General features: G+C 67.1%; 99 protein-coding genes, 1 tRNA gene and 1 other RNA gene. 47 read left to right on the top strand and 54 right to left on the bottom strand.

The genetic code is table 11. The features are described from left to right. Nucleotides 1-304 precede the first annotated feature (304 nt). The 3 genes from NX784_RS24135 to NX784_RS24125 are packed head-to-tail and all read left to right on the top strand — an operon-like array spanning nt 305 to nt 3,646. The gene (locus NX784_RS24135; RefSeq protein ID WP_258819223.1) at nt 305-2,467 is read left to right on the top strand and encodes a hypothetical protein; all 2,163 of its coding nucleotides are present in this window, start codon (nt 305-307) and stop codon (nt 2,465-2,467) included. 26 nt (nt 2,468-2,493) lie between these two features. Then, nucleotides 2,494-3,033: a hypothetical protein gene (locus tag NX784_RS24130; protein ID WP_258819222.1), complete on the top strand. Its 540-nt coding sequence runs from the start codon at nt 2,494-2,496 to the stop codon at nt 3,031-3,033. 40 nt (nt 3,034-3,073) lie between these two features. Beyond that, nucleotides 3,074-3,646 (top strand): hypothetical protein, encoded by a 573-nt coding sequence (locus NX784_RS24125; protein ID WP_258819221.1) that lies wholly within the window; start codon nt 3,074-3,076, stop codon nt 3,644-3,646. A gap of 250 nt (nt 3,647-3,896) precedes the next feature. On the opposite strand, the gene NX784_RS24120 is transcribed toward NX784_RS24125, so the two are convergent. Beyond that, the gene (locus NX784_RS24120; protein ID WP_258819220.1) at nt 3,897-4,781 is read right to left on the bottom strand and encodes a TraB/GumN family protein; all 885 of its coding nucleotides are present in this window, start codon (nt 4,779-4,781) and stop codon (nt 3,897-3,899) included. Nucleotides 4,782-5,116: 335 nt separating this feature from the next. Here NX784_RS24120 and NX784_RS24115 point away from each other — a divergent pair, with 335 nt between their 5' ends. Continuing rightward, nucleotides 5,117-5,569 (top strand): hypothetical protein, encoded by a 453-nt coding sequence (locus NX784_RS24115; protein WP_258819219.1) that lies wholly within the window; start codon nt 5,117-5,119, stop codon nt 5,567-5,569. Nucleotides 5,570-5,608: 39 nt separating this feature from the next. Here NX784_RS24115 and NX784_RS24110 read toward each other — a convergent pair whose 3' ends face one another. Continuing rightward, nucleotides 5,609-6,730 (bottom strand): type IV pilus twitching motility protein PilT, encoded by a 1,122-nt coding sequence (locus NX784_RS24110; RefSeq protein ID WP_258819228.1) that lies wholly within the window; start codon nt 6,728-6,730, stop codon nt 5,609-5,611. Nucleotides 6,731-6,953: 223 nt separating this feature from the next. Here NX784_RS24110 and NX784_RS24105 point away from each other — a divergent pair, with 223 nt between their 5' ends. Together NX784_RS24105 and NX784_RS24100 are read left to right on the top strand one after the other, a co-directional pair. Further along, nucleotides 6,954-9,605 carry a glycoside hydrolase family 3 protein gene (locus tag NX784_RS24105; RefSeq protein ID WP_258819218.1) on the top strand — a complete coding sequence of 884 codons (2,652 nt, stop codon included), beginning with the start codon at nt 6,954-6,956 and terminating at the stop codon, nt 9,603-9,605. A 153-nt stretch (nt 9,606-9,758) separates the two neighbouring features. After that, complete coding sequence (locus tag NX784_RS24100; protein ID WP_258819217.1) at nt 9,759-10,529, top strand: head GIN domain-containing protein; 771 nt, start codon at nt 9,759-9,761, stop codon at nt 10,527-10,529. 222 nt (nt 10,530-10,751) lie between these two features. Here the strand turns inward: NX784_RS24100 and NX784_RS24095 are convergent, their stop codons facing one another. From NX784_RS24095 to purU, 6 genes are all read right to left on the bottom strand, one after another. Then, nucleotides 10,752-13,043, bottom strand: coding sequence for a TonB-dependent receptor (locus NX784_RS24095; RefSeq protein WP_258819216.1), 2,292 nt, complete (start codon nt 13,041-13,043; stop codon nt 10,752-10,754). Nucleotides 13,044-13,050: 7 nt separating this feature from the next. Next, nucleotides 13,051-13,551, bottom strand: a complete 501-nt coding sequence (locus tag NX784_RS24090; protein WP_258819215.1) for a YcnI family copper-binding membrane protein — start codon at nt 13,549-13,551, stop codon at nt 13,051-13,053. A gap of 8 nt (nt 13,552-13,559) precedes the next feature. Next, nucleotides 13,560-14,006, bottom strand: coding sequence for a copper chaperone PCu(A)C (locus NX784_RS24085; protein ID WP_258819214.1), 447 nt, complete (start codon nt 14,004-14,006; stop codon nt 13,560-13,562). A gap of 40 nt (nt 14,007-14,046) precedes the next feature. Then, the gene (locus tag NX784_RS24080) at nt 14,047-14,400 is read right to left on the bottom strand and encodes a DUF2946 domain-containing protein (RefSeq protein WP_258819227.1); all 354 of its coding nucleotides are present in this window, start codon (nt 14,398-14,400) and stop codon (nt 14,047-14,049) included. Nucleotides 14,401-14,505: 105 nt separating this feature from the next. After that, nucleotides 14,506-15,048, bottom strand: coding sequence for a YaeQ family protein (locus NX784_RS24075; protein ID WP_258819213.1), 543 nt, complete (start codon nt 15,046-15,048; stop codon nt 14,506-14,508). Nucleotides 15,049-15,075: 27 nt separating this feature from the next. Beyond that, nucleotides 15,076-15,942, bottom strand: coding sequence for a formyltetrahydrofolate deformylase (gene purU, locus NX784_RS24070; protein ID WP_258819212.1), 867 nt, complete (start codon nt 15,940-15,942; stop codon nt 15,076-15,078). A 97-nt stretch (nt 15,943-16,039) separates the two neighbouring features. Between purU and NX784_RS24065 the strand changes: the two genes are divergently transcribed. The 7 genes from NX784_RS24065 (at nt 16,040) to NX784_RS24035 (ending at nt 23,834) form a co-directional block, all read left to right on the top strand. Next, on the top strand, nt 16,040-17,062 hold the full coding sequence (locus NX784_RS24065) for an NADP-dependent oxidoreductase (RefSeq protein WP_258819211.1): 1,023 nt from the start codon (nt 16,040-16,042) through the stop codon (nt 17,060-17,062). A 102-nt stretch (nt 17,063-17,164) separates the two neighbouring features. Then, a complete protein-coding gene (locus NX784_RS24060; RefSeq protein ID WP_258819210.1) occupies nt 17,165-17,512 on the top strand; it encodes a KGG domain-containing protein in 348 nt (115 codons plus the stop codon). Between the two features lie 100 nt (nt 17,513-17,612). After that, nucleotides 17,613-18,128, top strand: coding sequence for a M48 metallopeptidase family protein (locus NX784_RS24055; protein ID WP_258819209.1), 516 nt, complete (start codon nt 17,613-17,615; stop codon nt 18,126-18,128). A 187-nt stretch (nt 18,129-18,315) separates the two neighbouring features. Further along, the gene (locus NX784_RS24050) at nt 18,316-19,566 is read left to right on the top strand and encodes a hypothetical protein (RefSeq protein WP_258819208.1); all 1,251 of its coding nucleotides are present in this window, start codon (nt 18,316-18,318) and stop codon (nt 19,564-19,566) included. Between the two features lies 1 nt (nt 19,567). Then, complete coding sequence (locus tag NX784_RS24045) at nt 19,568-20,008, top strand: type 2 periplasmic-binding domain-containing protein (RefSeq protein ID WP_258819207.1); 441 nt, start codon at nt 19,568-19,570, stop codon at nt 20,006-20,008. Continuing rightward, nucleotides 20,008-22,743 (top strand): bifunctional diguanylate cyclase/phosphodiesterase, encoded by a 2,736-nt coding sequence (locus NX784_RS24040; protein ID WP_258819206.1) that lies wholly within the window; start codon nt 20,008-20,010, stop codon nt 22,741-22,743. The genes NX784_RS24045 and NX784_RS24040 overlap by 1 nt, the downstream gene beginning before the upstream one ends. An 8-nt stretch (nt 22,744-22,751) precedes the next feature. Further along, nucleotides 22,752-23,834, top strand: a complete 1,083-nt coding sequence (locus tag NX784_RS24035; RefSeq protein ID WP_258819205.1) for a GGDEF domain-containing protein — start codon at nt 22,752-22,754, stop codon at nt 23,832-23,834. A gap of 3 nt (nt 23,835-23,837) precedes the next feature. On the opposite strand, the gene NX784_RS24030 is transcribed toward NX784_RS24035, so the two are convergent. The 6 genes from NX784_RS24030 to NX784_RS24005 form a co-directional block, all read right to left on the bottom strand. Further along, complete coding sequence (locus NX784_RS24030; protein ID WP_258819204.1) at nt 23,838-24,377, bottom strand: LOG family protein; 540 nt, start codon at nt 24,375-24,377, stop codon at nt 23,838-23,840. Between the two features lie 7 nt (nt 24,378-24,384). Then, on the bottom strand, nt 24,385-25,074 hold the full coding sequence (locus NX784_RS24025; protein ID WP_258819203.1) for a TetR/AcrR family transcriptional regulator: 690 nt from the start codon (nt 25,072-25,074) through the stop codon (nt 24,385-24,387). A gap of 72 nt (nt 25,075-25,146) precedes the next feature. After that, nucleotides 25,147-26,088 (bottom strand): esterase/lipase family protein, encoded by a 942-nt coding sequence (locus NX784_RS24020; RefSeq protein ID WP_258819202.1) that lies wholly within the window; start codon nt 26,086-26,088, stop codon nt 25,147-25,149. Nucleotides 26,089-26,092: 4 nt separating this feature from the next. After that, nucleotides 26,093-27,721: a GMC family oxidoreductase gene (locus NX784_RS24015; RefSeq protein WP_258819201.1), complete on the bottom strand. Its 1,629-nt coding sequence runs from the start codon at nt 27,719-27,721 to the stop codon at nt 26,093-26,095. Then, nucleotides 27,718-28,239, bottom strand: coding sequence for a twin-arginine translocation signal domain-containing protein (locus NX784_RS24010; RefSeq protein ID WP_258819200.1), 522 nt, complete (start codon nt 28,237-28,239; stop codon nt 27,718-27,720). The genes NX784_RS24015 and NX784_RS24010 overlap by 4 nt, the downstream gene beginning before the upstream one ends. Before the next feature lie 78 nt (nt 28,240-28,317). Next, the gene (locus NX784_RS24005) at nt 28,318-29,103 is read right to left on the bottom strand and encodes an RNA methyltransferase (protein WP_258819199.1); all 786 of its coding nucleotides are present in this window, start codon (nt 29,101-29,103) and stop codon (nt 28,318-28,320) included. 167 nt (nt 29,104-29,270) lie between these two features. On the opposite strand from NX784_RS24005, the gene NX784_RS24000 reads away from it, so the two are divergent. The 8 genes from NX784_RS24000 to NX784_RS23965 all read left to right on the top strand — a co-directional run bounded on the left by NX784_RS24000 (nt 29,271) and on the right by NX784_RS23965 (nt 36,733). Beyond that, on the top strand, nt 29,271-30,050 hold the full coding sequence (locus NX784_RS24000) for an inositol monophosphatase family protein (protein WP_258819226.1): 780 nt from the start codon (nt 29,271-29,273) through the stop codon (nt 30,048-30,050). Nucleotides 30,051-30,402: 352 nt separating this feature from the next. Next, entirely contained in the window at nt 30,403-31,851 is a 1,449-nt protein-coding gene (locus NX784_RS23995; RefSeq protein WP_258819198.1) for a DEAD/DEAH box helicase, read from the top strand. 171 nt (nt 31,852-32,022) lie between these two features. Next, entirely contained in the window at nt 32,023-32,481 is a 459-nt protein-coding gene (locus tag NX784_RS23990) for a MarR family winged helix-turn-helix transcriptional regulator (protein ID WP_258819197.1), read from the top strand. Nucleotides 32,482-32,588: 107 nt separating this feature from the next. Then, nucleotides 32,589-33,887, top strand: a complete 1,299-nt coding sequence (locus NX784_RS23985; RefSeq protein ID WP_258819196.1) for an MFS transporter — start codon at nt 32,589-32,591, stop codon at nt 33,885-33,887. Nucleotides 33,888-33,921: 34 nt separating this feature from the next. Beyond that, the gene (otnI, locus tag NX784_RS23980) at nt 33,922-34,692 is read left to right on the top strand and encodes a 2-oxo-tetronate isomerase (RefSeq protein ID WP_258819195.1); all 771 of its coding nucleotides are present in this window, start codon (nt 33,922-33,924) and stop codon (nt 34,690-34,692) included. 80 nt (nt 34,693-34,772) lie between these two features. Then, on the top strand, nt 34,773-35,624 hold the full coding sequence (locus NX784_RS23975) for a hypothetical protein (RefSeq protein WP_258819194.1): 852 nt from the start codon (nt 34,773-34,775) through the stop codon (nt 35,622-35,624). A 17-nt stretch (nt 35,625-35,641) separates the two neighbouring features. Continuing rightward, the gene (locus NX784_RS23970) at nt 35,642-36,190 is read left to right on the top strand and encodes a hypothetical protein (protein ID WP_258819193.1); all 549 of its coding nucleotides are present in this window, start codon (nt 35,642-35,644) and stop codon (nt 36,188-36,190) included. Between the two features lie 186 nt (nt 36,191-36,376). Beyond that, nucleotides 36,377-36,733, top strand: coding sequence for a TraR/DksA family transcriptional regulator (locus NX784_RS23965; protein WP_166863277.1), 357 nt, complete (start codon nt 36,377-36,379; stop codon nt 36,731-36,733). Nucleotides 36,734-36,789: 56 nt separating this feature from the next. On the opposite strand, the gene phbB is transcribed toward NX784_RS23965, so the two are convergent. The 5 genes from phbB to NX784_RS23940 form a co-directional block, all read right to left on the bottom strand. Beyond that, complete coding sequence (phbB, locus tag NX784_RS23960) at nt 36,790-37,536, bottom strand: acetoacetyl-CoA reductase (RefSeq protein WP_258819192.1); 747 nt, start codon at nt 37,534-37,536, stop codon at nt 36,790-36,792. Between the two features lie 137 nt (nt 37,537-37,673). Next, nucleotides 37,674-38,231, bottom strand: a complete 558-nt coding sequence (locus tag NX784_RS23955) for a hypothetical protein (protein WP_258819191.1) — start codon at nt 38,229-38,231, stop codon at nt 37,674-37,676. Nucleotides 38,232-38,314: 83 nt separating this feature from the next. Next, complete coding sequence (locus tag NX784_RS23950) at nt 38,315-39,181, bottom strand: M90 family metallopeptidase (protein ID WP_258819190.1); 867 nt, start codon at nt 39,179-39,181, stop codon at nt 38,315-38,317. A 21-nt stretch (nt 39,182-39,202) separates the two neighbouring features. Further along, nucleotides 39,203-39,961: a glutathione peroxidase gene (locus tag NX784_RS23945; protein ID WP_258819189.1), complete on the bottom strand. Its 759-nt coding sequence runs from the start codon at nt 39,959-39,961 to the stop codon at nt 39,203-39,205. Between the two features lie 169 nt (nt 39,962-40,130). Then, entirely contained in the window at nt 40,131-40,745 is a 615-nt protein-coding gene (locus tag NX784_RS23940; protein ID WP_258819188.1) for a winged helix-turn-helix domain-containing protein, read from the bottom strand. A 658-nt stretch (nt 40,746-41,403) separates the two neighbouring features. On the opposite strand from NX784_RS23940, the gene NX784_RS23935 reads away from it, so the two are divergent. Beyond that, nucleotides 41,404-42,456, top strand: a complete 1,053-nt coding sequence (locus NX784_RS23935; protein ID WP_258819187.1) for an OmpA family protein — start codon at nt 41,404-41,406, stop codon at nt 42,454-42,456. Between the two features lie 141 nt (nt 42,457-42,597). Next, a complete protein-coding gene (locus NX784_RS23930) occupies nt 42,598-43,518 on the top strand; it encodes a YihY/virulence factor BrkB family protein (RefSeq protein ID WP_258819186.1) in 921 nt (306 codons plus the stop codon). A gap of 36 nt (nt 43,519-43,554) precedes the next feature. Here the strand turns inward: NX784_RS23930 and NX784_RS23925 are convergent, their stop codons facing one another. The 3 genes from NX784_RS23925 to NX784_RS23915 all read right to left on the bottom strand — a co-directional run bounded on the left by NX784_RS23925 (nt 43,555) and on the right by NX784_RS23915 (nt 45,895). Continuing rightward, nucleotides 43,555-44,832, bottom strand: coding sequence for an AI-2E family transporter (locus tag NX784_RS23925; RefSeq protein ID WP_258819185.1), 1,278 nt, complete (start codon nt 44,830-44,832; stop codon nt 43,555-43,557). A 127-nt stretch (nt 44,833-44,959) separates the two neighbouring features. Then, nucleotides 44,960-45,274 (bottom strand): BON domain-containing protein, encoded by a 315-nt coding sequence (locus tag NX784_RS23920; RefSeq protein WP_258819184.1) that lies wholly within the window; start codon nt 45,272-45,274, stop codon nt 44,960-44,962. A gap of 72 nt (nt 45,275-45,346) precedes the next feature. Then, a complete protein-coding gene (locus tag NX784_RS23915) occupies nt 45,347-45,895 on the bottom strand; it encodes a hypothetical protein (protein WP_258819183.1) in 549 nt (182 codons plus the stop codon). Nucleotides 45,896-46,100: 205 nt separating this feature from the next. Here NX784_RS23915 and NX784_RS23910 point away from each other — a divergent pair, with 205 nt between their 5' ends. Beyond that, a complete protein-coding gene (locus NX784_RS23910; protein WP_258819182.1) occupies nt 46,101-46,565 on the top strand; it encodes an outer membrane lipoprotein in 465 nt (154 codons plus the stop codon). A gap of 174 nt (nt 46,566-46,739) precedes the next feature. Here the strand turns inward: NX784_RS23910 and NX784_RS23905 are convergent, their stop codons facing one another. The 6 genes from NX784_RS23905 to NX784_RS23880 form a co-directional block, all read right to left on the bottom strand. Further along, entirely contained in the window at nt 46,740-47,105 is a 366-nt protein-coding gene (locus tag NX784_RS23905) for a hypothetical protein (RefSeq protein WP_258819181.1), read from the bottom strand. 18 nt (nt 47,106-47,123) lie between these two features. Further along, the gene (locus NX784_RS23900) at nt 47,124-47,510 is read right to left on the bottom strand and encodes a phage holin family protein (protein ID WP_258819180.1); all 387 of its coding nucleotides are present in this window, start codon (nt 47,508-47,510) and stop codon (nt 47,124-47,126) included. Between the two features lie 18 nt (nt 47,511-47,528). Beyond that, nucleotides 47,529-47,870: an ElaB/YgaM/YqjD family protein gene (locus NX784_RS23895; protein WP_370662968.1), complete on the bottom strand. Its 342-nt coding sequence runs from the start codon at nt 47,868-47,870 to the stop codon at nt 47,529-47,531. Nucleotides 47,871-47,906: 36 nt separating this feature from the next. Beyond that, nucleotides 47,907-48,443 (bottom strand): ferritin-like domain-containing protein, encoded by a 537-nt coding sequence (locus NX784_RS23890; RefSeq protein WP_166863245.1) that lies wholly within the window; start codon nt 48,441-48,443, stop codon nt 47,907-47,909. A 37-nt stretch (nt 48,444-48,480) separates the two neighbouring features. Next, entirely contained in the window at nt 48,481-49,398 is a 918-nt protein-coding gene (locus NX784_RS23885) for an OmpA family protein (protein WP_258819179.1), read from the bottom strand. Nucleotides 49,399-49,472: 74 nt separating this feature from the next. Continuing rightward, nucleotides 49,473-49,868, bottom strand: a complete 396-nt coding sequence (locus tag NX784_RS23880; protein WP_258819178.1) for a DUF4398 domain-containing protein — start codon at nt 49,866-49,868, stop codon at nt 49,473-49,475. 188 nt (nt 49,869-50,056) lie between these two features. On the opposite strand from NX784_RS23880, the gene NX784_RS23875 reads away from it, so the two are divergent. From NX784_RS23875 to NX784_RS23865, 3 genes are all read left to right on the top strand, one after another. Further along, nucleotides 50,057-52,117, top strand: a complete 2,061-nt coding sequence (locus NX784_RS23875) for an AsmA family protein (RefSeq protein ID WP_258819177.1) — start codon at nt 50,057-50,059, stop codon at nt 52,115-52,117. Between the two features lie 126 nt (nt 52,118-52,243). Next, on the top strand, nt 52,244-52,576 hold the full coding sequence (locus NX784_RS23870) for a BON domain-containing protein (RefSeq protein WP_258819176.1): 333 nt from the start codon (nt 52,244-52,246) through the stop codon (nt 52,574-52,576). A gap of 49 nt (nt 52,577-52,625) precedes the next feature. Continuing rightward, the gene (locus tag NX784_RS23865) at nt 52,626-52,847 is read left to right on the top strand and encodes a YMGG-like glycine zipper-containing protein (RefSeq protein ID WP_166863239.1); all 222 of its coding nucleotides are present in this window, start codon (nt 52,626-52,628) and stop codon (nt 52,845-52,847) included. Between the two features lie 70 nt (nt 52,848-52,917). Here NX784_RS23865 and NX784_RS23860 read toward each other — a convergent pair whose 3' ends face one another. Next, a complete protein-coding gene (locus NX784_RS23860) occupies nt 52,918-53,649 on the bottom strand; it encodes a Crp/Fnr family transcriptional regulator (RefSeq protein ID WP_258819175.1) in 732 nt (243 codons plus the stop codon). Between the two features lie 201 nt (nt 53,650-53,850). Here NX784_RS23860 and NX784_RS23855 point away from each other — a divergent pair, with 201 nt between their 5' ends. From NX784_RS23855 to NX784_RS23830, 6 genes are all read left to right on the top strand, one after another. Further along, nucleotides 53,851-54,705 carry an outer membrane lipoprotein gene (locus tag NX784_RS23855; RefSeq protein ID WP_258819174.1) on the top strand — a complete coding sequence of 285 codons (855 nt, stop codon included), beginning with the start codon at nt 53,851-53,853 and terminating at the stop codon, nt 54,703-54,705. A 294-nt stretch (nt 54,706-54,999) separates the two neighbouring features. Beyond that, a complete protein-coding gene (locus tag NX784_RS23850) occupies nt 55,000-55,230 on the top strand; it encodes a hypothetical protein (protein ID WP_258819173.1) in 231 nt (76 codons plus the stop codon). A gap of 98 nt (nt 55,231-55,328) precedes the next feature. Further along, nucleotides 55,329-55,475 (top strand): lmo0937 family membrane protein, encoded by a 147-nt coding sequence (locus tag NX784_RS23845; RefSeq protein ID WP_105378160.1) that lies wholly within the window; start codon nt 55,329-55,331, stop codon nt 55,473-55,475. 127 nt (nt 55,476-55,602) lie between these two features. Continuing rightward, on the top strand, nt 55,603-56,274 hold the full coding sequence (locus NX784_RS23840; protein ID WP_258819172.1) for a YiaD family glycine zipper/OmpA-like lipoprotein: 672 nt from the start codon (nt 55,603-55,605) through the stop codon (nt 56,272-56,274). A 77-nt stretch (nt 56,275-56,351) separates the two neighbouring features. Beyond that, on the top strand, nt 56,352-56,948 hold the full coding sequence (locus tag NX784_RS23835) for an NUDIX domain-containing protein (protein WP_258819171.1): 597 nt from the start codon (nt 56,352-56,354) through the stop codon (nt 56,946-56,948). 68 nt (nt 56,949-57,016) lie between these two features. Continuing rightward, the gene (locus tag NX784_RS23830; RefSeq protein ID WP_258819170.1) at nt 57,017-57,589 is read left to right on the top strand and encodes a DUF3617 domain-containing protein; all 573 of its coding nucleotides are present in this window, start codon (nt 57,017-57,019) and stop codon (nt 57,587-57,589) included. Nucleotides 57,590-57,607: 18 nt separating this feature from the next. Here NX784_RS23830 and NX784_RS23825 read toward each other — a convergent pair whose 3' ends face one another. Continuing rightward, the gene (locus NX784_RS23825) at nt 57,608-58,444 is read right to left on the bottom strand and encodes a branched-chain amino acid aminotransferase (protein WP_258819169.1); all 837 of its coding nucleotides are present in this window, start codon (nt 58,442-58,444) and stop codon (nt 57,608-57,610) included. 123 nt (nt 58,445-58,567) lie between these two features. On the opposite strand from NX784_RS23825, the gene NX784_RS23820 reads away from it, so the two are divergent. From NX784_RS23820 to NX784_RS23810, 3 genes are all read left to right on the top strand, one after another. Continuing rightward, entirely contained in the window at nt 58,568-60,697 is a 2,130-nt protein-coding gene (locus NX784_RS23820; RefSeq protein ID WP_258819168.1) for a site-specific recombinase, read from the top strand. Continuing rightward, a complete protein-coding gene (cls, locus tag NX784_RS23815; RefSeq protein ID WP_258819167.1) occupies nt 60,694-62,082 on the top strand; it encodes a cardiolipin synthase in 1,389 nt (462 codons plus the stop codon). Before NX784_RS23820 ends, cls begins: the two co-directional genes overlap by 4 nt. 88 nt (nt 62,083-62,170) lie before the next feature. Next, complete coding sequence (locus NX784_RS23810) at nt 62,171-62,752, top strand: hypothetical protein (protein WP_258819166.1); 582 nt, start codon at nt 62,171-62,173, stop codon at nt 62,750-62,752. 16 nt (nt 62,753-62,768) lie between these two features. On the opposite strand, the gene NX784_RS23805 is transcribed toward NX784_RS23810, so the two are convergent. Genes NX784_RS23805 through NX784_RS23795 form a run of 3 tightly spaced genes read right to left on the bottom strand, consistent with a single transcriptional unit; the run spans nt 62,769 to nt 65,310 of the window. Beyond that, on the bottom strand, nt 62,769-63,620 hold the full coding sequence (locus NX784_RS23805; RefSeq protein WP_258819165.1) for a metallophosphoesterase family protein: 852 nt from the start codon (nt 63,618-63,620) through the stop codon (nt 62,769-62,771). A gap of 23 nt (nt 63,621-63,643) precedes the next feature. Continuing rightward, complete coding sequence (locus NX784_RS23800) at nt 63,644-64,558, bottom strand: diacylglycerol/lipid kinase family protein (protein WP_258819164.1); 915 nt, start codon at nt 64,556-64,558, stop codon at nt 63,644-63,646. Then, nucleotides 64,555-65,310, bottom strand: a complete 756-nt coding sequence (locus NX784_RS23795; protein WP_258819163.1) for a phosphatase PAP2 family protein — start codon at nt 65,308-65,310, stop codon at nt 64,555-64,557. The genes NX784_RS23800 and NX784_RS23795 overlap by 4 nt, the downstream gene beginning before the upstream one ends. Nucleotides 65,311-65,486: 176 nt before the next feature. Here NX784_RS23795 and NX784_RS23790 point away from each other — a divergent pair, with 176 nt between their 5' ends. The 3 genes from NX784_RS23790 (at nt 65,487) to NX784_RS23780 (ending at nt 68,111) form a co-directional block, all read left to right on the top strand. After that, nucleotides 65,487-65,699: a hypothetical protein gene (locus NX784_RS23790; protein WP_166863217.1), complete on the top strand. Its 213-nt coding sequence runs from the start codon at nt 65,487-65,489 to the stop codon at nt 65,697-65,699. 290 nt (nt 65,700-65,989) lie between these two features. Next, the gene (locus NX784_RS23785; protein WP_258819162.1) at nt 65,990-67,048 is read left to right on the top strand and encodes an SDR family oxidoreductase; all 1,059 of its coding nucleotides are present in this window, start codon (nt 65,990-65,992) and stop codon (nt 67,046-67,048) included. Between the two features lie 25 nt (nt 67,049-67,073). Then, nucleotides 67,074-68,111 carry an SDR family oxidoreductase gene (locus NX784_RS23780; protein WP_258819161.1) on the top strand — a complete coding sequence of 346 codons (1,038 nt, stop codon included), beginning with the start codon at nt 67,074-67,076 and terminating at the stop codon, nt 68,109-68,111. Nucleotides 68,112-68,198: 87 nt separating this feature from the next. Here NX784_RS23780 and NX784_RS23775 read toward each other — a convergent pair whose 3' ends face one another. After that, a complete protein-coding gene (locus NX784_RS23775; RefSeq protein WP_258819160.1) occupies nt 68,199-68,636 on the bottom strand; it encodes a hypothetical protein in 438 nt (145 codons plus the stop codon). Between the two features lie 83 nt (nt 68,637-68,719). Further along, nucleotides 68,720-69,787, bottom strand: coding sequence for a porin (locus NX784_RS23770; protein ID WP_258819159.1), 1,068 nt, complete (start codon nt 69,785-69,787; stop codon nt 68,720-68,722). Between the two features lie 224 nt (nt 69,788-70,011). Between NX784_RS23770 and NX784_RS23765 the strand changes: the two genes are divergently transcribed. Next, nucleotides 70,012-71,340, top strand: coding sequence for an alpha-amylase family glycosyl hydrolase (locus NX784_RS23765; protein WP_258819158.1), 1,329 nt, complete (start codon nt 70,012-70,014; stop codon nt 71,338-71,340). A 21-nt stretch (nt 71,341-71,361) separates the two neighbouring features. Here the strand turns inward: NX784_RS23765 and NX784_RS23760 are convergent, their stop codons facing one another. Further along, on the bottom strand, nt 71,362-72,093 hold the full coding sequence (locus NX784_RS23760) for a helix-turn-helix domain-containing protein (protein ID WP_258819157.1): 732 nt from the start codon (nt 72,091-72,093) through the stop codon (nt 71,362-71,364). Nucleotides 72,094-72,222: 129 nt separating this feature from the next. On the opposite strand from NX784_RS23760, the gene NX784_RS23755 reads away from it, so the two are divergent. Beyond that, entirely contained in the window at nt 72,223-73,719 is a 1,497-nt protein-coding gene (locus NX784_RS23755) for an amidase (protein WP_258819156.1), read from the top strand. 12 nt (nt 73,720-73,731) lie between these two features. On the opposite strand, the gene NX784_RS23750 is transcribed toward NX784_RS23755, so the two are convergent. The 9 genes from NX784_RS23750 to NX784_RS23710 form a co-directional block, all read right to left on the bottom strand. Next, nucleotides 73,732-75,153: a hypothetical protein gene (locus NX784_RS23750; protein WP_258819155.1), complete on the bottom strand. Its 1,422-nt coding sequence runs from the start codon at nt 75,151-75,153 to the stop codon at nt 73,732-73,734. Nucleotides 75,154-75,167: 14 nt separating this feature from the next. Beyond that, the gene (locus NX784_RS23745; protein ID WP_258819154.1) at nt 75,168-75,692 is read right to left on the bottom strand and encodes a DUF2199 domain-containing protein; all 525 of its coding nucleotides are present in this window, start codon (nt 75,690-75,692) and stop codon (nt 75,168-75,170) included. Nucleotides 75,693-75,809: 117 nt separating this feature from the next. Continuing rightward, entirely contained in the window at nt 75,810-76,190 is a 381-nt protein-coding gene (locus NX784_RS23740) for an alpha/beta fold hydrolase (protein WP_258819153.1), read from the bottom strand. Between the two features lie 32 nt (nt 76,191-76,222). Beyond that, nucleotides 76,223-77,221, bottom strand: coding sequence for a toll/interleukin-1 receptor domain-containing protein (locus NX784_RS23735; protein ID WP_258819152.1), 999 nt, complete (start codon nt 77,219-77,221; stop codon nt 76,223-76,225). A 117-nt stretch (nt 77,222-77,338) separates the two neighbouring features. Beyond that, nucleotides 77,339-77,428 (bottom strand) — tRNA-Ser (locus tag NX784_RS23730). 76 nt (nt 77,429-77,504) lie between these two features. Then, entirely contained in the window at nt 77,505-79,580 is a 2,076-nt protein-coding gene (locus NX784_RS23725; RefSeq protein ID WP_370662969.1) for a putative bifunctional diguanylate cyclase/phosphodiesterase, read from the bottom strand. 1 nt (nt 79,581) lies between these two features. Next, entirely contained in the window at nt 79,582-80,721 is a 1,140-nt protein-coding gene (locus NX784_RS23720) for an HDOD domain-containing protein (protein WP_258819150.1), read from the bottom strand. 120 nt (nt 80,722-80,841) lie between these two features. After that, nucleotides 80,842-81,477 (bottom strand): response regulator, encoded by a 636-nt coding sequence (locus tag NX784_RS23715; protein WP_258819149.1) that lies wholly within the window; start codon nt 81,475-81,477, stop codon nt 80,842-80,844. Then, nucleotides 81,478-82,836 (bottom strand): cache domain-containing protein, encoded by a 1,359-nt coding sequence (locus NX784_RS23710; protein WP_258819148.1) that lies wholly within the window; start codon nt 82,834-82,836, stop codon nt 81,478-81,480. A 259-nt stretch (nt 82,837-83,095) separates the two neighbouring features. Here NX784_RS23710 and NX784_RS23705 point away from each other — a divergent pair, with 259 nt between their 5' ends. The 4 genes from NX784_RS23705 to NX784_RS23690 all read left to right on the top strand — a co-directional run bounded on the left by NX784_RS23705 (nt 83,096) and on the right by NX784_RS23690 (nt 90,697). After that, nucleotides 83,096-85,171, top strand: coding sequence for a carbon starvation CstA family protein (locus tag NX784_RS23705; RefSeq protein WP_258819147.1), 2,076 nt, complete (start codon nt 83,096-83,098; stop codon nt 85,169-85,171). Further along, complete coding sequence (locus NX784_RS23700; protein ID WP_056127383.1) at nt 85,171-85,368, top strand: YbdD/YjiX family protein; 198 nt, start codon at nt 85,171-85,173, stop codon at nt 85,366-85,368. Before NX784_RS23705 ends, NX784_RS23700 begins: the two co-directional genes overlap by 1 nt. Before the next feature lie 342 nt (nt 85,369-85,710). Beyond that, nucleotides 85,711-88,545, top strand: coding sequence for a hybrid sensor histidine kinase/response regulator (locus NX784_RS23695; protein ID WP_258819146.1), 2,835 nt, complete (start codon nt 85,711-85,713; stop codon nt 88,543-88,545). 1 nt (nt 88,546) lies between these two features. After that, nucleotides 88,547-90,697 (top strand): putative bifunctional diguanylate cyclase/phosphodiesterase, encoded by a 2,151-nt coding sequence (locus tag NX784_RS23690; protein WP_258819145.1) that lies wholly within the window; start codon nt 88,547-88,549, stop codon nt 90,695-90,697. 9 nt (nt 90,698-90,706) lie between these two features. On the opposite strand, the gene NX784_RS23685 is transcribed toward NX784_RS23690, so the two are convergent. The 7 genes from NX784_RS23685 to NX784_RS23655 all read right to left on the bottom strand — a co-directional run bounded on the left by NX784_RS23685 (nt 90,707) and on the right by NX784_RS23655 (nt 99,539). Then, the gene (locus tag NX784_RS23685; RefSeq protein WP_258819144.1) at nt 90,707-93,109 is read right to left on the bottom strand and encodes a penicillin acylase family protein; all 2,403 of its coding nucleotides are present in this window, start codon (nt 93,107-93,109) and stop codon (nt 90,707-90,709) included. Nucleotides 93,110-93,320: 211 nt separating this feature from the next. Next, nucleotides 93,321-94,661: a polysaccharide deacetylase family protein gene (locus NX784_RS23680; protein ID WP_258819143.1), complete on the bottom strand. Its 1,341-nt coding sequence runs from the start codon at nt 94,659-94,661 to the stop codon at nt 93,321-93,323. Beyond that, a complete protein-coding gene (locus NX784_RS23675; protein ID WP_258819142.1) occupies nt 94,630-95,793 on the bottom strand; it encodes a glycosyltransferase in 1,164 nt (387 codons plus the stop codon). The genes NX784_RS23680 and NX784_RS23675 overlap by 32 nt, the downstream gene beginning before the upstream one ends. A 230-nt stretch (nt 95,794-96,023) precedes the next feature. Then, complete coding sequence (recR, locus tag NX784_RS23670; protein ID WP_258819141.1) at nt 96,024-96,614, bottom strand: recombination mediator RecR; 591 nt, start codon at nt 96,612-96,614, stop codon at nt 96,024-96,026. A gap of 20 nt (nt 96,615-96,634) precedes the next feature. Beyond that, nucleotides 96,635-96,925 carry a YciI family protein gene (locus NX784_RS23665; protein ID WP_258819140.1) on the bottom strand — a complete coding sequence of 97 codons (291 nt, stop codon included), beginning with the start codon at nt 96,923-96,925 and terminating at the stop codon, nt 96,635-96,637. 10 nt (nt 96,926-96,935) lie between these two features. Continuing rightward, entirely contained in the window at nt 96,936-97,262 is a 327-nt protein-coding gene (locus NX784_RS23660) for a YbaB/EbfC family nucleoid-associated protein (protein WP_258819139.1), read from the bottom strand. A 63-nt stretch (nt 97,263-97,325) separates the two neighbouring features. Next, a complete protein-coding gene (locus NX784_RS23655) occupies nt 97,326-99,539 on the bottom strand; it encodes a DNA polymerase III subunit gamma/tau (protein WP_258819138.1) in 2,214 nt (737 codons plus the stop codon). A gap of 95 nt (nt 99,540-99,634) precedes the next feature. Between NX784_RS23655 and NX784_RS23650 the strand changes: the two genes are divergently transcribed. Next, the gene (locus tag NX784_RS23650) at nt 99,635-100,306 is read left to right on the top strand and encodes a hypothetical protein (protein ID WP_258819137.1); all 672 of its coding nucleotides are present in this window, start codon (nt 99,635-99,637) and stop codon (nt 100,304-100,306) included. Between the two features lie 55 nt (nt 100,307-100,361). Here NX784_RS23650 and ffs read toward each other — a convergent pair. Then, nucleotides 100,362-100,460, bottom strand: an RNA gene (gene ffs / locus NX784_RS23645) — signal recognition particle sRNA small type. A 105-nt stretch (nt 100,461-100,565) separates the two neighbouring features. After that, entirely contained in the window at nt 100,566-102,065 is a 1,500-nt protein-coding gene (ubiD, locus tag NX784_RS23640) for a 4-hydroxy-3-polyprenylbenzoate decarboxylase (RefSeq protein ID WP_258819136.1), read from the bottom strand. Nucleotides 102,066-102,579: 514 nt separating this feature from the next. On the opposite strand from ubiD, the gene NX784_RS23635 reads away from it, so the two are divergent. Beyond that, the gene (locus NX784_RS23635; protein ID WP_258819224.1) at nt 102,580-103,455 is read left to right on the top strand and encodes a transglycosylase SLT domain-containing protein; all 876 of its coding nucleotides are present in this window, start codon (nt 102,580-102,582) and stop codon (nt 103,453-103,455) included. Nucleotides 103,456-103,589: the final 134 nt, after the last annotated feature.

Genomic DNA, 103,589 nt, shown 5'->3' with positions numbered 1-103,589 from the left:
ACCTCCTGCTCAGATCGTCAACCCCGTCTTACCCCGTTCCCCGCGAAGAACCAAAAAAAAGCCCGCACTCGGCGGGCTGAATCTATTTTCTTGGAGGAAGATAGAGGAGACAGGACGGAGTATGCGGCTGAGCTAGACATCAGTCCAATTGTCATTTCACATATCGATCATGCAGCAATCGCATAACACTGAAGAGTGACTGCGCCGCTTGCAATAATTGGTGATAATTCAACGTATTGACCGGGCCTACAATGACGGCTGCCGTGCGGCAACGCACGTGTTCGCACAACACATCGACCGGTCCATGAACAATCCTTTCGCCGCGCTGCCCTGGCGCCGCCTTGCCCGTCCCCTGTCCATCCTCTGCATGCTGGTCCCGCTGACGCAAGCGCATGCGCGCAACGTCGCCGACCTCATCGACAAGAACTGGATCGAAATCGACAGCCCGAATTTCAGGGTCGTCACGGAACAGCCGGAAGACGTCGCGCGCAGGATGATCGTCGACCTGGAAAACCTGCGCTACATCTCGAACCGTGTGCGGGGCGCGCAATCGCTGGACGGGCCGCCGCTGACGATCGTCGCCATGGGCAAGAGCAGCTTCTCGACGCTGGGCCTGCCCGAGGACTGGGCCGGTGTCTTCACCATATCGGCGCGCAACGGCTACGCGGCGCTGGCGCGGATCGACAATTACGCCAAGTCGGCGGACAAAAGCGACGATTCGCGCGCGATCATCCTGCACGAGTACCACCACTTCCTGCTGCATTACTCGCCCGAGACGACGTCGTATCCGACGTGGTATGACGAAGGCATGTCCGAATATTGGTCCTCGCTCGTCGTCCAGGACGGCATGGCCTGGTTCGGCCGTCCGGGGGAAGGCGGCGGGCGCGAGGCCTGGCTGTTCGACGAGACGGACCGCGCCAACTTCGACACCAAATGGCTATTCAACTCGCCCAAGCTGACATTCGACGACACCTGGGGCAGCAGCGTGGAGGTCGCGCGCTTCTACGCGCGGGCGAAATACGCCATCCATTACTTCAATTCGAGTCCCGAACTGCGCCGCCAGCTGGCCCATTATCTGCGCCTGCACAATATGGGCTTGTCGCAGCACCAGGCCGTCCGCATCGCCTTCGGGAAGTCGTACACGGAGCTCGACAACGACCTGCGCACCTACGTCAAGCGCCGCGTGACGGTACGCGGCTTTTCCACCGGCAAGGATGGCCTGGCCCTGCCGCAAGTCGCCGTCAAGGTCAGCAAGCTCGACCGTTCGGCCACGTATGCCGTCCTGGCCGACGTGCTTCCCCGTTTCGGCAAACTCGACGGCAACGTTGCGAAAGACCTGATCGAAACGAACCTCAAGCTGCACCCGGACGACGTGAAGGCCAACACGATCGCCGCGGGGCGTAACTTGCTCGACGATCCGGGCGCCCGGCTGGCCGCGCTGCAGAAACAGTATCCGAACGATGCGGGCCTGCTCGCCGTGCGCGCCGAGGGCTACCGCGGGGCCGCGGCCGCCAAATACGAGACGGGCGCGCCCGGCTGGGAGCCGCTGGCCCAGGAAGCGCGCACGATGTTCCGGCGCGCGATCCAGCTGGATCCCGGCCAGCCCCTCGCCTACTACGGCCTGGGCGACCTCTACACGATGCTGCCGGAAACCGAGCCGCCCGAGGAAGGCATCGCCGGCCTGGACACGGCGGTCATCTACGAGCCGCGGCCCAAGGCTTTCCGCGCGCTGGCGCACCTCTACCTGCGCGACAAGCAATTGCACAAGGCACTCGAGAGCATGCGCAGCGCCGTCGCCTTCGACACGCGGGGAGAGAATCCGGCCGACGCCCTGGTGATGGAAAACCTGGAAATCGTCGTCGACATGAACAGCGTGCCGACGCCGGACGGCAAGGGCTTGCGCTACGAGAGCGGTGCCGTCTACGAAGGCACGGTGGAAGACGGCAAACCGCACGGCAAGGGCAAATGGTCGCGCCCCGACGGCAGCTATTACGAAGGCGAATTCGTCCACGGCCTGCCCGCGGGCCACGGCAGACTGGTGTGCGAACGGGGTGTCGCCTACGAGGGTGACTTCGTCGCCGGCATGGCGCAAGGCCGCGGGCACGTCACGTTCCCCGCGGCGAGCAAGATGGTGTCGTACGACGGCGGCGTCAAGGACGCCGTGCCCGACGGCGCCGGCGTCCTCGTGACGAAGGAAGGACGCCTCGAGACCACGTTCACGCGAGGCAATGCCGACGGCACCGGCACCTTCGTGCCCGCGCACGGCACCGGCCCCATCACCGGGAAATGGATCCACGGCGAATTCCAATGGCCGGCTGCGGACGCCATCGTCTTCACGGGCGGCATCGACGACGAAGGCCGGCGCCGCGGGATGGGCTGGTGCCAGTCGACCGCATCGAAACAGATCGACGCCTGCCGCTACAAGGGCGATCGCAAGGTCGCGGTCTACGAGAACGACGACGATTGAACCATACACATTCGAAAGGAAACCCCATGAAGTTTGCCGTCCAAGCCGTGCTGGGCGTGTCGCTCCTCGCCGCCTTCCCCGCATTCGCCGCCACGCCGGCGCCGGCCACGATGACCGCGGCCCCCACGCCCGCGCACGTGAAGGCCGTGCAGGACCTGCTGGGCGCGATGGAAGTCGACAAGGTGTTACGAGGCGTCGCGTCGCGCAGCCGCTACCCGACCGAGGCGCAGCGCAAGGCCGTGTTTGCCAAGCTCGACAAGACACCACCCTCCGAGGTCTGCCAGCGCCTGGCGCCGCAACTGGCGCATTTCATCTCGGCCGACACGGCCGTCGAGATGACCCGTTTCTATCGCACGCCGTACGGCCGGCAAGTCATCCACGACAAGTACAACAGCCGCGCGCAGATCATCATGCCCGGGATGACGGCGGCCGTGCCTGCCGAAGAGAAAAATGAGCGCAAGCGGCCGGCGTATGTGCGGGCGAGCAAGGAGCTGGCGGATGCGCAGCCCATGGTCGAGCATGAGGCGTTCAAGCTGCTGCAGGTGATCGATCGGGAAAAGCGGTGACGTGGAGCGGCCGATGCGACGACCACGGGGTGGCATGAGAATGTTGGCTTTATCTTGGAACAAAAAAATGACTTTAAAATATTTCTTTGCACTGGCCGTCGGCCTGGCTCTCGGTACCTCAGCCCTCGCACAAGAGGCCGCCTGGCGGGATGTGCATGGCCAACCGGTGCCCGAAACGGAAGCGCGCCGCTCGATCAATGGACTCGCTGGTTTCTTGCTCGTTACGCCCGATGCAGACTGGCGCGAAAAATGGGACACGCCCGCAAATACGGTACCGCACTTCAACGAAGCAAAGACCGTTGAACGCGGCCAGCAAGTTTTCGTGCTGATTTTCTTTTCAAATCCGAAGAAGGGCGTGGATGGCCGCGCCGACTTGACATGCGATCTGGACGCCGTACGACCGGACGGCAGCGTATCGTCGCATCAAGAAAATGCGGTTTGTTATCAAGGCGAGTTGCGGGGCGACGCATACGCTACGTATCTCGCTGTCCCTGTGATCGGGTTCACGGGTGACCCGGACGACCCCGCGGGTACATGGACCGTACGTGTCTCACTGAAGGACAATTTGAGCAAAACTGTGCTACCGCTCAAAACATCTTTCACTCTGAAATGAGCGGTGTTACAAGCAGCAATTCGACAGCGCGCGACTTTGGCGAGGAAATCGCGATGAGTTGGGACGTGTCAGTCCAACTGTTTGGGAAGGAATACGAGTCCATTGCCGACATTCCCGACACCGAACGATGCGTAGAGCTTGGAAGTCATGTCGACAGCCGTGAGAGAGCACACTATCGCTTTCGCTGCGCGGAAAGGCCTTCCGCTCAGCGTCCGACACGCGACTGAAAATACGTGCTGCCCCTTCCCCTTCAGTACACCCGCTCGACCTTCAGCCCCTTCGCGCGCAAGAAATTCGGCACGCTGTCCTTGCCGATCAGATGCATGAGTCCGACTGCCGCCATCGTCGTCTTTTCACGCGTCAGCAGACCGTCGAGTTTGTCCGCCATCGGCCCGTTGCGCTCGGTCAGAAGGCGCCGCTGCATGATCTGCGACGACAGTCGCTGGTCGTTTTCAAATTTGAGCGCCAGCGCGTCGAGCGCGGCGTGATCGGCCTTGGCCCAGCCGTCGGTCAGCGCCCGCACGTCCTCTTTCGATTCGCCTGAATCCATCGATTCGAGAGTTTCATCCAATATCGTCCACTGATCGGCCGCGGACAGGTGGTCGAACACGTCGAGTTGGCTCTCGACCGTCTCCAGGCCGATGACCTTGATATTCTGGCCATGCGCCAGCTTGGCCAAGTGCGCATCGACGCCGAGGTCCGGTCGATAACCGAGCTTGGCATATTCGACCACTGCCAGCGTCATCACCAGCATCCAGGGCTTGAGCTTGGTCGGCAACGTGGCCGGCGCGCCCACCGCCTCCAGATGGCGCGTCAGGCGCGGCCCGAGCGCAGGCGGCATCGCGGCGACGATGGCGGGCGTGGTTGTCGCGACGCGCTGGACTGCGGCGGCCAGCTCCGCACTCTGCTCGGTCGGGTCGATTTCCAGCGCCAGCGTGCTGGACGCGGCCAGGGCCCGGGTAACGCTCTCGTCGAGTGGGAAAAATTCGGGCAGTCCCATGTGGATGGTGCCGAACAGATACATCGTATGGTCGTGGCCTGTGACCTTGAACAGTGCGCCGCGCTCAACCGCCCAGGCCGGATCGGCCAGCAGACTGAACGCAGCAAGGAGAATCACAATCATCCGACGGGCCATCAGTATTTCCTTGCATAAGAATTAGCTATTTAAATTTTATCTGCCCATTTTCCGTTCGGCTATTTACTCTTGACAATATTCGCTCTGACGCCCAAGTCCTGACAGACCGTGACTTTTTGCGTCAAGCAATTTGATATGCTGAGGAGCCGCCGCATCCACGTATCCACCGTTGATCCAGCCATCGTTCCGCAACCTTTGCTTACAATCATTACATCATCCGCCGTCGTCCCGCCGCGCCGCCCAACCGTTATCTCCCCAAGCGATGCACTGAAGCATCGCCACCAACCGAGGAGAACGACACCATGAAAACCGCATTCGTATTGGCCGCAGGGCTGTTGTCCGTCATCAGCGCAACCGCCTTCGCGCAAAACGGCGCCGTCGATCAGGTCCTGGCCGACAACGCGGCCATCCGGCACGATACGCACGACATCCGGGCCGACCGCAGGGACATTCACCACGACAGCGCCAGCATTGCCGCCGAAAAGCGCGACATCGCCCACGACAAGCATGTGGTCACCATGGAAAAACGGGACGCGCGCCACGACCAGCGCGTGGAAGACGCCCTTGTGGCCAAAGGCGACCTGAAGGACGCGCGCAAGCTGGACCGCGCGCGCCGGCACGAGCTCAATGAAGCGAAGATCGCCGCGCGCGACGTGCGCCACGATCGCCGCGAGATCTCGGCCGAGCGCACCGAACGCGCGCATGACAAGGCGGCACTGGCCGACGAACGCGCAGAGCGCCGGGCCGAAGTCGCCAAGCGCAATCACGACGCCGCGCACATCCACTGACCCGACGCGTGACGGCGCGGGGGCGTGGCGGACGCGGCGTTACACCATCTCGGCGAAGCCGATGCGGTCCGTCGTCGCGGCGCGCGCGTCGTCGACGCCGACCACGTGCGCGGCCAGCAGCGCTTCGAGCACGCTGTTCATCGTGTGGCAGCCGGGGCCGCGTCCCGCGTTCATGTGCGCGCGGATGGCGCCCAGGTCACCCTCCTCGATCATCGCCGCGACGGCCGGGTTGATGGTCAAACACTCCGTCGCGAGGTGGTAGCGGTTGCCCTGCTTCGACGGCAGCAGCGCCTGACACAGCACGCCGCGCAGCGCGTGCGCGAGCGCCTGGCCTTGCGCTTCCGAATTGCCCAGCAGCCGGAGCATCTTCTGCAGACCCAGCTCCGTCGAGCGCGCGTGCAGGGTGGCCAGCACGAGCGGGCCCGATTCGGCCAGCGCCAGCGCTTCCTGCGCGGTCTGCGCGTCGCGGATCTCGCCGATGACGATGACGTCCGGCCGCTCGCGCAACGCGTCCAGCGCGCCGAGATAATAACTTTCGACGTCGCCGTCGACGCCCACCTCGCGCTGCGTGATGATGCACTTGCGCTGCGGGATCAGGGTCTCGACGGGGTCTTCGATCGTGATGATGTGGCCCGAGCGCTGCTTGTTGATTTCGTCGAGCATCGACGCGATCGTCGTCGACTTGCCCTGGCAGGTGTCGCCGATGATCAGGACGAGGCCGCTCGTCAGGCGCGCGAACTCGCGCTCGTCCTCGTGCAGGCCGAGCGTGTCCAGCGCCAGCGGTTCCTTCGGGAAGCGGCGGATCACGCAACCGAGGCGCTTCTTGCCCTGGAAACTGAAGCAGTTCGCGCGGATGCGGGCCGTGTGCAGGTCGATCGAGCGGTCGAACGCGCGGTCGGCGATGCGCTCGGACCAGTTCGGCTCGATGACGTCGAAGAACTCTTCCAGCTCTTCCTTCGTGATCGGCGAATCCGTCACCGCGACGAGGCCTTTCGGCTGGCGCAGCATCAGCGGACTGTTCTGGTGAATGATGATGTCCGAAAACACCAGCTTCGAATTCAGCAGGTGCAGGATCTGCTCGACCAGGGTGCCGAACACCGGATGGTCTTCGTTTTCGATATACGACAGGATGGGAATCTGCGAGGACTGGTGGTGTTCCATCATGCTTCGATTGGGAAACGAGAGCTCGGCTGAGCGATCCTTCATTATAAAACCGGCATCCTGTCAAAATTCCAACTGGAAAGATATTTTTTCTAGAGCCAAGGTTCGAAACGTGCCTTGGCCGCCACATCAGCCCGTTTTCCTGCGGAGTGTTAGCGCTATACATTTTCGTGTTAGCATTTTCCAAAACATCGGCACCATGCCGGAATAACAGGAGACTACGATGATCGACCATCCGACCGCCGGCCGGCCGCACCGCCGCGCCCTTTTGCAACGTACGCCCTCCCGGCTCGTGCCGCTTGCTCTTGCCGCAGCAATCGCAGCGACGGCGGCGTCCGCACGCGCCCAGCAGGCGCCGACGCCGGAAACGCGCGCCGCCGGGCTCGTCGCGCGCATGACCCTGGAGGAAAAGGCGGCCCAACTGGGGAACGACGCGCCCGCGATCCCCCGGCTGAAGATCCCGCGCTACAACTGGTGGAACGAAGGCCTGCACGGCGTCGCGCGCGCGGGCTACGCGACCGTGTTCCCGCAAGCCGTCGGCATGGCCGCCACGTGGGACGAGGCGCTGATGCACGACGTGGGCGACGTCATCGCGACGGAATTCCGCGCCAAGTACCTGGCGACCCGCTCGCCGGACGGCGGCACGGACTGGTATCGCGGCCTCACCGTGTGGTCGCCGAACATCAACATCTTCCGCGATCCACGCTGGGGCCGCGGCCAGGAGACGTACGGCGAAGACCCCTACCTGACGTCGCGCATCGCCGTCAACTTCATCCACGGCCTCCAAGGCGACGATCCCGCAACGTTCAAGACCATCGCCACGGCAAAACACTTCGCCGTGCACAGCGGGCCGGAATCGAACCGCCACCGCGAAGACGTGCACCCGTCCCCGCACGACCTCGAAGACACGTACCTGCCCGCGTTCCGCGCGACGGTCACGGAGGGCAAGGTGGCGTCCGTCATGTGCGCGTACAACGCCGTCGACGGCGTCCCCGCGTGCGCCAGCGACGATCTGCTGGAACAACACCTGCGCCGCGCCTGGGGTTTCAAGGGCTTCGTCGTGTCGGACTGCGGCGCGGCCGCCAACATCTACCGCGACGACAGCCTGCACTACACGAAGACGCCCGAGCAGGCCGTGGCCGCCGCGTTCACGGCCGGCATGGACCTGATCTGCGGCGACTACCGCAACAACATGACGACGGAGGCGGGGCCCATCGTGAACGCCGTGCGCCAGGGGCAGTTGAAGGAAGCGGTCGTCGACCGCGCCCTCGTGCGCCTGTTCGCGGGCCGCATCCGCCTGGGCCTGCTCGACACGGAGCCGCCGCGCGCGTACGCCGCCATCAAGCCGGACGACAACGACACGCCGGCCCACCGCGCCGTCGCGCTGAAGGCCGCGCAGGAGGCCATGGTGCTGCTGAAGAACGACGGCCTGCTGCCGTTGAAGACAGCACCGAAGACCATCGCCGTCATCGGCCCGAACGCGGACAGCGAGGATGCGCTGGTCGGCAACTACAACGGCCAGCCGTCGCATCCGGTGACGGTGCTGGCCGGCATCCGCGCCCGCTTCCCGGACGCGAAAGTGCTGTACGCGCCGGGCACGGGCCTCGTCGGACCGGCCGAGCCGCCCGTGCCGGATGCGAACCTGTGCGTGGACGCCGCATGCCGCACGACGGGCCTCAAGGCCGAGCATTTCGCCGGCCCCGCCCTGGCTGGCAACGCGCAGGACGGCGTCGAACGCAATGCCCGCGCCGCATGGCAGGACGGTGGCCACAACGCGTCCGCGCGCTGGACCGGCTACCTGAAGGCGCCGCGCACGGGCGACTACGGCCTGCGCTACCTGAGCAACGCGGGCTACCGCATCTGGATCGACGGCAAGCTCGTCGTGGATGCGTGGGACGTCACGGACTCGCCGTCGATCGCGGCGGGCAAGGCGACGTTGCAGGCCGGACGCACCTATCCGATCCGGATCGAGGCCGTGCAGCGCGGCGCGCGCGGCGACCAGAAGCTCGTGTGGAGCACGCCCGTCGACGGCGGACGCGAAGCCGTCGACCTGGCGCGGCGCGCGGACCTCGTCGTGTTCGTGGCCGGGCTGTCCGCCAACCTGGAGGGTGAGGAGCTGAAGCTGCAGGTGCCCGGCTTCCTGGGCGGCGACCGCACGAGCCTGGACCTCCCGGCGCCGCAGGAGCGCCTGCTGGAGCGCGTCGTCGGGGCCGGCAAGCCGACCGTGCTCGTGCTGATGAGCGGCAGCGCGCTCGCCGTCAACTGGGCCGACAAGCACGTGCCGGCGATCGTCCAGGCGTGGTATCCGGGCGGCGAAGGCGGCCATGCCGTCGCGGGCCTGATCGCCGGCGACTACAGCCCTGCCGGCCGCCTGCCCGTCACGTTCTACCGCTCTCTGGACGGCCTGCCCCCGTTCGGCGATTACCGGATGGACGGCCGCACGTACCGCTACTTCAAGGGCCCCGTGCTGTACCCGTTCGGCCACGGTCTGTCGTACACGACGTTCCGCTACGGCACGCCCGCGCTGGCGGCGTCCTCGATCGCGGCGGGCAATCCCGTCGACGTGACCGTCGACGTCGCGAACACGGGCAAGCGCGACAGCGACGAGGTTGTCCAGCTGTACGTCGGCAAGCCGGGCGACACCGCGCACCCGACGCTCGCCGCCTTCCGCCGCGTCCACCTGAAGGCCGGCGACCGCACGCGGGTCACGCTGGCGCTCGACGCACGGGCGCTGTCGCAGGTCGACGCGGCCGGGGCGCGCATGGTCGTACCGGGACCGTACACAGTCTATCTGGGCGGCGGCCAGCCGGGCCATGCACAGACGGTCAAAGCTGTCCTCGCCGTCACGGGCGCGCCGTTCGCGTTGCCGAAATGAAGCCGTGACGGGGTCAGGATGCATGCGGTTCAATCCGCCAGCGTGCATTCCGCCCCGGCTTTCGTGCGGTCCGTCGCAAACGCGTACCGCGGCGGCCGCCTCCCGCTTACGATGTGCACATCGACACCATCCGACACATCACGGGAGACCATCATGACCGCCACCACCACCCGCCGTTTCCTGATCGCCGCCTGCGCCCTCGCCTGCGTCGCCATCGCCCCGCAGGCGGAGGCCGGCGACTGGAACTGGGGCAAGAGCGAACAGGTGCAGGGCAACGGCCACGTGCAGCGCCAGGCACGCGACGTCGGGCATTTCAGCGGCGTGGCGCTGTCCCTGTCGGGCAACGTCGAGATCAAGAGCGGCGGCGCCCGCGAAGGCGTGACGGTCGAGGCGGACGACAACCTGCTGCCGCTGATCGAGACGGTCGTCGAGGACGGCACGTTGAAGATCCGCGCGAAGCACGACGCGAAGCTGCGCACTCGTAACATCAAGATCGTCGTGCAGGCGCGCGACATCGACCGCCTGGCGCTGGGTGGCTCGGGCAATATCGATGCCGACGTCGTGCGCGGCGGGCGCGTCCGGTTCGACGTCGGCGGCGCCGGCTCCATCAAGGTGCGCCGCATCGAAGGCGAATCCGTCAACGTCGCCCTCGGCGGCAGCGGCGACCTGAAGGCGGACGACGGTTCCGCGCACAATCTGTCCGTGTCCATCGGCGGCTCCGGCACCGTCGACCTGGGGCACGTGCGCACGGGGAAAGCCACCGTCACGGTGGCCGGTTCCGGCGACGCCACGTTGTGGGTACAGGACAGCCTCGGCCTGACCGTGGCCGGTTCGGGCGACGTCAGCTACTACGGCGATCCGCAGGTGACCCGATCCGTCGTCGGGTCGGGCAATGTGCGCCGGCTGGGCGCATCGCCGCGCTGATCATGCGTGGACAGTTGAGCGTACGTGACGGCGTGCACGGACCGTAGGGTGGACGGCTGCACACGATGCGGCCGAGCCGCCGCGCAGATCGCGCCGTCCACGCGGCGATAGGCGCGGTGCGCATATCGCAGCCGTGCCGGCGGCCGTTGAACGCGTGGACGGCGCGCGCGACGCGGGACGCCAGCGCCGCGTGTACAGCCGTCCACCCTACATCGAGGGAAGTTACAGGTCCCACCTCACCTCGGCCACCACGGTCCGCTGCGTGTACGGATGAAACGCCCAATACGTGCGGTCATTGAGGTTGTCCACGCCGACCGCCGCACTCCACTGCCGATCGAACCGATACCGCACCCGCGCATCGAACACCAGATAGTCCGACACCCCCATGTACGCGTTGCCATTCGGGTCGCTGTTGTCCAGCGTCGAGTACTGGCGCCCGCTGTAGCGCCCACCGAGCGTCGCGGTCCATCGGTCGGTCGCCTTCCACGTCGCGAGCACGGTCGCGCGCCAGCGCGGCACGCGCGGTTGCCATTTGCCTACGCTGGCCGGAAAGCCCGCGTTCTCCGTGATGATGGAATCGGCATACGTGACGCTTGCCGTCAGCCCGAGTCCCTTGATGCCCACGTCGTCGGCCTGCGTTGACATCTCCAGGCCATTCGTGCGGATGCGCCCCACGTTCTGCACCGTGTTCACCGTCGCGCCGCCCGCAACGAGCAGCGGCTGCGAGTACAGCGCGTCGCGCGTCGTCTCGCGGAAGGCCGTCACGCGCAGCGAGCCTGCATCGCCCAGCGTCTCGGCCGACAGCTCGCTCGTCCACGACTTCTCCGCCTTCAGGTTCGGATCGCTGTTGACGATGGCATTGTCGACGACGCTCCCCTGGAACAGCTCGGCCGCCGTCGGGTTGCGTACGGCGCGCCCCGTCGATGCCTTCAACGTCCACGCCGGACTCGCACGCCACGCCAGCGCGGCCTTCGGCGACCACGCCATCGCGCTGCGGTCCGGGAACGGCAGCGGCGCCGCGAGCACGGCATTCGACAGCTCGCCGCCATACGCGCGCCATCGCTCGACGCGGGCGCCCAACGTGGCGCGCCACGCGTCGCCGATGCGCCAGCTGTCCTGCCCGTACAGGCTTTCCAGCCACGTGTTGCCGTTGAAGACCGAGACCTGCCGGCCGTCGCCCGCATGCAGCCAGTCCGCCGCGCTGGCGAACACGCGCGAGCGCAACTTGGCGTGGTCCGACTGCAGGCCGAATTCGACCGTGTGCCCGGACAACAGCCCGGCATCGGGCCGCCAGATGCCCTTCAGCGCCAGCGTGTTCCAGCCGCTGCCGTGCATGTCCGTGACCTGCCCGGCGCCGTTCGTGTCCGCATCGGGCACGAGCACCGTCGGCGTGCGCACGACATCGCGCGCGTAGTCGTAGACGCTGGCGGCGATCTCCCAGTCGAACGTGTCGCGGCCATGATGTTTCAGCGACAGCCCGTGCATCGCGTGTTCCAGCGTGGCGCGGCTGGGCGCGAGGTCGGAGGCCTTGACGTCATACGCGCGACCGTCGATGTTCACGCGGCTGGCCGTGTAGACGGGGTTGCCGGCCGCATCGCGCAGGTACGATTCGGACGTGCGCGCAGCCGTGTTGCGCCACCAGCCGAACGTGTAGCTGGCGCGCAGCTTCGGCGTCACATCCCACGCGAGCTTGAATTTCGCGTGATCCTGCACCGTGTGCGTCCGGTTCGTCGCGCCGATCAGCCACCAGTCCTTGTTCGACGGATTGCGCCCCGCAACGGCGCCCGTGACGGGCACACCCGCGTCGCCCGGCACGCCGGCCGACAGCAGCTTGTTCGCGAACGCGATGGGCTGCGCGTCGCTGTCCAGCCGCGACACGTCGATCCAGTACGACCACGCGCCGCTGCGGTCTCCCAGCGATGCGCTGCCCTGCCAGCCGGCGTAGCGGTCGTCGGTACGGTACAGCTTGAAGTCCTGCGCATAACCGGACAGCTTGACGTGGGCTTCGCGCCTGGTCGGCATGCGCGTCTGGAAGTCGACGACGGCGCCCACGGAGTTGCCCGGATACGCGGCCGCGAACGGCCCGTACAGCACGTCCACGCGCTCGATTTCCTCCGGCGTGACGAGGCCCCAGCGCGGCGTGTACGACGCGCCGTTGCCCAGCAGGTTCGACAGGAGGATGCCGTCCGCGTACACGAGCGAGCGCGCGCTGTTGCCCGTGCCGGACGCGCGGCTCGCGAGCACGGCGTGGTCGTAGTCGCCCGTATAGCGCTTGCGCACGTTCAGGCTGGGCAGGTATTTCAGCGCGTCCTCGCTGTCGAACGCGTTGATCCGTTCCTCGACCTGCTTGCCGGTGATGCCTTCGATCGTCGTCGGAATCTGCGCGGGCAGCGACGTCGGGCGGCCGCCCGTCACGATCACGGTGTCAAGCTGCGCCGGCCCGTCGCCGGCGCGCGCGTGCGCAGCCAGGCACGCCAGCGCGGCGAGCGCGAGGCGATGATGTCGATGTCGCATGTGCACCTCAGTGGTGGTGCATCGGCATCGCGGCGGGCGTCACCTCCAGCACCGGCGCGGGCGTCTTCGATTCGGGTGCGACGTCGGCCCAGTCCGTACGGCCTTTTTCGCATTGCTGGCCCACCTTGAACACATAGCGGCCCGGCGCATCGGGCAGCTTGGCCTGCACCGTGAATTCATCGTAATAGGCGTCCGGCAGCGGGCCGCCGCGCCACGTGATGGCGCGCACGGCGCTCGTGATCGTCTTGCCGTGCATCTGCAGCGGCGCCGCGAGCTTGCCTTCGGCGAGGTCGAGGGTCCAACCGGGCTTGGGCATCGGCTTCGCCGTCACGCCGTCCGGCAGCTGCACGGTGATGCCCGTCGTCGCGCTGCCGTCGCAGCCGTGGCCGACCTTGAACACGAGGGTTTGATAGGCGCCTGCCGGCGCGCTGGCCGGGGCGACGGTGATATGGGCGTGCGCCAGCGGCGCCGCGCACAGCGCGGCGATCCAGAAGAATGCTTTCATCATGGCTCCCGTCAGTGCGCGGCGGTGTACGTCAGCGGCTTGACCGGCACCTGCACGGTGACGGCCTCGCGCTTCTTGTCGGCCCCGACGAAGGTCAGTGTCAGCGGCACCTGCTCGCCTTCCTTCAGTTGCTGCTTCAGGTCGAACAGCATGACGTGGTAGCCGCCCGCGCCGAGGTTGACGGTCTGGCCGGCCGGCAGGTCGATGCCGTCGGCCTTCTGCATGCGCATGGTCTGGCCTTCCATGGCCATCTGGTGGACTTCGGCGCGGCCGGCCACGGGACTTTGCACGTCGACGAGGCGCGTGGCCTTCGCCGAGCGCAACTGCATGAAGGCGCCGGCCGTCTTCTGGGCCGGAACGGTGGCGCGGATCCACGGGTCGGCGACGGTCACCTGGGCGAACGCGGCGGATGTGGTGACGAGGCTGGCCGCAGCCAGCACGAGAAATTTTCTGAACATGACTTCACCTGAAAAATTGAATGATCGGAGCGACGAGGGATCAGGCGAAGACAGGCGGTCCACGGGGCACGGCCGCGAGCCAGACGGCGAGCGGACGGGGCGCGTGGTGGAACAGGAAAGGCCGGGGCTCGGCGCCGAGCGCGGGCACGAGCAGAGGGTGATGAGACGGCGGCATGCCGTGGCTGCCCGCGTGGGCGAGGCAGTAGCCGCAATCGCACGCGAGGCGCATCGCGCCATGGTCGTCCTGCATCAGGAGCGCGGCCGCGGCGGCGAACGGGGCGCCGCCGTCGACGCTGCAGACGTCGACGGGAAGCGCCGGCCGGCTCGCGGCCAGCGCATGCGACACCGTAGGCGCGAACGCGTTCAGCAGCACGGCGAACAGTGCCAGCCACACGAAACGCAAGCGTCTTGTCGGACGAATCAGCATCCGCCGATTATAGCCGCGTATGCACGGTGCGGCGCACGCCGCGGCCTGGACAAATTGTCCGGTCGGGCAAGATTACCGCTCGGCCATCAGGATTTCGCGCTCGACCTGCACCGTGCGTTCGCCATCGGTCAGCCACACTTGGCCATCCTGGATCGTGCATTGCAGCTGCATGGAGCGCTGGGCCATCTGCTCGAGCTGGGCGCTCGTCTCGGCCGGGATGTTGATGATGGAGATCTTCCTCGTGCGCTCGAGCTTGCTGGCCAGGCCCTTGAACCAGATGCCGCTGGTGGCGCTGTAGCAGTACGCGACCACGTGTTCGGCGCGGCCGGCCGCCTTCATGAGGCGGCGTTCGTCGGGCTGGCCGACCTCGATCCAGAGGTCGATGGCCCCGGTCAGGTCCTTGAGCCACAGGGCGGGCTCCTCGACGTCGAACAAGTCCTTGCCGTAGGTGAGCAGAGGGTCGGCGTGCAGGGCGAAGGCGAGCAGGCGGATCATCACGCGCTCGTCCGTTTCGGAAGGATGCCGCGCGATCGTGAGCGCGTGCTCCTGGTAGTAGTTGCGGTCCATGTCCGCAATGCTCAGGTCTGCCTTGTAAATCGTAGCTTTCAGCGCCATTTGAAGCGAGTCTTTCAGTCTAAGTGGTCAGCTGAACACGACGGTCTTGTCGCCGTTCAGCAGGATACGGTGCTCCACGAACCACTTGACCGCGCGGGCCAGCACGACGCTCTCGACGTCGCGGCCGATGGCCGTCAGCTGGTCCACGCTCATGGCGTGGCCGACGCGCTCGACGTCCTGCTCGATGATCGGGCCTTCGTCCAGGTCGCCCGTGACGAAGTGCGCGGTCGCGCCGATCAGCTTGACGCCGCGCTTGTGCGCCTGCGCATACGGACGCGCGCCCTTGAAGCTGGGCAGGAACGAATGGTGGATGTTGATCGCCCTGCCCTTCAAGGCGTCGCACAGGCCCGGCGACAGGATCTGCATGTAGCGCGCCAGCACGACCAGGTCGATGCGGTGGGTGTCGAGCAGTTCGATGATGCGCGCCTCCTGGGCGAGCTTGGCCGATTCGCTGGCACCCGCCTCGAGCGGCAAGTGGTGGAATGGGATATTGTAACTGGCCGCGAGCTGATAGAAGTCCATGTGGTTCGACACGATGGCGGGAATCTCCACCGGCAGCAGGCCGCTGCGGTAGCGGAACAGCAGGTCGTTCAGGCAATGGCCGATCTTCGAGACCATGATCAGCACGCGCGGCTTGCGTTTCGCGTCGTGCAGCGCGCCCTGCGCGCCCAAGTCCTGGCACAGCGAGCCGAAACCGGCGCGCAGCAATTCATCGGACATGGCATCGTCTTCCAGCGCGAAGTGCACGCGCATGAAGAACAGCTTCGATTCCGGATCGCCGAACTGGGCCGAGTCGATGATGTTGCAGCCGTGTTCGGCAAGAAAGCCCGACACGCGCAGCACGATACCGCGGTGGTCCAGGCAGGACAAGGTCAGGATATATTCTGGATACATTGCTAAAGACTTCAGAATGGTTGAGGTTGACTGATCCCGGCCATTGTCGCATGGATTGCCATTCCGGCATTTTTGAACATCACACGAGGAGACACGCATGACCATGAACCGGCAATTCCGCCTCGCCGCCCGCCCCGTCGGCCTCCCGAAGGCCACCGACTGGCAACTCACCGAGGAAACTTCCGCCCCCCTGAAGGATGGCGAGGTGCGCGTGCGCGTGCTGTACCTGTCGCTCGACCCCGCGATGCGCGGCTGGATGAACGAAGGCAAATCGTACATCCGCCCCGTCGCCATCGGCGAAGTGATGCGGGCCGGCGGCGTGGGCATCGTCGAGGCGTCGAACTCGCCGCACGCGGCCGTCGGCGATTATCTGGCCGGCATCTTCGGCGTGCAGCAGTACTGGACGGGGCCCGTCGACGCGAAGGCGGCCGCCGCGATGAAGATCGACCCGACGCTCGCCCCGCTGCCCGCCTGGCTGAACGTGCTGGGCATGCCCGGCATGACGGCGTACTTCGGCCTCACGGACATCGGCCAGCCGAAGGCCGGCGAGACGGTCGTCGTGTCCGCGGCCGCCGGTGCCGTCGGGATGACGGTGGGCCAGGTGGCGAAGCAGCTGGGATGCCGCGTCGTGGGCATCGCGGGCGGGCCGGACAAATGCCGCTACGTCGTCGAGGAGCTGGGCTTCGACGCCTGCATCGACTACAAGGCGGGTCCCGTCGCGGCTGGCCTCAAGGAACATTGCCCGCAAGGCGTGGACGTATATTTCGACAACGTGGGCGGCGACATCCTCGACGCCGTGCTGGCACGCATCAACCTGAAGGCGCGCATCGTCATCTGCGGCGCCATCTCGCAGTACAACAACACGACGCCCGTGCGCGGGCCCGCGAACTACCTGGCGCTGCTGGTGAACCGGGCGCGCATGGAAGGCATGGTCGTGTTCGACTACGCGGCGCGCTATCCGGAAGCCGTGCAGCGTCTGGGCGCCTGGCTGCAGGCGGGGTCGATCAAGAGCCGCGAACACGTCGTCGACGGCTTCGAGCACTTCCCCGACGCCCTCACGATGCTGTTCGAAGGGAAGAACTTCGGGAAGCTCGTGCTGAAGGTCGCGGACGCGCCTTGAGGCCAGCCGCACGCCGCCGGAACCATTTCACGCCTTGCGCCTCTAAACGCACGAGCGCATCCATGACGCTCGCTTCGATTGTTCAGGCACAAGGAGACCGATATGGCGACAAGCAAGGAGGGCGGCAACAAGGGCGCGGACGCCGGCGGCAGCGTGCAGAAAAGCCAGCCGGCCAAGCGCGGTTTCGCTGCGATGGACCAGAACCAGCAGCGTCAAATCGCCAGCAAGGGCGGCCAGGCCGCGCACCAGAAGGGAACGGCGCACGAGTTCGATTCGGAAGAAGCGCGCCGCGCGGGCCAGAAAGGCGGGGAAGTGGTCAGCCGTAACCGGGCCCACATGGCCGACATCGGCCGCAAAGGCGGGGAAAGCCGGCAATCGGCCAACCGCGCCGCCGCCGCCGGGAAGCCCGGCACCCAGGCGGGCAACCGCCAGGGCGGCAAGGAGCAGTGACGTAACGGGGCATCCCGACCGCGCCGCCCTGCCGGGCGCGGTCCACGTCGCCGCATTCACCGCTGCAACCGACATCCGGACGTGCTACAGTGCCGCCCTCATGTCTTCTGTCCACCTGAAATACCTGAGCGCCTACCCCGCGCACGTGCTGTCGCAAGTCGAGCGCCTCATCGCCGACGGCCGCCTCGCCGACCACCTGCTGCGGCGCTATCCCGACGCGCACGATGTCCGCACCGACAAGGCCTTGTACGGCTACGTGCAGGATTTGAAAGACGACTATTTGCGCAACGCCGAGCCCGTGTCCAAGGTCGCGTACGACAGCAAGATCGGCATCGTCCAGCACGCGCTGGGCCTGCACACCGCCATCTCGCGCGTGCAGGGCGGCCGCCTGAAGGCCAAGCACGAGATCCGCATCGGCACCGTGTTCCGCGACGCGCCCCCCGCGTTCCTGCGCATGATCGCCGTGCACGAACTGGCGCACCTGAAGGAAAAAGACCACGACAAGGCGTTCTACAAGCTGTGCTGCTGGATGGAACCGGACTACCACCAGATCGAGTTCGACGTCCGGCTATACCTCACCCAGCTGGACCTGGACGGACGGCGCTTATGGGGGTGATCCCTACGTCGTTGCCATATCACAACAAAAATTAGAACAATGATATGAGACGGCCAAAAGGCTGTCGACTTTCCACTTGGCAAGGATTAGAGTCGAGTCCTGTCCTGCCGACCCGCGCAGGCCGATGTGTATCCACAGCCGCCCGGCTCCGCCATCCGCGGTCCGGACGCCCCATCCGTCGACGCCCATGCAGCAACAACGCTTACCGCTTGCCCTGTTCCTGTCCCTGTTCGGATTCGCCTGCGCCGGCACGGCCCGCGCCGACGCCGGCTCTGCGCGCCTGCCCGACTGGCGCGTTTCCGGCTTCGGCACGATCGGTGTCGCGCACGCCGGCGAACGCGAGGCGGACTACACGTCGTCCGTGATGAAAGCCAACGGCACGGGCGCCACGCGCAGCTGGAGCACCGACGTCGATTCGCGCCTCGGCGTGCAGCTCGACACGACCTTGGCGCGGCGCTGGTCCGCGGTGCTGCAGGTGGTGAGCGAGCAAGGCCTCGACAACAGCTACCGTCCGCGCATCGTGTGGGCCAACGTCAAGTACCAGGCGACGCCCGAGCTGGCGCTGCGCGCGGGCCGCATCGCGCTGCCCGTCTTCCTGATTGCCGACTACCGCAAGGTCGGCTACGCGTACCCGTGGCTGCGGCCGCCCGTCGAAGGCTACAACGTGATGCCCGTCACGAGCAGCGACGGCGTCGACGCGACGTGGCGCTGGAGCGCGGGGCCCGTGCGCAACGCGTCGCAGGTGTTCTACGGCCACAGCGCCGTGCCGCTGGTCGACTCGTTGCACCTGTACGCACGCCACGGCGTCGGCGCCTCGAATACGAGCGATTGGGGCGCGCTCAGCGTGCGCGTCAACGTGCTGCGCGCCGACATCACGAGCAACATCGGCCAGGACCTGTTCGACGCGTTCGACGCCTTCGGCCCGGCCGGCCAGGCGCTCACTGCGCGCTATGCGATGGACCACAAGCGCATGACGCTCGTGAACGTCGGCGCGAGCTACGACCCGGGCACGTGGTTCGTGATGGCGGAAGCGAACCGCGCGATCAGCCATTCGTTCCTCGGCGCCACGCGCTCCGGCTACGTCAGCGCCGGCTGGCGCTGGAACACGCTCACGCCGTACGTGACGTGGGCGCGCGTGCAGGCCGTGGGCGCGACGCTGGACCCGGGCCTGCCCACGGCCGCCCTGCCCCCCGCGCTGGCGCCGATGGCCACCGCGCTGAACGCCGGCCTGAATTCGCTGCTCATGCGCATCCCGCAGCAGACGTCGTTCGCGGCCGGCCTGCGCTGGGACCTGCGCACGAACATGGCGCTGAAGGTGCAGGTCGACCGCGTGACGCCGCACGACGGCTCCACCGGCACGTTCATCAACCCGACGCCGCGCTTCGTTTCTGAGCGCACGAGCCACGTGGCCAGCGTCGCCCTCGACTTCGTGTACTAGCATGGCGGCGCGTCGTTATCCCCGTCTGCTGGCACCGGTCCTGCTGCTCGGCGCGCTCGCCGGCGCGCCCGCGTGCGCGGCCGATCTCGTCGTGATCGTCTCGGCGCGCAACCCGGTCGCCACGCTGCGCGCCGACCAGGTGGCCGCCATCTTCCTCGGCCAGGCCGTGCGCTTCCCCGACGGCGCCGAGGCCGTGCCGTACGACCTGCGCCTCGGCGCGTCGGTGCGCGACGAATTCTATGCGCGCGTGACGAACAAGACGCCGGCGCTCGTGAAGGCGCACTGGTCGAAGATCGTGTTCACCGGACGCGGCCAGCCGCCCGCCGAGCTGCCGGACAGCGCGGCCGTGCGGCGCAAGGTGGCCGACGATCCGGAAGCGATCGGCTATATCGAACGGAGCGCGCTCGACCCGAGCGTGCGCCCCGTCTTCGTGGTGCAGTGATGACGTCCGCCCGCCGCCGCCGTCCCCGCTGGCTCGCGCGCGCGCTCGAGACCCATGTCGCGCTGCCGCTGTTCGCGCTGCTGCCGTTCGTCGCGATCTGGGCCGCCACGTTCCATTTCGTCGAGACCGAGCGGCGCGCGGCCGTCGCGGCGGCGCACGATTCCGTGCGCGAGCAGCTCGACACGTACGAGGCCCAGGTCGCTCGCAACCTGAACGCCATCGACCAGACGCTGAAGGTGATCAAGTACGCGGTGGAGCTGAACGGCGCGCACGCCGCCCTGCCCGCGCTGCGCACGCAGGGCCTGCTGCCGCCGGGCCTCGTGTTCGGCATCAGCATCGCCGACCGCGACGGCCACATCGTCGACAGCAATCCGCAGGCGCCGGAGCAGGACGTGTCGCGCATGCCGTATTTCGCCGTGCAGGCCAACGGCAGCGGCAACGCGGTATTCGTCAGCCAGACGGCCGGCGACCCGGTCCGGCCGGAGCCGCACCTGCATTTCACCCGGCGCATCGACGACGCCGCGGGCGGCTTCGCCGGCGTGGCCATCGTCGAAGTGGACCCCGCCTATTTCACCAGCTCGTACGAGCGCTCGCGCGCCGGCGAACTGGGGCTGCTGGCGCTCGTCGGCAGCGACGGCGTCGCGCGCGCCGTGCGCATCGGCGACAAGGTCTCGTGGGGCCAGCCGATCGCGCTCGACGGCATCAAGGAAGAAGCCGTGACGCCGCAGCCGACCGCCCCCGACGGCGAGGAGCGCTACGCCGGCGCACGCCGTCTCGCCGGTTTCCCGCTGACGGTCGTCGTCGGCCTGGCGGACCGGGAACAGATGGCGCGCTACGAACAGCACTACGGCACCTACCTCGCCGGTGCCGGGGCCGCGAGCGCGCTGCTCATCGCCGCCGTGGCGCTGATCAGCGTCTGGTCGTGGCAGGTGACCAAGGCGCGCCGGCGCGAGCGCCGCGCTCAGGAAACGTATGCCGCCGCGTCGGAAGCCAGCCTGGACGCCTTCTTCGTGCTGCGCAGCGTGACCGGCGCGGACGACGCGATCACCGACTTCCTCATCGAGGAGACGAACAGCCGCGCCGAGGTGTTCACCGGATTCACGAAGGATGCGCTGCGCGGCCGGCTGATGGGCGACGTGCTGCCGTACTACCGCATGAACGGCATGTACGAACAGCTCGTGCAGGTCGTCACGAGCGGCGCCGTCGTGGAGGCGGAATGGCAGGCCGCCACGGGCCCCGCCACCGGCCGCTGGCTGCAGCGCCAGATCGTGCCCGTCGAAGGCGGCGCCGTGGCCATGGTGAGCGACATCACGGGGCGCAAGCTGGCCGAGGAACGCATCCGCCACATGGCCCACCACGACGAACTGACCGGCCTGCCGAACCGCAGCCTGATCCGCGACCGCCTCGAGCAGGCCGTGCGCAACGCCCAGCGCAGCGGCGGCCACCTCGCCCTCGCCTTCGTCGACCTGGACGGCTTCAAGCTCGTCAACGATGGCCTCGGCCACAACGCGGGCGACGAATTGCTGAAGGTCGTCGGCAGCCGCATGCAGGCCTGCCTGCGCCGCACGGACACGCTCGGGCGCCTGGGCGGCGACGAATTCGTGATCCTGCTGCCGGAGGCGGGAGAGTGTCCGCTCACCCTGTCGTCCGTGCTGGAAAAGATCCGCCAGGCCGTGACGGAGCCCGTGCAGATCGGCGACCAGGCCGTGCGCGTCAGCTGCAGCATGGGCGTCGTCGTGTATCCTCGCGATGGTGATGACCCGAAGACCCTCATGATGAACGCGGATGCCGCCATGTACCGCGCCAAGGAACTGGGCAGCAACAACTTCCAGTTCTACACGCGCGAGATGAACGCCAGCGTCGAGGAAAAGCTCGTGCTGCTGGAAGGGATGCGCCGCGCCCTCGACGCCACGCTGGCCAACGACGCCGTGGACGACCCCGACGCCGTGCCGGCCGCGTACTCGCCCGCGGGCCGCTTCCACCTGGTGTACCAGCCGAAACTGGACCTGCGCACGGGCCGCATCTTCGGCGTGGAAGCGCTGATCCGCTGGCGCCATCCGGAACAGGGCACCGTGCCGCCGATGCGCTTCATCGGCCTCGCGGAGGAATCGGGCCTCATCGTGGGCCTCGGCGAGTGGGTCGTGCGCACGGCGTGCCGCCAGGCCAGCGTGTGGCGCGCGGCCGGGCTGGATGCGCTGACGGTGTCCGTGAACGTGTCGGCCCGCCAGTTCGAGGAAAAGCGCCTCGTCGAGCGCATCGCCGGCGCGCTGCGCGACACGGGCCTGCCCCCGTCCTCGCTGGAACTGGAAGTGACGGAAAGCCTGCTGATGCGCGACCTGAACCAGGCCGTCGACCGCATGCGCGAACTGAAGGAGATGGGCGTGACCTTGTCGATCGACGATTTCGGCACCGGCTATTCGAGCCTGTCCGCGCTGAAGTCCTTCCCCATCTCCACGCTGAAGATCGACAAGTCGTTCGTGCGCGACATCGCCGTCAGCGAGGACGATCAGGCCATCGCACTCGCGGTGATCTCGCTCGGCCACCGGCTGCACCTGCGCGTGATCGCCGAGGGCGTGGAGACGGCCGAGCAGCGCGACTTCCTGCGCGCGAACGACTGCGACGAGATGCAGGGCTATCTGTTCAGCCCACCCGTGCCGGCCGAGCGCATCACGGAGATGCTGCGCGCCCAGGCCCAGCAACGACGGCTCGGCAATGCCGAAGCCGTGCCGGGATAAGGCGCTTCATGGGCTTACGCGCGCGTGTCTTCCATCTTGCCGTCGGCACCGATCCGAAACTGCGCCGCATGCTCCGCTACTGGGCCGCCAGCACCGCGCTGTATGCGGTGTTCGCGGTACTGATCGGCGTCGAATCGGGCGCGCGCGAGCTGGGGCTCGGCCTGTATGCGGCGCTGGGCTCATCGGCGTTTTACCTCCTCGTGCGCGCGAGCGCGCGCCTGTGCCTGCGGCCGCACACGCTGGCCGCGTGGCAGGGCCTGTTCGGCATCACCTGCAATATGTGGGCGTATTCGATCACGGGGCCGCTGCGCGGCGCCACGCTGATGGGTCTCATGGTGGTCGTCGTGTTCTGCACGTTCGCGCTGCGCCCGCGCCAGACCCTGCTCCTCGCACTGTGCGGCCTGCTCGGCATGGGCGCGACGATGTGGTGGCACCAGCTGCGCGAGCCGCTGCGCTATCCGCCCCGCGTGGAAGCGCTCACGTTCGCCATCATGGCCGGCTGCTCGCTGACCGTGACCTTCCTGACGGGAGAAATGAACAAGCTGCGCGCGCGCCTGAAGGCCAAGCGGGAAACGCTGGAAGGGGCGCTGGACACGATCCGCCTGCTCGCCACGACGGACGAACTGACGGGCGTGTCGAACCGGCGTCACATGAACGAGGTGCTGGGCGACGAGGAAAGGCGCGCGCCGCCCAGGCCCGCGTGCGTCGCGCTGCTCGACATCGACTTCTTCAAGCAGATCAACGACCGCCACGGCCACGCGGCCGGCGACGCCGTCTTGCGCGCCGTCGCCGTGCGCCTGCGTGCGGGCCTCGCGCGCGGCGCCACGTTGGCGCGCTGGGGCGGCGAGGAATTCCTCGTGCTGCTGCCGGCCGTCGCGCTGGACGATGCCCAGGCGTTCATCGAGTCGCTGCGGGCGGCCATGACCGGCCTCGTCGTGCCCGGCGTCGACCCGGACCTGCGCGTGAGCTTCTCGGCCGGCGTCGCCGCGCGCCTCGGCGCGGAGCCGTTCAGTGCCACGATCAACCGCGCCGACAAGGCCTTGTACGACGCGAAGGCCGCCGGCCGCAACCGCGTCGAACGCGCGGCCTGAAGTCTAGGCCTCGCGCAGGCGGCGGATCAGCGCGTCCGGATCGGCGTCGCGCACCATCAGTGCCGCGTGCGCGGGACGCACGAAGCCCGTGCCGACGAGGTGGTCGACGAAGGCCGCCAGGCCGTCGTAGAAGCCCGCGACGTTCAACAGGCCGATGGGCTTCGCGTGGATGCCCAACTGGGCCCACGTGACCATCTCGAACAATTCTTCCAGGGTGCCCATCCCGCCCGGCATGGCGATGAAGCCGTCGGCCAGGTCGGACATCATCGCCTTCCGTTCGTGCATGTCCTTCACGACGAACAGCCGCGTGAGGCCCGCGTGGCCCACTTCGCGCTCGACGAGCTGCTTCGGGATCACGCCGGTGGCGTCGCCGCCGAGGCGCAGCACTTCGTCGGCGATCACGCCCATCAGGCCCACCTTGCCGCCGCCGTAGACGAGGCCGATGTTGTGGTCGACGAGGGCGCGGGCGAGGCCGCGCGCGGCGTCGGCATAGACAGGATCGGCGCCCAGTGAGGCGCCGCAGTAGACGGCGATGGATTTCATGGATTCTTTACGGTGTGTCCTGGCGGGCTTCAGGCGGCAGCTTGGCGAGGAAGTCGTCGGACAATCGCTGGAACAGCGCGAGGGTTTCGCCGCGCAGATAGGGGCCGAGCATCGACAGCACCTGGTAGCAGCCGCGCGCCAGCGCGTCGGCGATGGCCTGCTGCTCGCTGTACTTGCGCGGGTTGCGCACGTATTCGTACGACAGCCAGTACGTGGCGACGACGACCATGTTCGTGGCCATCGCGCCGATCTGGGCGTCGCCCGCTTCGAGCGACCCTTCGCTGCGCAAGTCTTCGCACAGCTGGCGCGCGACCTTGATCTTGTGGGCGAGGATCGCCTTGAAGTGCAATTCGAGCTTGCGGTTGCGCGACAGCAGGTCGTTCAGGTCGCGGTAGAAGAACCGGTACTTCCAGATCAGTTCGAACATGAGGTGCAAGTACAGCCACACGTCTTCCATGTTCGAGCGGCGGCCGGCCGGCACGGTCAGCATGCGCTCGATCTCCGCTTCGAACTGGACGAAGATCGAATTCACGATGTCGTCCTTGTTGCGGAAGTGGTAATACAGGTTCCCCGGCGAGATGTTCATCTCGTCGGCGATCACGGTCGTCGTGATGTTCGGTTCGCCGAATTCGTTGAACAGCCGCAGCGACAACTCGAGGATGCGTTCGCGGGTTCGGCGCGGAGCTTTTTGTTGCATGGGAACAAATGTGGGTGGACTCACCCCCAAGGATATCATCGACGGGACGGCGCGGCCACCGCCGCCGTTCCCTCAGGCCCGCTCGGTGTGCAGTTCGCGCAAAGCGCGCAACACCTCGGCCAGCACGCGGGGGTTGCTGCCCAGCGCCACGTGGCCGATGCCGCCGAACGCGATGTTGCGTGCGCCCGGCAGCACGGACGAATCCTGCGGGGCCACGATGTTGTCGTGGTGCGTGTACAGCGAGACGATGCGCGCGCGCACGTCCGGCCCTTCGGCCGCGGCGAGGTCGCGCAGCCAGGCGCTGTCGCGGCGCATTTGAACGGCGTTCGCGCCGAGGCCGAAGCGCGCCAGCGCCGTGCCGTGGTGCGGCGTGCCGAGCGTGACGAGGCGCGCCACGCGCGCGCTGCCGTACCCCGGCTTCCCGTATGAGCGCATCCACGCGCGCGCCGCGAGGCCGCCCATGCTGTGCGCGACGATGGCGACGCGCGCGGCCCCGGTCGCCGCGCACAGCTCGCGCACATGCGCCTCGATCAGCGGCGCGTAGCCGTCGATGCTGCCGGCGACCGGTTCCAGGTCGATGCTCGCGTGGCTGATGCGCTCACGGTCCAGCAGCGGCACCAGATGCGCCCAGTAGCCGCTGTTGCAGCCGTAACCGTGCACGAGCAGCACGGGCACGCGGTCGCTGTCGCGGTACACCGTCATGTGCGGCCGGCCGCGCGGCACGTGCCACGACGTCACGAGCATGCTGGCGCAGAACTCCTCGGCCAGCATGCGGAGGCGCGCGCCGGGCCCGATGCGGTACGCGGGCGGCGTCGCGCTCGCGGCCCATCCGGCCATGACGAAATTGTTCATGTTGATGGCGAGGCGGACGAGCGCCACGACGCCCGCACCCGCCAGCAGCGCCGCCCAGGCGGGCAACCCGCGCCGCCACAGCGCCCACGCGACGAGCAGCGCGCCCACGGCCTGCACGGCCAGCACGAGGCGCAACAGGGTGCGTGCGCTGACCGGCTTCATGATGTCAGGCCTGCGGCCGCGCGGCCGGGCGCCCTGTCAGCGCCTGCGCGAGGTCGCTCGCGAGACGCGCCGTGATGCCGTAGATCGACAGCTGCGGATTGGCGCCGATCGACGTCGGGAACAGCGAGCCGTCGTGCACGGAGACGTTGGCGAGCCCGCGATAGCGGCCGTCCGGCTCCGTCACGCCGTCGTGTCCCTCGCCCGCCATCGCGCAGCCGCCCATCACGTGCGCCGACACGACGCGCGTCAGCTGGGGCGCGAACGGCAGCGCGGCGATGCCCGCCTTCGCTTCGTTCCAGCTGGCGTAGCGCGGCGCCCGCTCGTGCGCGACCTGCACGCCGCTCGCGCCGGCCGCGAACTGGATCTCGGCCATCGTCAGCAAGGCGCGGCGTGCGCCATCCCAGACCGGGTCGTTCAGCGGATAGTCGAGCACGGGCGCGCCGTCGTTCGTCAAGCCGACGGTGCCGCCCTGCGACTCCGCATGAAAACCGTCGCGCAGCAGCGCCAGCATGCCCTGGATGTGCGGGAACTCGCGCATCATGGCCGCGTGTTCCTGGCCGAAGCCCTGCATCGTCGTCGCCAGCAGCACGGGATGCAGCGGCGGCGCCTCGAGCTTGAAGCCGAGCGGGCCGTCGATGGGCTGCGTGTGCAGGAAGTGGTCGGAATACACGGTCTGCGGCGCGCCCGCGTAGCCGTCCACGCGCTGCGGGAACAGCGCGGCCGACACGAGGGTCGGGTGCAGGAACGTGCGCTTGCCCAGCTGGCCGCTGGGGTCCGGCGCCTTCGAGCGCAGCAGCAGCGCAGGCGTGTTGATGGCGCCGCCGGCCAGCACGACGTGGCGCGCGCGGATGCGCATGCGGCGTCCCGTCGGGTGCAGGCCGGCCGCGTCCAGCAACGTGCAGTCGATGCCGTCGGCCTTGTCGCCGTTCAGCACCAGGCGTTCCGCGCGGGCGCGCGTGACGAGCGTCGCGCCGTGGTCCAGCGCGGACGGAATCGTCGTCACGAGCATCGACTGCTTCGCGTTCGTCGGGCAGCCCATGCCGCAATAGCCGAGGTTCCAGCACCCGTTGACGTTGCGGCGGATGAGGCCCGTCGGGATGCCGAGTTTGGCCGCGCCGCGGCGCAGCAGGTCGTTGTTCTCGTTCGGCGCGCCGGGCCAGTCGGCCACGTGCAGCCGCGCCTCCATCAGCGCGAACCACGGCGCAAGATCCGCTTCGCCATACGTCGCGAGGCCGAAGCGCCGTTGCCAGAATTCGAGCGTCGTCGGCGGCGTGCGGAAGCTCGACGTCCAGTTGACCGTCGTCGAGCCGCCCACCGTCCTGCCCTGCAGGATGTTGATGGCCTTGTCTCGCGTCTTGCGCGCGGCCGATTCCTGGTACAAGGTGGGGTAGGCGTCCGCTTCGCGCATCTTGAAATCGCGCGACGATTTCAGCGCGCCCTCTTCCACGACGACGACGGACAGGCCGGACAGCGCGAGGATCTCGGCCGTCACGCCGCCACCGGCGCCGCTGCCGACGACGACGACATCGGCCGACAGGTCGCGGTCGGCATCGATCTGCGCGCCGTCGATCACCTTCCAGCCCCGTGCGAGGCCGGCGCGGATCGGATCCGGAATCACGGCTTCGTTGCTCATGCCAGCTCCTTGATCGGGCCCGGGTAGCCGATGGCGTCCCAGTGCGCGGGGTCGCTGTACCAGCCGCCGAGCACGAGGTCGTGCAGCGCGGCGTAGGCGGTGCGCAGCAGCGCGAGGCGATGCACGCGCCAGGATTGCAGGAACGCGGCGACGTCCGTTTCGCGCGCGCCGGCCCAGCCGTCCGGGAGCCCGGTCAGCAGGCGCCGCGCGGGGCCGATCGCCAGGAGGCCGAACAGGTCCTGTACTTCCTGCTGGGCGGACAATGGCAGCCCGAGGATCGCCTGGTGCACGCGGTCCGTGGTGGCGGCGATGGCGCGCGTGCGGTCGGCCGGGGCGTCCGGCAAGGTGCCGGCCAGGATTGCGGGGACGATGGCGTCCAGTGCGGCGCGCGCCTCGCCGTCGAGCGCGAAGCCGTGCGGCGGCGCCGGATGCGTGTGCCGATACCAGCCGCCGCCCGCGGCCAGCAGCGCCGCGGCCAGCAGGCCGGTCTTCAGGAATCTCCTACGGGTTGTCTCCATGCCTACCCTTTATCGTTGTTTTCAAAAGTGTAAGCGAAAGGACGGTCTCCGCGACGGCGCGGGACTAGAGCGCGGCGTCTAGGAATCGTGGCCCGCGTCCGCGTCGTTGGCCGGCGCGGCCTTCAGCATCTGGCGGGCGATGCCGCGCAGGATGTTGACCTCTTCCGTCTCCAGCTGCGTGCGCGCGAACAGGCGCTTCAGCCGGGGCATCAGTTTCCTCGGGTTGTCGGCGTTCAGGAAACCGATCGCCACCAGGGCTTCCTCCAGGTGGGCATACATACCTTCGATCTGCGCGACGCTGGCCGCCTCGCCGTGGAAGCCGATGCCCTGCTGCGTGCGGTTCTCGCCCTGCGCCGCCAGCCGGCACTCGTACGCGAGCACTTGCGCGGCCTGGGACAGGTTCAGTGACGCATAGTCCGGGTTGGCCGGGATGTTGATCAGCACATTGCACTGCTCGACGATCTGGTTCGGGAGGCCGAAGCGTTCGTTGCCGAGGATCAGCGCCGGGTGCAGGTCGTCCGTCCCCGCCGCGTGCGCGGAAAATTCGCGCGGACTCCACACGGGCGGCGAGAACTCGCGCAGCCGGGCCGACACGGCCGCCGCGAAATTGCAGCCGTCCAGCGCCTCGGCGATGGAATCCACGATGCGCGCACCTTCCAGCACGTCGACGGCGCCGCTGGCGAACGCCACGCTTTCCGGGTCGTGCAACGGATCGGCGCAACGCGGAGAGACCAGCACGAGGTCGCCGAAACCCATCGTTTTCATGGCGCGCGCGACCGAACCGACGTTGCCGGCGCGGCTTGTTTCCACCAGCACGAAGCGTAGACGTTTGAAAAGAGAAGAGACAGGTTCGGTCGGGTTCATTTAAAATAACGGCATCGCGCGGTGACGAGCGTTGAAATGCGGACAAGAAGTTCGCGATTTTAACGGCTTCGGCACCGCTTTGCTCTTTAATTATTTCTCGTTCAGATCGTTCACGGCGCCCGCGCGCGGTGGGCGTCAGCATTTTTTACGGATAGCTTATGCACCCCATGCTCAACACGGCCATCAAGGCCGCCCGCCGCGCCGCGACCGTCATCAACCGCGCCTCGTTCGACCTCGACCGCATCACCGTCAGCGAAAAAAGCCACAACAACTTCGTCACCGACGTCGACCAGGCTTCGGAACAGGCGATCGTCGAAACCTTGCTGAAAGCCTACCCCGACCACGCGATCCTCGGCGAGGAATCGGGCCCGACCGCGAACCTGAACGACGAGAGCGAATATGTCTGGATCATCGATCCGATCGACGGCACCACCAACTTCCTGCACGGCTACCCCAACTACTGCATCTCCATCGCGCTGCAACAGCGCGGCGTGATCACGCAGGCCGTCATCTACGACCCCGTCCGCAACGACCTGTTCACCGCCACCAAGGGCGCCGGCGCCTACCTGAACGACAAGCGCATCCGCGTGCGCAATCCCGACCGTATCAACAAGGCCCTGATCGGCTCCGGCCACGGCCCGGAACCGCGCGACCTCGCCGAATACCTGCGCATGTACGAAGTCGTCGCGCCGCGCTGCCACGGCCTGCGCTCGAGCGGTTCGGCCGCGCTGGAACTGGCGAACGTCGCGGCCGGCCGCGTCGACGGCTATTTCGAAAAGAACCTGAAAATCTGGGACATCGCGGCCGGTTCGCTGCTGGTGACGGAAGCGGGTGGCATCGTCGGTGAATTCAGCGGCGAATCCGAGTACCTGAACAAGGGCGACATCATCGCCGCCGGCCCGAAAGTCTTCGCCGGCATGGTCGCGCTGCTGAAACCCTTCGCCTGAGCGGCTTCCTGCCGTTTCGCGTAAAATAGGGCTGTGTAAGTCCGGGGAATGCCGCGGGCCTTGTGGCCGCACGGCTTTCCCACCGCAGGCGCCGCTGTCGGCCTGTCAAGATTGCCTCCGGCACCCACGAGGTGCCGCTCCCCGCTTTCACCGGCCCCTGTCATTAAACGACACGGGCCGCGCTAAAATTTCCACAGCGAAACATTTTTAACTATAATGTCGCGTGACCGTTGACGTTTGTGTCTACGTTTGCGTCTCGGCGCCCCGGCTCCAGTACCGGGCGCCCTGTTGTGTAATCCGATCGGCTGGACTGGCGCTCGAAGAGCGACGGGCCGATCCCTACCAGATAACTATGTCATTCAATACTCTCGGTCTGTCCGACGCCATCGTGCGTGCCGTCACTGAAGCGGGCTATTCCGCACCGACTCCGATCCAGGCCAAGGCGATTCCCGCCGTGCTGGGCGGAGGCGACCTGCTGGCGGGCGCCCAGACCGGCACCGGCAAGACCGCCGGCTTCACGCTGCCCGTGCTGCACCGCCTGTCGACCGACAAGGTGGGCGCGGCGCTGACGAACAAAACCTCGAAACGCGCGATCCGTGCCCTCGTGCTCGCCCCGACCCGCGAACTCGCGGCCCAGGTCGAGGAAAACGTGCGCATGTACGCGAAGCACACGAACCTGAACTCGGCCGTGATCTTCGGCGGCGTGGGCATCCACCCGCAGATCAAGATGCTGGCCAATGGCGTCGACATCCTCGTCGCCACGCCGGGCCGCCTGCTCGACCACGTCGGCCAGGGCACGATCAAGCTCGACAAGATCGAAATCCTCATCCTGGACGAAGCGGACCGCATGCTCGACATGGGCTTCATCCACGACATCCGCAAGGTGCTGGCCGTGCTGCCGCCGAAGCGCCAGAACCTGCTGTTCTCGGCCACGTTCTCGGACGAGATCAAGGGCCTGGCCGACCGCCTGCTGGACAACCCGGCGATGATCGAAGTGGCCCCGCGCAACTCGACCGTCGAAGTGATCGCCCAGAAGATCCACCCGGTCGACCGCGACAAGAAGCACCCGATGCTCGCGCACCTGATCAAGACCCATGGCTGGAAGCAGGTGCTCGTGTTCACGCGCACGAAACACGGCGCCAACAAACTCGTCGAGCAGCTGGGCAAGGACGGCATCGGCGCGATGGCGATCCACGGCAACAAGAGCCAGTCGGCGCGCACGAAGGCGCTGGCCGAGTTCAAGGACGGCAGCCTGACGGCGCTCGTCGCCACCGACATCGCCGCGCGCGGCATCGACATCGACCAGCTGCCGCACGTCGTGAACTACGACCTGCCGAACGTGCCGGAAGACTACGTGCACCGCATCGGCCGCACGGGCCGCGCCGGCGCGACGGGCGAAGCCGTATCGCTCGTCTGCGTGGACGAGCACCAGATGCTGAAGGACATCGAAAAGCTGATCAAGCAGACTTTGCCCCGCCAGGTGATCGCGGGCTTCGAGCCGGATCCGACGGCGAAGCCGCAGCCGATCCAGCTGCGCAGCGGCGTGGCGGGCCATCCGAACCGCGGCCGTCCGGGCGGCAACCGCGGCGCCGGCAACGGCGCAGGTGCTGCCGGCGGCGCCAAGCCGCGCACGCAGGCTGCGCCGGCGGCGGGCCAGCGCAGCGGCGGTAACGGCGGCGGCAACGGCGCGCGTGCCGGCCAGCCGGGCAACCGCAACGGCGGCAACGGTGGCAATGGCGGCGGTCGCGGCCAGGGTCGCGGCCCGCGTCCGGCGGCGGCACGCTCCGGCGGCGAACGCTGACACAGGCGGACGCGCCCGGCCAGGCCGGCGCGTCCCCGAAGTCCGCAAGCCGGGATCGTTCCCGGCTTTTTTGTGGCCGATCGAGATAGTTGCGCACTCAATTACTTGCAAACTGTTAGGTGCGCGCCTATACTTGACGACTCAAGTAATCATCCAGTTTCCGGAGCCCCCATGACCACGACCGACACCCACGACGTTCCCGACACGTTGACCACCGAATTCTGCCTGCGCCTCGCGCGCGCCTGGGCGGCCGTCGCGCGCCGCCTCGACAGCGCACTGGGCGGCCACCACGGCATCAGCTTCGCCGACTACCAGCTGCTGCTGCACCTGCAGCGCGCGCCGGGCGGCCGCCTGCGCCGCGTCGACCTCGCGGAGAAGCTGGGCCTGACGGCGTCCGGCGTCACGCGCTCGCTGCTGCCGCTGGAAAAGATCGGCCTCGTCACGCGCCAGAGCGACCCGCGCGACGCCCGTGTCGGCTACGCGCTGATCACGCCGACGGGCAGCGAACTGGCGACGAATGCGACGACCGTCGTCGACAACATCAGCCGCGCCATGCTGGGCGGCCCCGCGCGCGCGCAGCTGCAGGCGACGTCCGACCTGCTCGCGCAGATCGCCGGCATCGGGCGCTGATGCCCTGACCGCCGCGCCCTTGCCGGCGCGGCCCCCCGAATCACAAGAACGATGGCGTGCCGGCCAGGCCGGCGCACGCCCGCACGTCCACCACGAGGAGACGAGACATGACCGATACACCTCCCAAAGCGGCCCCGCGCGCCGCCCTGCTGCGCGACCGCAACTTTGTCTGGCTGATGAGCGGCGGCGCGATTTCCGCCCTCGGCGACCAGTTCACCTTGATCGCCCTGCCCTGGCTCGTGCTGAAGCTGACGGGCGACCCCGTCGCGCTGGGGCTGGCCGTCGCGCTGATGGGCATCCCGCGCGCCGTGCTGATCCTGTTCGGCGGCGCGTTCGTTGACCGCTATTCGCCGAAGCGCATCCTGATGCTCACGAAGCACGTCAACACCGTGCTGCTGGGCATGCTCGACATCCTCGTCTACAGCGGCCACGCGCACCTGCCCGGCGTGCTCGCGCTGGCGCTGGGCCTGTCGCTCGCGTCCGCGTTCAGCATCCCGGCCGGCACGTCGATGCTGCCGCACGCCGTCGCCCCGCAACACCTGCAGGCGGCCAACGGCATGATGATGGCGTTGCGCCAGGTGACGATGCTGGCCGGGCCGCTGCTCGCCGGCCTGCTGTTCGCGCTCGCGGGCGACGGCAGCGACGGTCCGCGCCACATGCACGGATTGGCGCTGGCGTTCGGGTTCGACGCCCTCAGCTTCGCCGTGTCCGCGTGGACCTTGTCCAAGGTCGAGCCGCGCCGGTTCGTGCCGGCCGCCGCGCAACCGGTGCTGCGCTCGGTGGCGGACGGGCTCGCGGCCGTCTGGCGCGACACCTTGCTGCGCAGCTGCTTCCTCTACTGGGGCCTGTGCGCATGCATCATCGGCGGCGTCATGCAGGTCGCGCTGCCGCTGCTGGCCAGCAGCCGGCTGCACGGCGCTGCGGCCCTCGGCCTGCTGATGGGCGCGCATGGTGCCGGCGCCCTGCTGGGCATGGCCGCGAGCGGCATCGCGGGACGCCGGCGTGCCGGCAATCTGGGCATGACCTTGCTGCTGATCGATGGCGTCGTCGGCCTGCTGCTCGTGCCGCTCGGCGGCATCACGGCCAGCTGGCAAGGCATGCTGATCAATGCCGTCATCGGCGTGCTGGGCGGCTACGTGCAGGTTGCCGTGTTCACGTGGATCCAGCAACGCGTGCCGCGCGACCTGCTGGGCCGCACGATGAGCCTGTTCATGTTCATCTTCATGGGCCTGGCGCCGCTGGCGGCCGCGCTGGCCGGCTGGATCGCGAGCCGCGTCGCGCTGGCGACGCTGTTCGGCGGTGCCGGCATCGGACTCGCGAGTGCCGCGCTGCTCGCGTGGCTGTGCACGCCGATGCGCACGTTGCGGGCCGTGCCGCCGGCGCCGTCCACGCGCACGATGGTTTAGCATAGCAGGTTACCCCGTCACCAAGGAAACCCGCATGCCCCGTTTCGCCGCCAACCTGAGCCTGATGTTCAACGAACTCGGCTTCCTGGAACGCTTCGCCGCCGCCCGCGCGGCCCATTTCGACGGCGTCGAGTTCCTGTTTCCGTATGCATTCGAGGCCGAGCAGATCGCCGGCCGCCTGCAGCGCTACCAGCTGGAACTGGCACTGCATAATTTCCCGGCCGGCGACTGGGCGGCGGGCGAACGGGGCCTCGCCTGCGATCCGCGCCGCACGGGCGAGTTCCAGGACACGGTCGAGCTGGCGCTGGAGTACGCGCTGGACCTCGGCGTGCAGCGCCTGCACTGCCTCGCGGGCAAGCTGCCGCCGAACGTCGCACACGAGCGCGCGCACGCCACGTTCGTCGACAACCTGCGCTTCGCCGCGGCCGCGCTGGCGCCGCACGGCATCGACCTGTTGATCGAGCCGATCAACGACCGTGACATCCCCGGCTATTTCCTGACGCGCAGCGCCCAGGCCGCCGCCATCATCGCGGAAGCGGCCGTGCCCAACCTGTTCCTGCAATACGACATCTACCACATGCAACGCATGGAAGGCGACCTCGCCCACACGCTGCGCGAACGCCTGCCGCTGATCCGCCACATCCAGCTGGCCGACGTGCCGGGCCGGCACGAGCCGGGCACGGGCGAGATCAATTTCCCCTTCCTGTTCCGCACGCTGGACGAGCTCGGTTACGACGGCTGGGTCGGCTGCGAATACATCCCGCTGGGCGACACGGCGGCGGGCCTGGGCTGGCGCGACAATTGATCGTTTGCAATAACGAAGCGGTCGAGGTTTGAAAGAATGAGGGTTTTGCCGGCCGGCCTTTTGCCGTCCAGAAAGGACCCATGGACTTGCGTCGCCGCCTATCCCTTTGCCTGCTCGCCGCCAGCCTGCTGCTGGGCGGCTGCGCCTCGACGGGCCAGGTGAGCCTGACGGAGGTGCGGCAATTCGCCGACGCCTCGGCCCGCCTTGGCGCTTACGGCGAACTGTCGCGCCGCTACCGCGACACCTACGAGCGCGAACAGCCCTACTTGTCGCCCGCCGCCGACCGCATCGCCCGCGAAAACGATGCGCGCCGGCGCGCCGTGTACGACGACTTCGTCAGCATCCAGAAGACCGTCGTGCTGTACATGCAGACCTTGAGCGTGCTGGCGGGCGATGCGCGCTATGACTTGTCCGACCGCATCGACGACCTCGGCAGCGGCCTGAAGGCGAATGCGGAGTCGGGCTTGCAGCAGAAACAGATTGCGGCGTACACGGGGCTGACGCGGCTGCTGACGCGGGTGATCGCGTCCGGCTACCAGAACCGCAGCGTCGAGACGATGGTGCGCGACGGTGACGCCGACGTGCAGGTGTTGCTGGACGCGATGATCGCCCTCACCCGCCTGTATGCGAAAACCAACGACAACGAAAAGAAGACGGTGCTGGGCATCTTCGACGTCGAAATCCCGTTTTCCACCAAGACCTCCGACCGCATGCTCGTCACCCTGGCCAAGGTCCACTACCTCACCAAGTCGACGGAATACAAGCTCGTCGACAAACGCTATGACCTCGCGCTGCAAGGTTTGACGAAAGTCGCCCAGGGCCACCAGAAACTGCGCGACAACATCAATAACCTGCACGGCGATGAAGTGCGCAAGCTGCTGGCGGCGTACGCGCGCGACCTGACCAGCCTGCGCGACGCCCTGTCCGACTGAGCGCACGAGGAGAGATCATGGCAAACGACGACCATCCGCAAGCGGCCGCGCCCGCCCCCGCCGCCACCGCCACCGCCGCTCCCGCAGCCGCGTCGCCGAGCCCGGCCGAGGCGCTGGCGACGGCGCAGCAAGTGGAGGAGCTGGCCGACAAGCTGTCGGATTGCGCGGACAGCATCCACGCGCGCATCATGCGCGACATCCGGCGCCACCAGGGCCAGGACGTGCCGGACCCGGAACAGGCGGCCGCGCGCGCGCTGCTCGAGGCCGAAATGGAATTGCGCCAACGCGCCAACCGGCTGTACGGCGATGCGGCCGCGTGCATCGTGTCGTCGCTGGGCCAGCCCCAGCAGCGCCTGATCCAGCTGACACTGGACGCCGCCGACAAGATCCGGCGCATCACCCGCATCGGCGACGGCATCACGCTCGTGGCGCGCCTGCTGGGCCTCGCGGCGGCCGCCAGCACGGGCCAGGTCGTACCCATCCTCGCCGCGCTGGAGCGCCTGAAGGCCCAGCTCGACGTCGTCGCCGTCGACAACGCCCCGGCCGCACCCGACCCCTCCGCCTGATGCCGCGCACGGCCGCCCGGGCGGCAGTATGCATCCCCGTCGTTCCGCGCTACACTGAACGGAACCAGAACGAAGGGGACAACATGATCGCCAATCCGCACGCCCGGCCCGGCGTTTGCCGTGCCGGCGCCTTCCGTCACGACCTGCGCCGTTCCGGCACCGGCGCCGCTTGAACCCGGCGGCGCCATGGATCCCCTCACGCCCGAGCAGCTGGCGCAGCTCAAGACCATGCTCGAACGCCGGCTCGACGCCCTGTCCCGCGTCGAGGCGCCTCCGCAGGACACGGGCGAGCTGCCGGTGGACGAAGTCGAGACGTCGCCGCTGGACCGCGCCACCGTACGCCTGTTGAACGACTTGTCGCGCGAAGCGGCCGGCCACCACTCGGCCGAGATGCGCGAGGTGCGCCAGGCCCTGGCCCGGTTCGACGACGGCAGCTACGGATTATGCGAGGAATGCGGCCAGCCCATCGGCGCCTCGCGCCTGCTGGCCCGGCCGGAGGCGCGATTGTGCATCGATTGCCAGACGCGCGCAGAACGACGATGACGACGGACGGTAGCGGCGATGACGACGGGCGGTAGCGGCGCCGGCGTCGCCGCAGGTCAACACATGTGCTGGCCGCCGTTGATCGCGATGTTGGTGCCCGTCATGAACGCGGCGTCTTCCGAGACAAGGTAGGCGACGAGTCCCGCGATCTCCTCCGGCTCGCCCAGCCGGCCCATCGGAATCTGCGGCAGAATCTTGCCCGTCATCACTTCGCTCGGCACCGCCTCGACCATCTTCGTGCGCAGGTAACCGGGCGACACGGTGTTCACCGTCACGCCATGGCGCGCCATTTCCAGCGCCAATGCCTTCGTGAAGCCATGCATGCCGGCCTTGGCGGCCGCGTAATTGGTTTGCCCGAACGCGCCCTGCTGGCCGTTGACGGACGAGATGTTGACGATGCGGCCCCAGCGCTGTGCCGTCATCGGCTCGATCGCCTGCTTGCTCATGTTGAACACGCTGTCGAGGTCGGCGCGCAGCACGGCGTGCCAGTCGTCCGGCGTCATCTTGCGCAGGCTGCGGTCGCGCGTGATGCCGGCGTTGTTCACCAGCACGTCGAGCCGGCCCATCTCGGCCAGCAGCTTCTGCATCATCCATTCACAATCGCCGTAGTCGGTGACGTCCACGCGATACGTCGTGAACCGGTACCCGTCGTCCCGCTGGGCGGCCAGCCACGCGTCCGGCGTCGCATTGCTGGGCGAATACGTTGCCGCCACGCGGAACCCCTCCGCCTGCAGGCGCCGGCAGATCGCCGTGCCGAGTCCGCCCATTCCTCCCGTCACCAACGCTACTTTGTCGTCGTGCATGGTTTCACCGTCCTGTCATCAACCTGCCGCGCCGGGTGCGCAGCACGAAACACCGAGTCTAGGTCGGCGGACAAAGGCGGCCTTGAGGAAGCGCAAACGGGAAAAGCCGCGCGGCCCGGGGGCCGGCGGCGCGATAGTCAGTGGATGAGGTCGGGCGCGGAGCAGGGATCGAAATCGGCCCAGTCGCCGTCGACGATATTGCCCTTGGCCCGCTCGATGTGGTGGGCGCCCAGGTCGCGCAGCAGGTCGACGGCGCGCTGTTCGAGGACGGGGTCGTCGAACGCGACGGCCACGAGCATGCCGGCCGGACGGTTCTCCAGCGGTGCGTCCTCGCCGCCGCGTTCATGCTCGCCGGCTTCTTTCATCTTGGAAAAGCTGAACAGCGAGCCCACGTGGGCCCCGACGAGACCGCCCACGACGGGCCCCAGCGGCCCGGTGACGGGTGCCGTCAGGGCGCCGGCGACGATGCCCACGGCCGCGCCGGCACCCGCCCCCTCGGCCACGCCCAGCGGCGATTCGCGCGCGCCCGGCGAATGGAGGTGGTCGCCGCCGATCGGCGTCAAATCGTGCTGGCCCGGCTGGCTCAGGTAGAAGCCGCTGATGCGTTCGCCGGGAAAACCGGCGTCGACGAGGGCGCGGCGCGCCCGCTCGACGTCATCCTGGAGCTGGAAGTGCCCTGCAATGATCGTGGACATGGATGGCCTCCTGCATCGTAAGTACGCCCATCATGCATCCGGCCGGGCCAGGCCTCTGTACGCGAGCGCACGCAGCCGGGCCGCTAGCGCCACTGTCCGTAGACCACGTCATGATGCGCCGGCACGGGCGCGGGCGCCGGCAGCCACGCGCGCGGGTCGACGCGGTAGTAGGCCTCGAATTCCGCATACAGGTCAGGATGGCGCCCCGCCAGCTCGTGCGGCTGCTCGAAGAAGCTTTCCGTCGCCACGGCGAAGAACTCGGCCGGATTCGTGGCGCCGTACGGGTCCAGCACGTCGCGCTGGCCCCAGTAGGCGTCGCGGCGCAGCAGGGCGAAATCGCGCGACAGCGTTTCCGACCAGCTGCGGTAGCGCTCCGGGCTGCCGAGGAACGGCGCGCCGTTGTTGCTGCCCGATTCGCTGTCGAGCTGGTGCGCGAATTCGTGCAGCACGACGTTGTGCGTGCCCTCTGGCGGCAGGCCCGCGCGGCGCACGTGTTCCCACGACAGCACGACGCGGCCGTCGCCCCACGATTCGCCCAGCAGGTCCTGGCGCGTCTCCGTGACGACGCCGGCCTCGTCCTGCTGGCGGCGCGGCACGAGGAAGGCGCCCGGGTAGACGAGCACGGCATGCAGGCCCGGATACACGCGGGTGGGCCGGTTCAGCAGCAGCAGGCAGGCCTGCGCGGCGATCGTCACACGCATCTCCTCCGTCACCTCGAGCCCCGCGCAGCCGACGAACGTCTTCCGGTGCAGGAACTGCTTGACGAGGCGCTGCAGCTGGGCGCGCAGTTCGCGCGGCATGCCCCGGTATTGCGCGACATTGCGTTCGATGACGCCCAGTTGAACATCGGTCAGCGGCCGCGCCAGCACGCGATTGAGGCGCCAGCGCGGCACGAACCAGGCCACCAGCACGGCGAACGCGAGTGCGGCGCAGACGATTGCGGCTTCCATTGCACGCTCCCGATGCCGGCGTCAGTTGCCCGCTTGCGCGCGCGGCGCGAAATGGGCGGCGACCGCTTCCGCATCGCCGATCAGCTTGCCGCCGATGAACACCTGCGGCCACGTCGACGCACCGGAAACGCCGCGCAGCACGCTCGTCGTGATCTTCGCGTCCTGCGGGATGTCGGTGAACACGATGCCGTTCGCCTTCAGCACGGCCTTGGCACGCGCACAGAACGGGCAGCCCGGCTTGGAAAACATGACGACCGGCTCGCGCGGGGCGGCGTCCGGATTGATGTAGCGGAGCATCGTGTCGGCGTCCGACACTTCGAACGGGTCGCCCTCCTTGTCCGGCTCGATGAAGATCTTGGCGATGATGCCGTCCTTGACGAGCATCGAGTAGCGCCACGACCGCTTGCCGAAACCGAGGTCGCGCTTGTCCACGAGCAGGCCCATGCCTTCCGTGAAATCGCCATTGCCGTCGGGGATCATCGTGATGTTGCCCGCTTCCTGGCCGGCCTGCCACGACTGCATGACGAACGCGTCGTTGACGGCGACGCAGACGACGTCGTCGACGCCGTTCTCGCGGAACATGGGCGCCAGCTCGTTGTAGCGCGGCAGGTGGGCCGACGAGCAGGTGGGCGTGAAGGCGCCCGGCAGGGCGAACACGACGACAGTCTTTCCTTTAAAAAGTTCGTCGGTCGTCACGTCGCGCCACTGGTCGTTCGGGCGCGCCTTGAACGTCACTTGCGGAACGGGTTTTCCTTCCAGGGTTTCGGCACTCGGCAGCATGGACACTCCTTTGTCGGGTCAGCGGCCGGGGTGCCGCATCCGGCATATAGGACCGCTTGCCGCCTTTTCAATTGCAACGCTGAAAAAAACAGCGCCACCCGGCCGTTCGGCGAGGTGGCGCAGCTGACGGCGACCGCATGCGCACGGCCGCGGGTCAACGCATGGGCGCTCAGACGCGCTCTTTGGCAACCTGGTTCGGAGCCGGGCCGAACAGTGCGGCGACGAGAGGGTCGCGGGTCACGGGGCTGCGGTTCACGCGGATCGCGTAATGGGTGTCGTCGGCCAGGATGTGGAAGTGGCGGCCCGTGCCGGCCATGCTCTGCTCGCGCAGGCCCGGACGCTCCTTGCGCGGCGCGGCGCCTTCGCGCTTGGGCTGGCAGATGGCGCCCAGGAACGCCTTGACGCGGTCCGGATCGGGCGAAATGCGGTACACGGCCTTGCCCAGGTAGGTGGCGGTGCCTTCGATGTAACGGGCGAGCTCGATCACGCCGGCTTCGCGCAGGTCGCGGATGTACTTGCGTGCGCCCGACGGCGAGAATTTGAGGAACCAGGCGATTTCATCGGCCAGCATCTCGTGGGTCTGCAGCTCGCCGATCAGCTTCTGCATGTTCTCGATGCGGCGCTGCGTGGCCGACGTCGACCGCACCCGCTCGATCGGCGCGAGCGAAATCGGTGCGCGCTCGGTCGGTTGCGGCGGCACGCGTTCGATCAATGCAGAGTTGCTGGAAGTGTGCACCGCGTTGAGATCGCCTTGTACCGCATTGTGGTGAGTCGCTGCATGCATATTGATTTACTCCGTGAAAAGGACGAGTTCTATGTATGGCCCGGGCCGCCGTGGTTCTGTATGACCTCTGGTCAACACGCCGGTTCCGCTTAACTGGGTACAAGATTGCCTGCCTCATCACGTCCGGTCTGTGCGCCATCCAACATTTCTAAAAATTCCTGAAAGTTATTTGTGCCTCAAAGCAAGACAAATCCTGACGAGGTTTGATGCCAAGCAGACAAAGGGACGCGAAGGGAAACGACGGTTGCGGCCGAGCATTGATCTGCCTCATCCGCGGCGGGGAACCATGCTGGGTGGCTGGACATCGAAGCGATATCGATCCGGTTTGGCGCTGATCGGCTCGAAAAGCGGCGCCGATACGCGTGCGGCGCCCACATGTGATGTTGGCATACAACACATGTCGGACTTGTAATGATGCGTGGAGACACTGGGAGAACGCCGACGTTGGATACAATACGTCACAATTACAGCCAAGTTCGTAACATCCTGAAACAAACGGGAACCATGGCATAAATAGCCACGTTGTAAAATCACTACACCAACCGGCCGTTAGGTGCGCTAGCGCACTGACCCGAAAAACCGCCGACTTGTAAGCTCGACATCAACATCCCTGCAAGGCATGCGATGTCAGGTACCTTTACAACTTATGGGAGTAACTGTGAATAATACGAAGAAGATCGCTCTGGCCGCCGCCATCCTGTGCATCGCCGGATCGGCCATGGCTCAGGATACGACCGCCGACGTCATCAATCCGTCGTGGTACATCGCCCCGACCATCGTCGGCATCAAGCCCGACCACGACTTCATGACCTCGAAGAAGGACTGGGGCGGCGGTTTGAAATTCGGTAAACCCGTGTCCCCGCTGTTCGATATCCAGTTCGGCGCCACCCAGGCCCGCGTCGACGACAACGGCTTCAACTACCGCCAGACGCTGGTCGGCATCGACACCTTGCTGATGCTGTCGCGCAAGACGTTCCGTCCCTTCCTGCTGATCGGCGTGGGCGCGTCGCGCGACCACGAAAGCAATCCGTTCGTTAACGCGTCCGGCTGGTCGCCTTACTACGAGCTCGGCTTCGGCGCCCAGGTCAGCATCAACGACCGCTGGTCCGTCCAGGCCGACCTGCGCGACGTGCGCGAACACTTGCACGACGATGGCTTCGGCTTCTCCCGCGCAAGCAACAAATACGCGACGTTCAGCCTGAACTACGCGTTCAACCCGCCGCCGCGCGTGGCGCCGGCACCTGCCCCGGCACCTGCTCCGGCACCTGTCGTCGAGACCCCGCCGCCGGCACAACCGGCTCCGCCGCCGCCGCCGCCGCCGGCACGTTTCGAGAAGGTGACCCTGTCGGCCAGCGAACTGTTCGGCTTTGACAGCGCCAAGCTGTCGATGCCGCAGCCGAAGCTGGACGACATCGCCGCCGCCCTGCAGGCCGACCCGTCGATCACCGACGTGGACATCACGGGCTACACCGACCGTCTGGGCTCGGCGAAGTACAACCAGAAGCTGTCAGAGCGCCGCGCCAACGCCGTGCGCGAGTACCTGATCAGCCACGGCATCGACGCCAAGCGCCTGAAGGCCTACGGCAAGGGCGAGAAGAACCCGGTCGTCACCGACTGCCACCAGAAGAAGCGTTCGGAGCTGATCGCGTGCCTGGCACCGAACCGCCGCGTCGAAGTGGAGCCGATCACGATCGAACGCCGCGTGCAGTAACGTGGCCACGCGGGGCACACGCCCCGCTCGCGACCGCGGCGCCGCCCGGCGCCGTTCGCGAATACCGTAACGGTCGTAACGGTACTGGGCGTAGGCCCATGAACGCGCCTTCGGGCGCGTTCGTCCTTTTGGAGGTTACCGATGGCAGTACAAAACTGGATCCCCTTCTCGCGCCAGGTCGTCCACGTCATGCGCTGCGCCGTGACCGAATGGCTGAGTCACCGGGCATCGAGCAAGGGCGCCGCCCTCGCCTTTTACACGTTGTTCTCGCTGGCCCCGATTCTCGTGCTCGTCATCGCGATCGCCGGTTTCTTCTACGGTAACGACGCGGCCCAAGGCCAGCTGCTCGACGAGTTGCGCAGCCTCGTCGGCAAGCAGGGCGCGGAAACCATCCAGGCGATCCTGGCCGGTGCCCGCAACAAGGAAAGCGGCAAGTTGGCGACGATCATCGCCACCGCGCTGCTGCTCGTCGGCGCGACGAGCGCTTTCGCCGAACTCAAGGACAGCCTCGACGACATCTGGGACATCCCGCCGCCGAAAGACGCCACGTGGTGGGATACCGTGCGTACCCGGCTGCTGTCGTTCGGCCTCATCCTCACCCTGGGCCTGCTGCTGATGTTCACGCTGGTCGTGTCCGCCGCGCTGTCCGTGCTGGAAAAATACCTCGGCGGCGTGTGGCATTCGGCCACGGTCGTGCTGGGCTGGGTAGCGTGGGGCGTCAGCTTCCTCGTCATCGCCGTGATGTTCGGCGCCATCTACAAACTGCTGCCGCGCGTAAAGCTGTCGTGGCGCGATGTGACCATCGGCGCTCTCGGCACCGCGATCATGTTCACCTTGGGGAAATTCGCGATCGGCCTGTACATCGGCAACAGCGGCACGGCGAGCAGCTTCGGCGCGGCCGGCTCGCTGATCGCGCTGCTGCTGTGGGTGTATTACTCGGCGCAGATCTTCTTCCTCGGCGCGGAATTCGCGCGCCAGTACGCGCTGCAGATGGGCAGCCTGAAGGACAAGCACGTCCCCGGCGCGCCGCCCCCGGGTGCGCGCCCGTCGCCCGTGCACTGAACCGCCGCGGCGCCATTGCCCGCGGCAATGGCGCCGTCATTCGCCGAGCAGTTCGGCGATGACTTCCATGCCTTCCACGCGCTCGGCCACGACCTTGATCACGACGACGACGGGTACGCCCAGCAGCAAGCCCCACATGCCCCACAGCCAGCCCCAGAACAGCAGGCTGACGAACACGGCGGCCGGGTTCATCTTCGCGATCTTGCCCGTCATCCAGGTCGTGACGACCATCCCGACGAGCGTCGCGATCGCCAGCGACGCGCCCGCCACGAGGATCGTCATCCGCAGCGATTCGAACTGGAGGAAGGCGACGAGGCCCGTGGCCGACGTGATCAACAACGGGCCGAAGTAAGGCATGACGTGCGCGACACCGGCGAAGATCGCCCACGCGCCCGCGTTCTCCAGGCCGATGTAGCGCAGCGCCACCCACATCAGCAGGGCCAGCAGCACGTTCGTCACGAGCAGCATGAACATATAGTTCTGGATACTCGTGTTGATGTCTTCGAGGATGTGCACGGTGACCTTTTTTTGCGTCAGCGACGGCCCCGTCAGCTTGACGAGCTTGCGCTTGAACGTGTCGCCCGCGAGCAGCAGGAAGAACACGAGGAACACGACCATCGTCGCTTGCGAGATGAAGCTGGCGAGGCCCACCGAGCCTGCCAGCAGCCAGTCCATGACGCGGAAATTACTGGCGCCCGGTGTCGGCACGGCGGGTGGCGGCGGCACGCGGCGGGTAGCGGCACGCTTCGCATCGGCGCCCGCGTTGGCGGCGGCACGTTCGAGCTCGGCCGCGGCGGCCTGCACCTGCTGGATCGTCGACGGCCCATCGGAGCCGTCCGCGAGGAGGCGCGTGACCTTGTGGGTCAACGTGGGCAGCTCGTCGACGATGTTGAGGAATTCGCCCTGCACGCGCTGCGCCGTCAGCGCCATGCCGATGAGGATCAGCGCCGTGACGACGGTGGCGCCGATGGAACGCTTGATGTGCCAGCGCTCCAGCCAGCGCACGACGGGACTCAGCGTATAGGCGATGAAGATGCCGAGCAGCAGCGGCACGAAGAAATTCTTGGCCCATTGAAGGCCGAAGACGAAGGCGACGGTGGCGATCACGCCCAGCGTGAGGCCGCGCACGTTGACGTGCACGGGAAGACGCAGGTCGCCGTGGAGAGCACCGAGCTCTTCGCCGGTGGGCGCACCCGCGGCGTCGACGAGGCCGGCGTCCTGCGCCGCCTGGTCCGTGCCCGGGGCCGGCACGGGCGCCGGAATGATGGAGTCGGCTGCCCCGGACGGAGCGGGGCCGGATTGGGCGAGCTGCATGATACCTGCCTGAAAAAAAAGCCGGTCCCGGGCATCCGCCGGCCGGCTTTCCGTCCGGCGGATGCCGCATGACGCGGCAGTCGCGACACCCCGGGGAACGGCCGTCACGCAGGCCGTCCCGGCGGGTTTATTTTACGCGGATGTCGTTCTTGACCGATGCCACACCCTTGACGCCACGGGCCACATCGGCGGCCTTGGTCGCATCCTGCGGCTGGGCCACGAAGCCCGACAGCTGCACGTCGCCCTTGTAGGTCTCGACGTTGATCTCGGTCGCCTTCAGCGTGGGCTCATTGAAGATTGCGGCCTTGACCTTCGCCGTGATGGCGGCGTCGTCGATGTACTCGCCCGTGCTTTCCTTGGTCGGGCTCGACGAGCAGCCGACGACGGTGAAGGCGACGGTGGCGGTGAAGATGGCGGTGGCGATGCGTTTGGTCACGTTCATGATGAACTCCTTGTTAGTAGAGGTGGTACTGGTTGTGCCCGTTCACGAGCGTACTGCGGTTGAATGGGTGCGTCACTTGCCGAACTCGGCCTTCGCAGCCGAGATGCATTGATCCTTGGCGGCGCCAGCGAAGGCGTCGCATTTTTCCTTGGCTACGCGGTACGCGGCGTCTTCCTTGTCGGCGCGGGCGTCGTCGCGCGCCTGGATCGTCTTCTGGTCGGCCCGCGCGTCGGCCTGCGCGGCGACGAAGCGGGCTTTCGCCTCTTCCTTGCAGACGTCCTTGTCGTTGCCCGTCAGACCGGCGCAACGTGCCTTGTCGAGGTCGTAGTTCGCGGACGCGATGCGCATGCGCGCCCGGGTGTAGGCCTTCAACGTGTCTTCGTACTTGGCCTGCGCTTCCTCGTCGGCGCGCACGCGCGCGGCCTTGGCCTCGAGCACGCAGACGTCCTTCGGATTACCCGTGATGGCGTCGCAGCGGGCGCGTGCCGTCTTGTACGTGGCGGCGGCCGCGTCGCGGGCTTGCTGGTAAGCCAGTTTGGCTTCCGGCGTCGCCGCATGGACATGTGACGCGCCCCACAACAAGGCCGCGCCCAGCAGCAGGATGACGTGTGATATTCGCATTTCTTGTTCTCCTTCGTTGCCACGTTTTCCAACGTACTGGTGATGTTTTACTCGGCTGTAACGACGATTTCTGTTCGGTGACGAACACAGGAACGGAGATGGTGGAAAGCGGGCACTTACGGTCGAGAGGTGGGTGCGTCATCGCACAGACCCATTACACATGACTGCGTAATCTGGTCCTACATTTTTGCCAGGAGAACAAGTCATGAAAGCTACTCGTACCCTTGCCGCCGTCGTGGCGGCCAGTGCGCTCCTCGGGGGCTGCGCCAGCCAGTCGTCCCAGCCCTCCTACGCCAACGATGGCTACCGCAGCGGCTACGACAACACGGCGGCCACGGGCTACGGCACGATCGAATCGATCCAGACCACGACGGCCGACGGCCGCACGAGCGGTGCCGGCGCGATCGTCGGCGGCCTCGTCGGTGCGCTCGCCGGCAACCAGGTCGGCAGCGGTGGCGGCCGTACCGCGGCGACGGTCGCCGGCGGCGTGGCCGGCGCGGCGATCGGCAACCGCGTGGAAGCGAACCGTGGTGCGGAAGGCCAGCAGGCGTACGCCGTCAATGTCCGCCTCGACAATGGCGAATACCGCACCATCGTCCAGGACAATGTGTACGACCTGCGCGTGGGCAACCGCGTGCGCATCGTCGACGGCCGCGTGTATCGCTATTGAGCGGATGTTGCTGGTAGTCTTCAAGCCGGCTCTGCCGGCTTTTTTTTCACCTGCGCGCACCTACATGTCTGCATCGCCTGCAAAAAAAGACGGCGTCCAATCGAAGATTGCGACGCCGCTCAAGCCCCACCATATTCCTGCAAGGCGCCGGCCGTACGGGCCGGCGCGTTGTCCCTAGTATGCCACTTGCTGCGCGCGTTTGCGCTGCAAGTACCAACCGAGCGCACCCAGGATGACGGCCGCGCCCAGCGCCGGCTTGCCGAGGTTGCGCTTGCGGATGAAGCCCAGCACCGTCAGCGCATACGGCGCGATCACGGAGATGCTCGTGCCGGTGGGCTTCAGCAATGCGTCGGCACGCGTGCGCAAGGCCCAGGTGGCGTGGTCGATAACGGAGTGCAGCATCACTTCGGGGCGCGCCGCGTGCTTGATCTGCGCGCGCGCATGCGCGACGCCCGTGCGATAAAACTCGCCGTCACGCAACAGCGCCCGCTTGCGCTCCTCGTGGGAGCCTTGCGTGTGGTGGCCGATCGTCTTTCCCATGGTCGAGATCCTTTCTGCTCACATGAGCATGTCGCGGTCGTTGCGCAATTCCTTCATGGTCTCCGGGAACGCCAGCTTGCCCTGCTTGAGCATCGACAGACCCTTCATCACGAGGATCAGGGTGATCACGGCGAACACGACGAACATGACCAGCAGGATCTTCCACCCCATTTCTTCCCACGCCAGCGCCACGATCGTGGCGGTGCCGTAGGCCAGGGCGAACCAGGTGGCCAGGGCGGCCATCGCGAAGATGGCCACGAGTTCGATCACGTGGTTGCGCACTTCCGTCAGCTCGAGCGCCGCGAGTTCCAGTCGCGACACGACGAGGCCGAACAGATTCTTTGCCAGGCCCGTGATCCCACCCAAGAGGCCGGGGCTATGCACGACGGTTTCGTTGTTATCCATGGCTGCCCCCGACCGGATTTATTTGCGGCCCAGAATGACACCCAGTAGCAGGCCGACACCGGCCGCCACGGCCACGGTGCGCCATGGGTTGTCCTTCACGTAGACATCGGCCGTGCGTGCCAGTTCCTTGCCTTTGACCATGGCTTGATCCTGGTATTTGCTGGCCTTGCCCAGCGCCTGGTCGAGCAGCTCCATGCCGCGCTCGCGCAGTTCGTCGGCCTTGTTGCCCGTGAGGGATGCGGCGGCGCTCAGCAGCGACTGGGCGTCTTTCACGAGCGCCTTCATGTCGCCGGAAGTGTCTTTCGCGGCACCGTTGACGGCCGATGCGTTGCCGTTGGCGCGGCTGATGTTTTCTAGCATGATGTTCTCCTCGTTATTGGTGGGTAGGTAAAAGGTTCAGGCCAGCAGGTCGCGCATGTCGTCCGCGTGCTCTTCCTCGGTGGCCAGGATCTCGATCAGCATGTTCTTCGTCGTCGGGTCCTTGTCGCCGATGGCCTGGATCATCTGTCGGTACGATTCGATCGCGACGCGCTCGGCGATCAGGTCGGCGCGGATCATCGCCTGCACGTCGTCCGAATCGTCGTACTCCGCATGGCTGCGCTGCGTGAGCGTGGCCGGGTTGAAGTTCGGCGAGCCGTTCAGCTGCACGATGCGCTCGGCGATGCGGTCGGCGTGGTCCTGCTCCTGCTGCGCGTGCTCGAGGAACTCGGCCTTGATGTGGCCCGTGTTCGGACCGCTCACGGTGAAGTAATGGCGCTTGTAGCGCAGCACGCAGAGCAGCTCCGTTGCGAGCGCGGCGTTGAGCATGGCGACGACGGCTTCGCGGTCGGCCGCGTAGCCCTCGGTGACGGCGCCGTCTTCGAGATTGGCGGCCGCGCGGCGGATCTCCGCGATGTCGAAGCCGTGCGCCAGGTTGGATGCGTTCTGTTCCATGAAACTTTCCTCTTTCAGTGGGGGTTCAAACTCTCAGTCAGCGCTGCGCCGCGCGCGGCGGGATCGTCGCGCCCGCGTTCGACAGCACGATCTCCACGCGGCGGTTCAGCTGGCGGTTGGATGCCGTGTTGTTCGGCGCGACGGGGAAGGCTTCGCCATAGCCGCGCATGCCGATGCGTTCGCGCGACACACCGAGGCCGACCAGGGCCTGGGCCACGGACGCCGCGCGGCGCTCGGACAGGTCCTTGTTGTGCGCGGCGCTGCCCGTGCTGTCGGTAAAGCCTTCGACCATCACGGTACGGTCGGGGTTCTGCGTCATGATCTCGGCCAGCTTGCGTACGGTCGCCATGCCGTTCGCGTTCAATTCCGCGCGGTCGGTGGCGAACAGCACGTCGCCGATCGTGACGATCATGCCGCGCTCCGTCTTCTGCGCATGCAGGTCGGCAAGCAAGGCTTCCAGGTGCGCAGCGCGCTCGGACTGCTGGGCGGCCTGCTGCTGGGCCGCCGCGGCCTGGGCCTGCGCATCCTGGGCCTGGGCCTGGGCGGCGGCGGCCTGCGCCTGGGCGGCGTTCGCGTCGCGCTTGGCGCGGTCGGCCTCGGCCGTGCGCGCTTCCAGCTGCACGCGGTCGCGCTCGCGGCTCGCGTTGGCGACCTCGGCCTCGGCGGCCTTCGACTTCGCGATTTCCTGCGCGGTGGCGATGCGCTGCTTGGCGACGTACGCCAGGCGGTCGATGGTGTCGAGGCTCTCGCGCTTGGCGGCGGCCTGGTTCGCGCGGTCAAGGGCCTCGCTGGCCTGCTTGAATTCGAGCGGCGCGTACGTCGCGACCTGCGGATTGTTGTTGGCCGCGACGAAGTCGGCGCGCGCCTCGTCCAGCGTGGGCGTCGTGGTCGGGACGGTGCTGCAGGCGGCCAGCATCAGTGCGCCGGCAAATGCGATTGCCTTCATCAGGTTCATGATCTTCCTTTCTGCGGTCTGGCGCGCGTTGGCGGCGCGGTTCTTGTTGTTAGGCGGCGCGTTGCCGCCCTGCCTTACTGCTGCTGGTCGGAATTGGCGCGGTCGACTTCCTGGCGCAACACGCGCAGGTCCTCGTTGAGGGCGTCGGCCGCCGCCGTGGCCTTCGCGGAATTGGCCTTGCTCTGCGCCAGCTTGGCGTCGGCCTGGGCCTGGATCGCGAGGTCGCGCGCCGTCTTGTAATCCTTGGCCGCGAGGGCCTGGTTGGCGCGCATCATCTTGTCGCGCGCGGACGTGATCTCGGCCGGTGCCAGTTCGGGCGCACCCGCCGACACGGCGTTTTCGACGGCGTTGTTCGACACCGCGACGGCAGCCGTGGCCGGGGTCTTCTCCGGGCTGGCGCACGCGGCCAGCGAAAGAACCGCAGCGGCTGCGCCGACCCGCACCAGCAGGTCCATCGATTTTGTATTCATCTTGCGACTCCTGTCGTTGACTGAATGTGTTGGTAACGTTATAACCCTCAAGCCCGACGAGATCGGTTCGCTGCCGCACATACGCACGGCCTCGGGACGCCCACGGCCGGGCCACGGTGCGGCACCGCACATTGACGAGCCGACCTTTACGCTAATCTGCATGCACCCATCCCACCAGAAGGAAGGCCATGACAACCCAACCAGCCCAACAGCCCAGGCAGGGCGCGCATCTGTCGCGTCCGGCGAAAATCACGCTCGGCATCGTCGGCGTGCTGGTGGCGATACCTGTCATCGCCATCATCATCCTCCTCACGTTCGACTGGAACCGCGTCAAGCCCTGGCTCGACGAGAAAGTCAGCGATGCGATCGAGCGCCCGTTCGTGATCCGCGGCGACCTCGCGGTGCATTGGGAGCAGCCTTCCAAAAGCATACCGAAAGGCCAGCGAACGTGGCGCGACTACATCCCGTGGCCGCACCTGTACGCGAACGACGTCCACGTGGGCAACCCCGCCGGCCTGCCCCAGCGCGACATGGCGAGCGTGCGCCAGTTCTCGTTCTCGCTCGATCCGTTCGCCCTGCTGACCCACACGATCCATGTGCCCGTGCTGCGCTTCGACGGTCCGCAGGCGGAATTGCTGCGCACGGATGCCACGCACTACAACTGGGTCTACAAGCCGGAACAGAAGAAATCGAACTGGACGCTCGACCTCGAGCGCGTCGTGCTGAACAAGGGCACGATCCACGTGATCGACGCCGTCACGAAGGCCGACGTCACCGCGGACATCGACACGATCGCGAACGACCCGACGTACGGCATCGCGTTCCAGCTGCGCGGCGAGTACAACGGCGCGCCCGTGGGCGGCGGCGGCAAGGCGGGCAAGGTGCTGTCGCTGCGCAACCAGGACGAACCCTTCCCCATCCAGGCCGACGTGCACTCGGCCAACACGCGCGTCGCCATCGAAGGGACTGTCACGCGCCCGGCCCACCTCGCGGGCATGGACCTGAAGCTGACGCTGGCGGCGCCGTCGATGGCGCGGCTGTATCCGTTCACGGGCGTGCTGCTGCCGGAGACACCCGCGTTCTCGACGGACGGCCACCTGACGGGCACGCTGGACAAGGACAAGACCCGCTGGGTGTACGACAAGTTCAAGGGCAAGGTGGGCCAGTCCGACATCGCGGGCCACCTCGAATTCGTCACGGGCAAGCCGCGCAACAAGCTGACCGGTACCATCGTGTCGCACCAGCTGCGCTTCGCCGACCTCGGCCCGCTGATCGGCGCCGATTCCAACGCGAGCAAGCGCGCGCGCGGCGTCGACGCGGTGCAGCCGGAAGGCAAGGCGTTACCGGTCGAAAAATTCCACACGGAGCGCTGGAAGGCGTTGGACGCCGACGTCCGCTTCACGGCCGACCGCATCGTCAAGGACAAGGACCTGCCGCTCAGCAAGCTGCAAAGCCATGTCGTGATGAACGACGGCGTGCTCACCCTGCAGCCGCTCGACTTCGCCATGGCCGGCGGCAACGTCAATTCGAACATCAAGCTGGACGGCAGCAACCCGAACAATCCCATCAAGGCGACGGCCGATGTGAAGGCGCGCGACATCCACATCAAGGAATTGTTCCCGCAGATCGAAAAGATGCAGGCGACGGTCGGATCGATCTATGGCGAGGCGAAGCTGACGGCAACCGGTGATTCCGTGGGCGCCATGCTGGCCGACGCGAACGGTGAAGTGAAAGGCCTCGTCAGCCAGGGCGTCGTCAGCAAGCTGTTGCTCGAGGAAGCCGGGCTGAACGTGGGCAACGTCATCATCACGAAGCTGTTCGGCGACAAGGAAGTCAAGCTGAACTGCCTCGCCGCCGACCTCGGCGTGAAGGACGGCGTCGCGCGCACGCGCACGTTCGTGCTCGACACGGATGACGCGATCGTCGACATCAATGGCTGGGTCAACATGTCGACCGAGCAGCTCGACCTGCGCATCAAGCCGGAGACAAAAGCGCTGCGCATCTTCACGTTGCGCACGCCGTTCTTCGTGCGCGGCACGTTCAAGCATCCGGACCTGTCGCTCGACAAGAAAGTGCTCGTCATGAAGGGCGGCGCGGCGGCCGCGTTGGCCATCGTCGCTGCACCGGCGGCCGCCCTGCTGCCGTTGATTAACACCGGACCGGGCAAGGACAGCCCGTGCGGCGCGCTGCTGGCGCAGGCCGGTGCCAAGCCCGTGGCGCCGCCGCCCGGGAAAAGCGCAAAGCGTTGAGGCGGGGATGACACAGTGTTATTTGTCGTACAGACCGCTATGCACGGCAGATTTATTCTGAACACATGGTAAGGCCGGCGCCGTTCCCGAACGCCAGGCAAGCATCGCGAGGAAAGCAGGACGGTAATGACACGATTCGGCAAAGGCAAGACCCCGGCAGCGGTTGGTGCATCGGCGCTGCTGGCGGCCCTGGTCCTGTGCGGGATCGCGGGATGCGCGACGGACCACCCGACGGTGGCCGTCCAGCGAACCGGCGACGCCGGCATCACGGCCGGCGTGAAGGCCGCCCTCCTCGGCGATGCCAGCCTGAAGGCGAACGAGATCGACGTCGACACGGACCAGGGGGTCGTCCGGCTAAGCGGATTCGTGAGCTCGGCGGACGACGTGGCGGCGGCCGCCGCGGCCGCGCGCACCGTGAGGGGCGTCAGATCGGTCAGGAATGAGCTGCGCCTGAAGTGAGTTTTGGCACCGTGTAGAAGCGTAAGCAACCCACCTTAAGGAGATCATCATGAAAACCATCAAGACCATCATCGTGACCGCATCGCTGGCAACTGCAGCCATGGGCCTGACCGGCTGCGCCGGCATGTCGAAGCAGGACCGCAACACCGCGATCGGCGCGGGCGCAGGTGCCGTCGTCGGCGGCGCGCTGACGGGCGGCAGCGCAGCCGGCACCATCGGTGGCGCAGCCGTGGGCGGCGTGATCGGCAACCAGGTCAAGACGACGCACTAAGCGAAGTTCGTACCGCAGTAACGACAACGCCCCGCATGCCGGGGCGTTGTTTTTGGACTGGCGCAGAAGGTCAGACGAGAATCGGCGCACCGACACCCGCCCCGGCCTCGCGCACGATCTCGTAGCACGTGCACGCGGCCGCCGCGAGGCGTGCCGGGTCGAGGATCTCGATATTGCCCCGGCTGTAGTTGATCAGGCCCTGCTGCTGCAACGCGCTGGCGGCCTTCGTGACGCCCACGCGGCGCACGCCCAGCGCGTGCGCGAGGAATTCGTGCGTGAGGTGGAATTTATCGGATTGCAGCCGGTCGCGCGTGACGAGCAGCGACCGCGCGAGCCGCGCTTCCAGCACGTGGTAGCGGCTGCAGACGGCGATCTGGATGGCCTGCGCGAGCAGCACGTCCGTGTAGCGGTACAGCACGCGCTGCAGGACGGGGTTGCGGGCGAATTCGGTGCGCAGGTGCTCGGCCTCGATGCGGCTCGCGCTGCCCGCGCGCTGCACGACGGCGCGCACCTGCGTCGTGTCGTGGCCCAGGGCGACGGTGGCGCCCAGCATGCCTTCGCGTCCGACGAGGCCCACTTCGAGCGTCATGCGGCCTTCCGCCACGGCCATCAGCGAGATCAGGCAATCGTGCGGAAAATAGACGTGGCGGATCGTGTCTCCCGGCTCGCACAGGGTGGCGCCCACCTCCACCTTCACCTGGTCGAGGGCCGGCAGCATCCGGGCCAGTTCCTGCGGCGGCAGCGCGGCCAGCAGCAGGTTGGCATTGTGCTCGGCGACCAGAGGTGGAGCGGCTGAGTTCATCGGACCCTCGCGGTTGGACTTCATCGGTGCACACGGTGGCTGAGGTTCGAAAACACGTAATTACACCGGCCGGAAACATTTGCAAACAACTTTTAGTCAGCGTACCGGCCGTGCCAGGGCAAGTATGTACGGTGACGCACGGAACGGTGTGTTGTTGCCAGGGACAATGGAAACGTACCGGACCCACCCGAAAGGAAAGCCATGGACACGCATCCCCACACGCCCGCCCGGGCCAGGCAACATCCGCTGCTGATCGCCGCCGCGATCGCCGTCATCCTGTTCTGCGCCCTCGGCACGGCCGCGATCATGGGCTGGCTGCCGTCGTCGACGGGCGGCAACCGCAGCCACCTGAGCGACACCGACCGCGCCGCCCTGTCGGCCGGCCTGCAGCAACCGGGCCAGCCGGGCTACACGGCGCCCTCCGCGCTGCCGCCCGGCGCCACGCCCGCCGCGCCGTTCGCGGCGCAACCGCAGCCCGGCTATCCGGCCACCGCGCCGGCGCAATCCACGTATCCAGCCCCGGCCGGCGCCCAGGCCTACGCGGCACCGAACACCGCGTACGGTTACGGCGGCAGCCAGGGCGCGACGTCGTCCGGCACCGACTACCCCGCCGCCCCCGTGGCCGCACCTGCGCCGCGTTATGCGCCGGCCGAACCGGCACCGGCACCGCGCGCCGCGCACAAGTCGACCCGCGTGGCCGAGGCTGATACGAACAGCAACTGGTGCGGCAACTGCGGCAACATCGAATCGATCCGCGCGATCAAGACGCGCGCCCAGGGCAGCGGCGTGGGCGCGGCGGGCGGCGCCCTCCTCGGCGGCCTGCTCGGCAACCAGGTAGGCAGCGGCCATGGCCGGCAACTGGCCACGGTGGCCGGTGCCGTCGGCGGTGCCGTCATGGGCAACCAGGTCGAAGGCAATATGAAGGCCGATACGAGCTACGAGATCCGCGTCCGCCTGGATGACGGCACGCTGCGCACGTTCCACCAGCACAGCGCGCCGCCGTGGCGCACGGGCGACCGCGTCCGCATCGTCAAGGGCACGCTGCGCTCCGCCTGAAGACGTATAAACGCAACAACACCGGGGCCGCGGCGCCGGGCAACAACACCGGGGCTGCTGCCCCGGTTTTTTTTCGCGCGGCGGCGTGCTATGTTGATAACGGGTGCTGCCCCACGCCGCCGTCATGCATCCGGCATCGGCGCCATGCCGCGCGCATGGGTTTGCACCTTGTACGATCGCTCACTAAGTTTTCTTTTTCGCAATGTGCGGCAGCGCACGGAGCAGTTTGCCTGCCCACATAAGAATCGGTCTCAGCTTCATACGGCAGAGTTAACTCAAGCGAAAGGACGCGACATGAACAGCGTGGCATGGATCGGCATCATTCTCTGGGGAGTTCTGCTGACGGCCTTCGGCCTCGTCAGCACGGGCCCCGTCCCGCAAGCGACGCCGGGCGACATGGCGGCGCAAGACGTCTTCTTCCTCATCACGGGCGGCCTCCTGACGTGCCTGATCGGCGTCCTCGGCCTCATGGGCTTCATGGGCTGGGTCCCGGGCTTGCATAAGGAACAAAAAAGCGCGACGTAATGTACGGCATCGTACGGATCGCCTGACCGGTTGGATCGATACTGGAAACACGGCCGCAGTGCCGTCACCCCATCGCCGTCAACCATGAGGACATCATCATGCTTTACACTATTGCCGTCATTCTCATCATTCTGTGGCTGCTCGGTCTGGTAACCTCCTACACCGTCGGCGGTTTCATCCATATTCTGCTGGTCGTGGCCGTCATCATGATCCTGGTGCGCCTGATCAGTGGCCGAGGCATATAGCATAAGCACGCAGGCACGGAGCCCCGTGCCGAACCGCAGCGCGCTGCGGACTGACCGATCCGTTTCGCGGACGTGCCCTGCTGTGGGTGCGCCTACGAAACGGATATTTTTTATCAAGGAGTCCACCATGAAAACCACCCTGATCCGTTCAACCCTGTGCGCCACCGCCTTCGCCGTCGCGGCCTCCGGTTGCGCCGACATGAACCAGACGCAGCGCGGCACCGCCACCGGCGCGGGCGTCGGCGCCGGCCTCGGCGCGATCCTCGGCGCCTCGACGGGCGGCGGCGGATCCGGCCGGGCCACGCGCGGCGCGATCCTGGGCGCGGCGGCCGGCGCCGTCGCCGGCAACGTCTGGTCGCGCCACATGGAACAGCAGCGCCAGGCGATGGAACAGGCCACGCGCGGCACCGGCGTGCAAGTCTCGCAGACGTCCGACAACCGCCTGAAGCTCGACATCCCGAGCGACGTCTCGTTCGACACGAACCGCTCCGACATCAAGCCGAATTTCCGCCCGATCCTCGACCGCTTCGCCCAGACGCTGAACGAGAACCCGGCCACCAACATCACGATCATCGGCCACACGGACAACACGGGCGGCGACCAGATCAACCAGCCGCTGTCGCTGGACCGCGCCGCGCACGCGCGCGACTACCTGACGGCACGCGGCGTGAATCCGGCCCGCATCACGGTCGAAGGCCGCGCCGCGCGCGAGCCGGTCGCGTCGAACGACGACCCGGCCGGCCGCGCACGCAACCGCCGCGTCGAGATCTACGTGAGCGAACCCGCGCAGCAGGGCTGACGAGCCCGGGGCGGCGCGCGCCCGCCCACCCCGCGCACGGTGTATCCTCTTGCCATGTCAACCATAATGGAGAGGCCATGTCAGACGACACCGTGCGCATCGTCCGCGAGGAAATCCTCTCGGATCATTTTCTGCCCCTGAAAAACGTCACCTACATGCAGCGCCGCCGCGATGGCGAACTGCAGGTTCAGTCGCACGAAATCTACGACAACGCCGACGGCGCCGCCGTGCTGCTGTACAACCGCGCGCACCGCTCGGTCGTGCTGACGCGTCAGTTCCGCCTGGGTGCGAGGCTGGGCGGCCATGATGGCTTCCTGCTCGAGGCGGCAGCCGGCATGCTGGACGGCGCCGACCCGGCCGAGCGTGCGCTCGCCGAGGCGCGGGAGGAGACGGGCTATGCGATCGACGCGGTGCAACCCGCGCTGCAACTGTACGTCAGCCCCGGGGCGACGACGGAACGCCTGCACCTGTTCGTCGCCGAATACGAGCGCGACCGGAAATGCGGCGACGGCGGCGGCAAGCGCGAGGAAGGCGAGGACATCGACGTCGTGGAACTGGACTTCGACGACGCGCTGGCGATGATCACCACCGGCGACATCGTCGACGCCAAGACCGTCCTGTTGCTGCTGCACCTGGAACGCACGGTGCTGGGCCGCCACGGCGAAGCGTCGTGATACCCCCACGCATGGTGCTGGTCCGTCATGCGGCCCGCAGCGACACTATCCAAAAGGAGACGATCACGATGAACCCATCCATTTCGCGCGCCGTCCTGTCGGCCTGCGTGTGCGTCGCGCTCGGCGCCGCGTTGCCCGCCGGCGCCCAGACCATGAAGCCCGGCCTGTGGTCGATGTCGAACAAGATGACGTCGAGCGACCCGGAACTGCAGCAGGCGATGTCGTCCATGCAGCAGCACATGGCGAACATGCCGCCCGAGCAGCGCGAACAGATGCAGAAGATGATGCAGCAGCACGGCGTGCAGGTGGACGTCGGCGCCGGCGGCGCGCTGCAGACGAAGGTGTGCATGACGCGCGAGATGGTGGACCGCAAGGAATTCCCCGTCCAGCAAGGCGACTGCAAGCAGACGTTCACGCAGCAGTCGCCCAGCCGCGGCCACATCGCATTCGCGTGCACGAAGCCGCGCGTGAGCGGCGAAGGCGACATGACGACGGACGGCGACAAGAACTACCACGCGCACATGAAGATGCACAGCGAGGAGCAAGGCCGTCCGCAGGACATGGACATGGACGTCACCGGCAAGTGGCTGTCGGCCGACTGCGGCAACATCCGTCCCCTCGCCGTCCCCCGCGCGAAATAGCGGCGGGCCCGGCTTGCGTCAGGTCGTCTCGGTATAGGCGAGATAGCGCTCGCGGGCCTGCCGCGCGACCGGCCCCGCGGGCAGCTCGCGCGTCTCGTAGCGCGTGCACGGCGTGACCTTGCCGTAGTTGCCGGTGCTGAAGATTTCGCGGGCCGTCTCGAGCTCTTCCGGCTTGACCGTGCGCTCGACCACCTTGACGCCGGCCTCGCCCAGCAACGCGATCACGCGGGCGCGCGTAATGCCGGCCAGGAACGTGCCGTTCAGCGCCGGCGTGACGACCTCGCCGTCGTGCGTGACGAGGAACAGGTTCGACGTCGCGAACTCCGCCACGTTGCCCGCCGCGTCCAGCAGGACGGCATTGTCGAAACCGCGCGCCTTCGCCTCGCGCAGCGCGCGCGCCGTGTTCGCGTACAGGGCGGACGCCTTGGCATCCGTCGGGGCCATCGTCGGCTCCGGGCGGCGCAACGGCGACAGGCAAGCCGAAAAGCCGGTGAACGGCGGCAGCGGCGCGTCGAACAGGGTCAACGCGAACGCGGCCGCTTCCGCCGTGGGGATCAGGAACCCTTCGGATGCGAACACGAGCGGGCGGATATACAGTTCCGCGTCCGCCGGAAAGCGCGCGACACCTTCGTGCACGAGCGCTTCCATCTCGTCCACGCTCAACGGGCACGTCAGGCCCAGTTTCTCGGCCGACGTCACGACGCGCTCCAGGTGCGGACGCAGGTCCGGCAAGTGGCCGCGCAGCGCACGGGCGCCGTCGAAGACGGACGAACCGAGCCACACGCTGTGGTCCATCGCGCCGAACAGGGGCGTGTTTCCTTCGGCCCATTGCCCGTTGTAGTAAGTCAGGTACATATGCTCTCCACGGATGACGTCAAGCATCAAGTGTAACGCAGGCCCGTCCGCTCGGTTCGTCAGCGTACAGTGACCGGGGGTGTCCGCGCGTACACTGACATTTCCATGCCGCGAATGTTTTCCATGCTCCCGATTCTCGAACGCCTCGATCCCGACAGCGACCGCGTCGACCTCCTCGTCGACCTCGTCGACCGTCTGCGCCCGCGCCGCGCGCGCGACCACGCGTACGCGATCGCCCAGGTGCGCACGTTGACCCAGCTCTTGAGGGGCCATCCGGGCCAGGCATGGGCGCTGCGCCGCCACGTGACGCGGCTGCTGGAAACGCGCCGCCACACGAGCCTGTATTCCGACGTCGGCATCCTGTCGAACGACGGCTTTTTCACGGAGCTGAAGACACGCATCGCCTACCGCGTCCTGCCTCCAGCACTCGACGAACTGTACCTGTCGGACACGCTCGACCGCGTCCTGTGCCGCGACGACGACTACGAATGGATCCGCGCCGTGCCGAACGCCGACTGGCTCGAGCTGTTCGACGTGGTCGCGAACGCCGCGCCACCGGAAGGCGCGGAAGTCGACGCGGACGAACCTGCGCGCGCGGGAAAAGTCGTGCTGGCGGGCCTGCTGGACGCCATCCGCACCTTGTCGTGCCGCGTGTGCGCGCTGGGTCTGGAACCGCGCCTGATCCACGCGCACCGCGAAATCGAGGAAGTCGACTCGCCCTTCCTCATGCAAAACATCGAGGCGAACAAATACCTCGACGACTACGGCCGCCTGACGGCCGGTGAAACCGACACGATGGAAGACGCGCGCCACCTGCTCGTCATGCTCGACCAGTGCGAAGAGGTCGTGCAGAAGATCCGCCGCGGCGCCCTCGCCTCCGGTACGAGCGTCGCGCTGACGTATCTGCTCGTCGCGCTCACGCAAAGCATCGACCGCCTGCGCAAGCTGCTGTTCCTCGTCGACACGAGCGGCGAGCTGCCGTCGGCGCCCACGGTAGACGTCGAAGCGCTCGCGAACGAGGCGACGCCGCCGGCCGAACCGCCGACGAGCCTGCGGCGCGCGGCCGCCGTCGACCTCGCGCAGGAACTGGCCGAGGCCCACAACACGAAATACGAGATCCGCGGCCTGCTGCGCGACAACGTCGACCTCCTCGCACGCAACGTCACGGAAAACGCGAGCCGCACCGGGGAGCACTACATCGCCGAGCGGCGCGCCGACCTGGGCGGCATGTTCGCGTCGTCGGCGGGCGCAGGCATCGTCATCGGCTTCATGGCGCTGATCAAGATCCTGATCTCGTACCAGCACCGCGCGCCGCTGATCGAAGCACTGTTCTACAGCCTCAACTACGCGGCCGGCTTCATGCTCGTGCACGTGCTGCACTTCACCATCGCCACGAAGCAGCCCGCGATGACGGCGGCCCGCATCGCCGCCGCCCTGCACGAGACGGCGCAGCGCGGCGGCGGCCGCAGCAGCCGCCGCCAGGTCGACGTCGACAGCATGGCGGCGCTTGTCAACAAAGTGTTCCGGACGCAGATCGTCGCCGTGTTGGGCAACCTGGCGACCGTGATCCCCGTCGCGTGGGCCCTTGCCCTCGCGTGGTACTGGATCTTCGGCACACACCTCGTGACCCCGGCGAAAGCGGCGCACCTGATCGCGGACAGCCATCCGTGGCATTCGCTCGCGCTGCTGCACGCGGCGATCGCGGGCGTGTGGCTGTTCGTGTCCGGGCTCGTGTCCGGCTATTACGACAACAAGGCCATGTACACGCGGATGGGCCAGCGCGTGCAACAGCTGCGCTGGCTGCGCCGCCTGCTCGGCGAGGAGCGGCGCGCCCGCTTCGCCCGCTACGTTGAGGACAATCTCGGCGGCCTGATGGGCAACTTCGTGTTCGGCGTGCTGATGGGCACGACGGCCACCGTCGGCTTCCTCCTCGGCCTGCCGCTGGACGTGCGCCACGTGACGTTTTCGTCCGCCAATTTCGCCATCGGCTATGTCGGGCTCGGCCAGCGGGTCGATGCGGAGACGGTCGCCATCACTTTTGTCGGCATCGCGCTGATCGGCATGGTCAACCTGCTGGTGAGCTTCGGGCTCGCGCTGTGGGTGGCCCTGCGGGCGCGCAAGGTGCGCTTCCACCACGGCCTGCGGCTGCTGCAGGCGCTAGGTCGCCGGCTGCGTGAAGCGCCACTCGACTTCTTCATCGGACCGCGCGACCTCGACGACGCGGCGCCGGCCACTCCGCGAGGTATCAAATGAGATCCCTGCTGCGCCGCCTTCCTTCGTTCGCCCGGGTGCTGGTCCTGTGCCTCTGCTGCTGCGTCGTCGCGTGCAAGTCGTTGCCGGACGTCGACCCCGACGCGCCCGCGAAAGCGACGCCCACGATCGCGACGACGAAGGGCGCGCTGGCGCCGAAGCAGGCGTCCGCGCTCGTCGCAAAGCGCTGGGCCAACGCGAGCGGCGACCTGAAGGCGCTGGCCGCGCTGGAAGAACAGGCGACGGGTGTGCCCCTCATCGCCGGCAACAAAGTCACCTTGCTGTTCGACGGCCCCGCCACGATGCGCGAGATGATGGCCGCGGCGAAGGTCGCCACCAGTTCCATCAACCTGGAGACCTATATCTTCGACCAGGACGAGATCGGCAACGAGTTCGCCGACCTGCTGATCGAGAAGCGGAGCCAGGGCGTGGCCGTCAATGTGATGGTCGACGCCGTGGGCGGCATCGCCACGCCGTCCGCGTTCTTCGACCGCATGCGCCAGGCCGGGATCCAGGTACTGATCTTCAATCCCGTGAACCCCGCGAAGGCGCGCGGCAAGTGGGAGCTGAACAACCGCAACCACCGCAAGCTGATGGTCGTCGACGGCAAGGTCGCGTTCACGGGCGGCATCAACATCAGCAGCACGTATGCGAACAGCTCGCTGTTCCGCTCGCGCCACAAGCCGGACGACGGCGACAAGGTCGGCTGGCGCGACACGCACGTCAAGATCGAAGGCCCGGCCGTCGCGCCGCTGCAATGGTCGTTCATCGACCTGTGGGTGCAGCAGGAAGGCGGGGAACTGCCGCAGGCCGAGTATTTTCCGAAGCTCGCGCCGGCCGGCGACAAGATCGTCCGCGTGCTCGCATCCGACCCGGACCACGAATCGGACATTTATAAAGCGCTCGTCGTCGCGATCAGCGAGGCGAAGAAATCGATCCACATCACGTCGGCGTACTTCGTGCCCGACCAGCAGATCGTCGATGCGCTGATCGGCGCGGCGAAACGGGGCGTGGACGTGCGGCTCGTGCTGCCGGGCGTATCGGACCACGGCCTCATCCGCTACGCGGGCCAGGCGTTCTACAACCAGCTGCTCGCGGGCGGCGTGCGCATCTTCGAGCTGCAGATCGCCGTGCTGCACGCCAAGACAGCCGTCATCGACGGCGGCTGGTCGACGATCGGGTCGGCCAACATCGACCGGCGCAGCTTCATCCACAACTACGAGCTGAACGTCGTCGTCATCGATCCCGCATTCGGCACCGCGATGGAGAGCGCGTTCGCGGAGGATCTGCGCGACTCGAAGGAAGTCACATTGGAGCGGTGGCGGCACCGGCCCTGGTCGGACCGGATCAAGGAATGGATGTCGCGGTTGGGCGAGTATTGGATCTAGCGCTCGCGCTGTCGACCCCAACCCGATGGAGGCTCCCGTGGAGACCAGTATTGTCGTCAAAGAAGGCCAGATTCAACCGGACTCGCCCTTGCAACGCCATCACCAACCGGACCACTTCCTGCGCGCGTCTGGCTATACGTTCGTCGTCGTCTCGGCAGTCTGTTTCTGCATCATCGTCTACCTGCAGCTGCACCAGTCGCTGGGCGCTGAACTGCAGCCCCGCTCTCCGACCTGGCTCGAGCTGGCGGGCCAGGAAGCGGGGCCCATGAGCCTGCTGTTCATCGCCGTCGTCGCTGCGCTGCTGGGCAAGGGCCTGCTCGTGTCCGCGCACATGGGGTCGAGGGCGACCATTCCATTCGACGATTTGCCGCTCGTCGAGCAGGCCGTCCTCGACGGCAAGCCCGAGCCGATCGACCAGTACGTGCGGCTGCGCGCGCTGACGGGCATCTCGGGCAATTTCACGAAGCTGGGCGTGACGGGCCTGCCGCTGACGACCGTGTTCCTCACGCTCGTCTTTTCGCTGATCTCGATCGCCTCGACAAACGCGAACTCGTCCGCGTTCCTCGACCTGACCAAGCTGACCCTGGGCGCCTTCATCGGTTCGTTCGTGCAGGGACGGGTCGAACAGCGCCGCTCGAGCGACAAGCAGAAATCGAACGGCGGCCGGTGAGTCAGAGTCCCGCGGCTCAGAGCCCCGCAGCCATCATGCCGTCCGGCACCTCGGCCCAGACGTTCCCGCTGCGCATGAATTTTTCGGTGGCGAGCAGCTGGAACTGGTTGTGCACGCTGTCCCAGCCGTAGCGGTCGACCTCGATGCGCAGGGGCTCGACGCGGATCACGTTGAACGAATTCACTTCGCCGCGCCCGCGCGTGGACGTGGCCGTGCCGGCCTGCACGACGAGCGCCGCATATTCGCTGATCTTGTAGCGCGCCTGCGTATTGCCCGCGTGGCTCATGTGCAGGTGGCCGGCCATCAGCAGGTCGACACCGAGCTCCGCGAACACGTCCATCGCCATGTGCGCGCGGTCGACGAGGTCGCCCTCTTCCGCCCCCTGCTTGTCCGCGTCTTTCGGCAGGTCGAACGGGTGGTGCGTGACGACGACGCGCGTGACCTCGGGCGGGAGACCCGACAAGGTGGCGCGGATCTTCTCCACCTGCTCCTTGTTGACGCGGCCGTCCTTGAACGTGAGCGAGCGCGCCGTGTTCACGCCCAGCACGGCGATCTCGTCGTCGATGTAGACGGGGTCGAGATCGTCCGTGATGTAGCGCTTGTAGCGATCCAGCGGCGCCAGGAAGCGGCGGAACACGTTGTACAGCGAAATATCGTGGTTGCCCGGCACGATGATCTGCGGGCCCGGCAACGTGTCGAGCCAGGCCTTCGCTTCCTCGAACTGCTCGCTCTTGGCGCGCTGCGTGAGGTCGCCCGAGACGACGACGACGTTCGGCGCCAGCTTGTGCACCAGGTCGCGCAGCGGATCGAGCAGTTGCGGGTCGACGCGGCCGAAATGCAGGTCGGACAGGTGGACGAGTGTACGCATGGGATTCCCTTTTCGTCTTACCGTTAGCGTGGATTGGCACCATTGTCCGCCGGCGGCACGAGCACCGTCAGTGCGCCAGGCCGCATCCGGTAGCGCAACGGCGCACTCATCTCCGTCACTTCGCCGTCCGTCGCGACGAGCAGCCGGCGGCGATGGGTGTCGATGTCGAACCCGGGCGACGTCAGGACGTCGAAGTCGCGCTCCTGGCCCAGGCGGCCGAGCAGCGCGTCGAACGCGAAGCGCAGCAGGCCCAGGCGGGTCGGACGCTGGGCGACGTACAGGCTCAGGATGCCCTCGTCCAGGCGCGCCCGCTCGCCGATCGCCAGGCCTTCCATCGTGTACGCATTGTTGCCGATGAAGACGAACGGCGTGCGGCGCGCGAGACGCTCGCCGTTGACGTCGAGCCGCATCGACAGGAACGGATAGCGGCGCAGCGCGGCGAGCGCGGCCCAGACAGCCGCGGGCCATTTGCCGCGGCCGAGGCGGCGCTGCTGCTTTTCGCGGTCGCGCACGATGTCCGGGTACAGGCCGAGACTCGAGTTGTTCAGGAAGATGCGGCCGTTCACCTCGCCCACGTCGACTTTCACCGGCGTACCCGTCGCGAGGTTGCGCACGGCCGCCTCGACGTCGAGCGGGATGCCGAGGTCCTTCGCGAAATGGTTCAAGGTGCCGAGCGGCAGCACACCGAACGGCACGCCGCTGTCGACCATGACGGACGCCACGGCATTGATCGTGCCGTCGCCGCCGCCCGCGGCGACGAGGCGTGCACCGTCCTGCAACGCCTGCTTCGCCGCGCCGATCATCTCGGCGCCGCCATGTGCCTGCACGAGGTTCGCGTCGAGTCCCGCGCCGGCGAGTTGCGCCTGGAGCGTCGCACAGGCCGCCTCGTCGTGCCCGGTGCCGGCGCCCGCGTTGACGATCACGGTGACGGGCTTCATCGCAGATCCTCCGCTGCATGGGCCTGTTCGCTCCACGAGCCGTGACCGCGCGCCAGCCGGCGCCGGTGCAGGGTGGAGACGGCCGTGATGCAGATCGCCAGCCACGCCGCCCCTTCCGCCGCGGCGGCCAGCACGTCGGACAGGTAGTGCACGCCGAGAACCATGCGCGACAGCGCGACGAGCATCACCATCGCGACGGCACCGGCGACAGCCAGCACGCGCGCAGGCCACGCATGCGCGCGGCGCACGAGGTAGGACGCGAGCAGGCCGTAGAACACAGTGGCTGCCGCCGTGTGCCCGCTGGGGAAGCTGTACGTGACGAGGCTCAGCAGCGGATCGTCGAAGCTGGGCCGCGCGCGCCGGAACGCGTGCTTCAGCGCCGCGTTCAGCAGCATGCCGCCCGGCACGGCGACGAGGCAGACGATCAGCCAGTAGTACGCACGGCGGCGCCAGAACCACAGCGCAAGCAGCGCGCCCATGACGCTGCTGCCCGCGATGCCGTTCCAGTGCGTGACGAACAGCATGGCGCGCGTGAAGCCGGGCGTGGCGCGGTCATGGAACCAGTGCGCGAGGCGCACGTCGACGAGGGTGATCGTCGCGCCCGTGACGACGTCCTCGGCGATGGCGCCGAAGATCCAGGCGGCCACGAGCAGCACCGCGACGCCGATGGTGAGATGCAGGCCCATGGCGCCCTCGGGCGACAGGCGGGCGTCGATGAAGCGGCGCAGCGGCGAGGAAGCGGGATTCAGCATGCCGCTCCAGATGGGACGTATTGGCGAAAAAACCACACAAATATGCAATGACTGGTTTTTTGTACAGTACCTGTGGATTTATACAGTAGTTGTGCTATTCTGTACCTACTCGAGCAAGACAACTTGCCAACAACAGCACAACTTGATTCGTAAACACACTCGATAAAGGGATCGCCATGACTACTCTGAACAGCTCCTTCGGCCTCGAATACGCCCCGACGCCTTTCCTGCTGCGCTTCGGTCGCCGCGAGGTTCTGGTGACGCGCGATTTCCGCAAGCGCTTCTACCCGGTCAACCCGATCATCGAGTGCGATACCGGCGTCGAACCGGGCCACGTGGAAGTGCTGCTGCTGCGCCGCTGGCTGCTGATCCTGTCCAAGGCACATTGAACGCATGAGGGCCATCGTTGTAATTTTTCTCCTGTCGCCAACGCCGAAACGGACGACGTCGTCACGCCGGCGTGTATGAGGTCGATGCTATCAGTGAACGCGGCCGTATCGCGCACAACTGGCAACGGCCCGGCAATACGGGCTTGAACAGCCGCGTGTCGCCACCATGTTGTAAAAAATGACTTGAAATCCGCCGAGCGGCCACGATTCTCGTATTCACCGAGGAGGCCGTCCGGATACGCTTGCCGCGCACCACGGCGGCCGCTTCCAACCCGAGCGAAGGAGCATTCATGTCAGTGCAATTACGCAAGATTAACGAGCAGGTGATGGTCATCACCGGCGCGACGAGCGGCATCGGCCTCACGACGGCGCGCATGGCCGCCGAGCAATGCGCGAAGCTGGTCCTCGCGGCGCGCAGCGCCGACGCCCTCGACCAATTGGCGAGCGAGCTGCGTCACACCGGTACGCAAGTGGCGACCGTCGTCGCGGACGTCGGCGATCCGGCCGACGTGGCGCGCATCGGCCAGGCCGCGATGGAACGCTTCGGGCGCATCGACACATGGGTCAACAACGCCGGCATCTCGATCTTCGGCCGCAACGAAGACGTATCCCTCGAGGACATGCAGCGCCTGTTCGACACCAATTACTGGGGTGTCGTGCACGGCTCGCTGGAAGCCGTGAGGCACATGAAGACGCGCGGCGGCGGCGCCATCATCAACCTGGGCAGCGAGCTGTCCGATCACTCGATCCCCCTGCAAGGCATCTATGCCGCGTCGAAGCACGCCGTGAAGGCGTTCACGGATTCGCTCCGTGTGGAACTCGAGCACGACACCGCGCCGATCGCCGTCACCCTCGTCAAGCCGGCCGCCGTCGACACGATGTTCGTCGCGCACGCGAAGAACTACATGGACAAGGAACCGAGCCTGCCGCCACCGGTCTACGCGCCGGAACTCGTCGCGAAGACGATCCTGTACGCGGCCCAGCATCCGAAACGCGACGTGTTCGTCGGCGGGGCCGCGAAGGCGCTGTCCAGCGGCGGCTTCGCCCTGCCCGGCGCGCTCGACCGCTATATGCGCGCGACGATGTTCCGGAAACAGCAGGCGGACGTGCCGCGCCCGCCGAACCGTCGCGACGCACTGCACGCGCCGGACCCGCAGCACGAATTGCGCGAGCGCCAGGGCATCTCCGCTCACGTCGTCGAAACCTGCCCGTACACTGCGCTGTCGCTGCGCAAGGGCAAGGTGATGGGCGTGCTGCTGGGCGCCGGTGCGCTGTTCGCCGCGTGGAAGCTGGCAGGCCGTCCCACCGCCCGCACGTGGCCCGCGAACCGCCTGCGCCAGGCACTGTGACCGATCGAATCGACAAGGAGACACCATGTCCCTCGAGCTCAAGAAACTGAATGAACAAGTGATGGTGATCACGGGCGCGACGAGCGGCATCGGCCTGTCCACCGCGCGCATGGCGGCCGAGGCTGGCGCCCGCCTCGTGCTGGCGGCGCGCGATGCCGATGCCCTCGACACGCTCGCGCACGAGATGGGCCAGCGCGGCCTCGACGTGGCGACCGTGACGGCGGACGTCGGCAACCCGGCCGACGTTGCGCGCATCGGCGACACGGCGATGGAACGCTTCGGCCGCATCGACACGTGGGTCAACAATGCAGGCATCAGTGTGTACGGCCGCAACGAAGACGTCGCGCTGGAGGATATGCGCAAGGTGATGCAGACGAATTTCTGGGGCGTCGTGCACGGCTCGCTGGAGGCCGTCAAGCGCATGAAGGGCCGCGGCGGCGGCGCCATCATCAACCTGGGCAGCGAAGTGTCGGACCGCGCCGTGCCGTTGCAGGGCACGTATGCGGCATCTAAGCACGCGATCAAAGGCTTCACGGAATCGCTGCGGATGGAACTGGACAAGGAGGATGCCGGCATCTCGCTCACGGTCATCAAGCCGTCCGCGATCGCCACGCCCTTCCCCGACCACGCGCGCAGCTATATGGAGCACGAACCCGACCTGCCCCCGCCGAACTACGCGCCGGAACTGGTGGCGCAAGCGATCGTGCACGCGGCGCAGGTGAGCGAGCGCGACGTGTACGTGGGCAGCCATTCGAAGATCGCGTCGGTGGCGGGTTACCTGATGCCGCGCGCCGTCGACCGCTTCATGCGCCGCACGATGTTCAGCCAGCAGCAATCCGACCGCCCGAACTCGAGCGCGCGCCGCGACGCCCTGTATGCGCCGGACACCGGCCAGGAACTCCGCCAGCGCAACAACCGCAAGCACCTCGTCGTCGAACGGAGTCCGTATACGTCGTTCGAGATGCGCTCGGCGCCGACGAAGACCGTGCTGCTGGGCGGCGCGCTGCTCGCGGCGTGGGCGCTGACCCGCAAGCCGTGGCAGCGTACCGCATGGCACGCATGACCACGTTGGGTGGGCACGGGGTGCCCACCCAACGAAAAAGGCCGGATGACATCGCTGCCATCCGGCCCCGTTCGTAACAACCCGCGCTTATCGTCCCGGCGCCGGCCCCCGCGGCGGCTGGCTGCCGAGGAAATCGACGTCCTCATCCGTCAGCGGCACGTTGGGAATCGATTCGATGCGGTCCGTATCGATGTCGTTGCCGTCCTTCGCGATCAGGTCGCGCCCTGCTGCCGCGCGCTCGCCCGTGCCGCCGAAATCGCTGTCGCTTTCGAAGTTCGGATCGCCCATGTCGGCGCCGGCGCTGTCGTGCGCATAGCTCGCTTCATTGTCCGACGTCGTTCCCGTGTCCAGGTCGAGCTTCTGGTCGTCGTCCAGGTTGGCCGCGAAACCTGGGCCGCCGACGACGTCGCTCCCCGTGTCCGAAATATCGCTCGGGCCCAGCGCATCGACGCCATGGCCCTTGCCGAGGCTGCGGTCAGGTGTTTCAGGAAAGTTATCTGGGTCAAGTGTGCTCGTACCAGTCATGTTGCCTCCAAAAATCATGCGGAAATCATGAGGACAGGCTACCCCCTTTTGCCGCGCGACGGCGCAGCGCAGGTGGCCGTCTGCTAGAACGCGTGGCGCATGCCGATGTTCACGGCCGAGCTTCCGCTCGCGCGCGCCGCGTCGCTGATCGGGATGCCCGCGCCGCTCGTGTTCACCGTGCGCGAGAACGCGGTGTAGAAGTCGGTGCTGCGCGACACGACATAGCTGGCGCCGACCGCGAACTGGTTCGCGTCGCGGTTGGCGAGGTCGCGGTCGTTCTTGTGGATGAACGACGCGAGGAAGGTCGTCGATCGCGTCATCGGTACGGCGACGCCGAACAACGTGTCGCGGCTGTCCGTCGACGACGTGCTGGCCACGCCCGCGCCATACGGGTTGTCGGGGTTGTACAGCGGCGAGCTGCCCCAGCCGCGATTGGCGGCATATGCGGCGTACGCGGTGCCCCAGCGCATGCGGAAATTCGCCGCGATCAGCGAATTTTTCGCATCCATGTTGTTGCCGGCCAGGTCGTACAAATGAACCTGCGCCACGTGCCGGTTCTGGTGCGCGGCGCGCAGCGACAGCGCGCCGTAGTCGAAGCCGACCGTCATACCCCAGGCGCGATCCGACATCGGGTCGCCGCCAAGCGTGTCGACGGTCCAGGATGCGCCCGTGCTCAAGTGCTTGGAGCGTCTGCTGAAATAGCGCACGCCGCCGTCGACGGGCATGCCGCTCTGCGTGACGAGATTGCTGGCCCGGCCTGCCGTGCCCGCGTGGAACGGGTCGCCCACGTCGGGGTGGGCCAGGAATTCGAAGTTGTACTGGTGTCCCAAGGTGAAGCCGGCCGTGCCCGTGCGGGCGCCGATCTCGTCGAGGCGCCCGTACGTGCGGCGCGGCGGCGTGGTCGAGGTCGAGCTCGACCGAACGTCGCGCCGGCTCGGCTGGCCCGTGAAGACGGCGATGTCGTGGCCGCCGGGCGCTTCGCCCACATAATCCAGGCCCCCGTGTGCGCGCGCGGACTTCGCGCAATCCTTGCAGGCGCTCTTCCGTGTCGAATCCGGCTTGCCGGCGCGGGCGGTACTGCCGGCGTCCTGTGCGCAGGCCAGCGACGCACATCCGCACAGCACTGCACACGTAACGAAACCCTTGTTCATGGCGTGTCCTCTCTACGCCTCAACACTATCCGCTTGACTACAGTTCTCTCTGTCCAATATCGCACAAATACACCCTCATCTTATCCCGATATGTTGTCGGCATAATCTGACATATGTACTTTCTGGAAAGATCGGCGTCGTTCGTTTCCAACTGGTCACGGCAGGATTTCCGATTTAGAATCGCAACGGATCATTTGTAACTAAACTACAGGATAATGAGAATCATGAGACAGCTGCGCCGTACCCTGACTACAATTTCCCTGGCGCTCTGCGCTGCTCTGCCCGCGCTGGCGGCGACGACGGAGACGGCGAGTGTTGCGCCGATGCCTCATGTGAGCTGGTCGCGCAACGCCAACATCTACGAAGTAAACATCCGGCAATACACGCCCGAGGGGACGTTCAAGGCGTTCTCCCAGCACCTGCCGCGCCTCAAGAAGATGGGCGTGGACATCCTGTGGCTGATGCCCATCCAGCCGATCGGCGAAAAGAACCGCAAGGGCACGCTGGGCAGTTATTACGCCGTGCGCGACTACACGGCGGTGAATCCCGAATACGGCACGCTGGACGACCTGAAGGCCCTCGTGAAGCAGGCCCACGGCCTCGGCATGCACGTGATCATCGACTGGGTCGCGAACCACACGGCGTTCGACAACCCGTGGACCAAGGAGCACAGCGACTGGTATCTGAAAAATGACAAGGGCGAGATCTACCCCGTCACGTACACGGACGGCGCCGAGCCGGAATACTGGACGGACGTGACGGGACTCGACTACAGCAAGCCCGGCCTGTGGAAAGGCATGACGGACGCGATGCTGTACTGGGTGCGCGAAGCGGACGTCGACGGCTTCCGCTGCGACGTCGCCGGCAAGGTGCCGACGCCGTTCTGGAATCAGGCGCGCGCCGAACTGGACCGCGTAAAACCCGTGTTCATGCTGGCCGAGGCCGACAAGCCTGACCTGCACGAGCACGCGTTCGACATGACGTACGGCTGGGACACGAAGGATTTGTTCAAGGCCGTCGCCAAGGGCAAGGCGGACGCGCGCACGCTCGCGGACTTCCTCGCGCATCCGCCCAGGGCCTTCCCGCCGGGCGCCTACCGCATGCGCTTCACGAGCAACCACGACGAGAATTCCTGGGCCGGCAGCGACGTCGAGTTGTACGGCCCGGCGTTCAAGGCGATGGCCGTGCTGGCCGCCACGATGCCCGGCATGCCGCTGATCTACGGCGGGCAGGAATCCGGCCTCGACAAGCGCATCGAGTTCTTCGAAAAGGATCCGATCCAGTGGAAGGACTACGCCTACGTCCCCTTCTACACGCAGCTGCTCGCGCTGAAGCATGCGAATCGCGCGCTGTGGAACGGCCAGTACGGCGGCGCCGCGCAGGTACTCCCTACGGGCAACGACAAGGTGTTCGCGTTCCGCCGTGCGCTGGCCGGCAACAGTGTGCAGGTGACCGTCAACGTATCGAACGACGCCCAGCGCTACACCCTGCCGGGCGGGAAGACGCAGACGCTCGCCGCCTGGGATTACCGGATCGACGCGCGCGGCAAGTGATCGACGCGGCGCTGCGCGGGATCAGCGCCGCAGCGCCGTGAACCCGGCCGGCTCCCACTCGCGCAGCGCCAGCAGCAGCCCGCTGCCGCGCCGCTTCGGCAGCGGCGCCGCGAGACTCTCTTCGTGCAGTTCGGCGAAGCGGGCGCGCAGCCGCCGCAGCTCCACCTGCATGGCCGCAAGCGCGCTCTCCGTCAGCATGCCGTGCGTAAAAGCGAGCGTCTCGTCGGGACGGTCGAAGGCGCCGTCGAGGAAATCGGCGAGCCCTTGCGTGCGGAAGTAACGCCGGATCGGACCGTCTGACAGCCAGTCGAAATCGCGCGCGACGTTCAGGCGGATGCGGTTGCCCGGCATCAGCGCGATCAGGTGCAGCCGGTCGAGGTGGAGCAGCTTTTGCACGCACTCGGCCTCCGTCAGGCGATACACCGCGAGGATGTCGGCGACGGTCCAGTGGTTCAGCGCGCAGACGGCGACGAGCAGCAGCTTCGTGTCGGACACGAGCTCCTTTTCCTGCGCCTCGCTGAGCGTGTGCAACCGCGTGCCCGTCAGCGCGGCCTCCTGCGCGAGCTCGGCCAAGGTGAAGCCGAGCAGATTGCTGATCTCGACGAGCCGGTCGACGCCGAACGAGTCCGACGTCAACAGCCGCTTCACGCTCGCCTCCGACAGCCCAAGCGCGCCCGCCACGTCACGGTACGTCTTCCCCTGCAGCTTGAGCTGGCGTTTGATTGTCGTGAGCAATTGCGTGACTTCAGACATGGTCGCGGATTCCGATACGATGGTCTAGAGGATGGCCTCGGATTCCTTCGATCGTAGCATGCCGAGCCTTGCGGCAACAATTCCTTCGTGACAAGATGGTCGGCTGGCCGCCAACGACGAAGGAGACCCATGGACCATGCCGATTACCTCGCCCACGACGCGACGGCGCTGGCCGCGCGCGTGGCCGCGGGCGACGTCACGCCGGGCGCGCTGCTCGACCTGGCGCTCGCGCAGCAGGAACGGGTGCACGGCCGCGTGAACGCTGTCGTGCGCTTGATGACGCAGGAAGCCCGGACGCGCGCCGCGGGGCCGCTCGCCGGACCGTTGGCCGGCGTCCCCTTCCTCATCAAGGACGGCGTGCAGGATTACGCGGGCATCCCGACAACGTACGGCAGCCGCGCGCTGACGCGCAACGTGCCCACCGTCCACGCCCACGTCGTGCGGCGCTACCTGGACGCGGGCCTCGTCATCTTCGGCAAGACGAACCTGCCGGAATTCGCGACCCGCGGCGTGAGCGACCCGGAACTCTATGGCCGCACGAACAACCCGTGGGAACTGGCGCGCACGCCGGGCGGATCGAGCGGCGGCGCGGCCGCGGCCGTCGCCGCCGGCATCGTGCCGATGGCGGCCGGGAACGACGGCGGCGGTTCGCTGCGCATCCCGGCCGCGTGCTGCGGCCTGTTCGCGTTGCGGCCGTCGCGCGGGCGCGTGTCGTCCGGTCCCGGCATCGGCGAAGTCTGGTTCGGCGCGTCGAGCGAAGGCGTGATCTCGCGCAGCGTGCGCGATTCGGCGCTTGCCCTCGACGTGCTGCAGGGCGCGGAACCGGGCGACCCGTTCGTGATCGCGCCACCCACCGCGCCGTACGTCGAGCTGATGCGGCGCGACCCGGGCCGGCTGCGCATCGGTTATTCGACGGCGTCGCCGATCGGCACGGACGTGCATCCGGAAGCCGTGCGCGCCGTCGAACACGCGGCGCAACTGCTCGCGCGCCTCGGCCACGACGTCGAGGAAGCGGCACCCACGATCGACGGCGCGGCGCTCGCCAAGAGCTATCTGCACCTGTACTTCGGCCAGATCCCGGCGGCCGTGCGGCGCGCCGAGACACTGGGCGCGCGCCGCGGCGACCTGGAACTGATGAACCGCATCCTCGTCACCTTGGGCGACAACGTCTCCGCCACGCGCCTGACGACGGAGCTGAACCGCTGGAACGATTACGCGCGTGCGCTGGGCGACTATTTCGGCCGCTACGACCTGTTCCTGACGCCGACACTCGCCGCCCCGCCCATCGAGCACGGCACCGGGGACCCGTCGCCGGCCGAACGGCGCGTGCTGGGTATCCTGCACGGCACCGGCATCCTGGGCGTGCTGGCGCGCCTGGGACTACTCGACAAGACGGTCGACAAGATCGCCACCGACAACCTGCGCCACGTGCCGTTCACGCAGCTGTCGAACCTGACGGGCACGCCGTCGATGAGCGTGCCGCTGCATTGGACGGCCGATGGCTTGCCGCTGGGCGTGCAATTCATGGGGCCGTTCGGTAGCGAGGATCGGCTGCTGCAGCTGGCGCGGCAGCTGGAGGAGGCGCAGCCGTGGTTCGAGCGGATGCCGGCGCTGGCGCGGGGCTGACGGACGGCGCGGTCACATCGCGCGGAATTCGAACGCGAGGGCCGCGGCGCGCATCGGATCGTGTCCCAGCAGCGCGTGCAGGACGGCCTGCGTGGCCGGCTCGGCAAATAACGCGCGTTGCGCCGGCGTCGGGCGCTTCGACGATCTGCGGGCGGCGTCGATCCAGCCGATCAGCTGGTCGCGCAGATGAGCGCGGATCCCGGCATCCGCATGCGAGGCCGGCTCGAGTTCGAAGATCAGTTGCAGCCAGCGCCACGGCTCGTGCTCGGCATAGCGCAGCATGAGCTCGACATCGCCGTGCTCGCGCAGCAGGGCCAGCGCGTCGTCGACGGGCACGAAGGCGCCATGCTTGCGGTGCATCGACATCACGAGATGACGCACACGGCGTGCGCCGTCGGCCAGTATGTGGCGCGCAATGTCGTCCTTGTCCTCGGGCGCCAGATGCAGCCACGCGGCAAAGGCGTTGACGCGCACGCGGGCGGAAGGATGCGCCGTCATCCGACGGACCAGGTCGAGGTGCGTGCGCGTCCCCGTCTCGGCCAGTCCCATCAGGCAGGCACGCAGCACCGTGTTCGAACTGTCGGGCGCCGACAGTCGTGCCGCGTACAGCCAGGCGCTGTCGATGCCGCGCCGTTCGAGGAAGGTGCTCGCCACGAGCCTGACCCAGACATGCGGATCGGCCAGCATGTCGACGGCCAGCCCTTCGCAGCCCTCGACCTCGTCGGCCAAGAGCGGCCGCAATGCGATCGCGCGGACGATGCCGAAGTGCGACCGCAGCGCGAGACGGCCCATCGCATCGCGCTCCGGGCCGTCCAGCAGGACGAGCGCCTCGGCCGCCTTGCGCACGAGGACGATGTCCGTGCCGTGCGCGAGCCCGAGGCGGACGCGTGTCGCCGGATCGGCCAGCGCATGCTCCTCGACCAGGCGGAAGCACGTCCGGGCGACGGCAACGTCCGGGTTCGCCACACCGTCCACGATAGGGCCGGCACCGACCTGCGCGACGACGATCCGCTCGACCTCGCCGAGCCACGACGCATGGTCGGACCGCCGGGCATCACGCAAATGCTGGAGGGCGCCGAGCAGGCGCAGCGCAGCATCGGGGTCCAGCGTCGGCAGCCAGTCCAGCACGAGCGCCTGCGCACGCGCGCGCACCTGCGGCACCCAGTCATTCAAACGCTCGACGACAGCCGGCAGGAGCGCCGGCGCACGCAATACGTTCGCGCGCTTCAGTGCCGCTTCGCGGACGTAGCCGCTGTAATGGCCCATGTCGGCGGCGAGCGCATCGGCATCGTTCCGTTGGCGCACTTCCGCGATGATGTCGGCGATGTAACTCGCCTGCGACGGCGGCACCGGTGCGGGCGACTCGGCTGGCGCGGCGTCCGGTTCGGGTCGGAGCGGTGCGAGCCAGGACTGGATTTTCTCGAAGATCGACATGCAGGGGCGAGCCTTTAGATAGGAGATACCGCGGCGCGGCCGTCATGCACGACGAGCGCATACAACTCGGCGACGCGCCCGGCGGAGATCCCTTCGCGCTGCTCCACCGCCAACGGGTGCATGGTCGGTTCCAGTTCGATGAACGGCCGGATGAAACCGTCCCGCAGATGGACGCGGGTCTTCAGGTTGACCGTGTCCGAATACGGCGCGAGCGCTGCATTCAACCAGCCGAAAAACGGGCCGACATGGGAACGCCGTTCGGACTCGAAGCAGGCGGTCCATTGCTTAAAGCTTTGCTCGCTGAGCGACACCCAAACGCCCCAGGAGAACGGCTCCGGCTCGTCGTGCACGGGAATCTCGAGGCAACCGCGGACGAAGTACTGCGACCCATCGATGACACAGGCATCCGCATCGAGCCTGCAACGCGCGTCGCGCTCGTCCGCCGGCACGACGTAGTAACTCAACGGGGCGGCCGCGTCGAGCGCCGGCATGCCCTCGTGCGTCTGGCCGCACCCGCTGCAAAAAAATTCGAACGTCATGCGTCTGCTCTCCTCGCTTCGTGATGCGCAACAGCTGGGATAGCAATAGTATGGCAGTCGGACGATGAGGCGCAACGTCCGTCGGGTCACACCCGCATCACTACATCGGCTCGCGGACTAGTGAGCAGCTGCGACGGCCTCCGGCTCCTGCCGGTCGAGGAGTGCGAGCACATGGGCCGCGATCTCGGGCGCCGCCTCTTCCAGCGCGAAGTGGCCCGTGTCGAGCAGGTGCGTCTCCACGCGCTTCAAGTCGCGCGCACACGCATTCGCGCCCGCTTCCGTGAACAGCGGATCGTTCTTGCCCCAGACGACGAGCGTAGGCGGCTGGTGCTTGCGCAGGTACGCTTGCCACACCGGGTACTGCGCGACGTTCGTGTGATAGTCGACCAGCAGGTTCATCTGCACGCGCCGGTCGGCGTCGTTGCGCAGGCCCGCCTCGTCGCTGGCCCAGACGCCCGGGTTCAGGCGGTCCGGATGGCGCGCGCCGGTCTCGCACATGAACCGGATGCCACGACCAATCTGCAGAAGAGTTACAACTTGCTATGCCGAGAATGCGCATATTCAATCAAGGATGTGTGCCCTTGAATATGAAGAACACGAACCTGCATCACAACCCCATTTGAGTCTTCAAGCTCTAACGGCACATCAACTTGGAAGTTCCCCGGTTGCTGAACGCCACGATTTATGGCGATGTTATCTGCGTAGAGGTACGTTCGGCTCGACGTGTCCATGATTGGGTTAAGCCGCCCCTCAAGCCCAGGAATATGCCCTGTGCTGTGCATGATGACCGAACCAAGGTTTTCTGTGGCACATAAAGTCACAGTAAGGTCATCACTTGGGTCCCAGTTTGCAACAACGGCACCGGGATAGTCGGGGTGTGCAATCAATAACTTGTAAAGGCGACGCGTCTGTATCGTGATTGCCGCAGTACCTTCGGCCGAAGTTAAGGCATCCTTCGTCGTGCCATTATCGGCAATTGCAGTAAGTGAAGCCCTAGCTATAGGTTGCTTCTCTTCATTTAAAACAGTTACTGTTGCTGTGATTGGATCGAGGCGAGGAGCACTTGCAACCGAAAACATTGCTCGCCTGATCGACTCAGAAGGAATGGTCCGGCCACTGTTCACTAGCTTCTTTTGAATGACCTTAACGAAATCTTCCGGCGACCGATTGCTGAGAGAGATATACCCAGTGGTAGGCAAAACCCCGGGGATGGGTGTTTCGTCGAACCTGGCGGGCAGAATGTACTCTTGATGTTCTTGGAAAGCCCTAGCCTGCATAGCTTGGCGCTCATGATTCGTCCACAACTTCCGTGCGTAATGCTCGGAGATGAACATTATCGTATATAAGGCTTTGTTCTGGTAGACATCAGAAAGATAGTCGTACAGGTTCTTTCCCCAAAGCGTCGCCTCTTCGAAGATATCGTAGAACACGTTCACGCCTGAGTCACGAAGCAGGTTAGCAACCCGGTCTACGTACTCTCGATCCTCACCCGCAAACGACAAGGCAATATCGAAATCAACTGATCGCATTTTTCTTTCCTGTCGCACGGTCCACCACCCAACAATTTAAAACGCGTGGGTAGCAATGTGGGTGGTAAGCAAAATAGCCAAAATAACCCAATTAAATCTATGAGTCATAACAGGCTTTGGCGGAAGCGGTGAGATTCGAACTCACGAACGGGTTCCCCCGTCGGCAGTTTTCAAGACTGCTGCCTTCAACCACTCGGCCACGCTTCCCCTGGGGAACCGGCATTATACATAATTCATTGCCCCCAGGGCAGCAAACGGACGAGGCAGCCACGGCAAGAAACGCCTACTTGAGCGACGAGATCATCGCCTGCATCGCCGCCTCGGCCTCGCCCAGCCCCATGAGCATCCAGTTCTCGCGCAGGCTTTTCTCGAACTCGTACGCGGGCAGCGGCTTCCCGTACAGATAGCCCTGCACCTCGTCGCAGCCGGCCTGGCGCAGGAATTCCAGCTGTTCCAAGGTTTCCACGCCTTCCGCGATCACGCGGTGCCCCAGCTTGCGGCCCATGCCGATGATCGTGCTCGCGATCGCGCAGTCGCTCGGGTCCTGCGGAATGCCGGTCGTGAACGAGCGGTCGATCTTCAACGTGTCGATCGGGAAGCGCTTCAGGTACGACAGGCTCGAATAACCCGTGCCGAAATCGTCCAGCGACAGCGCCACGCCCAGCGCGCTGATGCGGTCCATGATGGCGATCACGTGCTCGATGTCGTGCATCAGCGTGCTTTCCGTGATCTCCAGTTCCAGCCAGTGCGCGTCCAGCCGGTAGCGGCGCAGCGTCTCCGCCACGCGGCCCGGCAGCGAGGCCGTGAACTCGCGTGCCGACACGTTCACCGCAAGGCGGAACGGCGGCAGCCCCGCGCGTTGCCAGATCGCGGCCTGCGCGCACGCCTGCTCCAGCACCCACTCGCCCACCTGCACGATCAGGCCCGTGCTTTCCGCGAGCGGGATGAATTCGATCGGCGGGATCATGCCCCGCACCGGATGCTTCCAGCGCACGAGCGCTTCGGCGCCCACGAGGCGGGTCGAGCCGATCTCGAATTTCGGCTGGTAGTGCAGGATCAACTCGCCGTTGCCGAGCGCGTGGCGCAGGCCCGACTCGATCTGCATCCGCTGCTGCATGCCCTCGTTCATGTCGAGGCGGTAGAAGGCGACGCTGCGGTCCGGGTTTTCCGCGTGTTCCTTCGCGCGCTCCATCGCGATGTCGGCCATGCGCAGCAGCGTCTCCGCATCCGGGCCGTCCTGCGGGTAGACGGCGATGCCGATGCTCGCGCCCACGCGCAGGTCGTGCCCCTGCACGAGGAACGGGATCTCTAGTGCGCCCTGCAGCTTTTGCGCGACCGTCGTGGCCTCGAAGTGCTGGCGGATGTCGAACAGGCCCACCGCGAATTCGTCGCCCGACAAATGCGCCACCACGTCCTCGTCGCGCAGCGAATTGCGCAGGCGTTCGGCCACCTGGCGCAGCAGGTCGTCGCCGACCTTGCGTCCCAGGGTGCCGTTGATCAGCTTGAAGCGGTTCAGGTCCACGTACAGCACGCACGCGGTGGCGTCGTTGCGCTGGGCGACCATCAGCGCCTGGTCGACGAGGCGGCCGAACAACGTGCGGTTCGGCAGGCCGGTCAGCTCCTGGTAGTACGCCAGATGGTGCAGGCGCTCCTCGGCCAGCTTGCGTTCCGTGATGTCGGTCAGGTACACGATCAGGCCGATCGGCCGGTCCTCCAGGTCGCACAGCGGCGACAGCGACAGGCTGGCCCAGAACACCTCGCCCGATTTCTTCCGGCGCCGCACTTCCATCATGCGGCCGCCCTGCTCGGCGAACGCGTCCTGCACGTCCGCCTCCTCGTCCGCGTACAGGAACAGGATGTGGCGGCCGACGGCTTCCAGCGCCGTGTAGCCGAACAGGCGCTCCGCGCCCTTGTTCCAGCTCGTGATATAGCCCAGGCGGTCGAGCGTGAGGACGGATTCGTGGATCTGGTCCAGGATCTGCGATTGATGCGCCAGTTGCGCCTCGACCTGGGCATAGGCGTGCGTCGTGCGCTGCGCCAGCGAATGCACCTGCATCAGGGAACCGGTCAGGCCCGCGAGGCCTTCCAGCTGGCGCCAGTCGTCCAGGCTGTAGGCGCGGCCGGCCACTTCGTAGCGGCCGAAGCACTGGCCATCGGCGCGCACTTCCTGCAGCAGCGCGCCCTCGAGCGTGGCCGCGGGCGCGGCGTCGGCGGGGACGAATGCGCCGTGCGGGCTCGCGAGCACCGCGCCGGCGATGCGGCCCAGTGCCGCGTACAATTCGTCGCCGCGCAGTGCCATGACGGCGTCGCACAGGGCAGCGCTGCCGCCCACGAAATCCATCGTCGCGGCGGCAGGCATCCTAGACATTGCGGGCTACCTGGATGGCCCAGTGATAGGCGTGCAACTGGCTCTGCCACCAATCCGGCCCCTCGACACAAGCTGCCTCCAACCTGGCGGGGTCGGGCCGGCCCGATTCGACGAGCTGCAACCGCTGCCCGAGCTGCCCGTCGCGCCGCAGCAGCGCGGCTTCGACGTCCTCCGGCAGGGAGAGGTCCTGCACGACGTCCGCCATCGGCATGTGGAACAGGCGGTCCAGCAGCGAGAACACGCCGGTCATGAAGGCGAGATCCTGCTCGTCGCGGTCGCCGCCGTCGTTCTTGCACAGCGCCTCCAGCGCCGCGCCGCGCAACGCGGCCAGCGGCAGCATCAGGTTCGGCGGACCGTCCGGATGCTGGCGCGCATACAGCAGCAGTTGCAGCCAGCGCTGCAGCTGGCGGCGGCCGAGGCGGCTGATCGCCTGGCTGAAGCTCGTGACCTGGGCGCCGACGGAGAACGCGGCCGAATTCACCAGCTTCAGCAAGTGATACGACAGGATCGCGTCCTGCTTCAGCTGCGCTTCCAGCTCGCGCGAATCGGCATCGCGCGCCAGCAAGGCCAGCATCGTCAGCATGCGGCGGCGCGACGTGCCGTCGTCGCCGTCCGGCACACTGCCCTCCAGCGCGTAGTCGCCGCTGAACCAGGAAAAGCCCGCGTTCTCGCACGCGCGGTAGCGCACCATGTCGTCGACGTGGTACGCAAGATGCGGCCCGAACAGCGCGGGCAGCGCGGCGGCGCGCGGCAGCTCGAGGCGCGCGTCGCGCGCGACGGTGCGCAGTCCGACCGGTGCCGTCACGCCTTCCGGCAGCGGACCGTCGATCAGCACGCGATAGCCGGTCAGCTGCAACTCCGCCAGGCGGCGCGCCGTGCCGTCCGTCGCGAGGGCATCGGCGCGCACGGCCAGCAGCACGCGGTTGGCCGGCAGCACGTTCAGGACGGGTGGTGTGAGAACAGTGGCGTCGTCGACATGGACGATGCAGTCGAGCGGCGCGATGGCGGCCAGCAGGTCCGGCGTGCCGAATACGTCCTGCAGCGCAGGGTCGTCGAGCCCGGCGCCCGGCGTACCAAGCAGAAGCGCGACCCACTCGTTCTGTGCGTTGGCGACGGAGCGTATTTCAACCACCGGGAACGGGGCGCAGGCCATTAGCGATTATGCATTGATAGTAACCAGCTAATAGTAGAGCACCCATTTTCGGAAAGCAACTGTTTCTGTTTCCTCTAGGACACGCTTGCGCAAATATATTTACACCCCACTGCTGCCGAAGCGGCCGTGCTGCACGGCGAACTTGATCAGCTCGGCCTGGCCTTCGATGCCGAGCTTGCGCTTGATGTTCAGGCGGTGCGTCTCGACGGTGCGCACGGACAGGTCCAGCGCGCGCGCGATCTGCTTGTTCGATTCGCCGTTGGCGATGTGGCGCAGCACTTCCTGCTCGCGCGACGTGAGCTGGTTGTCCTGCGTCGAGGGCCGCGCGAGCTGGCGTGCGACGGCGGCGCTGTAGTAAATGCCGCCAGCGACGACGGTATCGATGGCGAGCACGATGTCCTTGCCCGGCGCATCCTTCAGCACGTACCCGCGCGCGCCCGCCTGCATGGCCTGCGTGACGTATTCGAGCTTGTCGTGCATGGAGAGGATCAGCACGGCGATGTCGGGGAAGTTCGTGGTCAGGCGCGCCGTGGCCTCGATGCCGCTGCCGTCGCGCATGGTGATGTCCATCAGCACGAGGTCGATGCGGGTGCTGCCCGCGAGCGTCAATGCTTCGGCGCCGGAATCCGCTTCCGCCACGACGCGGAAATGCGGCACGGCCTCCAGCCGCGCGCGCAGGCCGTCGCGCACGAGGGGGTGGTCGTCGACCAGCATGATATGGACCGTCTCCGTCATTCAAACCTCCAGTTCGACGCGCGCGCACACGGTCGTGCCGGCCGCCGACGACGCGATGTCGAGGCGGCCGCCGATGGCGTCCAGGCGTTCCATCATGTTGCGCAGGCCGATGCCGCGCTGCGGGTGCGTCGCGACGCCCTCGGCGTCGAAGCCGGCGCCGTCGTCCGCGATCGTGAGCAGCACGCGGCCGGCGCCCGTCTGCAGCGACAGGTCGATGTGGTGCGCGCCCGCGTGCCGCTCGATGTTCGTCAGCGCCTCCTGCGCGATGCGGAACAGCACGGTGCCGACGGCCTGCGGCAAATGCTCGACGTCGCCCGCCGCCGCGAACTTCACGGGCGTGCCGCTGTGCTGCGAGAATTCCTCGGCCAGGTGGTCGAGCGCGGCCGCGAGGCCGAGGTCATCCAGCAACGTGGGACGCAGGTCGTGCGAGATGCGGCGCACTTCGCCCAGCACCTTATTCAGTTCTTCGGCCGTGCGTTCGAAGCTGGCGTGGGCTTGCAGCTGCTGGTCCGGCGTGCCCTTCATGCGGATGATGCCGGCCTCGATCTGCAGCTTGATCGACACGAGCCACTGGCTGATGCCGTCGTGCAGGTCGCGCGACAGGCGCGCCCGCTCCTGCTCCTGCGAATCGACGACGCGCTGCGCGAGCGCTTTCAATTTCGTGTCCGCCACGCGCGACTCGCTGATGTTCAGCGCGAGGCCCGCGCCGCCGATCACGAGCGTGGCGAGGATGGCGACGCCGGCGATCCACCACATGGTCGTCTCGATATTGCGCGACTGCTGGGCGTCGACCTGGTCGAGGGCGGACTGCACGTCGTCCAGGTACAGGCCGCTCCCCATCACCCAGCCCCATTGCGGGATCGGGACGACGTAGCCGAGCTTGGGCCCCGGCTTGTTCGTCGACGGCTTGACCCAGTTGTAGCGCACGAGTCCCCCGCCCTGCTTCGCGACGGCGACGATGTTCTGGATGGTGGGTGCGCCGAACTGGTCGTGCAGGTTCCACAGGTCGCGGCCGACGAGTTCCGGCTGGCGCGGGTGCATCAGGTTGCGGCCTTGCATGTCGTAGACGAAGAAATAGCCGTCGTCGCCGAAGCTGAGCGATTGCAGGATGCGCTTGGCCTCGGCCAGGGTAGCGGGGTCGCTCCGGCCGGACGCGGTCAGGTGCGCAATCGAGTGCGATGCGAGGTCGACGTAGTGCCTGAGCTCGGCCTGTTTGCTCGCCAGATAGGCTTGCTGGATCGTCGCGTGCTGCTCGTGCGCGAGCGCGATGGCCTGCTGGCGCACGAACAGCGCGATCGCGCACAGCGCCACGATCAGCGGGGCGACCGCGAGAAAAATGACCTTTTGCCGTAATTGCATGCCGTGCGCGTCGAAATCGTCGTAACATGAAATTGTACGACCGATCAGGTGCAATCGCTCGACTGCTTGCGATTTTGCGGCGTAACACCATGCAATGCCCGCGCATAACGCCAGCACATGCGTACGTAGTCCTACGTAGAGCGCTGCGTAATCATGCGCTTGTCCCGTGCCGACCCGTGCAAGATACTGACAGGCACGCTGCAATCCAAGCAAGCCGGCATCGACCGGTCCGGCAGCGCATCCAATCGGAGGAGTCAACATGAAACGTCTCACAAGCCAGCTCGGCTGGGCTGCCCTATCGCTCGCGGGCGCCGCCTCGCTCGCCTACGTCGCCCTGAAGCGCGGCGAATCCATCAATGCCGTCTGGGTCGTCGTCGCGGCCGTCTGCGTCTATCTCATCGCGTACCGCTTCTACAGCCGCTTCATCGCCGACAAGGTGATGGGTCTCGACGCCCGCCGCCAGACCCCGGCCTACAAATACAACGACGGCCTCGACTTCGTGCCGACGAACCGCTACGTGCTGTTCGGCCACCACTTCGCCGCCATCGCCGGCGCCGGGCCCCTGGTCGGCCCCGTGCTCGCCGCGCAGATGGGCTATCTGCCGGGCATGCTGTGGATCCTGGCCGGCGTCGTGTTCGCCGGCGCCGTGCAGGACTTCATGGTGCTGTTCATCTCGATGCGCCGCGACGGCCGCTCGCTGGGCGACCTGATCAAGTCCGAGATGGGCGAGATCCCCGGCGTGATCGCCCTGTTCGGTACCTTCATGATCATGGTGATCATCCTCGCCGTGCTGGCGCTGATCGTCGTGAAGGCGCTGACGGCCTCGCCGTGGGGTGCGTTCACCGTGATGGCGACGATCCCCATCGCGCTGTTCATGGGCATCTACTCGCGCTACATCCGCGTGGGCCGCATCGGCGAAGTGTCGCTGATCGGCTTCGTGCTGCTGATCGGCGCCATCGCCGGCGGCCAGTACGTGCACGACTCGGCCACCTGGGGCGCGATGTTCAACTTCACCGGCACCCAGCTGACGTGGATGCTGATCGGCTACGGCTTCGTCGCCTCCGTGATCCCCGTGTGGCTGCTGCTGGCGCCGCGCGACTACCTGTCCACGTTCCTCAAGATCGGCACCATCGTCGGCCTCGCGCTGGGTATCGTGTTCGTCGCTCCGATGATGCAGATGCCGTCGATCACGCGCTTCATCGACGGTACGGGCCCGGCCTGGTCCGGCTCGCTGTTCCCGTTCCTGTTCATCACCATCGCATGCGGCGCCGTGTCGGGCTTCCACGCATTGATCTCGTCGGGCACGACGCCGAAGATGATCGAGAACGAGCAGCACGCCCGCTTCATCGGCTACGGCGGCATGCTGATGGAATCGTTCGTCGCCATCATGGCCCTCGTCGCCGCGTCGACGATCGACCCGGGCGTCTACTTCGCGATGAACAGCCCGGCCGCCGTCATCGGCACCACCGCGCAGACCGCGGCCGCCGCCGTGTCGAACTGGGGCTTCGTGATCACGCCCGACCAGCTGACGCAGATCGCGAAAGACGTCGGCGAGCACACCATCATCTCGCGCGCCGGCGGCGCTCCGACCTTGGCCGTCGGCATGGCCCACATCCTGTCGAACGTCATCGGCGGCAAGGTCATGATGGCCTTCTGGTACCACTTCGCGATCCTGTTCGAAGCGCTGTTCATCCTGACCGCCGTCGATGCCGGTACGCGTGCCGGCCGCTTCATGCTGCAAGACCTGCTGGGCGCGTTCGTGCCCTCGTTCAAGCGCACGGAATCGCTGCCCGCGAACCTCATCGCCACCGGCCTGTGCGTCGCCGCCTGGGGTTACTTCCTGTACCAGGGCGTCGTCGATCCGCTGGGCGGCATCAACACGTTGTGGCCGCTGTTCGGCATCGCCAACCAGATGCTGGCCGGTATCGCGCTGACCTTGGGCACCGTCGTGCTGTTCAAGATGAAGCGCGGCCAGTACGCGTGGGTGTCGATCGTGCCGACCGTCTGGCTGCTGATCTGCACGCTGTCGGCGGGCTGGCTCAAGATCTTCGATCCGAACGTCAAGGTCGGCTTCATGGCGCACGCCCACAAATTCCAGGCCGCGCTCGACCAGGGCCAGGTGCTGGCACCGGCGAAGTCGCTCGACCAGATGGGCCGCATCGTCTTCAACGACTACGTCGACGCCACGCTGTGCGGCTTCTTCATGGTCGTCGTGCTCGCGGTGCTGCTCTACGGCATCCGCACGGTGCTGGCGGCGCGCAAGAACGCCCGCCCGAGCGCCCAGGAAACGCCGTACGTGGCGGCACCCGCCGCATCGATGGCCGAGGTGCAGTGATGCTCGGGGCGCTCGCACAGGCAGGCCGCTATCTCGGGCAAAGCATGCGCCTGATGGTCGGCCTGCCGGAATACGACACCTATGTGGCGCACATGGAAAAGACCCATCCGGATCAACCGGTCATGAGCTACGAGGAGTTCTTCCGCGAGCGCCAGCAGGCCCGCTACGGCAACGGCAAGCGCGGCGGTTGCTGTTGAGGGGACCTCGCTAAACCTGCTGCGCGTTGCAGGTCGGTCCGGGCCGCGCAGGCTGCGATGCTCGCTGTACGCCAGTACAGCTGCGCTTCTCGACCACACCTGCGGCCGCTCGCGACGGTTTATCGAGGCCCCGATCCGCTAACTATTGTCGCCAAAATGGACGCTGAGAGCGTCCATTTTCATTTTTTCCCCTACCTCGTCCTCCCCCACCACTTTGCGCCAGCACAAACGGCGCGCCATGGCCCTCCCCTATAGTCATTTCTTGCAAGTATTTGCTTTCTTGCATGGTGAGCCTGTGTCCACAGGTTCGTTCGCAGCGCCGACCGCAGTCTCCGTCTACCCATGCTGAATCTCGAGCGCTCAAGCCTCAACCGCAAACTGACGTCCATGTGCCTGCAGGCCGCGGCCAGCGCGCTGCTCGTGGTCTATGTCGCGTTCGCCGTGGCGACGGTGACCGGCCAGCGCCGCGCGGAGCGGCAGGAACTGGACGCGCTCGCCGCCGTGGTGGCGCAGGGCGCGCTCGACGCCGTGCAGTTCAACGACCGCCGCCTGGGCGCGCAATTGCTGGCGGCGCTGGCGGCGCGTCCCGGCGTCGCTGCCGCAGTCTTGTACGACGCGCAGGGCCGGCCGTTCGCCGCGTGGCATGCGCCCGGCAGTGCCGCCGCCGCGGACGAGGCGCTGGACGGCCTCGCACCGGCCACCCTCGACGCCGCCGCGCGCGCGAGCAGCCTGCCGTGGCTGCCGCTGCTGCGCGTCTACCGCGTGCTCGGTGCCCCGGCGGACGCGGACGGCCACGTGTTGCCGCCCGTGGGCGCCGTGATGATCGAGAGCGACCTCGTGCCCGTGTGGCTGGACATCGCGCGCGCGCTGGGCGTGATGGCGGCCGCGCTGGGCGCCGCGCTGGCGACGGCGTTCGTGCTGGCGCGGCGGCTGCGGCGCAGCATCGGCGACCCGATCGGCAAGCTGATCAACGCGGCGCAGAAGGTATCGGCCAGCCAGAACTACACGTTGCGCATCGCCCACAACCGCAGCGACGAACTGGGCGTGCTGATCGACAGCTTCAACAACATGCTGGCGCAGGTCGAAGGCCGCGGCGCCGCGCTCACGCACCACCGCGACGAACTGGAACGCCAGGTCAGCGTGCGCACGGAGCAACTGGAAAAGGCAAAGAACGCGGCCGAGGCGGCAAGTCGCGCGAAGAGCGCGTTCCTCGCCACGATGAGCCACGAGATCCGCACCCCGATGAACGGCGTGCTCGGCATGACGGAAATGCTGCTGGGGACGGAGCTCACCGAGACCCAGCGCAATTACACACGCCTGGTCAAACAGTCGGGCGAGCATCTGCTGGTGATCATCAACGACATCCTCGACTTTTCCAAGATCGAGGCCGGCAAGCTCACCGTCGAGTACATCAATTTCAACCTGTGGGACCTGCTCGACGACATCCACACGGTCTACACGCCGCAGGCGGAGGCGAAGAACATCCTGCTCCACTTCGACATCGCCAACGACATCCCCGTCGCCATCTGCGGCGACCCGAACCGCCTGCGCCAGATCATGGCGAACCTGCTCGGCAACGCGCTCAAGTTCACGGACCACGGCCGCATCCTCGCCAAGGTGCGTATCGCGAGCGAGGACAACCAGGCCGTGATGCTGCGCTTCGAAGTGCACGACACGGGCATCGGCATCTCGAGGGAAGCGCGCAGCCGCATCTTCGAGGCGTTCTCGCAGGCCGACGATTCGACGACGAGAAAATATGGCGGCACGGGGCTGGGGCTCGCGATCTCCAAGCAGCTCGTGGAACTGATGGGCGGCGCCATCGGCGTGGAGAACGCTCTGACACAGGGCTCCGTGTTCTGGTTCACGGTCGCCTTCGACAAACGCCGCGTCGACCCCGACGCGCCGGGCGACCACCAGCACACGATCGACGGCCTGCGCGTGCTCCTCGTCGACGAGAGCGAGACGAGCCGCGTGGGGCTCGAACGCCACCTGGCCACGTGGCGCATCGCGTGCGACGCGGCGGACGGCGCGGACGAAGCGCTGGCCCGCCTGGACGAGGCGGCGCGCGCCGGCGAACCGTACGACGCCGCGATCCTCGACATGGAACTGGCGCACACGAGCGGCCTGCTGCTGGCCGCGCAGATCAAGTCCGACCCCGCCACCCGCGCGACGCGGCTCGTCCTGCTGAGCCCCGAACGCCTGGCCGCCGACCCCGTGCAGCGGCGCGAGGCAGGCGTCGCGTACCAGCTGATCAAGCCGGCGCGCGCGGCCGACCTGTTCGCCTGCCTCGCGACGCCGCCGCGCGGCCAGGTGGCGCCGGCGCCCCGCTTTCTGCCGCCGCGCCCCCTGCAGCTGGACGCCCACCGTCCGCGCACGCGGCGCGTACTGCTGGCCGAGGACAATCCCGTCAACATCGAAGTGGCGCGCGCCATGCTGGAAAGCCTCGACCTGCATGTCGATTGCGCCCGCAACGGACAGGATGCGCTGCAGGCGGTCCGGAACAACACGTACGACGCGGTGCTGATGGATTGCCAGATGCCCGTGATGGACGGCTTCGCCGCGACGGCCGCCATCCGGCGCGAGGAGCGCGAGGCGGGCCGCGGCCGCGTGCTCCCGATCATCGCCATCACGGCGAACGCGCTGCAGGGCGACCGCGAAGCGTGCCTCGCGGCCGGCATGGACGACTATCTGTCGAAGCCGTTCAGCCTGCAGGAGCTGGCGGCCGTGATCGGACGCTGGATGGCGCTGCCGCTGGCGGCCACCGTACACCACGACGACGCGCCGCCACGGCTGCCGCGCGAATCCGTCGACGTGATCCAGCGCGACGTGATCAACCGCGCCGCGCTGGAGAAGATCCGCGCGCTGTCGCGCGAACGGGGCGACGCCCTCGTGCAAAAGGTGATCGCCGCCTACGTCGACGACGCGCCGCAGCAGCTGCGCCAGCTCCAGGACGCCATCGACGGCCTCGACACGGGCAACGTGCGGCGCATCGCGCACACGCTGAAATCGGCCAGCGCCAACGTGGGCGCCGAAGCCCTCGCCGCGATGTGCAAGGCGATGGAGCACCTGGGCCGTGCCGACACCACCGAAGGCGCCGATGCGATCCTGACCGACATGGAGCACGAATTCCAGGCCGTCCGGCATTCGCTCTCCGCCATCCTCGAAAAGGAAACCTGACATGCCAGCCCACTCCACCCGCCAGCGCGGCACTGTGTTGGTCGCGGACGACGACCCGGTGATGCGCCTGTTGATGCTCGAGATGCTGGACAGCGTCGGCCTGACCGGCATCGAGGCCGCGGACGGCGCACAGGCCGTGGCCCTCGCGCACGCGCGCACGCCCGACCTGATCCTGCTGGACGTCGAGATGCCGAAGATGGACGGCTTTGCCGCCTGCCGCGCGATCCGCGACCTGCCGAACGGCGCGACGGTCCCCATCGTGATGGTCACGGGCGGCGACGACCTGGAAGCCGTCACGAACGCCTACGAGGCCGGCGCCACCGACTTCGTGTCGAAGCCGATCAACTGGCCCATCCTCGGCCACCGCGTGCTGTACGTGCTGCGCGCGTCCGACGCCATCGTGCGCCTGCGCATCGCCGACGCCCAGAACCGCGCCGTGCTCGCGGCCATTCCCGACACGTTCTTCCGCATGTCGCGCGACGGCGTCTACCTCGATTACGAGCCGGGTCGCGAAGGTCGCGGGCACGGCGCGCACGACGCGGCGGGCGACGAGACGCTCGTCGGCCGCCACGTGACGGACGTGCTGCCGCGCGACATCGCCGAACGCCTGCTCGAACAGGTGGCGATGGCGCTGAACGTGCGCCAGGTACGCTCGATCGAATACGAATTGATGCGCTTCGGCGAACCGCAGCACGTCGAGGCGCGCCTCGTCGCCACGGGGCCGGACGAGGTGCTGGGCCTCGTGCGCGACATCAGCGAGAGAAAACGCGCGGAAGAACAGATCCGGCGCCTCGCGTACTGCGACAGCCTGACCGGCATCCCGAACCGCCAGGCATTCCTCGAGACGCTGGAGCGCGAGCTGCAGCGCTCGAAAATCGGCAACAAGAAGTTCGCCGTGCTGTTCATGGACCTCGACGCGTTCAAGCGCATCAACGACACGCTGGGCCACGACGTGGGCGACCAGTTGCTGAAGCAGGTGTCGGACCGCCTGCGCGAGACGATCCGTCCCAACGATTTATTGTCGCGCGGCGAGCTGCTGCCGCGCGCCGACATGGGCACAAGCGCGGACACGAACCTCGCGCGCCTGGGCGGCGACGAATTCACGATCCTGATCCCCGACCTCGAACGGGTCGAACATGCGCTCAACGTGGCGCACCGCGTGAAGGACGCCATGCGCCGTCCGTTCCTCATCGAGGGCAACGAGATCTTCGTCACCGCCAGCATCGGCATCTCATTGTTCCCCGAAGACGGCGACGACTGCACGTCGCTGCTGAAATTCGCCGACACGGCGATGTACCACGCAAAGAACTGCGGCAAGAACAACGCGAAGCTGTACTCGTCGTCGCTGACGATGCAGATCATGAGCCACGTGAAGCTGGAAGTCGGCCTGCGCCGTGCGCTGCAGAACAACGAGCTGTACCTGCTGTACCAGCCGCAGCTCGATGTGCGCTCGTCCGAGATCGTGGGCGTGGAAGCCCTGGTGCGCTGGCGCCACGCGGAGCGCGGGATCGTCTCGCCGAACGAATTCATCCCGCTGGCCGAGGAGACGGGCCTGATCGTGCCGATCGGCGAATGGGTGCTGCGCACGGCGTGCACGCAGGCGCGCCACTGGCAGAAGCTGACGCGCCGTCCGGTGCGCATGGCCGTCAATCTGTCGGCCAAGCAGTTCAAGGACGAGAACCTGTCGCAGATCGTGGTGTCCGCGCTGCACGACACGGGCCTCGATCCGCGCCTGCTGGAACTGGAGCTGACGGAGGGCACGCTGATGGACGACGCGAAAGCCACGCTGGCGACCTTGGAACAGCTGCGCGGCATCGGCGTGTATTTGTCGATCGACGATTTCGGCACCGGCTATTCGTCGATGAACTACCTGAAGCGCTTCGACGTGCGCGCGCTGAAGATCGACCGCAGCTTCATCAGCGGCCTGCCTCAGGATTCCGAGAACGCCGCGATCACGCGCGCCATCATCGCGATGGCGCACGGCCTCAAGATGATCGTCGTCGCGGAAGGCGTCGAGACGGGCGAGCAGCTCGATCTGCTGGAGGAATACGGCTGCGACCTCGTGCAGGGCTTTTATCTCGGCCGCCCCGCGCCGGCCGAGGCGGTGACCGCGATGCTGCAGCAGTTATGGGTGCCTGCGACCGCGCGCTGAGCCGCGCGGTCAGCGGGTGAACGTCAGCATGTGCACAGGCGCCCCCGGCAGCAGCGGCGTGGGCTTGCCGCGCACCCAATCCTCATGCCCCTTCAGGAAGTACGGCGACAGCGGATGCCCGCTCTGCCCGCCCGGCATGTCGAACAAGCCCTCTTCCTCGCGGCCCGGCGTCACCGTCAGGCGTTCCGACTGGCCGAACTTCGGGCCCGTGACGCACGGCATGTTGCCGTCGCCCGGCAATTGGTCCGGCGGGGCGCTGAGCCAGCGGCGCAGCGCCGGCACGGCGATCGTGAACGGGTGCGCGATGGCGGCCGTGTTGCGCTGGCCCCAGGTCGCCTGCGCGAGCGGCGCGCCGTCCGCCGTCAGGTCGGCGATGGCGCGGTCGACGGCGGCCAGCTGCAGGTCCTGCCAGCTGGCGTAGCCGGCCGGCAGCCACGCGGTCGGACGCGCGTCCAGCAGGCGCGCGATGACCTCCGGCCAGCGCGCCGTCGCCACGACGATGCCGGCCTTCGGATCGAGCTTCGCGAGTTCCGCGTCGACGCCGCCGAACAGCACGTCGTGCAGCGACCACATGAACTGGCGCGCCAGGCGGTAGCCGACGGACGTCGTGCTCGCGCGCCCGTCCCAGCTTGTCTCCAGCAGGCGGCGGAACTCGGCGCGCTGCGGATGGTTGGCGAGCGCGCCGGCATCCAGTGCCGCCAGCGCGCGCTCGCGCCACTGCGCGATGAACAGCGCGCGGTCGTCGAGCGAGGCCTGGAACGCGGCCGGCACGTCGGCCTTGTCGCCGAGCTGGCGCACGTTGCCGCTCAGCTGGTTGACGCGCGCGCCCAGGTCGAAGCCGCCGTCGCCGATCACCTGCGCCCCGTCGCCCGCGAGCTGGCGGCTGTTCGCCGTCACCAGTTGGCCGCCGGGCGGGTTCACGACGCGCGGATGCTGCTCCGGCGCCAGCAGACTGTCCCACGTGGCCACGGCGCCGTCGGCGGCGAGCGGGAACGAGACGGCCACGCCACCCTGCGTCCGGTGCGGCAGCGCGCCGCCGATGGTCCAGGCGATGCCGCCGCGGTCGTCGCCGAGGACGACGTTCTGCGCGGGGATGCCGTCGCTCGCCGCGGCGGCCACCGCCTCGTCGAGGTTCGTCGACGCTTCCAGCTTCAGGTGGTTCAAGTTCAGCGACTCGGGCGAGTGCGCCACCCAGTGCACGGCGTACATCGTGCCGTCGACCGTGCGGATGGGCCCCAGGCTCGTCTCCAGCACGGTCAGCGACTGCGCCGGCTCGCCCTTCACGCGCACCGTCTCCGTGTGCGCCACCGGCGTTTCCCAGCCGGACGGCAGGCGCACCTGGCCCGGGTGATCGCGCGCGGTGCCCAGGCGGACGAGGTCGAGCGTGTCCGCATAGCTGTTCGTGAAGGCCCACGCCACGCGGCCATTGCTGCCGACGATGACGGCGGGCGGCGTCCCCGGCAAGGTCACGCCGACGACGCGGCGCGGCTGGCCATGCGCATCCACGAATTGCAGCTCGACGCGGTACCACGTGTTCGGCAGTTGCAGTCCAAGATGCATGTCGTCCGAGACGATGGCCCCGCCGTGCGCCGTGCGCGTGCCGGCGATGGCGTAGTTGTTGCTGCCGACGGCATCCGTGAACGCGACACCCGCCACCTGCCGTGCCGGGACGCCGTCCTTGCGGCCCCACCACGCGGGCGCCGTGGGCGGAATGGGTGCCGGCGTCAGCGCGACGGCGGGCGCGTCCAGCGGCGTATCCCAGCGGGACGCTTCCGGCAGCAGGAATGCCAGCTGGGCCGGGTCGGTGTGGCCAGCCAGCCAGCCCCGCGCCAGTTCACGCGGTTCCTGGTTGCCCTGCAGGTCGAAATACATGGCCCACATCGCAAGCAGCGAATCGGCCGGTGTCCACGGACGCGGCGTGCTGCGGCTCAGCAGGTATTCGAACGGCCGCGCATGCAGGGCGTTCACGCCGTCGTTGATGCCGGCGGCGTAGCGGTCCAGCAGCGCGCGCTCGGCCGGCGTCATGCGCTGCAGCACCTGCTCCGCGCGGGCGCGGAAGCGGTGCAGCCGGTGTGCGCGGTCGAGCGGCAGTGCCTTCGCACCGAACAGCTCGGCCAGCTCGCCGGCGGCGCTGCGGCGCAGCAGGTCCATCTGGAAGAAGCGGTCCTGGCCGTGCACGAAACCCGTGGCGTAGGCGACGTCCAGCCGGCTGATGCCGCTGATCGTCGGCACGCCGTTCGCGTCGCGCGCCACCGTCACGGATGTCGACAGCAGCGGCGACCGGCGCTGGCCGTCGAGTTCGGGCAGGCTGGCGCGCAGCACGGCCCAGGCACCGCCCGCGACGAGCAGCAGGAGCACGACGATCCCGGCCGCCACCCGCGGCCCCCACTTGCGCCATCCACGTCGTCCCATGCCGCTCATCCTTGGAAAAAAACGCATCTTGCCAGAAATCCCGGCGCGGGGCGAGTACGTGACCGTCCTTGCCCGCGTTGGTTCCCTGCCCACGATTGAGCGGGCTCGATCGTGCGCGCGGGCCATCCTCTACGCTGTCCACAGGCGCGCAGGACGCGCGCTTTGGAAACGGAAGGAGACTAGGACGCGTGGCGCATGTGCGTGATCGGTCTCAGCACGAGGTACGATTTGCGGCACGCTGAGCCGCCGCCGGGCTGCTCCGGCTGGGGTCTTGGCTATGGGAGGGGCGGCTGATGGGGTCCGTATTGGTGAAGCCGCGCACGAGGCGGCGCGCAAACTCGGCCTTCGTCACGGCCTCGCGCCGCTCGAGCAGGCGTTCCAGCACGCGCTGGATGTGCCGCACGAGTTCCGGGTAGCGGGAATCGGGCGGGTGCAGGCTGAAGCGCACAAGCGGCGACTGCGCCAGCATGGCCGCCGTGGCGTCGGCCACGCGGGGCGACAGGATACGCCCGCTGCGGTTGCGCGCCGCGTACACGAGCGACGGCGACAGGATCGCGTGCGTGCCGCGGCGGTTGTTTTGCGTGAATGGGCGGCGCGGGTCGTCGGAAGACTGCAGTCCCTGCAAGTCGAGCGGCTCCCGCAGCGCTGGCGGCTGCGGCTGCGGCGCTCGCTGTTGCGGCTGCTGCGGCTCCGGCGGTTCCAGCGATGCCAGCGGGTCGTGCTGACCAAGCGCGGTGCGGCTGCCTGCGTCATGTCGGCCGTGCACGTCGGCCCGGTCTCCGGGCGCACGCGCGCCCGTCCAGTTGGCTGCATCAAACTGCCTGCTCGGACTGCCCTGCCCGGAGTAATTTCCCCCGCCATATTGCACGCTCCCGCCTCCGGACTGAACGCTCACGCCGTGGCCGCCGCGACGGTCTTGCGCGTTGCCGGCACCGTGGCGCACCTGCCCGCGCGCCGATCGCTCAGCCGACCGCGGCGCAGACGTCGCGTGCGCGTGCGCGTGCGCGTCCTCGTCGTACGCGCGCGGCAGGCAGTGAAAATGGCTGAACGTCGTCGTGTAGTCGAACGGCGCATCGCGCAGCGCGCGCCAGGCGCCCTCGCCCAGCAGCCAGGCCGGCGGCACGAATCCGGTCGGCGTCCAGCCGCGCGCCGCGAACCACTCGAGGCCGAGTTCCAGCCGGCGCCGTGCTTCCGCTTCCGTCAGCGCGGCGAATTCCCCTTCGCGCCGCGTGTACACATTGCGCAGGAAACGGGAACGCAAGCCACCGCCGGCCGCTTCCGTGTCAAGGTGGCTGTAGCCGTGCAGTGCCAGCTCGTCGCCCCGTTCCAGCGCCACGTTCAAGCAGGCTTCCATGCCTGGCGACTGTTCCGGGCGGAAGTGATAGTGCGGCACGACGAGCCACGTCAGCGGCACGTCGGCCACAGCGCGCACGGCCTCCACGAGGCGCAGGCAATCGGTCCACGTGGCGGGGGCCACGTCGTGGATCGACACGCACAGCATCTGGGCGTCGCTTGGGTGGTCAGTCTGCGACACGGAAGCGCTCTCTTTCATGCATCACCTCATCGATGACATCCTGCTCCACATATGGATGACCGCCCACCAATGCCTCGTAGCGGCCCACCACCTGCGGCAGGATTTCGTTCCAGTCGTAGCGCTCGACCGCTCTGCGCCGGGCCGCCTGGCCCATGCGTACGAGGTCGCGCTGGTAGATGGCCTCGATCGCGCCGGCCAGGCTGGCGACGTCGTTCGGCTCGGCCAGGATACCCGTCTCCGCATCGACCAGCTCGGCCACGCCGCCCTTGTTCGTGGCGACGACGGGCAGGCCGCACGCCATCGCCTCGAGCACGATCAGGCCGAACGTTTCGCGGTCGCCAGGGTGCACGAGCACGTCGCAGCTGGCGAGCAGGCGAGCAAGCTGGCGCTGGTCATGCTGGAACCCGATGTGCGTCACGCGGTCGCAGAACGGCAGCGCGTCGCCGCCGCCCACGAGGACCAGGTGGTAAGGGGCGCCCAGCAGCCGCACGGCGTCGATGAGCACGTGCAGCTTTTTTTCCGGCGTGAAGCGGCCCGCATACACGAGCAGGCGGGTGTCCGGGTCGAGACCCAGGTGTTCGCGCAAGGTCGCAACGCGGCGCTGCGGGCGGAATACGCTGCTGTCGATGCCGAGCGGTTGATGCACGGCGCCGGGCACGCCGATCGCATCCAGATAGTCGACCATGATGCGGCTGGGCGCCAGCACGAGGTCGAACTGACGGTACAGGTTGGCGAGATAGCGGCACGTGCCGCGCGCGATCCAGCGGCCGAAGCGCGGCCGCACGAGGCCCGGCAGGTCGGAGTGATAGAAGGCGACGGCGGGGATGTCGTAGCGCTTGCGCATGCGCAGCGCCGCCCACGCGCAATGCCCGGCGTCGCCCGCCTCGACGACGTCGGGCCGGACGGCTTTCAACAGCCGCGCCGGCCCTTCGACGGACAGCGGCATGCGAAAGCCGTGAAAGCCCGGCACGACGGTCGACGGGATCTTGACGAGCGCGGGGACGGTGTTGCCGGAAGTCTCCACGTTGGAGCTCATGATCGTGTGGCGCACGCGGCTGCGCCGCGCGAGCCAGTGCGCTTTGGCGTTCAGATAGGTGCTGACGCCGCCTCCTTCGGCCGCGTAAAACATCGTGATGTCGACGAGGTGCATGCTTGGGATCCGGTCAAAGTATCCCCAGGATAGCAGCGTGGCAGGTGCGCCGGGTTTGCGCACTGCCAAGCGGACAACGCCTGCTGCCGGGAGCCGGTGTCGCGACGCATGCGCGGCTAAACGTCCGGCCGGCCCATCGCGGCCGCGCAAGCGCGGACCGGTGGCTCAGCGCCGGTGCGGTTCAGTCGTTGCCGGGCGACGAGGGCCGTGCTCCCTTTTGGGGAGGCCCATTATGCACTTCGCCTGTCGAGCATGGCGCGCGCGATGGTGCCCGCGTCCACATACTCGAGCTCGCCCCCGACGGGAACGCCGCGCGCAAGGCGGCTGACCTTCAGGCCGCGCGCCTTCAACATCTCGCTGATGTAGTGGGCGGTCGCCTCGCCCTCGTTGGTGAAATTGGTGGCGAGCACCACTTCCTTGACGTTGCCGTCGGCCGCGCGGCCGACCAGCTTTTCCAGGTGCAGGTCCTTCGGGCCGATGCCGTCCAGCGGCGACAGCCGGCCCATCAGCACGAAGTACAAGCCCTTGTACGTCAAGGTCTGCTCGATCATCATCTGGTCGGCCGGCGTTTCGACGACGCACAGCAAGGTGCGGTCGCGTTCCTCGTCCGAACACAGGTCGCACACTTCCGTTTCCGAGAAGGTGTTGCACATCGCGCAGTGATGCACGGCGTCGACGGCCTGGTACAGTGCGCGCGACAGCATGGCCGCGCCTTCACGGTCGTGCTGCAGCAGGTGGAAGGCCATGCGCTGCGCCGACTTCGGTCCGACACCCGGCAGGCGGCGCAAGGCCTCGGTGAGAAAGTCGAGCGATTTGGACATGGGATCTCCGCCGGGCCGGCTTACTGTGCGCGCCAGGCCGACAGCGCCTCGGCGGTCATGGTGGGCACGAATTCCGTGACCGCATAGGTCGCGAGGCCGGCCTGCGCGAACGGGTCGTCGCGCAGCACGGCGTCGAGCTCGGCGCGGCTGGCCGCATGGGCGATGAGGATGCCGCCGTCGCGCGGCTCCTTGCGTCCGGACATCAGCAACAGCCCGCGCGCATACAGCGTTTCCAGCCAGGCGCGGTGCGCCGGCAGGTAGCCATCGATGCGCTCGAGCGGCGCCGTATAAGTCAGCGTAACGATAAACATGAACTGAGCATCAGAACGGCATCTTGAAGCCCGGCGGCAGCGGCAGGCCGGCCGTCAGACCATTCATCTTTTCGGCGGCGGTCGCCTCGGCCTTGCGCACGGCGTCGTTGAACGCGGCGGCCACGAGGTCTTCCAGCATGTCACGGTCGTCACCGAGCAGCGACGGGTCGATCGACACGCGCTTGACGTCGTTCTTGCACGTCATGACGACCTTCACGAGGCCCGCACCGGACTGACCTTCGACCTCGATCTGGGCCAGCTGGTCCTGCGCTTTCTTCATATTGTCCTGCATGGCCTGCGCCTGCTTCATGAGGCCTGCGAGCTGGTTTTTCATCATGATGTGTTCTCCAATGCGTTGGATGAGTAAATCGTTTATACGGTTTGACGGTGCGATTCGGGATCAGGTCGCGATCGGCCGGACGGACCCGGGCACGACGAACGCGTCGAACGTGCGCGCCATGTCCTGCACGAACGGATCGGCGTCGACGACCGCCTCGGCCTCGCGCTGCAGCCGCTCGCGCCTTGCCTTCGCCTCTGCGTTGGCCGTGTACCAGGTCGGCGCGATTTCCGTCTCGACGTTCACACGCACGGCCGGGAAGCGTTCCTGCAGCGCGGCACACAGCTTTTCGCTGTTGCCGCTGGCGCGCAGGGTGTCCACGGGGACGCGCAGGCGGAACGTCGCGGCCGCGCCGTCGGCCACGCACTCGACCAGTTCGGTCTGGAAAGCCAGTTGCTGGGCCACGCCGCGCAGCGGCAGCGACGCCGCCAATGCGGGCCAGTTGCCGTCCCAGGCGATCGCCGGGACGGGCGTGATGACGTAGGCATACGGCGGCGCGGACGGGGCGGCGACGCGCGCGGGCGCGGACGGTGCCGCGACGGCCGGCGCATCCATCGCGACGGCCGTGTCGTCGGAAAATTCGGTGACCCAGGCCGGCGGGCCATCGTCGGACGAGGCCTCGTCACGGGCCGGCTGGCCCTGCACCGACTGCGGCGCGGGAGCCTGGCGCATCATCGCCGGCTGCGGCTGGGCCGTGGCCTGCGGCTGCGTATTCCACGGTGCCGTGGACGCGGCGGTCGCACCGGACCCGGCGGCCGGCGAAGCCGCCGGCGGCGCGGCGGGTGCGCCAGGCGCGGACGGTGCCGCAGAGGCCGGCGAACCGGCGGCCGGCGAACCGGCGGCCGGCGAACCGGCGGCCGGCGCATCGCCCGACGGAGCCGGACGGCGCGGCACGCCGCCCATCCGGGAACCGGCGCGCGCCGCTTCCAGCGCGGCGTCGAGGGCCGCGCGGGCCGAGGTCATCGCACGGCCGGCACCGCCCTGTGCGGCCGGCGGCGCGGACGGCGCAGGCGCAGGCGCGCTCGCGGGTGCCGCGGCCGCAGCGCCAGGTGCTGCCGGACGAGCGGCCTGGGCGGCCGGCGCAGCTGCCGCCGCGGCGGGACGCATCGGTGCCGCCTGCGGCATCGCGCGCGCCAGCGCGGCCGGCGCGGGCGCGGCGGCCTGGTCGGCCCCGCCCTGTCCCGGACGGAACGCCAGCATGCGCAGCAACGTCATCGTGAAGCCCGCGTACTCGTCGGGCGCGAGGCCGATCTCGTTCCGGCCGTGCACGGTGATCTGGTAGAACAGCTGCACTTCCTGCGGATCGAATTGCGTGGCCAGGCGCTGGATGTCGGCCAGTTCCGGCAAGTCGTCCGGCAGCGCGGCGGGTACCGTCTGCGCGAGCGCGATCCGGTGCAGCAAGGTGCCGAGGTCCTGCAGCGCGCCGTTGTACGACAGGCTGCGGCTGGCCATCTCGTCGGCGACGGCCATCAGGTCGGCGCCGTCCTCGTTCGCGAGCGCATCCAGCAGGCGCACGAGGTACGACTGGTCGAGCGCACCGAGCATGCCCTGCACGGCGTCGAGCGTGACGGCGCCGGCGGCATACGCGATGGCCTGGTCGGTCAGCGACAGCGCGTCGCGCATCGAACCATGCGCGCCCTGCGCGAGCAGGCGCAATGCCGGCTGTTCGAAGGTCACGCCTTCCTGGCCGAGGATGTTTTCCAGGTGGCCCACGATGTGACCGGGCGGCATCTGCTTCAGGTTGAACTGCAGGCAGCGCGACAGCACGGTCACGGGAATCTTTTGCGGGTCCGTCGTCGCGAGGATGAATTTCACGTGCTCGGGCGGCTCTTCCAGCGTCTTCAGCATGGCGTTGAAGGCGTGGTTCGTCAGCATGTGCACCTCGTCGATCATATAGACCTTGAAGCGCGCATTGCTCGGCGCGTAGACCGCCTGCTCCAGCAGCTGGGCCATCTCGTCGACGCCGCGGTTCGACGCCGCGTCCATCTCGACGTAATCGACGAAGCGGCCGGCGTCGATGGCGCGGCACGGCTCGCACTGGCCGCACGGTTCGGCCGTGATCGACCCGTTGCCGTCCGGCCCGACGCAGTTGAGCGACTTGGCCAGGATGCGCGACAGCGTGGTCTTGCCCACCCCGCGCGTGCCGGTGAACAGGTAGGCGTGATGCAGCCGCCCGGTGCGCAACGCATGCGTCAGGGCACGGACCACGTGCTCCTGGCCGACCAGCGTTTCGAAGTTCCGGGGACGGTATTTGCGGGCGAGGACTTGATAGGACATACCGAGATTTTACCGTAGACCGGGATGGAAGCGGCAACATTAGACGCTCATCGGGAATTCACCTACACTGATGCTTTTCTTTCAATTCGGAAAAAATGAAAACTGCCCTGCAACTCCCGCTGGCCTGCCTGTCCCTGCTGCTCGCCCTGCCCCTCCACGCGGCCGAACGCGAATGGCTGCCGTACCGCAAACTGGTCGACATCATCAAGCTGGACAAGTTCGATGCCCTGCCCCCTGCCGAGCGCGACAAGGTGATCCTGTACGTGAAGCTGGTCCCGGTGAACAAGGCGATCTCGCCGCTGGATGCGGGTCTCGTCGTCGTGGACGGCGCCAGCCGCACCCCGCTGCCACTGGATGCGAACGGACGCGCGCCCATGACCCTGAACCCGCAGTGGATGGCGCACGATGCGCAGATCTTGACGAGCCTGCCGAAGGGAGAAAAGATGCGCACGGGCTTCGACCTGGGCGCCGTGCTGCCGGAGACGCCGCAGTGGCGCTACGCTTCCGTGATGGGCGCCATCCCGCAGACGAACGCCGCGATCGGCAAGGTCGCGGGCGCGCTGAGCCTGTTCGTGCCCAAGATGAAGTCGGTGATCTTCAAGTTCGACAAGCCGGCCCAGTTGACCATCAAGGCCGCAAGCGGCGAGAAGCGCTACGCGAGCGACGCGAAGAACCACGTCAAGCTCAACGTCGACGACGCTCTGCTGAAGGAGAATCCGCTGGTGGAGGTGTCGGCGCGTCCGCTTGAGGCCGAGATCGACGACTGACGTTGCAGGCTGCCGCAAACGACAACAGCTGCCGCGGCAGCTGTTGAAGTAATCAGTAGGCGAGCCTGATCTGCGGCACTTGCGGTGAACGGCTTTGGCTGCTTCGTTCCCGACCTGACCAGGTAAACCATGCCACAATGCGCAGGGGCCCGCCAGCTCGCATTATAACCGGTAACGGGGATGGCGGCAAACCGCGCTGCCCGGCGGCGGCGCAGTCCACGCTGCGTGCATATCTATATAGAGTATGTGCTGATGCAGGTCACAACCCGAGCTGCTGCCAGATGCCGTCGACGCGCGCCTTCACGTCCGGCGCCATCACGATCGGCGTCCCCCACTCGCGGTTCGTCTCGCCGGGCCATTTGTTCGTGGCATCGATACCCATCTTGCTGCCGAGCCCGCTGATCGGCGACGCGAAGTCGAGGTAGTCGATCGGCGTGTTGTCGACGAGGACCGTGTCGCGCGTCGGGTCCACCCGCGTCGTGATGGCCCAGATCACTTCCTTCCAGTCGCGCACGTCGACGTCCTCGTCCACGACGACGATGAACTTCGTGTACATGAACTGGCGCAGGAAGCTCCACACGCCGAACATCACGCGCTTGGCGTGGCCGGCGTACTGCTTCTTCATCTGCACGACGGCCATGCGGTAGCTGCAGCCTTCCGGCGGCAGATAGAAATCCGTGATCTCGGTGAACTGCTTCTGCAGCAGCGGGACGAACACTTCATTCAGCGCGACGCCCAGCACGGCCGGTTCGTCGGGCGGCTTGCCCGTGTAGGTCGAGTGGTAGATCGGGTCGCGCCGCATCGTGATGCGGTCGATCGTGAACACGGGGAACCAGTCCTGCTCATTGTAATAGCCCGTGTGGTCGCCGTACGGGCCTTCCAGCGCATGCTCGAAGCCGGACGGGTGGCTCTCGTCCGGATAGATATGGCCTTCCAGCACGATCTCGGCGGACGCGGGTACGCGCAGCTCGCTGCCGATGGCCTTCGTCAGCACCGTGCGCTGGCCCCGCAGCAGGCCCGCGAACTGGTATTCGGACAGCGTGTCCGGTACGGGCGTGACGGCGCCGAGGATCGTGGCCGGGTCGGCGCCGAGCGCCACCGCGACGGGATACGGCTTGCCGGGATTCGCGATGCAATGCTCGCGGAAGTCCAGCGCGCCGCCGCGGTGCGCGAGCCAGCGCATGATGACCTTATTCGGCCCCAGCACCTGCTGGCGGTAGATGCCGAGGTTCTGGCGCTTCTTGTTCGGTCCCTTCGTGATGACGAGGCCCCACGTGATGAGGGGCGCAATGTCGCCCGGCCAGCAGTGCTGAATGGGCAGGCGCGCGAGGTCGACGTCCTGGCCTTCCCACACGATCTCCTGGCACGGGGCGCCCTTCACTTCCTTCGGCGCCATGTCCCAGACGGCTTTTACCAGCGAGCCGAGGTCCATGATGTCGCGGAATCCCTTCGGCGGTTCCGGCTCCTTCAGGCGCGCGAGCACGTGGCCGATCTTGCGCAATTCGCTGACGTCGTCAGCGCCCATGCCCAGCGCGACGCGGCGCGGCGTGCCGAACAGGTTGGCCAGCACGGGGATCGGATACGCCTTGCCGCCGGGGCCGACGGGGTTCTCGAACAGCAGCGCGGGGCCGCCGGCGCGCAGCACGCGGTCGCACACCTCCGTCATCTCGAGATTCGGTGAAATAGGCGCTGATACGCGCTTGAAGTCATCGATTTCTTGCAACTTAGCAATAAAATCCCGTAAATCAGAGTAGTTCATTGATTTTTTAATTCTTTTTTACATCTTTTGAGGAATGCTAACAATCGCCGGCAAGTGGTTGATTTGCCAAAGAATTGATGAGCGCGAGTGCGAATATTAGATCAAAAAGTAATAACGCACGATAGTGCTAGTATTGACTTGATATAAACGAGCTTCTACAATCCGCCTACAAATTGAGACGGGCCCGTCCAGCACGTGATTTTAGCCGGTCTCATTCTTTCACGGGGTCGGGGCCCCAGCGACATTTTAGGAGTGTTTTCACTGGGCGTCTGCCCAACCAACCCCGAGACAGTTGTTTAGCCACTGGGCGCCTCCATCGCAGCGCGGCCCAGCTGAAGCAAGCAATGACGGCGTTCCTCGACCGCAGGCAGCGGCGACGGACGGTTTTCTGATGCACGGCATGAGTACGCTCAAACGCTGCGCTTACGCGCTGCGCAGGGATGACTTTTTCCGCGACAAAGGAGAGACGATGATCCATCGATTCATCGGTACGAGCGCAAGGCTCGTCCAACAGATGGCCAGCCAGCCAGTCACGTGGTCTTCCGTGATCAAAGCGGCACGCGGTGTTTTGACCACCGCACAACATACCTTGACCGTTTTCGGTCTTTCCGCAGTAGCAATGATTGCCCTGCTGTACAGCCGCCCCGATTTTGCCAAACGGGTGTCGGATTTCCTGAGCCCGCACCAGAGCGCGCAGGCGCCGGTCGTCGCCAATGCTTCGGTCCAACTCGTTGCCGCGCATGCCGCGGACGCCGTCGAGACCGCCAACGCGGACAACAAGGCGTCCGAGCGCCCGTCGCGCCAGCAGAAGTACGTGACGGACTGGCTGTCGCGCCGCTACCGCGTGGCCGGCGACGCCGCCAACATGCTCGTCTCGACGGCGTACAGCACGGCGCACGAGATCAAGCTCGACCCGCTCTTGATCCTGGCCGTGATGGCCATCGAATCGGGCCTGAATCCGTTCGCGGAAAGCCCGGTGGGCGCGCAGGGCCTGATGCAGGTGATGTCGAAGGTCCACAGCGACAAGTTCCAGGAAGTCGGCGGCTCGCAGGCCGCGCTGAACCCTGTGGCCAACATCCGCGTCGGCGCGCTGATCCTGAAGGACTACGTGAACCGCACGGGCTCCGTCGAAGGCGCGCTGAAGAGCTACGTCGGCGCCGGCGCGGCCGAGGACGACTCCGGCTACGGCTCGAAAGTCCTGACGGAATACAAGCGACTGAAACAGGTCGCCAGCGGCAAGAACGTCCCGATTTATTTCCCGCCGGCCCAGCCTACGGTCCCGAGCACGACGCTGAAAACTGCCGGCACGCAGCCGAAGACGGACACGACGTCCGTCGACACGGCGCAGGGCAGCAGCGCCCAGAGCGGCGAAACGGTCGCCGGTCTCTGACGTACCCTTCCTGGTCGAAAGCCACCGTTGGCGCAAGCCGCGGTGGCTTTCATTTTTTGTGCGCGGCCTTGTCCTCACGTAGGGTGGACGGCGAGCCGTCCACCCTACGCGCGGGCCGGTCAGTACAATAAAAA

The sequence above is a fragment of the Massilia pinisoli genome, assembly GCF_024753285.1.
Classification (GTDB): Bacteria; Pseudomonadota; Gammaproteobacteria; order Burkholderiales; family Burkholderiaceae_D; genus Telluria; species Telluria pinisoli.
The sequence above is the reverse complement of the archived record's forward strand: the minus strand, read 5'-3'. Positions and strand labels throughout refer to the sequence as shown.

What these genes read in the sequence shown, in the direction of transcription:
- NX784_RS24135 (WP_258819223.1), top strand. Translation starts at nt 305, where the DNA reads ATGAACAATCCTTTCGCCGCGCTGCCCTGGCGCCGCCTTGCCCGTCCC.
- NX784_RS24130 (WP_258819222.1), top strand. Translation starts at nt 2,494, where the DNA reads ATGAAGTTTGCCGTCCAAGCCGTGCTGGGCGTGTCGCTCCTCGCCGCC.
- NX784_RS24125 (WP_258819221.1), top strand. Translation starts at nt 3,074, where the DNA reads ATGTTGGCTTTATCTTGGAACAAAAAAATGACTTTAAAATATTTCTTT.
- NX784_RS24120 (WP_258819220.1), bottom strand. Translation starts at nt 4,781, where the DNA reads ATGGCCCGTCGGATGATTGTGATTCTCCTTGCTGCGTTCAGTCTGCTG.
- NX784_RS24110 (WP_258819228.1), bottom strand. Translation starts at nt 6,730, where the DNA reads ATGGAACACCACCAGTCCTCGCAGATTCCCATCCTGTCGTATATCGAA.
- NX784_RS24105 (WP_258819218.1), top strand. Translation starts at nt 6,954, where the DNA reads ATGATCGACCATCCGACCGCCGGCCGGCCGCACCGCCGCGCCCTTTTG.
- NX784_RS24100 (WP_258819217.1), top strand. Translation starts at nt 9,759, where the DNA reads ATGACCGCCACCACCACCCGCCGTTTCCTGATCGCCGCCTGCGCCCTC.
- NX784_RS24095 (WP_258819216.1), bottom strand. Translation starts at nt 13,043, where the DNA reads ATGCGACATCGACATCATCGCCTCGCGCTCGCCGCGCTGGCGTGCCTG.
- NX784_RS24090 (WP_258819215.1), bottom strand. Translation starts at nt 13,551, where the DNA reads ATGATGAAAGCATTCTTCTGGATCGCCGCGCTGTGCGCGGCGCCGCTG.
- NX784_RS24085 (WP_258819214.1), bottom strand. Translation starts at nt 14,006, where the DNA reads ATGTTCAGAAAATTTCTCGTGCTGGCTGCGGCCAGCCTCGTCACCACA.
- NX784_RS24075 (WP_258819213.1), bottom strand. Translation starts at nt 15,048, where the DNA reads ATGGCGCTGAAAGCTACGATTTACAAGGCAGACCTGAGCATTGCGGAC.
- purU (WP_258819212.1), bottom strand. Translation starts at nt 15,942, where the DNA reads ATGTATCCAGAATATATCCTGACCTTGTCCTGCCTGGACCACCGCGGT.
- NX784_RS24065 (WP_258819211.1), top strand. Translation starts at nt 16,040, where the DNA reads ATGACCATGAACCGGCAATTCCGCCTCGCCGCCCGCCCCGTCGGCCTC.
- NX784_RS24060 (WP_258819210.1), top strand. Translation starts at nt 17,165, where the DNA reads ATGGCGACAAGCAAGGAGGGCGGCAACAAGGGCGCGGACGCCGGCGGC.
- NX784_RS24055 (WP_258819209.1), top strand. Translation starts at nt 17,613, where the DNA reads ATGTCTTCTGTCCACCTGAAATACCTGAGCGCCTACCCCGCGCACGTG.
- NX784_RS24050 (WP_258819208.1), top strand. Translation starts at nt 18,316, where the DNA reads ATGCAGCAACAACGCTTACCGCTTGCCCTGTTCCTGTCCCTGTTCGGA.
- NX784_RS24045 (WP_258819207.1), top strand. Translation starts at nt 19,568, where the DNA reads ATGGCGGCGCGTCGTTATCCCCGTCTGCTGGCACCGGTCCTGCTGCTC.
- NX784_RS24040 (WP_258819206.1), top strand. Translation starts at nt 20,008, where the DNA reads ATGACGTCCGCCCGCCGCCGCCGTCCCCGCTGGCTCGCGCGCGCGCTC.
- NX784_RS24035 (WP_258819205.1), top strand. Translation starts at nt 22,752, where the DNA reads ATGGGCTTACGCGCGCGTGTCTTCCATCTTGCCGTCGGCACCGATCCG.
- NX784_RS24030 (WP_258819204.1), bottom strand. Translation starts at nt 24,377, where the DNA reads ATGAAATCCATCGCCGTCTACTGCGGCGCCTCACTGGGCGCCGATCCT.
- NX784_RS24025 (WP_258819203.1), bottom strand. Translation starts at nt 25,074, where the DNA reads ATGCAACAAAAAGCTCCGCGCCGAACCCGCGAACGCATCCTCGAGTTG.
- NX784_RS24020 (WP_258819202.1), bottom strand. Translation starts at nt 26,088, where the DNA reads ATGAAGCCGGTCAGCGCACGCACCCTGTTGCGCCTCGTGCTGGCCGTG.
- NX784_RS24015 (WP_258819201.1), bottom strand. Translation starts at nt 27,721, where the DNA reads ATGAGCAACGAAGCCGTGATTCCGGATCCGATCCGCGCCGGCCTCGCA.
- NX784_RS24010 (WP_258819200.1), bottom strand. Translation starts at nt 28,239, where the DNA reads ATGGAGACAACCCGTAGGAGATTCCTGAAGACCGGCCTGCTGGCCGCG.
- NX784_RS24005 (WP_258819199.1), bottom strand. Translation starts at nt 29,103, where the DNA reads ATGAACCCGACCGAACCTGTCTCTTCTCTTTTCAAACGTCTACGCTTC.
- NX784_RS24000 (WP_258819226.1), top strand. Translation starts at nt 29,271, where the DNA reads ATGCTCAACACGGCCATCAAGGCCGCCCGCCGCGCCGCGACCGTCATC.
- NX784_RS23995 (WP_258819198.1), top strand. Translation starts at nt 30,403, where the DNA reads ATGTCATTCAATACTCTCGGTCTGTCCGACGCCATCGTGCGTGCCGTC.
- NX784_RS23990 (WP_258819197.1), top strand. Translation starts at nt 32,023, where the DNA reads ATGACCACGACCGACACCCACGACGTTCCCGACACGTTGACCACCGAA.
- NX784_RS23985 (WP_258819196.1), top strand. Translation starts at nt 32,589, where the DNA reads ATGACCGATACACCTCCCAAAGCGGCCCCGCGCGCCGCCCTGCTGCGC.
- otnI (WP_258819195.1), top strand. Translation starts at nt 33,922, where the DNA reads ATGCCCCGTTTCGCCGCCAACCTGAGCCTGATGTTCAACGAACTCGGC.
- NX784_RS23975 (WP_258819194.1), top strand. Translation starts at nt 34,773, where the DNA reads ATGGACTTGCGTCGCCGCCTATCCCTTTGCCTGCTCGCCGCCAGCCTG.
- NX784_RS23970 (WP_258819193.1), top strand. Translation starts at nt 35,642, where the DNA reads ATGGCAAACGACGACCATCCGCAAGCGGCCGCGCCCGCCCCCGCCGCC.
- NX784_RS23965 (WP_166863277.1), top strand. Translation starts at nt 36,377, where the DNA reads ATGGATCCCCTCACGCCCGAGCAGCTGGCGCAGCTCAAGACCATGCTC.
- phbB (WP_258819192.1), bottom strand. Translation starts at nt 37,536, where the DNA reads ATGCACGACGACAAAGTAGCGTTGGTGACGGGAGGAATGGGCGGACTC.
- NX784_RS23955 (WP_258819191.1), bottom strand. Translation starts at nt 38,231, where the DNA reads ATGTCCACGATCATTGCAGGGCACTTCCAGCTCCAGGATGACGTCGAG.
- NX784_RS23950 (WP_258819190.1), bottom strand. Translation starts at nt 39,181, where the DNA reads ATGGAAGCCGCAATCGTCTGCGCCGCACTCGCGTTCGCCGTGCTGGTG.
- NX784_RS23945 (WP_258819189.1), bottom strand. Translation starts at nt 39,961, where the DNA reads ATGCTGCCGAGTGCCGAAACCCTGGAAGGAAAACCCGTTCCGCAAGTG.
- NX784_RS23940 (WP_258819188.1), bottom strand. Translation starts at nt 40,745, where the DNA reads ATGCATGCAGCGACTCACCACAATGCGGTACAAGGCGATCTCAACGCG.
- NX784_RS23930 (WP_258819186.1), top strand. Translation starts at nt 42,598, where the DNA reads ATGGCAGTACAAAACTGGATCCCCTTCTCGCGCCAGGTCGTCCACGTC.
- NX784_RS23925 (WP_258819185.1), bottom strand. Translation starts at nt 44,832, where the DNA reads ATGCAGCTCGCCCAATCCGGCCCCGCTCCGTCCGGGGCAGCCGACTCC.
- NX784_RS23920 (WP_258819184.1), bottom strand. Translation starts at nt 45,274, where the DNA reads ATGAACGTGACCAAACGCATCGCCACCGCCATCTTCACCGCCACCGTC.
- NX784_RS23915 (WP_258819183.1), bottom strand. Translation starts at nt 45,895, where the DNA reads ATGCGAATATCACACGTCATCCTGCTGCTGGGCGCGGCCTTGTTGTGG.
- NX784_RS23910 (WP_258819182.1), top strand. Translation starts at nt 46,101, where the DNA reads ATGAAAGCTACTCGTACCCTTGCCGCCGTCGTGGCGGCCAGTGCGCTC.
- NX784_RS23905 (WP_258819181.1), bottom strand. Translation starts at nt 47,105, where the DNA reads ATGGGAAAGACGATCGGCCACCACACGCAAGGCTCCCACGAGGAGCGC.
- NX784_RS23900 (WP_258819180.1), bottom strand. Translation starts at nt 47,510, where the DNA reads ATGGATAACAACGAAACCGTCGTGCATAGCCCCGGCCTCTTGGGTGGG.
- NX784_RS23895 (WP_370662968.1), bottom strand. Translation starts at nt 47,870, where the DNA reads ATGCTAGAAAACATCAGCCGCGCCAACGGCAACGCATCGGCCGTCAAC.
- NX784_RS23890 (WP_166863245.1), bottom strand. Translation starts at nt 48,443, where the DNA reads ATGGAACAGAACGCATCCAACCTGGCGCACGGCTTCGACATCGCGGAG.
- NX784_RS23885 (WP_258819179.1), bottom strand. Translation starts at nt 49,398, where the DNA reads ATGAACCTGATGAAGGCAATCGCATTTGCCGGCGCACTGATGCTGGCC.
- NX784_RS23880 (WP_258819178.1), bottom strand. Translation starts at nt 49,868, where the DNA reads ATGAATACAAAATCGATGGACCTGCTGGTGCGGGTCGGCGCAGCCGCT.
- NX784_RS23875 (WP_258819177.1), top strand. Translation starts at nt 50,057, where the DNA reads ATGACAACCCAACCAGCCCAACAGCCCAGGCAGGGCGCGCATCTGTCG.
- NX784_RS23870 (WP_258819176.1), top strand. Translation starts at nt 52,244, where the DNA reads ATGACACGATTCGGCAAAGGCAAGACCCCGGCAGCGGTTGGTGCATCG.
- NX784_RS23865 (WP_166863239.1), top strand. Translation starts at nt 52,626, where the DNA reads ATGAAAACCATCAAGACCATCATCGTGACCGCATCGCTGGCAACTGCA.
- NX784_RS23860 (WP_258819175.1), bottom strand. Translation starts at nt 53,649, where the DNA reads ATGAACTCAGCCGCTCCACCTCTGGTCGCCGAGCACAATGCCAACCTG.
- NX784_RS23855 (WP_258819174.1), top strand. Translation starts at nt 53,851, where the DNA reads ATGGACACGCATCCCCACACGCCCGCCCGGGCCAGGCAACATCCGCTG.
- NX784_RS23850 (WP_258819173.1), top strand. Translation starts at nt 55,000, where the DNA reads ATGAACAGCGTGGCATGGATCGGCATCATTCTCTGGGGAGTTCTGCTG.
- NX784_RS23845 (WP_105378160.1), top strand. Translation starts at nt 55,329, where the DNA reads ATGCTTTACACTATTGCCGTCATTCTCATCATTCTGTGGCTGCTCGGT.
- NX784_RS23840 (WP_258819172.1), top strand. Translation starts at nt 55,603, where the DNA reads ATGAAAACCACCCTGATCCGTTCAACCCTGTGCGCCACCGCCTTCGCC.
- NX784_RS23835 (WP_258819171.1), top strand. Translation starts at nt 56,352, where the DNA reads ATGTCAGACGACACCGTGCGCATCGTCCGCGAGGAAATCCTCTCGGAT.
- NX784_RS23830 (WP_258819170.1), top strand. Translation starts at nt 57,017, where the DNA reads ATGAACCCATCCATTTCGCGCGCCGTCCTGTCGGCCTGCGTGTGCGTC.
- NX784_RS23825 (WP_258819169.1), bottom strand. Translation starts at nt 58,444, where the DNA reads ATGTACCTGACTTACTACAACGGGCAATGGGCCGAAGGAAACACGCCC.
- NX784_RS23820 (WP_258819168.1), top strand. Translation starts at nt 58,568, where the DNA reads ATGCTCCCGATTCTCGAACGCCTCGATCCCGACAGCGACCGCGTCGAC.
- cls (WP_258819167.1), top strand. Translation starts at nt 60,694, where the DNA reads ATGAGATCCCTGCTGCGCCGCCTTCCTTCGTTCGCCCGGGTGCTGGTC.
- NX784_RS23805 (WP_258819165.1), bottom strand. Translation starts at nt 63,620, where the DNA reads ATGCGTACACTCGTCCACCTGTCCGACCTGCATTTCGGCCGCGTCGAC.
- NX784_RS23800 (WP_258819164.1), bottom strand. Translation starts at nt 64,558, where the DNA reads ATGAAGCCCGTCACCGTGATCGTCAACGCGGGCGCCGGCACCGGGCAC.
- NX784_RS23795 (WP_258819163.1), bottom strand. Translation starts at nt 65,310, where the DNA reads ATGCTGAATCCCGCTTCCTCGCCGCTGCGCCGCTTCATCGACGCCCGC.
- NX784_RS23790 (WP_166863217.1), top strand. Translation starts at nt 65,487, where the DNA reads ATGACTACTCTGAACAGCTCCTTCGGCCTCGAATACGCCCCGACGCCT.
- NX784_RS23785 (WP_258819162.1), top strand. Translation starts at nt 65,990, where the DNA reads ATGTCAGTGCAATTACGCAAGATTAACGAGCAGGTGATGGTCATCACC.
- NX784_RS23780 (WP_258819161.1), top strand. Translation starts at nt 67,074, where the DNA reads ATGTCCCTCGAGCTCAAGAAACTGAATGAACAAGTGATGGTGATCACG.
- NX784_RS23775 (WP_258819160.1), bottom strand. Translation starts at nt 68,636, where the DNA reads ATGACTGGTACGAGCACACTTGACCCAGATAACTTTCCTGAAACACCT.
- NX784_RS23770 (WP_258819159.1), bottom strand. Translation starts at nt 69,787, where the DNA reads ATGAACAAGGGTTTCGTTACGTGTGCAGTGCTGTGCGGATGTGCGTCG.
- NX784_RS23765 (WP_258819158.1), top strand. Translation starts at nt 70,012, where the DNA reads ATGAGACAGCTGCGCCGTACCCTGACTACAATTTCCCTGGCGCTCTGC.
- NX784_RS23760 (WP_258819157.1), bottom strand. Translation starts at nt 72,093, where the DNA reads ATGTCTGAAGTCACGCAATTGCTCACGACAATCAAACGCCAGCTCAAG.
- NX784_RS23755 (WP_258819156.1), top strand. Translation starts at nt 72,223, where the DNA reads ATGGACCATGCCGATTACCTCGCCCACGACGCGACGGCGCTGGCCGCG.
- NX784_RS23750 (WP_258819155.1), bottom strand. Translation starts at nt 75,153, where the DNA reads ATGTCGATCTTCGAGAAAATCCAGTCCTGGCTCGCACCGCTCCGACCC.
- NX784_RS23745 (WP_258819154.1), bottom strand. Translation starts at nt 75,692, where the DNA reads ATGACGTTCGAATTTTTTTGCAGCGGGTGCGGCCAGACGCACGAGGGC.
- NX784_RS23740 (WP_258819153.1), bottom strand. Translation starts at nt 76,190, where the DNA reads ATGTGCGAGACCGGCGCGCGCCATCCGGACCGCCTGAACCCGGGCGTC.
- NX784_RS23735 (WP_258819152.1), bottom strand. Translation starts at nt 77,221, where the DNA reads ATGCGATCAGTTGATTTCGATATTGCCTTGTCGTTTGCGGGTGAGGAT.
- NX784_RS23725 (WP_370662969.1), bottom strand. Translation starts at nt 79,580, where the DNA reads ATGCCTGCCGCCGCGACGATGGATTTCGTGGGCGGCAGCGCTGCCCTG.
- NX784_RS23715 (WP_258819149.1), bottom strand. Translation starts at nt 81,477, where the DNA reads ATGACGGAGACGGTCCATATCATGCTGGTCGACGACCACCCCCTCGTG.
- NX784_RS23710 (WP_258819148.1), bottom strand. Translation starts at nt 82,836, where the DNA reads ATGCAATTACGGCAAAAGGTCATTTTTCTCGCGGTCGCCCCGCTGATC.
- NX784_RS23705 (WP_258819147.1), top strand. Translation starts at nt 83,096, where the DNA reads ATGAAACGTCTCACAAGCCAGCTCGGCTGGGCTGCCCTATCGCTCGCG.
- NX784_RS23700 (WP_056127383.1), top strand. Translation starts at nt 85,171, where the DNA reads ATGCTCGGGGCGCTCGCACAGGCAGGCCGCTATCTCGGGCAAAGCATG.
- NX784_RS23695 (WP_258819146.1), top strand. Translation starts at nt 85,711, where the DNA reads ATGCTGAATCTCGAGCGCTCAAGCCTCAACCGCAAACTGACGTCCATG.
- NX784_RS23690 (WP_258819145.1), top strand. Translation starts at nt 88,547, where the DNA reads ATGCCAGCCCACTCCACCCGCCAGCGCGGCACTGTGTTGGTCGCGGAC.
- NX784_RS23685 (WP_258819144.1), bottom strand. Translation starts at nt 93,109, where the DNA reads ATGGGACGACGTGGATGGCGCAAGTGGGGGCCGCGGGTGGCGGCCGGG.
- NX784_RS23680 (WP_258819143.1), bottom strand. Translation starts at nt 94,661, where the DNA reads ATGAAAGAGAGCGCTTCCGTGTCGCAGACTGACCACCCAAGCGACGCC.
- NX784_RS23675 (WP_258819142.1), bottom strand. Translation starts at nt 95,793, where the DNA reads ATGCACCTCGTCGACATCACGATGTTTTACGCGGCCGAAGGAGGCGGC.
- recR (WP_258819141.1), bottom strand. Translation starts at nt 96,614, where the DNA reads ATGTCCAAATCGCTCGACTTTCTCACCGAGGCCTTGCGCCGCCTGCCG.
- NX784_RS23665 (WP_258819140.1), bottom strand. Translation starts at nt 96,925, where the DNA reads ATGTTTATCGTTACGCTGACTTATACGGCGCCGCTCGAGCGCATCGAT.
- NX784_RS23660 (WP_258819139.1), bottom strand. Translation starts at nt 97,262, where the DNA reads ATGATGAAAAACCAGCTCGCAGGCCTCATGAAGCAGGCGCAGGCCATG.
- NX784_RS23655 (WP_258819138.1), bottom strand. Translation starts at nt 99,539, where the DNA reads ATGTCCTATCAAGTCCTCGCCCGCAAATACCGTCCCCGGAACTTCGAA.
- NX784_RS23650 (WP_258819137.1), top strand. Translation starts at nt 99,635, where the DNA reads ATGAAAACTGCCCTGCAACTCCCGCTGGCCTGCCTGTCCCTGCTGCTC.
- ubiD (WP_258819136.1), bottom strand. Translation starts at nt 102,065, where the DNA reads ATGAACTACTCTGATTTACGGGATTTTATTGCTAAGTTGCAAGAAATC.
- NX784_RS23635 (WP_258819224.1), top strand. Translation starts at nt 102,580, where the DNA reads ATGGCCAGCCAGCCAGTCACGTGGTCTTCCGTGATCAAAGCGGCACGC.